The sequence below is a fragment of the Streptosporangium sp. NPDC001559 genome, from assembly GCF_042893955.1.
In the GTDB taxonomy this organism is placed as follows: Bacteria; Actinomycetota; Actinomycetes; order Streptosporangiales; family Streptosporangiaceae; genus Streptosporangium.
The window spans coordinates 115,344-229,247 of the sequence record NZ_JBIAVG010000001.1 but is presented as its reverse complement, the minus strand read 5'-3'; the positions used below and the strand labels follow the sequence as shown (position 1 = coordinate 229,247).

109 protein-coding genes, 1 tRNA gene, 1 pseudogene and 2 riboswitches (2 of these 113 running past the window's edge) are annotated in these 113,904 nt (G+C 70.2%); of the genes and pseudogenes, 73 read left to right on the top strand and 38 right to left on the bottom strand.

Annotation, left to right across the window (positions count from 1 at the left end; all coding sequences use genetic code 11):
• The 3 genes from rho to ACFYY8_RS01065 form a co-directional block, all read left to right on the top strand.
• Positions 1-1,318 carry the 3' portion of a transcription termination factor Rho gene (gene rho, locus ACFYY8_RS01075; RefSeq protein ID WP_390035863.1) on the top strand. The gene continues 731 nt to the left of window position 1, outside the view, so only the last 1,318 of its 2,049 coding nucleotides appear in the window; the start codon falls outside the window, past its left edge; its stop codon occupies positions 1,316-1,318.
• Between the two features lie 202 nt (positions 1,319-1,520).
• On the top strand, positions 1,521-2,822 hold the full coding sequence (locus ACFYY8_RS01070) for a sensor histidine kinase (RefSeq protein ID WP_390035861.1): 1,302 nt from the start codon (positions 1,521-1,523) through the stop codon (positions 2,820-2,822).
• 11 nt (positions 2,823-2,833) lie between these two features.
• On the top strand, positions 2,834-3,478 hold the full coding sequence (locus ACFYY8_RS01065) for a response regulator transcription factor (protein WP_390036913.1): 645 nt from the start codon (positions 2,834-2,836) through the stop codon (positions 3,476-3,478).
• Positions 3,479-3,619: 141 nt separating this feature from the next.
• Here the strand turns inward: ACFYY8_RS01065 and ACFYY8_RS01060 are convergent, their stop codons facing one another.
• Positions 3,620-4,759, bottom strand: coding sequence for a hypothetical protein (locus ACFYY8_RS01060; protein ID WP_390035859.1), 1,140 nt, complete (start codon positions 4,757-4,759; stop codon positions 3,620-3,622).
• A gap of 289 nt (positions 4,760-5,048) precedes the next feature.
• Between ACFYY8_RS01060 and rpmE the strand changes: the two genes are divergently transcribed.
• The 18 genes from rpmE to ACFYY8_RS00970 all read left to right on the top strand — a co-directional run bounded on the left by rpmE (position 5,049) and on the right by ACFYY8_RS00970 (position 22,665).
• Positions 5,049-5,267: a 50S ribosomal protein L31 gene (gene rpmE / locus ACFYY8_RS01055; RefSeq protein WP_012888391.1), complete on the top strand. Its 219-nt coding sequence runs from the start codon at positions 5,049-5,051 to the stop codon at positions 5,265-5,267.
• A 108-nt stretch (positions 5,268-5,375) separates the two neighbouring features.
• Entirely contained in the window at positions 5,376-6,428 is a 1,053-nt protein-coding gene (prfA, locus tag ACFYY8_RS01050; protein ID WP_390035856.1) for a peptide chain release factor 1, read from the top strand.
• Positions 6,429-6,437: 9 nt separating this feature from the next.
• A complete protein-coding gene (gene prmC / locus ACFYY8_RS01045) occupies positions 6,438-7,292 on the top strand; it encodes a peptide chain release factor N(5)-glutamine methyltransferase (RefSeq protein ID WP_352009663.1) in 855 nt (284 codons plus the stop codon).
• A 21-nt stretch (positions 7,293-7,313) separates the two neighbouring features.
• Positions 7,314-8,093: an L-threonylcarbamoyladenylate synthase gene (locus ACFYY8_RS01040; RefSeq protein WP_390035853.1), complete on the top strand. Its 780-nt coding sequence runs from the start codon at positions 7,314-7,316 to the stop codon at positions 8,091-8,093.
• Positions 8,094-8,200: 107 nt separating this feature from the next.
• The gene (locus ACFYY8_RS01035) at positions 8,201-10,264 is read left to right on the top strand and encodes a hypothetical protein (protein WP_390035851.1); all 2,064 of its coding nucleotides are present in this window, start codon (positions 8,201-8,203) and stop codon (positions 10,262-10,264) included.
• Between the two features lie 16 nt (positions 10,265-10,280).
• Entirely contained in the window at positions 10,281-10,661 is a 381-nt protein-coding gene (locus tag ACFYY8_RS01030; RefSeq protein ID WP_390035849.1) for a hypothetical protein, read from the top strand.
• A 104-nt stretch (positions 10,662-10,765) separates the two neighbouring features.
• Positions 10,766-12,031: a serine hydroxymethyltransferase gene (gene glyA / locus ACFYY8_RS01025; RefSeq protein WP_390035847.1), complete on the top strand. Its 1,266-nt coding sequence runs from the start codon at positions 10,766-10,768 to the stop codon at positions 12,029-12,031.
• 57 nt (positions 12,032-12,088) lie between these two features.
• On the top strand, positions 12,089-13,429 hold the full coding sequence (locus ACFYY8_RS01020; protein WP_390035845.1) for an MraY family glycosyltransferase: 1,341 nt from the start codon (positions 12,089-12,091) through the stop codon (positions 13,427-13,429).
• 1,093 nt (positions 13,430-14,522) lie between these two features.
• Positions 14,523-14,951: a hypothetical protein gene (locus ACFYY8_RS01015; RefSeq protein WP_352009657.1), complete on the top strand. Its 429-nt coding sequence runs from the start codon at positions 14,523-14,525 to the stop codon at positions 14,949-14,951.
• Positions 14,952-15,257: 306 nt separating this feature from the next.
• Entirely contained in the window at positions 15,258-16,049 is a 792-nt protein-coding gene (atpB, locus tag ACFYY8_RS01010) for a F0F1 ATP synthase subunit A (protein WP_390035843.1), read from the top strand.
• Between the two features lie 70 nt (positions 16,050-16,119).
• The gene (gene atpE / locus ACFYY8_RS01005; RefSeq protein ID WP_390035841.1) at positions 16,120-16,350 is read left to right on the top strand and encodes an ATP synthase F0 subunit C; all 231 of its coding nucleotides are present in this window, start codon (positions 16,120-16,122) and stop codon (positions 16,348-16,350) included.
• Between the two features lie 35 nt (positions 16,351-16,385).
• Complete coding sequence (locus tag ACFYY8_RS01000; protein WP_352009654.1) at positions 16,386-16,925, top strand: F0F1 ATP synthase subunit B; 540 nt, start codon at positions 16,386-16,388, stop codon at positions 16,923-16,925.
• Entirely contained in the window at positions 16,925-17,734 is an 810-nt protein-coding gene (locus ACFYY8_RS00995) for a F0F1 ATP synthase subunit delta (protein WP_390035839.1), read from the top strand. The genes ACFYY8_RS01000 and ACFYY8_RS00995 overlap by 1 nt, the downstream gene beginning before the upstream one ends.
• Before the next feature lie 23 nt (positions 17,735-17,757).
• A complete protein-coding gene (gene atpA / locus ACFYY8_RS00990) occupies positions 17,758-19,407 on the top strand; it encodes a F0F1 ATP synthase subunit alpha (protein WP_390035837.1) in 1,650 nt (549 codons plus the stop codon).
• A 3-nt stretch (positions 19,408-19,410) separates the two neighbouring features.
• Positions 19,411-20,310, top strand: a complete 900-nt coding sequence (locus tag ACFYY8_RS00985; RefSeq protein ID WP_390035835.1) for a F0F1 ATP synthase subunit gamma — start codon at positions 19,411-19,413, stop codon at positions 20,308-20,310.
• A gap of 1 nt (position 20,311) precedes the next feature.
• Positions 20,312-21,739, top strand: a complete 1,428-nt coding sequence (gene atpD, locus ACFYY8_RS00980) for a F0F1 ATP synthase subunit beta (protein ID WP_352009650.1) — start codon at positions 20,312-20,314, stop codon at positions 21,737-21,739.
• Positions 21,740-21,801: 62 nt separating this feature from the next.
• A complete protein-coding gene (locus tag ACFYY8_RS00975) occupies positions 21,802-22,209 on the top strand; it encodes a F0F1 ATP synthase subunit epsilon (RefSeq protein WP_352009649.1) in 408 nt (135 codons plus the stop codon).
• A 42-nt stretch (positions 22,210-22,251) separates the two neighbouring features.
• Entirely contained in the window at positions 22,252-22,665 is a 414-nt protein-coding gene (locus tag ACFYY8_RS00970) for a DUF2550 domain-containing protein (RefSeq protein WP_352009648.1), read from the top strand.
• 296 nt (positions 22,666-22,961) lie between these two features.
• On the opposite strand, the gene ACFYY8_RS00965 is transcribed toward ACFYY8_RS00970, so the two are convergent.
• Both ACFYY8_RS00965 and ACFYY8_RS00960 read right to left on the bottom strand, forming a co-directional pair.
• Positions 22,962-24,569, bottom strand: a complete 1,608-nt coding sequence (locus ACFYY8_RS00965; RefSeq protein ID WP_390035832.1) for a M4 family metallopeptidase — start codon at positions 24,567-24,569, stop codon at positions 22,962-22,964.
• A gap of 1,645 nt (positions 24,570-26,214) precedes the next feature.
• The gene (locus ACFYY8_RS00960; protein ID WP_390035830.1) at positions 26,215-26,805 is read right to left on the bottom strand and encodes a cob(I)yrinic acid a,c-diamide adenosyltransferase; all 591 of its coding nucleotides are present in this window, start codon (positions 26,803-26,805) and stop codon (positions 26,215-26,217) included.
• Between the two features lie 66 nt (positions 26,806-26,871).
• Here ACFYY8_RS00960 and ACFYY8_RS00955 point away from each other — a divergent pair, with 66 nt between their 5' ends.
• The 6 genes from ACFYY8_RS00955 to ACFYY8_RS00930 all read left to right on the top strand — a co-directional run bounded on the left by ACFYY8_RS00955 (position 26,872) and on the right by ACFYY8_RS00930 (position 34,404).
• Entirely contained in the window at positions 26,872-30,045 is a 3,174-nt protein-coding gene (locus tag ACFYY8_RS00955) for a S41 family peptidase (protein ID WP_390035828.1), read from the top strand.
• Between the two features lie 91 nt (positions 30,046-30,136).
• Complete coding sequence (locus tag ACFYY8_RS00950; RefSeq protein WP_390035826.1) at positions 30,137-31,195, top strand: ABC transporter ATP-binding protein; 1,059 nt, start codon at positions 30,137-30,139, stop codon at positions 31,193-31,195.
• Between the two features lie 83 nt (positions 31,196-31,278).
• The gene (locus ACFYY8_RS00945) at positions 31,279-32,076 is read left to right on the top strand and encodes an ABC transporter permease (RefSeq protein ID WP_390035824.1); all 798 of its coding nucleotides are present in this window, start codon (positions 31,279-31,281) and stop codon (positions 32,074-32,076) included.
• A 52-nt stretch (positions 32,077-32,128) separates the two neighbouring features.
• The gene (locus ACFYY8_RS00940) at positions 32,129-33,358 is read left to right on the top strand and encodes a sensor histidine kinase (RefSeq protein ID WP_390035822.1); all 1,230 of its coding nucleotides are present in this window, start codon (positions 32,129-32,131) and stop codon (positions 33,356-33,358) included.
• Positions 33,355-33,948, top strand: a complete 594-nt coding sequence (locus ACFYY8_RS00935; protein WP_352009641.1) for a response regulator transcription factor — start codon at positions 33,355-33,357, stop codon at positions 33,946-33,948. The genes ACFYY8_RS00940 and ACFYY8_RS00935 overlap by 4 nt, the downstream gene beginning before the upstream one ends.
• Before the next feature lie 138 nt (positions 33,949-34,086).
• Positions 34,087-34,404, top strand: a complete 318-nt coding sequence (locus ACFYY8_RS00930; RefSeq protein ID WP_390035819.1) for an STAS domain-containing protein — start codon at positions 34,087-34,089, stop codon at positions 34,402-34,404.
• Between the two features lie 56 nt (positions 34,405-34,460).
• On the opposite strand, the gene ACFYY8_RS00925 is transcribed toward ACFYY8_RS00930, so the two are convergent.
• The 7 genes from ACFYY8_RS00925 to nucS form a co-directional block, all read right to left on the bottom strand.
• Positions 34,461-35,066, bottom strand: coding sequence for a TetR/AcrR family transcriptional regulator (locus ACFYY8_RS00925; protein ID WP_390035817.1), 606 nt, complete (start codon positions 35,064-35,066; stop codon positions 34,461-34,463).
• A 199-nt stretch (positions 35,067-35,265) separates the two neighbouring features.
• Positions 35,266-35,889, bottom strand: a complete 624-nt coding sequence (locus ACFYY8_RS00920; protein ID WP_390035815.1) for a response regulator — start codon at positions 35,887-35,889, stop codon at positions 35,266-35,268.
• On the bottom strand, positions 35,864-37,063 hold the full coding sequence (locus tag ACFYY8_RS00915) for a sensor histidine kinase (protein WP_390035813.1): 1,200 nt from the start codon (positions 37,061-37,063) through the stop codon (positions 35,864-35,866). The genes ACFYY8_RS00920 and ACFYY8_RS00915 overlap by 26 nt, the downstream gene beginning before the upstream one ends.
• Positions 37,060-38,235, bottom strand: a complete 1,176-nt coding sequence (locus ACFYY8_RS00910; RefSeq protein ID WP_390035811.1) for a sensor histidine kinase — start codon at positions 38,233-38,235, stop codon at positions 37,060-37,062. The genes ACFYY8_RS00915 and ACFYY8_RS00910 overlap by 4 nt, the downstream gene beginning before the upstream one ends.
• Positions 38,232-39,059 carry an ABC transporter permease gene (locus tag ACFYY8_RS00905; RefSeq protein ID WP_390035809.1) on the bottom strand — a complete coding sequence of 276 codons (828 nt, stop codon included), beginning with the start codon at positions 39,057-39,059 and terminating at the stop codon, positions 38,232-38,234. Before ACFYY8_RS00905 ends, ACFYY8_RS00910 begins: the two co-directional genes overlap by 4 nt.
• The gene (locus ACFYY8_RS00900; protein WP_390035807.1) at positions 39,056-39,907 is read right to left on the bottom strand and encodes an ABC transporter ATP-binding protein; all 852 of its coding nucleotides are present in this window, start codon (positions 39,905-39,907) and stop codon (positions 39,056-39,058) included. The genes ACFYY8_RS00905 and ACFYY8_RS00900 overlap by 4 nt, the downstream gene beginning before the upstream one ends.
• Before the next feature lie 83 nt (positions 39,908-39,990).
• Positions 39,991-40,650, bottom strand: coding sequence for an endonuclease NucS (nucS, locus tag ACFYY8_RS00895; protein WP_352009633.1), 660 nt, complete (start codon positions 40,648-40,650; stop codon positions 39,991-39,993).
• Positions 40,651-41,002: 352 nt separating this feature from the next.
• On the opposite strand from nucS, the gene ACFYY8_RS00890 reads away from it, so the two are divergent.
• The 5 genes from ACFYY8_RS00890 (at position 41,003) to ACFYY8_RS00870 (ending at position 45,003) form a co-directional block, all read left to right on the top strand.
• Positions 41,003-41,467, top strand: a complete 465-nt coding sequence (locus ACFYY8_RS00890) for a hypothetical protein (RefSeq protein WP_390035805.1) — start codon at positions 41,003-41,005, stop codon at positions 41,465-41,467.
• Positions 41,468-41,529: 62 nt separating this feature from the next.
• Positions 41,530-43,047 (top strand): 3-hydroxyacyl-CoA dehydrogenase family protein, encoded by a 1,518-nt coding sequence (locus ACFYY8_RS00885; RefSeq protein ID WP_390035803.1) that lies wholly within the window; start codon positions 41,530-41,532, stop codon positions 43,045-43,047.
• Complete coding sequence (locus tag ACFYY8_RS00880) at positions 43,044-43,367, top strand: ATP/GTP-binding protein (RefSeq protein WP_390035801.1); 324 nt, start codon at positions 43,044-43,046, stop codon at positions 43,365-43,367. The genes ACFYY8_RS00885 and ACFYY8_RS00880 overlap by 4 nt, the downstream gene beginning before the upstream one ends.
• 77 nt (positions 43,368-43,444) lie before the next feature.
• Positions 43,445-44,173, top strand: a complete 729-nt coding sequence (locus tag ACFYY8_RS00875) for an alpha/beta hydrolase (RefSeq protein WP_390035798.1) — start codon at positions 43,445-43,447, stop codon at positions 44,171-44,173.
• 44 nt (positions 44,174-44,217) lie between these two features.
• Positions 44,218-45,003 (top strand): alpha/beta fold hydrolase, encoded by a 786-nt coding sequence (locus ACFYY8_RS00870; protein WP_390036911.1) that lies wholly within the window; start codon positions 44,218-44,220, stop codon positions 45,001-45,003.
• Here ACFYY8_RS00870 and ACFYY8_RS00865 read toward each other — a convergent pair.
• From ACFYY8_RS00865 to mce, 3 genes are all read right to left on the bottom strand, one after another.
• Positions 44,963-46,117 carry an AI-2E family transporter gene (locus tag ACFYY8_RS00865; protein WP_390035796.1) on the bottom strand — a complete coding sequence of 385 codons (1,155 nt, stop codon included), beginning with the start codon at positions 46,115-46,117 and terminating at the stop codon, positions 44,963-44,965. The genes ACFYY8_RS00870 and ACFYY8_RS00865 overlap by 41 nt on opposite strands.
• 121 nt (positions 46,118-46,238) lie before the next feature.
• A complete protein-coding gene (locus ACFYY8_RS00860) occupies positions 46,239-47,519 on the bottom strand; it encodes a DivIVA domain-containing protein (protein WP_390035794.1) in 1,281 nt (426 codons plus the stop codon).
• Positions 47,520-47,720: 201 nt separating this feature from the next.
• Complete coding sequence (mce, locus tag ACFYY8_RS00855) at positions 47,721-48,143, bottom strand: methylmalonyl-CoA epimerase (protein WP_390035792.1); 423 nt, start codon at positions 48,141-48,143, stop codon at positions 47,721-47,723.
• Between the two features lie 83 nt (positions 48,144-48,226).
• Between mce and ACFYY8_RS00850 the strand changes: the two genes are divergently transcribed.
• Both ACFYY8_RS00850 and meaB read left to right on the top strand, forming a co-directional pair.
• Positions 48,227-49,414, top strand: coding sequence for an acetyl-CoA C-acetyltransferase (locus tag ACFYY8_RS00850; protein ID WP_390035790.1), 1,188 nt, complete (start codon positions 48,227-48,229; stop codon positions 49,412-49,414).
• An 83-nt stretch (positions 49,415-49,497) separates the two neighbouring features.
• Positions 49,498-50,421 (top strand): methylmalonyl Co-A mutase-associated GTPase MeaB, encoded by a 924-nt coding sequence (gene meaB, locus ACFYY8_RS00845; protein WP_390036909.1) that lies wholly within the window; start codon positions 49,498-49,500, stop codon positions 50,419-50,421.
• A gap of 129 nt (positions 50,422-50,550) precedes the next feature.
• On the opposite strand, the gene ACFYY8_RS00840 is transcribed toward meaB, so the two are convergent.
• Together ACFYY8_RS00840 and ACFYY8_RS00835 are read right to left on the bottom strand one after the other, a co-directional pair.
• Entirely contained in the window at positions 50,551-51,228 is a 678-nt protein-coding gene (locus ACFYY8_RS00840; RefSeq protein WP_390035788.1) for a DUF4230 domain-containing protein, read from the bottom strand.
• 152 nt (positions 51,229-51,380) lie between these two features.
• Positions 51,381-52,895, bottom strand: coding sequence for a hypothetical protein (locus ACFYY8_RS00835; protein WP_390035786.1), 1,515 nt, complete (start codon positions 52,893-52,895; stop codon positions 51,381-51,383).
• Between the two features lie 343 nt (positions 52,896-53,238).
• On the opposite strand from ACFYY8_RS00835, the gene ACFYY8_RS00830 reads away from it, so the two are divergent.
• From ACFYY8_RS00830 to ACFYY8_RS00805, 6 genes are all read left to right on the top strand, one after another.
• On the top strand, positions 53,239-53,733 hold the full coding sequence (locus tag ACFYY8_RS00830) for a MarR family winged helix-turn-helix transcriptional regulator (protein WP_390036907.1): 495 nt from the start codon (positions 53,239-53,241) through the stop codon (positions 53,731-53,733).
• A gap of 122 nt (positions 53,734-53,855) precedes the next feature.
• On the top strand, positions 53,856-55,523 hold the full coding sequence (locus tag ACFYY8_RS00825; RefSeq protein ID WP_390035784.1) for a methylmalonyl-CoA mutase: 1,668 nt from the start codon (positions 53,856-53,858) through the stop codon (positions 55,521-55,523).
• A 161-nt stretch (positions 55,524-55,684) separates the two neighbouring features.
• The gene (locus ACFYY8_RS00820) at positions 55,685-56,617 is read left to right on the top strand and encodes a co-chaperone YbbN (protein WP_390035782.1); all 933 of its coding nucleotides are present in this window, start codon (positions 55,685-55,687) and stop codon (positions 56,615-56,617) included.
• Between the two features lie 138 nt (positions 56,618-56,755).
• On the top strand, positions 56,756-57,385 hold the full coding sequence (locus ACFYY8_RS00815) for an AAA family ATPase (protein ID WP_390035781.1): 630 nt from the start codon (positions 56,756-56,758) through the stop codon (positions 57,383-57,385).
• 80 nt (positions 57,386-57,465) lie between these two features.
• Entirely contained in the window at positions 57,466-58,878 is a 1,413-nt protein-coding gene (locus ACFYY8_RS00810; protein ID WP_352010159.1) for an NAD-dependent malic enzyme, read from the top strand.
• A 553-nt stretch (positions 58,879-59,431) separates the two neighbouring features.
• Positions 59,432-60,010, top strand: a complete 579-nt coding sequence (locus ACFYY8_RS00805) for a YqgE/AlgH family protein (RefSeq protein ID WP_390035779.1) — start codon at positions 59,432-59,434, stop codon at positions 60,008-60,010.
• Here the strand turns inward: ACFYY8_RS00805 and ACFYY8_RS00800 are convergent.
• Entirely contained in the window at positions 59,971-60,654 is a 684-nt protein-coding gene (locus ACFYY8_RS00800; protein ID WP_390035777.1) for a TetR family transcriptional regulator, read from the bottom strand. The genes ACFYY8_RS00805 and ACFYY8_RS00800 overlap by 40 nt on opposite strands.
• A 162-nt stretch (positions 60,655-60,816) precedes the next feature.
• On the opposite strand from ACFYY8_RS00800, the gene ACFYY8_RS00795 reads away from it, so the two are divergent.
• The 7 genes from ACFYY8_RS00795 to ACFYY8_RS00765 all read left to right on the top strand — a co-directional run bounded on the left by ACFYY8_RS00795 (position 60,817) and on the right by ACFYY8_RS00765 (position 69,013).
• Positions 60,817-62,409: an MFS transporter gene (locus ACFYY8_RS00795; protein WP_390035775.1), complete on the top strand. Its 1,593-nt coding sequence runs from the start codon at positions 60,817-60,819 to the stop codon at positions 62,407-62,409.
• A gap of 118 nt (positions 62,410-62,527) precedes the next feature.
• A complete protein-coding gene (locus tag ACFYY8_RS00790) occupies positions 62,528-62,782 on the top strand; it encodes a DUF3039 domain-containing protein (protein WP_390035773.1) in 255 nt (84 codons plus the stop codon).
• Between the two features lie 96 nt (positions 62,783-62,878).
• A complete protein-coding gene (locus ACFYY8_RS00785) occupies positions 62,879-63,793 on the top strand; it encodes a zinc metalloprotease (RefSeq protein WP_390035771.1) in 915 nt (304 codons plus the stop codon).
• Positions 63,790-65,202, top strand: a complete 1,413-nt coding sequence (locus tag ACFYY8_RS00780) for an MFS transporter (RefSeq protein ID WP_390035769.1) — start codon at positions 63,790-63,792, stop codon at positions 65,200-65,202. Before ACFYY8_RS00785 ends, ACFYY8_RS00780 begins: the two co-directional genes overlap by 4 nt.
• Positions 65,203-65,278: 76 nt before the next feature.
• The gene (locus tag ACFYY8_RS00775) at positions 65,279-66,601 is read left to right on the top strand and encodes a hypothetical protein (RefSeq protein WP_390035767.1); all 1,323 of its coding nucleotides are present in this window, start codon (positions 65,279-65,281) and stop codon (positions 66,599-66,601) included.
• Between the two features lie 253 nt (positions 66,602-66,854).
• Positions 66,855-68,606 (top strand): DEAD/DEAH box helicase, encoded by a 1,752-nt coding sequence (locus tag ACFYY8_RS00770; protein WP_390035765.1) that lies wholly within the window; start codon positions 66,855-66,857, stop codon positions 68,604-68,606.
• Positions 68,582-69,013, top strand: a complete 432-nt coding sequence (locus ACFYY8_RS00765) for a hypothetical protein (RefSeq protein ID WP_390035763.1) — start codon at positions 68,582-68,584, stop codon at positions 69,011-69,013. The genes ACFYY8_RS00770 and ACFYY8_RS00765 overlap by 25 nt, the downstream gene beginning before the upstream one ends.
• Positions 69,014-69,084: 71 nt before the next feature.
• On the opposite strand, the gene ACFYY8_RS00760 is transcribed toward ACFYY8_RS00765, so the two are convergent.
• Together ACFYY8_RS00760 and ACFYY8_RS00755 are read right to left on the bottom strand one after the other, a co-directional pair.
• The gene (locus ACFYY8_RS00760) at positions 69,085-69,657 is read right to left on the bottom strand and encodes a nicotinamidase (protein WP_390035761.1); all 573 of its coding nucleotides are present in this window, start codon (positions 69,655-69,657) and stop codon (positions 69,085-69,087) included.
• 63 nt (positions 69,658-69,720) lie between these two features.
• A complete protein-coding gene (locus ACFYY8_RS00755) occupies positions 69,721-71,001 on the bottom strand; it encodes a nicotinate phosphoribosyltransferase (protein ID WP_390036905.1) in 1,281 nt (426 codons plus the stop codon).
• A gap of 70 nt (positions 71,002-71,071) precedes the next feature.
• On the opposite strand from ACFYY8_RS00755, the gene clpS reads away from it, so the two are divergent.
• From clpS to ACFYY8_RS00725, 6 genes are all read left to right on the top strand, one after another.
• Positions 71,072-71,341 (top strand): ATP-dependent Clp protease adapter ClpS, encoded by a 270-nt coding sequence (gene clpS / locus ACFYY8_RS00750; RefSeq protein ID WP_390035759.1) that lies wholly within the window; start codon positions 71,072-71,074, stop codon positions 71,339-71,341.
• 74 nt (positions 71,342-71,415) lie between these two features.
• A complete protein-coding gene (locus tag ACFYY8_RS00745) occupies positions 71,416-71,940 on the top strand; it encodes a DUF2017 domain-containing protein (RefSeq protein ID WP_390035757.1) in 525 nt (174 codons plus the stop codon).
• A gap of 9 nt (positions 71,941-71,949) precedes the next feature.
• Positions 71,950-72,366, top strand: a complete 417-nt coding sequence (locus ACFYY8_RS00740; protein ID WP_352009606.1) for a M67 family metallopeptidase — start codon at positions 71,950-71,952, stop codon at positions 72,364-72,366.
• Positions 72,367-72,427: 61 nt separating this feature from the next.
• Positions 72,428-72,565: a hypothetical protein gene (locus tag ACFYY8_RS00735; RefSeq protein WP_352009605.1), complete on the top strand. Its 138-nt coding sequence runs from the start codon at positions 72,428-72,430 to the stop codon at positions 72,563-72,565.
• Positions 72,566-72,671: 106 nt separating this feature from the next.
• Positions 72,672-72,950: a MoaD/ThiS family protein gene (locus ACFYY8_RS00730; RefSeq protein ID WP_352009604.1), complete on the top strand. Its 279-nt coding sequence runs from the start codon at positions 72,672-72,674 to the stop codon at positions 72,948-72,950.
• 83 nt (positions 72,951-73,033) lie between these two features.
• Positions 73,034-73,981 carry a PLP-dependent cysteine synthase family protein gene (locus tag ACFYY8_RS00725; protein WP_390035754.1) on the top strand — a complete coding sequence of 316 codons (948 nt, stop codon included), beginning with the start codon at positions 73,034-73,036 and terminating at the stop codon, positions 73,979-73,981.
• Positions 73,982-74,033: 52 nt separating this feature from the next.
• Here the strand turns inward: ACFYY8_RS00725 and ACFYY8_RS00720 are convergent, their stop codons facing one another.
• Entirely contained in the window at positions 74,034-74,969 is a 936-nt protein-coding gene (locus tag ACFYY8_RS00720) for a hypothetical protein (RefSeq protein ID WP_390035752.1), read from the bottom strand.
• A gap of 140 nt (positions 74,970-75,109) precedes the next feature.
• Complete coding sequence (locus tag ACFYY8_RS00715) at positions 75,110-76,915, bottom strand: DUF3352 domain-containing protein (RefSeq protein ID WP_390035750.1); 1,806 nt, start codon at positions 76,913-76,915, stop codon at positions 75,110-75,112.
• Between the two features lie 240 nt (positions 76,916-77,155).
• On the opposite strand from ACFYY8_RS00715, the gene ACFYY8_RS00710 reads away from it, so the two are divergent.
• The 8 genes from ACFYY8_RS00710 (at position 77,156) to ACFYY8_RS00675 (ending at position 83,743) form a co-directional block, all read left to right on the top strand.
• Positions 77,156-77,947, top strand: a complete 792-nt coding sequence (locus ACFYY8_RS00710) for a thioesterase family protein (protein WP_390035748.1) — start codon at positions 77,156-77,158, stop codon at positions 77,945-77,947.
• A 77-nt stretch (positions 77,948-78,024) separates the two neighbouring features.
• Positions 78,025-78,882 (top strand): glutamate racemase, encoded by an 858-nt coding sequence (gene murI / locus ACFYY8_RS00705; RefSeq protein ID WP_390035746.1) that lies wholly within the window; start codon positions 78,025-78,027, stop codon positions 78,880-78,882.
• 58 nt (positions 78,883-78,940) lie between these two features.
• The gene (locus ACFYY8_RS00700) at positions 78,941-79,696 is read left to right on the top strand and encodes an MBL fold metallo-hydrolase (RefSeq protein ID WP_390035744.1); all 756 of its coding nucleotides are present in this window, start codon (positions 78,941-78,943) and stop codon (positions 79,694-79,696) included.
• A 20-nt stretch (positions 79,697-79,716) separates the two neighbouring features.
• A complete protein-coding gene (gene rph, locus ACFYY8_RS00695; RefSeq protein WP_390035742.1) occupies positions 79,717-80,433 on the top strand; it encodes a ribonuclease PH in 717 nt (238 codons plus the stop codon).
• Positions 80,391-81,041: an XTP/dITP diphosphatase gene (locus tag ACFYY8_RS00690; protein WP_390035740.1), complete on the top strand. Its 651-nt coding sequence runs from the start codon at positions 80,391-80,393 to the stop codon at positions 81,039-81,041. Before rph ends, ACFYY8_RS00690 begins: the two co-directional genes overlap by 43 nt.
• A 46-nt stretch (positions 81,042-81,087) precedes the next feature.
• Positions 81,088-82,635: a molybdopterin-dependent oxidoreductase gene (locus tag ACFYY8_RS00685; RefSeq protein ID WP_390035738.1), complete on the top strand. Its 1,548-nt coding sequence runs from the start codon at positions 81,088-81,090 to the stop codon at positions 82,633-82,635.
• Between the two features lie 146 nt (positions 82,636-82,781).
• The gene (locus ACFYY8_RS00680; RefSeq protein WP_390035736.1) at positions 82,782-83,489 is read left to right on the top strand and encodes a toxin glutamine deamidase domain-containing protein; all 708 of its coding nucleotides are present in this window, start codon (positions 82,782-82,784) and stop codon (positions 83,487-83,489) included.
• Positions 83,486-83,743, top strand: coding sequence for a hypothetical protein (locus tag ACFYY8_RS00675; protein WP_390035734.1), 258 nt, complete (start codon positions 83,486-83,488; stop codon positions 83,741-83,743). The genes ACFYY8_RS00680 and ACFYY8_RS00675 overlap by 4 nt, the downstream gene beginning before the upstream one ends.
• A gap of 45 nt (positions 83,744-83,788) precedes the next feature.
• Here ACFYY8_RS00675 and ACFYY8_RS00670 read toward each other — a convergent pair whose 3' ends face one another.
• The 8 genes and pseudogenes from ACFYY8_RS00670 to bcp form a co-directional block, all read right to left on the bottom strand.
• Positions 83,789-86,290, bottom strand: a complete 2,502-nt coding sequence (locus ACFYY8_RS00670; RefSeq protein WP_390035732.1) for an ABC transporter permease — start codon at positions 86,288-86,290, stop codon at positions 83,789-83,791.
• 2 nt (positions 86,291-86,292) lie between these two features.
• The gene (locus ACFYY8_RS00665; RefSeq protein ID WP_390035730.1) at positions 86,293-87,063 is read right to left on the bottom strand and encodes an ABC transporter ATP-binding protein; all 771 of its coding nucleotides are present in this window, start codon (positions 87,061-87,063) and stop codon (positions 86,293-86,295) included.
• A gap of 221 nt (positions 87,064-87,284) precedes the next feature.
• Positions 87,285-87,953, bottom strand: coding sequence for a response regulator (locus ACFYY8_RS00660; protein ID WP_390035728.1), 669 nt, complete (start codon positions 87,951-87,953; stop codon positions 87,285-87,287).
• 58 nt (positions 87,954-88,011) lie between these two features.
• Positions 88,012-89,268, bottom strand: coding sequence for a sensor histidine kinase (locus ACFYY8_RS00655; protein ID WP_390035726.1), 1,257 nt, complete (start codon positions 89,266-89,268; stop codon positions 88,012-88,014).
• A 309-nt stretch (positions 89,269-89,577) separates the two neighbouring features.
• Positions 89,578-89,841, bottom strand: coding sequence for a type II toxin-antitoxin system ParD family antitoxin (locus ACFYY8_RS00650; RefSeq protein ID WP_390036942.1), 264 nt, complete (start codon positions 89,839-89,841; stop codon positions 89,578-89,580).
• Between the two features lie 7 nt (positions 89,842-89,848).
• A tRNA-Leu gene (locus ACFYY8_RS00645) sits at positions 89,849-89,922 on the bottom strand.
• Positions 89,923-89,952: 30 nt separating this feature from the next.
• A pseudogene (locus tag ACFYY8_RS00640) lies at positions 89,953-90,123 on the bottom strand (HNH endonuclease); the annotation flags it as partial.
• Between the two features lie 341 nt (positions 90,124-90,464).
• On the bottom strand, positions 90,465-90,929 hold the full coding sequence (bcp, locus tag ACFYY8_RS00635; protein ID WP_390035724.1) for a thioredoxin-dependent thiol peroxidase: 465 nt from the start codon (positions 90,927-90,929) through the stop codon (positions 90,465-90,467).
• Positions 90,930-91,041: 112 nt separating this feature from the next.
• On the opposite strand from bcp, the gene ACFYY8_RS00630 reads away from it, so the two are divergent.
• Entirely contained in the window at positions 91,042-91,380 is a 339-nt protein-coding gene (locus ACFYY8_RS00630; protein ID WP_390035722.1) for a DUF3618 domain-containing protein, read from the top strand.
• A gap of 15 nt (positions 91,381-91,395) precedes the next feature.
• Here ACFYY8_RS00630 and ACFYY8_RS00625 read toward each other — a convergent pair whose 3' ends face one another.
• Entirely contained in the window at positions 91,396-92,589 is a 1,194-nt protein-coding gene (locus ACFYY8_RS00625) for an amino acid deaminase/aldolase (protein WP_390035720.1), read from the bottom strand.
• 151 nt (positions 92,590-92,740) lie between these two features.
• On the opposite strand from ACFYY8_RS00625, the gene ACFYY8_RS00620 reads away from it, so the two are divergent.
• A complete protein-coding gene (locus tag ACFYY8_RS00620; RefSeq protein WP_390035718.1) occupies positions 92,741-93,358 on the top strand; it encodes a DUF6286 domain-containing protein in 618 nt (205 codons plus the stop codon).
• 188 nt (positions 93,359-93,546) lie between these two features.
• On the opposite strand, the gene ACFYY8_RS00615 is transcribed toward ACFYY8_RS00620, so the two are convergent.
• From ACFYY8_RS00615 to gcvT, 4 genes are all read right to left on the bottom strand, one after another.
• Positions 93,547-95,364: a hypothetical protein gene (locus ACFYY8_RS00615; RefSeq protein WP_390035716.1), complete on the bottom strand. Its 1,818-nt coding sequence runs from the start codon at positions 95,362-95,364 to the stop codon at positions 93,547-93,549.
• Between the two features lie 112 nt (positions 95,365-95,476).
• Complete coding sequence (locus tag ACFYY8_RS00610; RefSeq protein ID WP_390035714.1) at positions 95,477-96,853, bottom strand: L-serine ammonia-lyase; 1,377 nt, start codon at positions 96,851-96,853, stop codon at positions 95,477-95,479.
• A gap of 85 nt (positions 96,854-96,938) precedes the next feature.
• A complete protein-coding gene (gene gcvH, locus ACFYY8_RS00605; RefSeq protein WP_390035712.1) occupies positions 96,939-97,328 on the bottom strand; it encodes a glycine cleavage system protein GcvH in 390 nt (129 codons plus the stop codon).
• Positions 97,325-98,413: a glycine cleavage system aminomethyltransferase GcvT gene (gene gcvT / locus ACFYY8_RS00600; protein WP_390035710.1), complete on the bottom strand. Its 1,089-nt coding sequence runs from the start codon at positions 98,411-98,413 to the stop codon at positions 97,325-97,327. The genes gcvH and gcvT overlap by 4 nt, the downstream gene beginning before the upstream one ends.
• A 41-nt stretch (positions 98,414-98,454) precedes the next feature.
• Positions 98,455-98,539, bottom strand: a riboswitch (glycine riboswitch).
• 2 nt (positions 98,540-98,541) lie between these two features.
• A riboswitch (glycine riboswitch) is annotated at positions 98,542-98,640 on the bottom strand.
• Positions 98,641-98,779: 139 nt separating this feature from the next.
• Here gcvT and ACFYY8_RS00595 point away from each other — a divergent pair.
• From ACFYY8_RS00595 to ACFYY8_RS00580, 4 genes are all read left to right on the top strand, one after another.
• Entirely contained in the window at positions 98,780-99,532 is a 753-nt protein-coding gene (locus ACFYY8_RS00595; RefSeq protein ID WP_390035708.1) for a hypothetical protein, read from the top strand.
• Positions 99,533-99,643: 111 nt separating this feature from the next.
• On the top strand, positions 99,644-100,249 hold the full coding sequence (locus ACFYY8_RS00590) for a TetR/AcrR family transcriptional regulator (protein WP_390035706.1): 606 nt from the start codon (positions 99,644-99,646) through the stop codon (positions 100,247-100,249).
• The gene (locus ACFYY8_RS00585) at positions 100,246-101,085 is read left to right on the top strand and encodes an alpha/beta fold hydrolase (protein WP_390035704.1); all 840 of its coding nucleotides are present in this window, start codon (positions 100,246-100,248) and stop codon (positions 101,083-101,085) included. The genes ACFYY8_RS00590 and ACFYY8_RS00585 overlap by 4 nt, the downstream gene beginning before the upstream one ends.
• A 76-nt stretch (positions 101,086-101,161) precedes the next feature.
• On the top strand, positions 101,162-101,899 hold the full coding sequence (locus ACFYY8_RS00580; RefSeq protein ID WP_390035702.1) for a maleylpyruvate isomerase family mycothiol-dependent enzyme: 738 nt from the start codon (positions 101,162-101,164) through the stop codon (positions 101,897-101,899).
• Between the two features lie 15 nt (positions 101,900-101,914).
• Here ACFYY8_RS00580 and ACFYY8_RS00575 read toward each other — a convergent pair whose 3' ends face one another.
• Positions 101,915-103,516, bottom strand: a complete 1,602-nt coding sequence (locus ACFYY8_RS00575; protein ID WP_390035700.1) for a nickel/cobalt transporter — start codon at positions 103,514-103,516, stop codon at positions 101,915-101,917.
• A 399-nt stretch (positions 103,517-103,915) separates the two neighbouring features.
• Between ACFYY8_RS00575 and ACFYY8_RS00570 the strand changes: the two genes are divergently transcribed.
• Both ACFYY8_RS00570 and ACFYY8_RS00565 read left to right on the top strand, forming a co-directional pair.
• On the top strand, positions 103,916-105,667 hold the full coding sequence (locus tag ACFYY8_RS00570; RefSeq protein WP_390035698.1) for an ABC transporter ATP-binding protein: 1,752 nt from the start codon (positions 103,916-103,918) through the stop codon (positions 105,665-105,667).
• Positions 105,668-106,084: 417 nt separating this feature from the next.
• A complete protein-coding gene (locus tag ACFYY8_RS00565; protein WP_390035696.1) occupies positions 106,085-106,954 on the top strand; it encodes a MurR/RpiR family transcriptional regulator in 870 nt (289 codons plus the stop codon).
• On the opposite strand, the gene ACFYY8_RS00560 is transcribed toward ACFYY8_RS00565, so the two are convergent.
• The 3 genes from ACFYY8_RS00560 to ACFYY8_RS00550 form a co-directional block, all read right to left on the bottom strand.
• Complete coding sequence (locus tag ACFYY8_RS00560) at positions 106,914-107,663, bottom strand: ABC transporter permease (protein ID WP_390035694.1); 750 nt, start codon at positions 107,661-107,663, stop codon at positions 106,914-106,916. The genes ACFYY8_RS00565 and ACFYY8_RS00560 overlap by 41 nt on opposite strands.
• A gap of 35 nt (positions 107,664-107,698) precedes the next feature.
• On the bottom strand, positions 107,699-108,655 hold the full coding sequence (locus ACFYY8_RS00555) for an ATP-binding cassette domain-containing protein (RefSeq protein WP_390035692.1): 957 nt from the start codon (positions 108,653-108,655) through the stop codon (positions 107,699-107,701).
• Between the two features lie 107 nt (positions 108,656-108,762).
• Positions 108,763-109,293 (bottom strand): PadR family transcriptional regulator, encoded by a 531-nt coding sequence (locus tag ACFYY8_RS00550; RefSeq protein WP_390035690.1) that lies wholly within the window; start codon positions 109,291-109,293, stop codon positions 108,763-108,765.
• Between the two features lie 57 nt (positions 109,294-109,350).
• On the opposite strand from ACFYY8_RS00550, the gene ACFYY8_RS00545 reads away from it, so the two are divergent.
• The 4 genes from ACFYY8_RS00545 to ACFYY8_RS00530 all read left to right on the top strand — a co-directional run bounded on the left by ACFYY8_RS00545 (position 109,351) and on the right by ACFYY8_RS00530 (position 113,037).
• Complete coding sequence (locus tag ACFYY8_RS00545) at positions 109,351-109,677, top strand: hypothetical protein (RefSeq protein ID WP_390035688.1); 327 nt, start codon at positions 109,351-109,353, stop codon at positions 109,675-109,677.
• Between the two features lie 10 nt (positions 109,678-109,687).
• On the top strand, positions 109,688-110,374 hold the full coding sequence (locus tag ACFYY8_RS00540; RefSeq protein WP_390035686.1) for an SDR family oxidoreductase: 687 nt from the start codon (positions 109,688-109,690) through the stop codon (positions 110,372-110,374).
• A gap of 155 nt (positions 110,375-110,529) precedes the next feature.
• On the top strand, positions 110,530-111,885 hold the full coding sequence (locus ACFYY8_RS00535; protein ID WP_390035684.1) for a formimidoylglutamate deiminase: 1,356 nt from the start codon (positions 110,530-110,532) through the stop codon (positions 111,883-111,885).
• Positions 111,886-112,098: 213 nt separating this feature from the next.
• Entirely contained in the window at positions 112,099-113,037 is a 939-nt protein-coding gene (locus tag ACFYY8_RS00530) for a sigma-70 family RNA polymerase sigma factor (protein ID WP_352009567.1), read from the top strand.
• Between the two features lie 52 nt (positions 113,038-113,089).
• Here the strand turns inward: ACFYY8_RS00530 and ACFYY8_RS00525 are convergent, their stop codons facing one another.
• On the bottom strand, positions 113,090-113,904 hold the 3' portion of the coding sequence (locus ACFYY8_RS00525) for a helix-turn-helix transcriptional regulator (RefSeq protein ID WP_390035682.1). It continues 103 nt past the right edge of the window; 815 of the gene's 918 nt are visible here — the last part of the coding sequence; its start codon lies off the right edge, out of view; it ends in the stop codon at positions 113,090-113,092.

The following is a 113,904-nucleotide window of genomic DNA, read 5'->3' as shown; positions in this document are numbered from 1 at the left end:
GTCGAACGACCGCGGTGACCGCAACGACAGGAACCAGCAGAACCGCGGCCCGCAGGACCGCAACGACCAGCACGGTGTGGGCGACGACGACGACCGTCGCGGGCGTCGTGGCCGGTTCAGGGAGCGCAACCGCCGTGGGCGTGACCGCTTCGACAGCAACGAGCCCGTGGTCGGTGACGACGACGTCCTGATCCCGATCGCCGGCATCCTGGACATCCTCGACAACTACGCCTTCGTGCGGACCAGCGGCTACCTGCCGGGCGCCAACGACGTCTACGTCTCACTCGCCCAGATCCGCCGCAACGGCCTGCGCAAGGGTGACGTCATCACCGGCGCGGTGCGTCAGCCCCGCGACGGCGAGCGCCGCGAGAAGTTCAACGCCCTCGTCCGCCTCGACACCGTCAACGGCATGGACCCGGAGCAGGCGCGGCAGCGGCCCGACTTCAACAAGCTCATCCCGCTCTATCCGCAGGAGCGGCTGCGCCTGGAGACCGAGCCGAACATCCTGACCACCAGGATCATCGACCTGGTCGCCCCGATCGGCAAGGGCCAGCGCGGTCTCATCGTCTCCCCGCCCAAGGCGGGCAAGACCATGGTCCTGCAGGCCATCGCCAACGCGATCACCAGGAACAACCCCGAGTGCCACCTGATGGTCGTCCTGGTCGACGAGCGTCCGGAAGAGGTCACCGACATGCAGCGGTCGGTGAAGGGCGAGGTCATCCACTCGACCTTCGACCGTCCCGCTGAGGACCACACCACGGTCGCCGAACTCGCCATCGAGCGGGCCAAGCGCCTGGTCGAGCTGGGTCACGACGTCGTCGTGCTCCTCGACTCCATCACCCGCCTCGGCCGCGCCTACAACCTGGCGGCCCCGGCCTCGGGACGCATCCTGTCCGGTGGTGTCGACTCGACCGCGCTCTACCCGCCGAAGCGCTTCTTCGGTGCCGCCCGCAACATCGAGAACGGCGGCTCGCTGACGATCCTCGCCACGGCGCTGGTCGAGACCGGCTCCAAGATGGACGAGGTCATCTTCGAGGAGTTCAAGGGCACAGGAAACCTGGAGCTCAAGCTCAACCGTCAGCTCGCGGACAAGCGCATCTTCCCCGCGGTCGACGTCGACGCGTCCGGCACCCGCAAGGAGGAGATCCTCCTGGGCAAGGACGAGCTCCAGATCATCTGGAAGCTGCGTCGTGTGCTGCACGCGCTGGACATGCAGCAGGCTCTGGAGCTTCTCCTGGAGAAGATGAAGGAGACCAAGTCCAACGCGGAGTTCCTCCTCCAGGTCAGGACGACGACCGTCAGCTCCGACCGCGACTGACCCACCCGTCCCGTACGGTGAACGCCCCGGCCCCCACGGCCGGGGCGTTCGCCGTTGTCCGGCCCTTGTGAGATCCGTCTCCCCGGGATATCCATACCTCGGGAAGGCACATCGAGGGCGCACCGAGGGCATTCGAAGGGCATTCGAAGGGCACTCGAAGGGCACTGAAAGACACAGTGGGACAGGGCGTGGGGAGGCGCGCATGACGGCCGGGACGGCGCCCACGGCGCGGACACCGCTGAGACTGCGCGTCCCGCTGGGTCCCAACGGCCCGCTGGGCATGTTCGTCGACCCGATGACCTGGCGGGCGCTGCCGTACCTCCTGGGGAGCGTGTTCCACGGCCTGGTCTGTTTCGCCGTGCTGGTCTCGGTGATCCCGTTCTCGCTGACCCTGGCGGTCGCCTGGGTCGGGGCGCCGCTGCTCGCGCTGACCATGGTGGCCTGGCGTGGCGCGGCGATGCTCGAACGCCGTCTCGTCGGGCTGGCCTTCGGCGTCAGGATCCCCGACCCCTACCGGCCCGGCGGGGGCGGCAACCCGCTGCTGCGCTGCGGAGGGGCGCTCGCCGACCCCGCGACCTGGAAGGACCTGCTGTACCTGCTGCTGTTACCGCTGGTCGGCCTGGTGGAGTTCGTCGTCTCGGCCGCCCTGTGGGCCGTGGCGCTCGCCCTGCTCGTCACGCCGTCGCTGGTGCTGTACGGGGTGACGGAGGTGAGGATCGTCGGTGAGCTGACGGTCGACGGCCCGGCCGGGGCGCTGGCGTGTGTCCCGGCGGGGCTCGGGGTGCTCGTCGCGGCGCTGTACGCGACGCGGGGGATGGCGCGGCTGCACGGGCTGCTGGCCGTGGCGCTGCTCGGCCCGGGAGAGAAGGTCGCCGGCCCGGTCCGGCTGCGCGCCAGCAGGGCACGCGGCGCGGACGCGGCCGAGGCCGAGCGGCGCAGGATCGAGCGTGACCTGCATGACGGCGCCCAGCAGCGGCTGCTGTCGGTGGCCATGGATCTGGGGCGCGCCCAGGTCAAACTGGACAGTGACCCGGAGACCGCCAGGCGGTTGCTCGCCCAGGCCCACGAGGGGGCCAAGGCCGCCATCGCCGAACTGCGCGACCTGGCGCGGGGCATCCATCCGGCGATCCTCACCGACCGGGGCCTCGACGCCGCCCTGTCCGCGCTGGCGGCCAGGGCGCCCGTGCGGGTCGCCGTTTCGGTGGAGATGGCCGAACGTCCTCCGGCGGCCGTGGAGAGCGTCGCCTACTTCGTGGTGGCCGAGGCGCTGACCAACATCGCCAAGCACTCGGGGGCGACCGAGGCCTCGGTCCGGGTCGGCCTGCGCGACCGGCGGATGTCCGTCGAGGTCCGCGACAACGGCTCCGGCGGCGCGCTCGCCCGTCCGGGAGGAGGGCTGGCGGGCCTGGCGGACCGGGCGGCGACCGTTGACGGCGTCCTCGGAGTGGACAGCCCACCGGGCGGCCCGACCGTGATCCGCGCCGAACTCCCCTGCGACTGGTGAACACTTGGACCATGCGCGTGGTGATCGCCGAGGACTCCGTGTTGCTCCGGGAGGGCCTGGCCAGGCTCCTCGATGACGGCGGGATCGAGACCGTCGCGGCGGTCGGCGACGGCCCGTCACTGGTGGCCGCGGTCGCCGAGCACGATCCCGACCTGGCGATCGTGGACGTTCGGATGCCGCCGACCCATCGGGACGAGGGGCTGCGCGCGGCCCTCGAAGCCCGCGCGCTGAGGCCCGCCCTGCCGGTCCTGGTGCTGTCGCAGTACGTCGAGGAGCGTTACGCGGCCGAACTGGCCGGTGGGGGCGCCGCACCGTTCGGCTACCTGCTCAAGGAGCGGGTCGCGGACGTGACCGACTTCCTCGACGCCGTACGCCGGGTCGCGGGAGGAGGGACGGTCCTCGACCCCGAGGTGATCGACCGGCTCCTCGACCGCCACCACACGGGCGGTCCGCTGGGCTCCCTGAGCGGACGGGAGCGCGAGGTCCTGGCCCTGATGGCGCAGGGCCGCTCGAACTCGGCGATAGCCGTCCGGCTGGCGGTCACGGCGGGGGCCGTCGAGAAGCACGTCTCCGGCATCTTCACCAAGCTCGGCCTCGACCCCGCCCCCGGCGACCACCGCAGGGTGCTGGCCGTACTGGCGTATCTGGGGTTGTGAGGTGTTCCCGGCCGGGAACGGCGAAGCGCCCGGCGGTCCGTGCCGCCGGGCGCTTCCGGTCCTCGTCGATCGGTCAGTCCTCTGTACGGCTTGCGCCCGGGGTTGGGGACGCGAGCGGTACAGGTGACGTGAGGCTCGTGGTCAGCGGACGTCCACGAACTCGTAACCGGAGGTGGACCCGGAGGTGGTGCTGTTGCCGGTGACCACGGCGCGCCAGTAGGCGTCGGCCTTGGGCTTGACGACCTTGCTGTACTTACCGCTGCGGTTGGCCTTGGCGATGGCGAAGAACACCCACTTGGTGGAGCCCTTCTTGCGGTAGTAGAGCTCGACGCCCTTGCCGGAGTAGGCCGAGCTGCCCCGGTAGGCGGCGCCGTAGAAGCGGACCGTCTTGCCCTTGCGGACCTTGTTCGCGTTGACGTCGAAGGAGATCTTGGTCTTGGCCTTCTTCTTCTTGGCCTTCTTGAGCTGGACGGTGAAGACGTCGGCCCGCTCGTACTTGATGCTCTCGCTGCCGCGCGTGACGGTTACGTCGAGGGTCCAGGAGCCGGTGTTGAAGTCACTGTCGAACCAGGTGTCCTGGTACCACGAGTTGGCGGAGTTGCCCTTGTCGAGGTTGAGGTCGACGGAGTCGTTGCCGTCGTTGCTGTAGAGGTGGGCGGAGACCGAGGTGGCGCCGCCGAGGACGGTGGCCTTGACGGCGACCTTGGTGTCGTCGTTCGTGGTGACGACGACCGGGTCGGTCACCGAGGCGCCCGCGAGTTTGAGCTGCGGGCCGACCGCGATCTCCTCGACACACGGCTGCGCGCTACCGCGGACGGGGTTGAGCTTGAGCAGCCACTTGCCGTCCTTGTCGTCCTTGGTGACGGTGAACTTACCGGTCACCTTGGCCTCGCCGAGGGCGGCCGACTGCTCGTTGTCCGCGGTGATGGTGGGGGTGACGGGAAGGTCGAGGTCAACCTTCGTACCGGTGGTCGCCCCGGTCTTGACGATCTCCCCACCGAGGGCGGTGATGTCCCGTACGGCCTTGTTGTCCTGGTCCTTCGTCCACTTCCCGTCGGCGCCCTTCTTGAAGGGGTTCTTGAGGGTGACCGTGACGGTGACGTCGTTGTTGTCCTTGAGGGGGACGAACGCCTCGGTCCACTCCACCTTGGAGAACTCGGCGGAGCCGGCGCAGCGGGTGTCCGCACGGGCGCTGGACTGGGCGGACTGGGAAGCGAGGGCTGTGACCGTACCGCTGGCGAAGACGGCTGCCCCCGTCGCGGTCGCCAGAAGCAACCGCATTCCGTTCCTCATCTTTGGGCCCCTAACTCGGGTGAAGATAGTGGTAAAAGTTACGGTTTGGGCACCGGAGCCTAGTGGTACGAATGGGACCCGTCCACACGAACCCGATCATGGCCCCCGGGAATGTCCCGTGGCCTGGGATGGTTGGAGCATCTGGCACACTGGTAGCCGAACCGCAGCGGTTCCGGTTCCCGCCCGCGCGCACCTCGGTGTGCCCAGCGCGTAAGCCTCGAACAGGCGAAAGACAGTGGCGACCCGGCGACCGCGCATTGGAGAGGAACCGAAGGACATGAAGCCCGACATTCACCCGGAGTACGTCACCACCGAGGTGACCTGCACCTGTGGTAACACCTTCACCACCCGCAGCACCGCGAAGTCCGGCGCGATCCACGCCGACGTGTGCTCCGCCTGCCACCCGTTCTACACGGGCAAGCAGAAGATCCTGGACACCGGCGGCCGGGTGGCGCGCTTCGAGAAGCGCTTCGGCAAGAAGACCACGGGCCAGTAGCTCTCATCCCGACGCCGGCCCGGAACGCTCCTCGCCCGCGAGGAGTACCCCGGGTCGGCGTTCGTGGTGATGAGGCAGGTTTCGTCAGGACTTCGAGGAGGACGCACGGTGAATCTCGACGAGCTGCTCAGTGAGTACGCCGAGCTGGAACTCAAGCTCGCCGATCCCACCGTGCACGCCAACCCCACGCAGGCGCGTACGTTCGGCAGGCGCTACGCCGAGCTGACTCCCATCGTCAACACCTACCGCGAGCTCCAGGGGGTCCACAACGACCTGGAGACCGCCAGGGAGCTGGCCTCGGAGGACGAGGCGTTCGCCGAGGAGGCCAAGGAGCTCGAGGCTCGTGTCCCCGAGCTTGAGGAGAAGCTCAGGCACCTGCTGATCCCGCGTGATCCCAACGATGACAAGGACATCATCATGGAGATCAAGGCGGGCGAGGGCGGTGAGGAGTCGGCGCTGTTCGCCGGAGACCTCCTGCGGATGTACCTCAGGTACGCGGAGCGGGTCGGCTGGAAGACCGAGCTGATCGACGCCACCCATTCCGACCTGGGCGGATACAAGGACGTCACCGTGGCGGTCAAGGCCAGGGGCGACGACGGCGTGTGGTCGAAGCTGAAGTTCGAGGGCGGTGTGCACCGGGTCCAGCGGGTGCCGGTGACCGAGTCGCAGGGGCGCATCCACACCAGCGCCGCGGGCGTCCTCGTCTACCCGGAGGCCGAGGAGGTCGACGTCCAGGTCGACCCGAACGACCTCAGGATCGACGTCTACCGTTCCAGCGGCCCTGGCGGCCAGAGCGTCAACACCACCGACTCCGCCGTACGGATCACGCACATCCCGACCGGTGTCGTCGCCTCCTGCCAGAACGAGAAGAGCCAGCTGCAGAACAAGGAGTCGGCCATGCGCATCCTGCGCGCCCGTCTCCAGGCCATCGCGGAGGAGGAGGCCAACGCCGCCGCCATGGCCGAGCGCAAGTCCCAGATCCGCACCGTCGACCGCTCCGAGCGCATCCGCACCTACAACTTCCCCGAGAACCGCATCTCCGATCACCGCGTCGGCTTCAAGGCTTACAACCTCGACCAGGTGCTGGACGGCGACCTCACGGCTGTGATTCAGTCCCTGCTCGACGCCGAGATGGCGGAGAAGCTCGCAGACCACTCATAGAACGCGCCCATGACCTTTCTGCTGGACGAGATCGCCCTCGCCACCGCCCGGCTCGCCGAGGCAGGTGTGCCGTCGCCACGCACGGACGCCGAGGAGATCGCCGCCTTTGTCCACGGAGTACGGCGCAGCGAGCTGCACAACGTGACGGACGCGGATTTCGACGCGCTGTTCTGGGAGGGCATCGCCCGGCGTGAGGCCCGCGAGCCGCTCCAGCACATCACCGGCCGCGCCTACTTCCGCTACCTGTCCCTCGAGGTGGGGCCCGGGGTGTTCGTCCCGCGCCCGGAGACCGAGGTCGTCGCGGGATGGGCGATCGAGCGCCTGCGGGAGATGGACGTCGCCTCGCCGGTGGTCGTCGACCTCGGCACGGGCTCCGGCGCCATCGCGCTGTCCATCGCGCAGGAGATCGCGCTGGCCATCGTGCACGCCGTCGAGGTCGATCCCGACGCCTACCGCTGGGCCAAGCGCAACATCCTCGAACACGGCCAGGGCCGGGTCCACCTGCACCCCGAAGACCTGGCCGACGCGCTGCCCGAACTCAACGGGCAGGTCGACCTGGTCATCTCCAACCCGCCGTACATTCCGCCGGGTGCGATCCCCAGGGATCCCGAAGTGCGTGACTACGACCCGCGCCGCGCGCTGTACGGCTCGGGCAGCGACGGCCTCGACGAGGTCAGGGCCGTCGAGCGGACCGCGAGGCGGCTGCTGCGCCCCGGCGGGTTCGTCGCCGTCGAGCACGCCGACGAGCAGGGAACCGCGGTATATCTGCTCTTCCCCGAGGACAACGGCTGGCGTGATGTGCGTAGCCGCCAAGACCTGACCCGCAGGGACCGCTTCGTTACCGCCCGTTTCGGCCAAGAGTAGGCAAGAATAGGATGGTTTGCCGTGAGTCGACGTTATGACTGCTCAGACCCTGATCAGCGGGCTATGGGGCTGGCCGACGCGGTAATAGCCATCCCGAAGTACGAGCTCATAGTCTTCCCGACCGACACCGTCTACGGGGTCGGGGTTGACGCCTTCATCCCGCCGGCCGTCACGAAGCTGCTGGAGGCGAAGGGGCGCGGGCGCGACATGCCCCCGCCGGTGCTGGTCGGAACCGTCCGCGCGGCCACGGCCCTGGTGGACAGCCTCGGCCCGTACGGCCAGGACCTCATCGACGCCTTCTGGCCCGGCCCGCTCACGCTGATCTGCCGTGCCAACCGGTCGCTTTCCTGGGACCTGGGCGACACCAAGGGCACCGTGGCCATCAGGATGCCGCAGCACCCCCTGGCCCTCGAACTCCTCAAGCAGACCGGTCCGCTCGCGGTCTCCAGCGCCAACCGCTCCGGAGCCCCCGCGGCGACCACGGCCGCCGACGCCGAGGCGCAGCTGGGCGACTCCGTCGGGGTCTACCTCGACGGCGGCCCGACCGAGGACAACATTCCCTCCACGATCCTCGACCTGACCACGGCGGTGCCCAGGCTGCTGCGCAGGGGCGCCATCCCGGTGGGACGGCTGCGCGGCGTGGTCGGCTACGTGGCCACGGACGGGGACCCAGAACCGGACCTCGAACCTGACACGGCACCGAAGCCGGAGGCCAAGCCCGACCCGGCGCCGGAGGCGAAGCCCGAAGCCGGGGCCGAGGCGAGGCAGGAGACCGGCGCGAAGCCGGATTCCCGCGACTGAACGGTGGATCCGCGCTCCATATCGTGATCCATACAGTCTGATTATGATCGTGACGCCGGGCTGCCCCGCCGGTACCTTGAGGTGGCCGACACTTCCGGGAGACGTCCATGGGCAAGTTAGACGGAATGGACCCCAAGCTGGTCCGTGATCTGCTGTCCGAGGTCCGACAGGCGGCGGAGCGCATGCGGACGACGGAGGGCCGGGTCGCTCGCATGATGAGCGCCGCGGGGCTGTCCGCGCAGTCCACACACCGCCCCGTCCAGGTCGCGGAGTCATGCGACATCATGGTCCGAGACGTCTCCTCCCGGGTCGAACTCCTGGAGAAGAGGGTCAAGCAGGAGGGCGGCTCCCCGGCGGGACAACCGGTGTCGAGCGGTGAGAAGACCGAAGACCACAAGGAGAAGACGTCCGGGGTCGCGGACGCCAGGGGCGAGGCCTCCAAGGAGACGGACGCCAAGGGCGCCGACGCGAAGGATCACGCGAAGCCGGCCGCCCCCAAGACGGAGGACCTCAAGCCCGCCGTACGGCCGGACGACGACCAGAAGCACAAGCCGGACGCGGGACCGAAGGACGGGCATTCGGGTTCCGACACCAAATCCGACCCCAAGCCCGATGCGGGCTCCAAGGGGGACGAGCGATCCCCCAGAGAGGGACATTCGTCCTCTTCCGGTGGTCGTACGGACTCCGACGCCAAGCCCGACGCCGGTTCCAAGGGTGACGAGCGTTCCCCGAGGGACGGGCATCCTGGCCCCGACACCAAGCACGACGCCAAACCTGACGCGAAGCACGACGCGGGTTCCAAGGGTGACGAGCGTTCGCCGAGGGACGGGCATCCGGGTCCCGACGCCAAACACGACGCGGGTTCCAAGGGCGATGAGCGTTCGCCTTCAGGAGACGGGCGTTCCGACACGAAGCCGGACAACCCTTCAAAGGGCGGTGAACGTCCGTCCGGAGACGGGCATTCGTCCTCTTCCGGTGGTCGTACGGACTCGGACGCCAAGCCCGATGCCGGTTCCAAGGGTGACGAGCGGTCTCCCAGGGGTGGGGATTCCCCCTACGGTTCCTATGAGGACGTCGGTTCGGAGAGCGACGAGCGGTCTTTGGGAGAGAGTGACTCCTCCTCGGACGCCAAGCCTGACGCCGGTTCCAAGGGTGACGAGCGTTCCCCGAGGGACGGGGACTCTCCCTATGGGTCCTACGAGGACGCCGGGGACGATTCCTCCTCGGACGCCAAGCCCGACGCCGGTTCGAAGGGCGACGAGCGTTCGCCCAGGAGCGACGGGAAGGTCGACATCCTCGACACCCCGCAGAAGGACCATCCCGACGACGTCGACCAGGCCGGCGGAAGCAAGGCGAAGGTCGTGGAGGTGGACGGGGCGAAGGTACTGCAGATCCCCCTCGAATCGCCCACCGCGGAGCAGGTCAACACGCTGCTCGACCACATAGAGGACGTCCCGCTTCTCGACGCGGCGGACGGAAACCCGGACCCTGGTGGTACGGCCCCGCAGACCTCCGGCCTCCAGACAGGAGACGCGGGCTCCGTTCCGCAGGGAGGCGACGGCAACCCCGGTCTCCACAGTGGCCCCGATGGCCCCGATGGCCCCGGTGGTGCGGACTCCCACCAGGCGGGCAAGGCGGATCCGTACGAAGCGTCGCCGTCGGCCAAACCGGCCCTGCCCATCCCCGACACCGTCGAACAGGCCCTCGACCCCGCCCCCCAGAACACGAGCACTCAGGCCGTCGGCGCCTTCTACGACGGCGGTACGACGGAGCAGACGGGCACCCACGCGGCCGGAACTCAAGCGACGAGCACCCATGCCACGGGTACTCACGCGGTGAACACCCACGCGGCGGGTACCCAGGCGACCGGGACGCACCCCACCGCGACCCACGTGGCCTCCGACGGCGCTCACAAGACGATCGTCAACACCGGGTCCGTTCATCCGGTGGCCCACTCCGCGGACCCGAAGGACGGGGTGCTCGCGCAGTGGGCCAAGGAAGCCGACGGGGCAGGCGGCAAGGGAGGGGCCGACGGGTTCTACGGTGACGACTGGGAGGAAGAAGGGACGTGGAAGTCCACGAGCGCCGGACAGGGTGACTCGCGGGGGGCCGTCCTGCGGGAGGACCCGTCACGGCCGTCCACGCCGTCCGGTCCCGGTGCGGTGAAGTGAACGTGAGGAGTCTGTGATGTTCGTCGACCCGCCCGCCCCACAGCCGTTGCAGCCGGGGGAGACCCCGCCCGTCTCCGGGAGCCCGGGACTGCCCACACCGGACATGGCCGTCTCCTGGGAGTTCAATCCCGACTACCAGCGGCTGGTCATGATGTGGCGGCAGGTGCTGCCAGAGCTTGACGCGTTGACCTCAAGCCTGGACAAGGCCTATCAGATGGCCAGGAGCAAGGACGTCTGGGACGCCCCCGTCTCCGGACGCTACGTGGAGGATATGGCCGAGTGGCGCACCCGGCTCGGCCTCTACCGGCAGGCGATCTTGACCTCCATCAGTGATCAGGCGGCCGACACGCCCAGGTGGATACCCGTCAACGCGGGGGCACCGCACGCCTTCTCGTGAGGCGCCCACGGGCCTGCGCCCACGGGGAAACGCTCCCCTGGCGTGGGGCGTAGACGGCGGACAGGCATACAGTGGGGTGAGTCGTCATCCCCGGGATGTGAACCATGGGTGCTGAGCCGTACTACGGGCCCGACTTCGGCCTCCTGCAGAGACAAGATCCCGAGATAGCGCAGGTCCTCGTCGACGAGCTCGAACGGGCCCGCGACGGTGTTCAGCTCATCGCCAGCGAGAACTTCGCCTCGCCCGCCGTGCTCGCCGCGCTCGGGTCGACGCTGACCAACAAGTACGCCGAGGGCTATCCCGGCAGGCGCTACTACGCGGGGTGCGAGGTCGTCGACCGCGCCGAGCGCCTCGCGGTCGAGAGGGCCAGACGACTGTTCGGCGCGGACCACGTCAACGTGCAGCCCCACTCCGGCACCTCGGCCAACCTGGCGGCCTACGCGGCACTGCTCCAGCCGGGCGACACCGTGCTGGCCATGGCGCTGCCGCACGGCGGCCACCTCACCCACGGCTCCCGGGTCAACTTCTCCGGCCGCTGGTTCGGCGTCGTGGCGTACGGCGTGCGCAGGGACACCGAGCTGATCGACTACGACGAGGTCAGGGAGCTGGCACTGCGGCACCAGCCCAAGATGATCATCTGTGGTGCCACGGCCTATCCGCGGCGGATCGACTTCGCGGCCTTCAGGGGCATCGCGGACGAGGTCGGGGCCTGGCTGCTCGCCGACATCGCGCACACCGTGGGGCTGATGGCCGGAGGGGCCATGCCGTCCGCCGTGCCGTACGCGGATGTGGCGACCTTCACCACGCACAAGGCGCTGCGCGGGCCGAGGGGTGGCGGGATCATGTGCACCGAGGAACTGGCGGGCAGGATCGACCGCGCGGTCTTCCCGTTCACCCAGGGCGGCCCGCTCATGCACGCGATCGCGGCCAAGGCCGTCGCCTTCGGGGAGGCGCTCAGTCCCGAGTTCGCCGAGTACACCCGTCAGGTGGTCGCCAACGCCCAGACGTTGACCGACGGATTGGCCGCCGAGGGCATGCGGCCTGTCTCCGGGGGCACCGACAGTCATCTCGCCCTGGTCGACCTGCGGGACACGGGGGTCTCCGGCGCCCTCGCCGAACAGCGGTGCGCCTCCGCGGGCATCACGCTCAACCGCAACGCGATCCCCTACGATCCGGAACCGCCCACGGTGACCTCGGGAATCCGGGTCGGCACCCCCTGCGTCACCACCCAGGGGATGGGAGCCGAGGAGATGAAGGAGATCGCCTCGATGGTGGCGCGGGTCGTCAAGGATCCGGCCGCCGTGGCGGAGACCAGAGAGCGGGCGAGGGAGCTGGCACACGCCCACCAGACATATGCCAGGGAACTATGAGGCGTTCTGTCACGGTTTCCGGTCACAGATGGCCCGACTATCAGAGAAACTAGGTCCGTGCGCGAATACCTACTCATGGCACTGGTCGCGGCGGCGGCCACGTACCTGCTGGTCCCACTGGTCCGCGTGTTCGCCATCCGCATCGGCGCGATGCCGGAGGTCCGTGACCGTGACGTGCACACCGTCCCGACCCCCAGACTCGGCGGCCTGGCCATGTACGGCGGACTCGTCGCCGGCCTGCTGATCGCGAGCAGCCTGCCGTACGCGGGAGGCAAGCTGGGGGAGGAGACCTTCGCGGGCGGCAACACCGCGATCGCACTGATCGCGGCGGGCGGCCTGATCACGCTCACCGGCTTCCTCGACGACTGGTGGGGGATGAGCGCGCTGGTCAAGCTGGCCGGGCAGATCGGCGCCGCGGGCGTCCTGGTGGCCTTCGACGTCACCCTGCCGTGGCTTCCGCTGCCCAACGCCATGGGCGGGCCGTTCGGTCTCGACTCGACGCTCCGCCCGTTGATCACGATCCTGGTCGTGGTCGTCGCGATCAACGCGGTGAACTTCGTCGACGGGCTCGACGGGCTCGCCGCCGGGATCGTCGGTATCGCCGCGATGGCCACATGGGTCTACTCCGTCGTCCTGTCCAGTTACTACGGCAACACCAGCATCAACGTCACGGCGGTCATCGCCTCGGTGCTGATCGGTGTCTGTCTGGGCTTCCTGCCGCACAATTTCCATCCGGCGAAGATCTTCATGGGTGACACCGGGGCGATGCTGCTCGGGCTGGTCCTGTCCTCCACGATGATCACCATCACGCCGCTCGACTCGACCACCATCAACCGCTTCCCGGTCATCCTGCCGCTGCTGGTGCCCGTCGCCATCCTGGTGCTTCCGCTGCTCGACCTGATCATGGCGGTGATCCGGCGCACCTCGAACGGTCTGTCGCCCTTCGCGCCCGACCGGGGCCACCTGCACCACCGGCTGCTGGACATCGGCCACTCGCACCGGCGCACGGTGCTGATCATGTACGCGTGGACGATCCTGTTCGCCTTCACCGTCGTGGCGATGGCCGTGGAGGGGCTCCCGCTTGTGCTGTTCCTGCTGACCTTCCTGCTGGCGGTCGTGGTGCTGGTGGTGATGGCGCTGCCGAGCTGGCGTGCGCGCAGGAACGCGGGGGGAGGCCGCCACGTGCGTTCGGACGCGGAGTCGTCCTCCGTCCACCCGGCACAGCCGTTCCCCGCTCAGCCTCCGTATCCCCCCGGCCCTCCCGGTGCCCCCATGGCCGCACTGGGAGCCCCGGTGGCCTACCCGCCCGCTCCCCAGGTGCCCGGCGTGGGTGAGGACACGGCCGTGCTGTCGGCGCTCCCCGGCCCCGGTTTCTCCAACCCCGAGACGCTGCCCTGAGGTCGTCCGGCGTCCCCGCCGTGTGTGATCCGTCACTGTACGGCTGGGGCCGGTGTCTCCCCGTGCCCCTTCCGGGGTGTGTGGGGCCCCTGTGAAGCCTCTGCGAAGCCCTGTGAAGCCCTCCCGGAGGGCACGGGGTGCGGGCCAGCGGCCGTCCCGGTGACGGGGACGGCGGTGACCCCCGCGCACGTCCGGTGGCGGGATATCGGACACGGATTCCCGGCAGGGGAAGAACAGAGCGAACACCGAGAAGTGATCTCTTTCTTCGTGAACAGCGGTCGGTCCATCGTGTTTCGGTGGGCGGGGTAGGGGATCCCTTCGATGGGATTGTCGCCATATGCGAGGTGAAGTCTGGATTGTTGCTGGAGTGATCTCCGCGTGGGGTCGATGGGAGGCATGAAAGCCGCAATTCGGATGCGTTCTTCGACGCCGTCGTCCGTCCCGGGCGGGATGCTCTCTCCCGAGGGATGCGAGTCGCTCCCCGCGGCAGAGGTGGAGGGCCGTGCAGAGATCGCTGATCAGGGGCGGGCGGTGCCGTACGCCACGGGAGCGGGGAGGGGCCCGCACCGGCGTCCACGGTGAAATCCGGGGTAAGGTCATGACTCCGTATAACGAATCCCTGCTCCGGGTGCCTCCTTTACTCCTGGCTCGGAAGGCCGTGTTCGATCCCGGTCAGACAGAGCTCGTATTCGTTTGATGTGGCGCATGAGAGGCATTAAGGGAAAACAGTTCTTTTTCCCTGGTTAATGGCGCGGTGAAATCGATTGCGAACCGCGGGAGTCGGAAAAGGTATGCTCGTTCACCGGGATCGGCGGCCTGTATCCACCGGTCCGCGGGGGTCGGGTGAACCGTCAGGGGCGCCGATGGCCCGGCGCGGCCGAATGCGGCTTTCCTGTGGAGGGCGCGCCCGGCCGCCTCGGAGGGCGCCGGGTCGTGCCGGGTCCGGCCGCCGGACACTTCTTGATCGTTTACTTGAAACGGCAGGTAAAGGCGGCCTTCGAGAGCTTGTGATAGCTTTCACTAGCAGGCAGGCGTCATGAACGCATCCTGCGCCGTAGCAATTGCTCGCTTGATAACCGTACCTGGAGCACCGATGCAGGCCAACGATCTCCAAGTTCTCAAAGCCGCCGCGATCCCCACGGCGCTACTGGGGCTGGTCGCCGTTGTCGTCTCCGCGGTCCTCTCGGGCGGCAAGGGGGCACTGGGAGCGGGCATAGGCGTCCTCGTGGTCGGCGCCTTCTTCACGATCGGCCTGCTGGCCGTCGTTTACGCGGCCCGGATCTCACCCACGATGATGATGGCCGCCGCGATGGGCGTCTTCTTCACCAAGATCCTCGCGCTGGTGGTGCTGCTGACCGCCTTCGAGGACACCACCGTGTGGAGCCCGATGGCCTTCGCCCTGACGGTCATCGCGTGCACGATCTGCTGGACGGCCGGTGAGGCGCGCGGCTTCCTGAAACTCCGGATCCTCTACGTCGACCCCGACGCGACGGTGCCCGGCCAGTTCGGGAGCAAGCGATGACAAGTCGCGATCTTCGCAGCCCGTCCCCTAAGCTCGTCATGGCAGACGAGGCGGGACCGGTCACGGTCGGCCCTCCCGGGAGAGAGAACCCTGGAGGCTGGCCCGGTATGACTAGTCAGAGCCCCGCCTGCTATTGTCGCGTGCGCGATAAACATGCGCGATAGACGAAGGTAGAGGAACGTCCTTCGGAGCCATCGAGCCCTGGTCTCCTCACCATCTTCACCCTCCTCGTCCGGCCGGCCTGCATACGGCGCGGCAGCCGGATGACACCCTCTTGACCAATCATCACGACGAAGGGAACGCCGAGTGAGCGCCGCGCTGACGCCTCTCGCCTCCGAGGAGTTCCATGCTCCGGGGCTCGGCATATTCGACTGGCCGCCGCTCGTCGAAGGTCAGGCCTGGTTCAACAAGCCCGCTCTCCTCGCCTTCATCGGCGGATTGCTGGTCATAGCCTTCGCCTTCGCCGCCTTCTCCCGGCCCAAGCTGGTGCCCAGGGGCGTGCAGAACGTCGGCGAACTCGCCTACGAGTTCGTCCGCGAGCAGATCGCCAGGCCGAACCTCGGCAGGGACAGCGACCGGTGGATGCCGCTGCTGTTCACCATGTTCCTCTTCGTGTGGATCATGAACCTGTTCGGCTCCATCATCTTCATCCAGTTCCCGGTGATGTCACGCATCGGTTACCCCGCGGTCCTCGCGATCGGGGTGTGGGTGCTGGTGATGTACCTGGGCATCAAGAACCAGGGCCCCATCAAGTTCTTCACGAACGTGATGTTCCCGCCCGGCCTGCCGACCTGGATCTACTTCCTGGTCGCGCCGATCGAGCTCATCTCCACGTTCTTCCTGCGCCACATCACGCACGCGATCCGGTTGTTCGCCACCATGATGGCCGGTCACCTGATCATCGGCCTGTTCTCCGAGGTCGGCTGGCACTTCCTGTTCGTCCAGCTGACCCCGCTCGGGGCTCCGGTCGGCGTGCTCGGCGTCGTCATGACGATCCTGCTGACGGCCTTCGAGCTGTTCATCCAGGCGCTGCAGGCCTACGTGTTCGCGTTGCTGACCGCCATGTTCATCAACGACGCCCTGCACGCCGCGCACTAAGACTTTTCCCTCTCACCGCCAGAGAACCCCGGTGGACACTCCACTGGTCGATAGAAAAGGAAACCAACCCATGAGTGGTCTGCTCGCCGACGTGACCGGCAACCTCGGTTCCATCGGTTACGGCCTCGCAGCGATCGGCCCCGGCGTCGGCATCGGCATCATCTTCGGTCAGGGTGTGCAGGCCATCGCCCGCCAGCCCGAGGCCTACGGCCTGATCCGCCAGAACATGATCCTGGGCTTCGTGTTCGCCGAGGCGCTCGCGCTGATCGGTATCGCGCTCGCGTTCGTCTTCCGGACCTGAGAAACACCACCCCGCTCTGACGGAAGGCAGCACCCATGTATCTCCTAGCGGCAGAGGAAGCAAGCAATCCGCTTGTGCCCAACGTGGCCGAGATGGTCGTCGGCGGGTTCGCGTTCCTGGTCGTCCTCTTCATCGTCGGGCGTCTCCTGGTTCCCCGTATCCAGAAGACCCTGGCCGAGCGCGTCGACGCGATCGAGGGCGGCCTGAAGCGAGCCGCCGACGCTCAGGAAGAGGCGCAGCGGGCCCTCAAGCAGTACCGCGACCAGCTGGCCGAGGCTCGTCACGAGGCGTCCCGCCTGCGTGAAGAGGCCCGGGAGCAGGGCGCGCAGATCAAGGCCGAGCTCCGCGAGGAGGCGCAGGCCGAGGCCCGTCGTCTCATCGAGGCCGCGCACGCCCAGATCGAGGCCGACCGCCAGCAGGCGTTCGCCCAGCTTCGCACGGAGATCGGCCGCCTGTCGGTCGACCTCGCCGGTCGTATCGTCGGTGAGTCCCTCCAGGACGAGGCGCGCCAGCGCCGTACCGTCGACCGGTTCCTCGAGGAGCTTGAGGCCGGCAGCAGCGCGGCGGTTCGCTGATGCGAGGTCTGAGCAGGGCTTCGCTGGCCGAGGTCGAAGAGCGCTTCAACGCCGTCGCGGGAAGCGCCGACCTCGGCCAGCTGGCCGACGAGCTTTTCGCGGTCGCCGACCTGTTCGACCGTGAGCACGGACTCCGGCGCTATATGTCCGACCCGGCCCGTCCGGCGTCCCAGAAGGCCCAGGCCGTACGGGTTCTGCTGGAGGGCAAGGTCAGCGGTGCCGCCCTGGAGACGGTCATCCAGGCCGTCTCCGTCAGGTGGTCCGGCTCCGGAGACCTGGCCGACGCCCTTGAGCGGCTCGGCGTCGTCGCCGCCTCGGCCGAGGCCGAGGCGCAGAGCAAGCTCGACGACGTCGAGGACGAACTGTTCAGGTTCGGGCGCATCGTCGCCTCGAACCTGGATCTGCAGCGCGTCCTGGCCGACCCCGCCGTCACCGGACAGGCCAAGCAGGAGCTGCTCGGCTCCCTGCTCGACGGCAAGGTCGCCCCCACCACGCTCCGTCTGGTCACGCAGCTTGTGCTGCATCCGCGAGGACGTAGCCTGGACAGAGGGCTGGACGAGTTCGGCAGCCTGGTCGCCGCCCAGAGGCAGCGCCTCGTCGCGGTGGTGCGCAGCGCGGTCGAGCTTTCCGAGGAGCAGAAGCGGCGTCTCGCCACGTGGCTCCGCACCTCGTACGGCCGCGACGTTCACCTGAACGTCGAGGTGGACCCGCGAGTGCTCGGAGGGTTCTCGGTGCGGATCGGGGACGACCTCATCGACACCACGATCGCGGGACGAATCGAAGAAGTCCGCCGCCGGTTGGCCGGCTAGGCGAATAGGGAGACTGAAGAGAGATGGCGGAGCTTACGATCCGGCCGGACGAGATCCGGGACGCGCTTGAGCGCTTCGTCCAGGCGTACGAGCCGGAAGGCGCCGCGCGCGAGGAGATCGGGACCGTCGTCGACTGCGGCGACGGTATCGCCCATGTCTCCGGCCTTCCCTCGGCGATGGCGAACGAGCTGCTTGAGTTCGAGGACGGCACGCGCGGCCTGGCACTGAACCTGGACGTCCGGGAGATCGGTGTCGTTGTTCTGGGCGACTTCAGCAAGATCGAGGAGGGCCAGTCGGTCCGCAGGACGGGCGAGGTCCTGTCCGTGCCGGTCGGCGACGCCTTCCTCGGCCGAGTGGTCGACCCGCTGGGTGTTCCGCTGGACGGCAAGGGCGCCATCGAGTCCGAGGGCCTGCGCGCCCTTGAGCTCCAGGCCCCGTCGGTCGTTCAGCGCCAGCCGGTCAAGGAGCCGCTGCAGACCGGCCTCAAGGCGGTTGACGCCATGACGCCGATCGGCCGCGGCCAGCGTCAGCTGATCATCGGTGACCGTGGCACCGGCAAGACCGCCATCGCCGTGGACACCATCCTCAACCAGCGGGAGAACTGGCTCTCCGGCGACCCCGAGAAGCAGGTTCGCTGCGTCTACGTCGCCGTCGGCCAGAAGGGCTCCACGATCGCGCAGGTCAAGGGCCGCCTTGAGGAGGCGGGCGCGATGGAGTACACCACCATCGTCGCCGCCCCGGCCTCCGACCCCGCCGGTTACAAGTACCTCGCCCCCTACACCGGCTCGGCCATCGGCCAGCACTGGATGTACCAGGGCAAGCACGTCCTCATCGTCTTCGACGACCTGACCAAGCAGGCCGACGCCTACCGCGCCGTCTCCCTGCTGCTGCGCCGACCGCCGGGCCGTGAGGCCTTCCCCGGCGACGTCTTCTACTTGCACTCCCGTCTGCTGGAGCGCTGCGCGAAGCTGTCGAAGGAGATGGGCGCGGGCTCGATGACCGGTCTGCCGATCATCGAGACCAAGGGCAACGACGTCTCGGCGTTCATCCCGACCAACGTCATCTCCATCACCGACGGTCAGTGCTTCCTCGAGACCGACCTGTTCAACTCGGGTGTGCGTCCGGCCATCAACGTCGGTGTCTCCGTCTCCCGAGTCGGTGGCTCCGCGCAGATCAAGGCGATGCGCAAGGTCGCGGGCACGCTGCGTCTGTCGCTGTCGCAGTTCCGTGACCTGGAGGCCTTCGCCTCCTTCGCCTCCGACCTGGACGCGGCCTCCCGCGCCCAGCTGGAGCGCGGCCAGCGCCTGGTCGAGCTGCTCAAGCAGCCGCAGTACGCCCCCTTCCCCATCGAGAAGCAGGTCGTCTCGGTCTGGGCCGGCACCACGGGCGAGCTGGACGACGTCCCCGTCGAGGACATCCGCCGCTTCGAGGCGGAGTTCCTGGACTACGTCTCCAGGGAGAAGAAGGGCGTCTTCGACAGCATCCGCGAGACGAAGGACCTCTCCGACGACACGGTGACCGCCCTCAAGGACGGCATCACCGAGTTCAAGAAGACCTTCGAGACCTCGTCGGGCGAGCTGCTGGTCAACGAGGAGCCGGTCGCCGCGCTGTCCGCGGACGAGGTCGGCCAGGAGAAGATCACCAAGCACGTCCGCTCTGCCGAGAAGAAGTAGCCGATGGGTGCCCAGCTAAGACTGCTGCGGCGGCGGATCAAGTCGGTCAGGTCCACGGCGAAGATCACCCGCGCCCAGGAGCTCATCGCCTCGTCGCGCATCGTCAAGGCGCAGCAGCGTATGCAGGCGGCCGTGCCGTACGAGCGTGAGATCACCCGCGCCGTCACGGGCGTCGTCAGCAACACCAGCAGCGTCGACCACCCGCTGACGGTGTCGAAGGAGCGGCCCGCCAAGGCGGCCGTGCTCATCGTCACCAGTGACCGCGGGTTCTGCGGTGGCTTCAACGCCAACATCCTGCGTGAGGCCGAGGCCCTCGGCACGCTGCTGAAGGGCAAGGGCATCACGCCGGTTCCCTTCGTGGTCGGTCGTAAGGGCATCGCCTGGCACACCTTCCGCGGTCGCGAGATGGGCGGGAAGTGGGACGGCTTCTCCGACAGCCCGTCCTACGGCCACGCCAAGCAGATCGCGGACACGCTGATCGAGGCGTTCTCGGCGCAGGACGGGGTGGACGAGATCCACATCGTCTCGACCGGGTTCGTCTCGATGCTCACGCAGGAGGTCGCGGTCAGGCGGATCCTCCCGCTTGAGATCGAGGAGACCACCGCGAAGCCGGAGACGCCGCTGCCGTACTTCGAGTTCGAGCCCACCGCGGGCGCCGTACTCGACACGCTGCTGCCGCGTTACGTGGAATCGCGTATCTTCAGCGCGCTGCTCCAGTCGGCCGCCTCCGAGCACGCCTCGCGTCGCCGGGCCATGAAGTCGGCGACCGACAACGCCAACGAGCTGATCCGTGTGTTCACCATGCAGATGAACCAGGCTCGCCAGGCCGAGATCACCCAGGAAATCAGCGAGATCGTCGGTGGCGCCAACGCGCTGGCTGACGCCGCAGCGGGGAAAGAGTGAAATGACTGCACAGACTGTTGAGACCGGCGTGGGCCGCGTCGCGCGGGTCACCGGTCCCGTCGTCGACGTGGAGTTCCCCGTCGAGGCGATGCCCGATATCTACAACGCGCTGAAGGTCGACGTCCTCCTCGCGGGGGAGACCAAGACCCTGACCCTGGAGGTCGCCCAGCACCTGGGTGACAACCTGGTCCGCGCCATCTCCATGCAGCCCACCGACGGTGTGACCCGTGGCGCTCCGGTGACCGACACCGGTGCCGCCATCTCCGTGCCGGTCGGCGACGTCGTCAAGGGCCACGTGTGGAGCACCCTGGGCGAGTCCCTGGACGTGCCGACCGCGTCGCTGAAGATCGAGGAGCGCTGGGGCATCCACCGTCCCTCGCCCTCCTTCGACTCCCTTGAGTCGCGCACCGAGATGCTGCCCACCGGCATCAAGGTCATCGACCTGCTCACCCCGTACGTCAAGGGTGGAAAGATCGGTCTGTTCGGTGGCGCCGGTGTCGGCAAGACCGTTCTGATCCAGGAGATGATCCGCCGAGTCGCGCTGAAGTTCTCGGGCACCTCGGTGTTCGCGGGCGTCGGCGAGCGCACCCGTGAGGGTAACGACCTCTGGCTGGAGATGGAGGAGGCGAACGTCCTCAAGGACACCGCCCTCGTCTTCGGCCAGATGGACGAGCCCCCGGGCACCCGTCTGCGCGTCGCGCTCTCCGCCCTCACCATGGCGGAGTACTTCCGTGACGTGCAGAAGCAGGACGTGCTTCTGTTCATCGACAACATCTTCCGGTTCACCCAGGCCGGTTCCGAGGTCTCCACCCTGCTCGGCCGTATGCCGTCCGCGGTGGGTTACCAGCCGACCCTGGCCGACGAGATGGGTGTTCTCCAGGAGCGCATCACCTCGACCCGCGGTCACTCGATCACCTCGATGCAGGCGATCTACGTCCCCGCGGACGACATCACCGACCCGGCCCCGCACAACGCGTTCGCGCACCTCGACGCGCAGACCGTTCTGTCCCGGCCGATCTCGGAGAAGGGCATCTACCCCGCGGTGGACCCGCTCGACTCCACCTCGCGGATCCTCGACCCGCTGATCCTCGGCGAGGAGCACTACCGCGTGGCCCAGGAGACCAAGCGGATCCTGCAGAAGTACAAGGAACTGCAGGACATCATCGCGATCCTGGGTATCGACGAGCTCTCCGAAGAGGACAAGGTCACCGTCAACCGGGCCCGCCGTATCGAGCGCTTCCTGTCGCACCCGATGTACGCCGCCGAGGCGTTCACCGGTCAGCCGGGTGAGTTCGTGCCGCTGGACGAGACGATCGCCTCGTTCAAGGGTCTGTGCGCCGGTGAGTACGACCACCTGCCCGAGCAGGCGTTCTTCATGGTCGGTGGCATCGAGCAGGCCATCGCCAAGGCCAAGGAACTCGCCCGCTAGTCGCCATCGGCACCGGTACGGCCCGGCCGTACCGGTGCCTGGTTCGAAAGGAACTCAGGAAAGTGGCGAAGCTGCGAGTAGGCGTTGTCTCGCCGGAGCGTGAGATCTGGTCGGGCGAGGCCGACATGGTGATTGCCAAGACCATTGACGGCGAGATCGGTATCATGCCTAAGCACGCGCCCGTGCTCGGCGTCCTCGTTGAGGGCGGCGTGCTGACGGTCAAGCGCGGCGGTGGCGAGCCCGACCTCGTCGCCGCGGTCCACGGAGGCTTCCTCTCGGTGGCGGACAACGAGGTGTCGATCCTGGCCGAGCTGGCCGAACTCGGCTCCGAGGTGGACGTCGCCGCCGCCAAGGACGCCCTCCAGCGGGCCCAGGCATCCATCGATGCCAACCAGGAGGACGCCGACGCCGCGATCGAGGTCAAGCGCGCCAGGGCAAGGTTGCGCGCGGCGGGCGAAGAAGTCGGATAAATTCTGCTTCTGAGCGCGGTACCGGTTGTTGGGGGCGGAGACATGGTGGTGCTGGACGTACTCATCGTCGTGGCGCTGCTGGCCGCCCTCCTCGCCTCCCGCGTACTGATCCTGACCCGATCCCGGGGTTCGGTGCTGTGTTGCCTGCGTCCGATGTCGGGAGAACGAGGCTGGCGGGTCGGTGTGGCCCGCTATGCCGACGGTCACCTCAACTGGATTCCGCTCATAGGTCTGCTTCCAAGGCCGCGCCACGTGATCGTGAGGCGCGGCCTTGTCATTTCTGGACGACGCAGGATCGGCTCGGACGAGTTCTACGGCTTCATCGAAGGTGTGACGGCGCTGGAGTGCCGCAACGAGCGTGTGGCGTTCGAGCTCGCGATGGGATACCGGGCGTTGACCGGCTTCGTCGCCTGGCTGGAGTCCGCTCCGCCCAGCGCCCATCTCGACGTGGCCTGACCCTCCTGAGCGAGGGCGGCCCACCCCGGCATGGAAGATGGCCCGGACCTGGTGTGGTCCGGGCCATCCGGCGTTCTCAGGGGAGAACGCGGCCCCGGGGACGTCCCATGAGTGACGGTGCGGGTATGTCACTCATACGGTGCCGTCCAACCGGGTCCAGACGCCGTCATCGAGCCGGCGGCGGCTTTCGCCCGGAGGCGATTCGCCGATGAGGGTGCCGGGGGTTCGCCCGATGACGGGAGCCGACGGGCCTCGCGCGTGCCGGCGGGATCACCGCCGCACACACCCGGCGCCTGTCACGGGCAGGTGGGCTCACCACTCTGCGCGCCGACACTGATCGCGCTCCAGGCGGCCTTGACCGCGTTGAACTCGGCGCACGTGTAGAGGGACTTGGCGGCCTTCAGGGTCGCCACGCGCGCCTTGCCGTGCGTCCAGGGGACGGTCTTGAGGTTGAGGCCGCCCTGGAAGATCCGTCCGGCCTTCTGGACGCCGATGCCGGTCAGGCTCGACGGGCCGGAGCAGACCGGGCTCGCGGGCTTGCCGCCACCGGGGTTGGTGCCCTCGGCGAGCAGGTAGAACCAGTGGTTCTGCGGACCTGCGGCCTTGTGCACCTCGGTGCTGGGGATGGAGGAGCTGTAGCAGTTCGGGTCACCGTTGGTGCTCGGCTTGTACATGTAGCGGATCGGGCCGCTGCCGACCAGGTCGACCTCCTCGCCGACGGTGTAGTCCGGCGGGTCGTAGGCGTTGTTGGCGTAGGCCTCGGTGAGGGCTCCGAAGATGTCACCGGTGGACTCGTTCAGGCCGCCAGCCTCGTTACCGCTGCCGGAGCCGCCGGAGCCGGAGAACTGGAAGATGGCGTGGCCGTACTCGTGGGCGACCACGTCGATCGGGGTGGCCTGCCGGCTGTTCGACTGGTTGTGGCCGAAGTTGGTGTAGGAGCCGTTCCAGAAGGCGTTGACCTGGTTCAGGCCGACACGAGCCGGGAAGGCGCCGCCGCTGCCGTTGAAGCCGTTGCGGCCGAGCCAGTTCTTCAGCAGGTCCCATTCCTTCTGGGCCGCGTAGAGGGCGTCGACGCAGGCGGTCTCCAGGTTGGTGCCGGAGCCGTTACCCCAGGAGTCGGAGCTCTTGGTGTAGGCGGCGCCGTTCTGGCCACCACACTTCAGGCCGGGCCTGGTGCCGTCGGTCAGAGAGTAGGAGCCACCCGAGCCCGAGGTCTGGATGGTGACCGGGTTGCCGTTGTAGTAGCTGTTGCCGGTTCCCTCCTTGACCTCGTCCACCTTGTCGATGACGGCGCCGGTGCGCGCGTCGACGTACACGTGAAGAACACTCTCGGCGTCGCCCGAGCGTCCGGTGATCCCGACCTCCCAGGCCAGCGCCGGGGTCTCGGTCGCCGCGTGGACGACGAGCACCGGCGCGGAGGCGGTCGCGACGGTGGTGAGCTGGCCGCGGGCGGTGGCCGAGGCCGCGTCCGCGCTGACGACGGGGGTGGTGTCCAGGTTGAGCGTGGCCTGCTGCCCGGAGACGACGTCCCGTGCCTGCTCGCCCGTCCGGTCGGTGGCGACGATCACGTCGCCGCCGTAGACGGGAAGGCCCCGGTAGCTGCGCTTGTAGTGCACGTACTGGAGACCGAAGGTGCCCACGACGGTCTTCTCGCGGACGAAGCTGTCTTCTGGAGCCTTGTGCAGTGCCTGGGACTGCGCCACCAGCGCTCTGTCCGCGGTGGCGATCGCACGCTCACTGCTCTGGGCGTCCGGCGGGGCGTAGGCGCCATCGGAGTTCGCGGTGGCCGAAGGGCCGGTGCCGTTCGGCTGGGCGTACGCGCCGGTCGCGCTCGTGAGCGCGGATGTGGCCAGGGCGGCTGCCGCCAGTACGGCGACGCCCCCCAACCTTGTCTTAGACCTCACTACGGATGACTCCTCTCACAAGTCCCACAAAGGGGGGAAGGGACTAGCAGGAGCCCGTGGCCGGCCAGGGCTGCACTAAAGGTGACATGCAACAGATAGATTGACAAGCCTCGTAAAGGCATAGCATTTTCGTATGTCAAGGTAAACGGTAAGTAACGACCACCGGAACCCTCCGTCGCCACCCGTCCACGCTGCGCATGTGTGGTGAGGCGCGTCCAAGGAATGGGAGGTCGCGACCCATGCCGCCTCCTCGGCTTGGCGCGCTGCGCCCGGTCCGTGCGCGGACGGCGGCACGGCGGCCATAACGCGCTGAGAATGGAACCCCGCTCCGGGCGGAGGTTTCGGCTCGGACGGGGAAGGGGCGGGGTCACGGTATGTGCAAGGGATTCGCGCTCCGGGGTTGGGGTCCCGGCTTGGGCGGTGACGGGTCGGGCTGGGGGCTGAGAAGATCTCGACCGGGGCGGGCCCGGCGTCCGAACCGGGTGGATCTCCGCTGCCGCACGTCCCACCGGCCTGTGGGTTCGAACCCGTCCAGCCGGGCCGTCGCCGGTTCCCGCCGGTGGCCGGGTGGTGGGAACGTTCCGGCCGATCCGTGCGTGACGGGGCGCCGGAGGGGCGTTCCGTGGGGACTCGCGTCGGCGGACCCCGTCCACTCGGCGATGAGTGTCACCCGCCTATAAGAGGACAAGTCCTGACATTTTGCCGTTGCGGGGATGATGGTCGGCGACGACGTCAAAGCCCGACTTGTCGGTCGCTCGCGCCGTTCATGGAAACCCCGGAGGTGTATCCATCGATCCCTCCGTGGCGGCCGTGCCCGTGGGGCGGCCTCTCGGGAAACCGCCAGGTGAAGGCCATTGCCGTAGGCGCCGGGCTCTTGTTTCTCAATTGTGAGAAAGCCGCCCTTCTTCTCCTTCTCTTTCGGCTCCAAACAGATTTCACCGTTCCGGATTCGGCCGTCGCGGGCCTTTCGGTGAACCTCCGAGAAGGCTCATTCCCGGGCATAATGACCCATCTCGATCACGATCCGTAAACCTTCCAGCGAAGCGTCCTCACCCCATGGCGACAGCCAACCAACACACGAAAAATGAGCTTTTGGCGCTCATCACGTCTTTGCAGAGAGCACCCGGCTCCGCCCGACCGGCGACACAGACAAGCACCCCCGCACGGGAACCGGGGGTACCGCCCCTCCCACTTCAGCCCCTCAGGCTCTCGACTCCAGGCATGAGGAGTTCCGTCCCGGACACCCCGGCGCCGATCTGAGGGTCTGCTCTCCGGCTTTCCCGACGCCAAGTGTGAGGGGCCTCCGGCCTGGGCGCGTCGGTGCTTGGACTGAGGAACGCAGGAGCGCAGCGATGGAGTGACGAGGGAGACACCGACCCTGGGCGTCCAAGACCGTACTGCCGAAGGCGGTGCAGAGGGGCAGAGCTGTGCTTTCCCGGTGCTGTGCGTGAGAGGTGTCCGGCTTGGGCGCGTCGGTGCTTGGACTGAGGAACGCAGGAGCGAAGCGACGGAGTGACGAGGGAAAGCACCGACTCGGAGGCGCCCAAGCCCCGCGACGCCGCCAGGCGGAGCAAAGAGACACAGTGACGAGGGAAAGCGCCGACTCGGAGCGCCCAAGCCCGCGACGCCGAAGGCGGCGCAAGTGTTATCGCGTACCCCCCGGCTTCCACAGGATCTCATCGCCCTCGGCGGCGACGCGGCACAGGATGAACAGCAGGTCGCTGAGGCGGTTGAGGTACTTCGCGGTCAGCGGGTTGACGTCGTCGTGCTCCTCAAGAGCGGCCCAGACGGTCCGTTCCGCGCGCCGGGCCACGGTCCGTGCGACGTGGAGCTGGGCCACGGCGAGGGTGCCGCCGGGCAGGATGAAGCTGCGCAGCGGCTTGAGCCGTTCGTTGAACTCGTCGCACCTGGCTTCGAGCCACTCGACGTAGGAGGGTTCGACGCGCAGCGGGGGGAACTCGGGGTTCTCCGTGATCGGCGTGGAGAGGTCGGCGCCGAGGTCGAACAGTTCGTTCTGCACCCGGGCCAGGACCGCGGTGACGTCCTCGTCGAGGGTGCCCACGGCCAGGGCGACGCCGATCGCGGCGTTGGCCTCCTCCACGTCGGCGTAGGCGGCGAGCCGGGAGTCGGTCTTGCGGGTGCGGCTCATGTCGCCGAGTGCCGTCGTGCCGTCGTCGCCGGTGCGCGTGTAGATCTTGGAGAGCACCACCGGGTTGTCTCTGTCAGCTCGAGTCATGAGACTCAGCGTATCTTGCGCAGAATTACTCCTGATTAGTTAGATAGCTGACAATATGATTTACCGATGGTTTCCGGTTTTTACCTGCGTTTCCCGCACATCTCCCGGGAGACTCTGACCTTCGTCGCCGACGACGACGTCTGGACCGCTCCCGCCGAAGGCGGCAGGGCCTGGCGCCTGACCTCGGACAGGGCGCCGGCCTCGCATCCCCGGCTCTCTCCCGATGCGACCAGGGTCGCGTGGACGAGTGTCCGCGACGGCCACCCCGAGGTGCACCTCGCCGACCTTGAGTCCGGGTCGGCGGAGAGGCTGACCTACTGGAACGACCCCAGAACCCGCACCCGCGGCTGGACTCCGGACGGCAGGATCCTCGCGATCAGCGCGACCGGCGAGCCGTTCGTCTGGCGGAACTGGGCCTACGCGCTCGGCGACGGTCACGTCGAGCGGCTGCCGTACGGGCCGGTCTTCGACCTGGCGGCCACGGGGGACGGCGGGGGATCGGGGGAGGCGGGGGCGACGGTCGCGTTGCTCACCGCCTCGCTCTCCCGCGATCCCGCCGTCTGGAAGCGTTACCGAGGCGGTACGGCGGGCCGCCTGTGGGTACGGCGCGGCCTGTCGGACGAGTTCGAACGGGTCCTGCCAGAGGTGAGAGGTACCTTCGCCAACCCGATGCTGGTCGGGGGGCGGCTGGTCTTCCTCTCCGACCACGAGGGCGTCGGCAACCTCTACTCCTGCGAGCTCGACGGCACCGGACTGCGCCGTCACACCGACCATGACGTCTTCTACGCCCGTCACGCGACCACTGACGGGACCAGGATCGTCTACCAGAACGCGGGGGACGTCTACCTGCTCGACGATCTCGACGGCTCGCCGCGCAAACTCGACGTGACGCTCGGTTCGCCGCCGAGGGGGCGGCAGCCGTACCAGGTCAACCCGGGGTGGCGGTTGCACGACCTGGCGGTGGACGCGACCGGGCAGGCGAGCGCGGTCGAGGTCCAGGGGACGGTGCACTGGCTCACCCACCGGGACGGGCCCGCGCGGCAGCTCAGCACGGGTCTGGCCGCCGGCACGCCTCGGCTCCTGGGCGCGGACCGGGTGGTGTGGGTCTTCGACGACGGGGAGCGTCAGGGGCTGGAGATCGGCCCGGCTGGCGGCGGGGAGACCCGCAGGATCGCCGCCGGGCGGCTGGGCGAGGTCGGTGACCTGGCCGTGGCGCCCGACGCGAACACGATCGCGGTCGCGGCCAGGGACGGCGGGCTGCTCCTGGTCGACGTGGCCTCGGGGGAGGTCGTCGAGCTGTCGAGGGCGAACGGCGAGATCAGCGGGCTGACCTGGTCTCCGGACTCCGCATGGCTGGCGTGGTCGCACCCGGACGCGACCCCGCTGCGGCGGATCAGGCTGGCGAGGATGGCCGACCGGGTCGTCACCGACGTCACCGACGGGCGGTTCGTCGACGTCTCGCCCGCCTTCGCCGGGAGGTATCTGGCGTTCCTGTCGCGCAGGGGCTTCGACCCCGTCTACGACGCGCACTCCTTCGACATGTCCTTCCCGTTCGGCTACCGGCCGTACCTGGTGCCGCTGGCCGCGGCGACGCCGTCGCCGTTCGCGCCGAGCGGGGAGGGGCGGCCCCTGACGGATCCGGAGGACGACAAGGACGGCGACCTCCCGTTCACCGTCGATCTCGACGGCATCGCCTCCAGGGTGGTGCAGGTACCGGTGCCCGAGGGGCGTTACTCGGCGCTCAGCGCGGTCAAGGACGGCATCGTCTGGCTGCGTGAGCCGCTGGCGGGCGAGCTGGGTGAGGACCGGGACAAGGTCGGCGGTGAGGCTCCCAGGGCCGCGCTCGACCGTTTCGACCTGGTCAAGCGCAAGTGCGAGGAGGTGGTCGACAAGCTCGACTGGTACGCGGTGAGCGGGGACGGCACCCAACTCGTCGTCTCGGACAAGGGGACCCTCACGGTCCGGCCGGTCACAGGCAAGAACGGTGAGGACACGACCGTCGACCTGTCGCGTATCCGCGTCACCGCCGACCCGGTCGCCCTGTGGCGGCACGCCTACACCGAGATGGGCCGCAGGGTCAGGGCCGACTTCTGGGTCGAGGACCTGGCGGAGGTGGAGTGGGAGGCCGTGCTCGACGAGTACCGGCCGCTGGTCGAGCGTCTGGCGACCCAGGACGACTTCGCGGACCTGCTGTGGGAGGTCATGGGGGAGCTGGGAACCTCGCACTGTTACGTCTACGCGGCTCCGTGGGGGCACCGGGTCTCCGAGCCGGTGGGTCTGCTCGGCGCCGACCTGTCCCGGGACGAGGAGGGCCGCTGGCGGATAGACCGGGTGCTGCCCGGCGAGTCCTCGGACGTGCACGCACGCTCGCCGCTGGCCGTACCGGGGGCGGGGATCACGCCGGGGGAGACGCTGCTGGCCGTGGACGGTCGTCCGGTGCCCCCACAGGGCCCGGCGCCGTTGCTGATCGGGGCGGCGGACAAACCGGTCGAGCTGACCCTGGGCGGCGGGCGGAGGGTCGTCGTCACCCCGTTGCGCGACGACCGGCGTCTGCGTTACCAGGACTGGGTCACCGAGCGCAGGACGCACGTCCGTGAGCTGGGGGCAGGCAGGGTCGGTTATCTGCACGTCCCGGACATGGTCGCGGAGGGCTGGGCGCAGTTCCACCGTGATCTGCGCAGGGAGATGACCAGGGAGGCACTGGTGGTCGACCTGCGCGGCAACCGGGGCGGCCACACCTCCGAGCTGATCATCGAGAAGCTGATCCGCCGGATCATCGCCTGGGACCTGCCCAGGGGCCTGAACCCGGTCACCTATCCGGAGGACGCCCCGCGTGGCCCGTTGGTCGCGGTCACCGACTACAACGCGGGGTCGGACGGCGACATCGTCACGGCGGCCTTCAAGATCCACAAGCTCGGTCCCGTGGTCGGCACCCGGACCTGGGGCGGAGTCATCGGCACGGAGGGAGACCACCGCCTGGTGGACGGCTCCTACATCACCGTGGCGAGGTACGCCTTCTGGTTCGACGAGCTCGGCTGGGGGGTCGAGAACTACGGCGTCGATCCCGACGTCGAGGTGGAGATCACCCCCGGTGACTGGGCGCGGGGCCGGGATCCGCAGATAGAGGAGGCGGTACGGCTGGCGCTGGCCGCGCTTGAGGAACGGCCGGCGGCGAAGGCTCCCGACCTCTCGCGGCGTCCGTCCCGGCGTCGTCCGGCGCTGCCGCCTCGGTCCGGATGACATTTGTCAGCTCCGCCGACTGACATCTCTCTGTCGGTGTGGTGATATCGGCGACTACCTGGTGAAAGGCGGAAATAGCAGGATTATCGCCATGAGAACACCACAGCTCGCGGACACGGCGGAGATCGGAACCGTCGGCCTCGAAAACGTGATCGAGGTCGGCGGGCTCCGGCAGAAGTACGGCGACTTCGAGGCGGTGCGCGGCGTCTCCTTCACCGTCGCCAGGGGTGAGATCTTCGCCCTGCTCGGCACGAACGGCGCGGGCAAGACGACCACCATGGAGGTCCTGGGGGGCTTCACGCCCGCCACCGAGGGGAGCGTCAGGGTCCTCGGCCTCGACCCGATCAGGCAGCGCCGCAGCCTGCGTCCCCGTATCGGGATCATGCTGCAGGAGGGTGGCTTCCTGGGGGACCTCACGGTCGCCGAGACCGTCGGGCTGTGGAAGGGGCTGAGCGAGGACGCGGGACGCCCCGTGACCCTGTCCGGCACCGAGATGCCGGGACGCCTGTCCATCACGGGCTGGACGAAGGGGGTCGACCGGCAGACCATGGGCGCGCTTGAGCTGGTCGGCCTGGAGAGCAAGGCCAGGACCAGGGTCAAGCAGCTCTCCGGCGGTCAGAAGCGCAGGCTCGACCTCGCGCTGGCCGTACTGTCCGCCCCGGAGCTGCTCTTCCTCGACGAGCCGACCACCGGTATGGACCCCGAGGCGCGCCGTACCACGTGGCGGGTGATCGAGGACCTGCGGGAACGCGGCACGAGCGTGCTGCTCACCACGCACTACCTGGAGGAGGCAGAGCGCCTCGCCGGCCGCCTGGCGATCATGCATGAGGGGCGGATCCACACCTACGGAACGGTCGAGGAAGTCGTCGCGGGCTCCGGCGACACCATCTCCTTCCGGCTCGGCGGGGCCTCCCGCTCCTACGACGAGCTGCCCTTCCTGGACGGCGCGGCGCCGGTGCTCACCTACACGGGCGACGGCACCGAGGTCGCCTACACGCTGACCGGCGATCAGGTCCAGGTCCGCGCGCACGCCGCCCTCTCACCGCTGCTGGCCTGGGCCGACAGCCGGGGCGAGGTCCTGGAGCGGCTGACCGTACGCCGGGGAACCCTGGAGGACGCCTTCATGCGGGTCCTCGGGGAGACGGCGTAAGACCGGAGACCATCCGGATGGACGGCGGAGTGATCCGCGGGGAAACGACAGGCCGCCCGACGGCCGAAAGGCAACGACAGACCATGAGAACCGACGCCCTGCACGCCGTACGGCTGGCCAAGATCGACCTGACCTTGATCTTCAGGAACACCACCATCCTGTTCACCGTGCTGCTGATGCCGCTGCTGATGGCCTGGTTGTTCACCCAGACCCAGGGGGGCGCGACCATCGAGGGGGTGCCCGCCAAGCTCTTCGTGCTGACCGGAATGCCGGGCCTGATGATGGGGTTCGCGGTCTTCGTCAACCTGGTCAACTCATTGACGGCCCGTCGTGAGGAACTGGTGCTCAAGCGGCTGCGCGGGGGCCAGCCTTCTGCGGCGGCGGTTCTGGCGGGAAGCGCCCTCGGTGCGCTCGCTCTCTTCTTCGGTCAGGTCGTCCTGCTGGGGATCTGGATCCAGCGCACCGAGGGGGCGACCCCGGTCAACGTGCCGCTGATGCTCCTGGCCGCGGTCCTGGGCGTGGCGGTGTTCGGGCTGCTCGCCGCCGCCTGCTCCGGTCTGACCCCCAACGCCGAGATGGCCCAGATCACGGTGCTCCCGATCCTCATGCTCCTGATGATCGGCTCGCCGGTCGCCTTCCCGACGAACGCGCTGCCCGGCCTGCTGGGGACGATCTCCAACCTGCTCCCGATCACCCCGATCGTGAAGATCATGCGCAGCGCCTTCCTCGGCTCCGACCACTACTCCGGCAGTGGCAAGGCGCTGAGTGTGCTGGAGCAGTGGACAGGGGCGCTGCCCTCCTTCGGAATCCTGATCGTCTGGATCGGGGTGACAGCCCTGTTGGCCGGATGGCTGTTCCGGTGGGAACCTCGGCACGGATAACGTCTACCGCGAGATGCAGACAAAAAGTGACACAGGGGAGGCGGGAGGCGACATGCCTCCCGCCTCGCCGGCGTTCTCCGGAGAGCCCGGACGTCCGTCCTGGAAGACCGTCCTCGGCAAGCTGCGGATGTCGCTGTGGTGCCATCCCGGGCGTACGAGCGTCGAGCGGCTGCGCAGGTCGACCGTCGGCACGCTGCTGATCGGCGTGGCCTTCGCCTGGCTCGGCACCTTCGTGAGGTTCACCACGCAGGGCGGACACCTCCTGGCCCCTCTGACGATCTTCGACCTGGCGGGGACGGCCGCCTTCAGCATCCTGTACGTGCAGATGGTCAGAGCCTCGATCGCCGGGGCCAGGGCGACCCGCGAGATCGTCGTCTCCGGCGCGCTCGTCCTGGTCATGTTGGTGTCCCTGCACGGTGAGCTGTGGTCCCTCGGGCTTCTGGCCGTCGCCTGGTCCTCGGGTGCGGCCCTGCTGCTGGACAGGAGAGGGGCGATCGCCGTGTCCGTCGGCGCGGCGGCCGTCGCGGTGCTCGTCGTGCCCAGCGGGCGTCTCGGGCTCGATGACACCTCCGTCCTCGCGATAGCGTCCTTCCTCGCGATGGCCATGTTCATGCCGTGGGCCAACCGCTTCCAGCTCTGGTTCTGGAAGGTGGTCAGAACGGCGGAGGAGGGCAAGGAGGCCATGGCCAGGCTGGCGGTGACCGAGGAGCGGCTGCGCTTCTCCCGTGACCTGCACGACCTGGTCGGGCACAGCCTGTCCGCGATCGCGCTCAAGAGCGAGGTCGCCGTCAAGTTGTCGGCCGTGGACGCCGAACGGGCCGCCGGGGAGATGGGTGAGGTGCGCGCGCTGGCACGCGAGGCGCTCAAGGAGATCCGTACGGCGGTGCGCGGCTATCGCACGGTCGACTTCGACGCCGAGCTGCGCAGCATGACGTCCGTGCTTGAGGCGGGCGGCATCGGCTGCTCCCTCGAACTCCCGGACGAGGAGGTCCCCGAGGAGCTGGCCACACTGCTGGCCTGGGTCATCAGGGAGGGCACGACCAACGTGCTCAGGCACAGCTCGGCGACCCGCTGCCGGATCGCGATCACCCTGCGGGAGGGTACGGCGGTGCTGGAGATGACCAACGACGGCGCCACCGGGCCGGGCGGGCGCGGCGGTACCGGGCTGACGGGCATGTCGGAGCGGGTGACGGCGATGGGCGGAGTCCTCACCGCGGGAGCGGGCGAGGGCGCGGGGGAGTTCAGGCTGCGGGCCACGGTCCCGCTGGAGGGGGCACGATGATCCGGGTTCTGCTGGCCGACGACGCGCACCTGATCCGCAGGGCGATCGCCACGCTGCTCGGCCTGGAGCCGGACATCGAGGTGGTCGCCGAGGTGTCCAGGGGCGACCTGGTGGCGCAGGCCGTACAGGATCACAGTCCGGACGTGGTGGTGCTGGACATCGAGATGCCGGGGATGGACGGGCTGAGCGTGGCCGAGACGCTGCCCGGTCACGCCGTGCTGATCCTGACCAGCTTCGGGCGGCCGGGCTACCTCAGGAGGGCGCTGGCCGCCGGGGTACGCGGATTCGTCCCCAAGGACGCCTCGGCCGAGGAACTGGCGGCGGCGATCCGCAAGATCCACGCGGGCGGGCGATATCTCGACCCCGAGATGGCCGCCTCGGCGATGATGGCGGGGGAGAACCCGCTCACCGAACGCGAGCGCGACGCCCTGTCCCTGGCCTCCCAGGGGGCGACGGTCGCCCAGATCGCGGCCTCGCTGCACCTCACCGAGGGGACGGTGCGCAACTACCTGTCCAGCTCCATCACCAAGCTCGGCGCGACCAACCGGATCACCGCGATCCGTGTCGCGCAGGAAAAAGGTTGGTTATGAACAGCATCTTTCTCCCAGAAGGGGGCAATGGCTCCTCATGACGGCAGAAAGCCCGGTCTTGGGACAGGGCTTTCACCTGGCCCGATGACACGTGGCCGGCCGACCGAGGTGGCGCCAAGGTCGGTCTGAGGAGGGGGTATGCGCGCCATTGGAAAGCCCGGGGCGCAGGTGGTCGTGGTGGGCAACCGCCTCGACGTGGGCACCGTCGCCGTGGTGCGCCCGCGATTGCACACCGCGGTCGACTCCGGTGACGGTGATCTGATCGTCGATCTCTCCGGACTTGAGATGATCGACGCCACCGGCCTGGGCGTGCTGGTCGGCACGCACCGCCGGGCGCTTGAGACCGGGCGCCGTCTGGTGCTGAGAGGGGTGCCCGTCCGAGTCATGCGGGTGCTGGCGGTGACCCGCCTCAACCGGGTGCTCATCGTCGAGGTGCCCATGGCCGCGGTCGCCTGACCCCCCACGTCCCGGGGACGGCCGGGACGAGGGGGACGGGTGGGGTCACCTGGCGGTCATGTCGCGAACGACCGGTGGAAGATGTGCACGGCCGTACCGACCAGGTCGGAGACCGGGGGCGGGTCCTCGGCCAGCACCCACTCGATGAGCAGTTCGTGGACGGCGCCGATCATGCCCAGCGTGAGCAGGTGCCGGTTGACCCCGACCGTGTCCGGCGGACCGAGGGCGCCGGCTGCGACGATCCTCGCGAAGGCCCGTACGGCCTGCTGCCGTGAGGTGGTGAGGCAGTCGCCCGCCCTGCGCACCTCCAGATGCATGATCCGGGCGCGTCTCCTGTCCTCGGTGACGAAGTTGATGTACTCCGTGATGCCCGCCTCGACCCTGCCGAGCAGGGTGTCGGGGGCCTCCTCGACGGCCTTCGCCACCGCCGAGACGGCCTCCTGGACGCACCTCTCGTGCAGTGCCTGCATGAGTTCGGTGCGCCCGGAGAAACATTCGTAGAACGCGCGGTTGGAGATGCGCGCCGTGGCGCACAGCCTCTCGATCGTCGTCTCTGGGAATCCGGGGTCGGAATAGAGGATGTACGCCGCGCAGATCAAACGTTCCCGTCGTTCGGCGAGACGTTCCTCCGCTGACATTCCCCGGTAGGGCCGGCCGTTCATGTCAAGCACCCCGCCTTGACGTGGGGTTGACAAATGCTCGTTTTATCACTTCCACCTCATGATCCTGGCCCCCGGAATCCCCCATTATGGGTGCAAGATCCTTTTTGCGGAAGAGTAAGTGTCCTGTTGCTTGCACACTTCATGCAAGAAGGTCACGAGCCTGACTGGGCAGTCAAGTCACCCATGTCCGTGAAGGGCCTCAGCGGACGAGGAGCCCACGGTCCAGAGCGGTGGTGACGGCGGCCGTGCGGTCGGAAACCCCCAGCTTGCCGAAGATCCGCAGCAGGTGGGTCTTCACCGTGGTCTCGCTGATGAACAGCGCCCGGCCGATCTCGGCGTTGGTGAACCCCTCGGCCACCAGCGCCAGCACCTCGGCCTCGCGCGGCGACAGGGTCTCGGCCACCGGAGCGCGCATCCTGGTCACCAGCCGGGTCGCCACGGACGGCGACAGCACGGTCTCCCCGCGCGCGGCGGAGACGATCGCGGCCAGCAGGTCGGCCCGCGAGGTGTCCTTCAGCAGGTAACCGGCCGCCCCGGCCTCGACCGCCCGCAGGATGTCCTGGTCCGTCTCGTAGGTGGTCAGCACGATCACCCGGCTCCGCGGCAGTGCGGCCAGGATGCGCGAGGTCGCGCTGACCCCGTCGCCGTTCGGCATCCGCAGGTCCATCAGGATCACCTCGGGCCGCAGTTGCACGGCCCGCGCCACCGCCTCGTCCCCGGAGGCGGCCTCCCCGACCACGGTGATCTCCGGTGCCGCCTCGAGCATGCCCCGCAGGCCCTCACGGACCACGGGGTGGTCATCGACGATCATCAGTCGCAGCACTCGTCAAACTCCTCGTCTGAGCGTCGCCGGGGGAAACGGGGACGGTGATCTCCAGGGTGGTGCCTCCACCTGCGGCGGCCGTCAGTGACAGAGACCCTCCCACCTGCTCGGCCCGCGCGCGCATGCCGCGCAGACCGTACCCGTCGGCGGCCGAGGGCCCGAACCCCACGCCGTCGTCGCGGACGGTCAGCCGGGCCGCGGAGGGAAGGTGGTCCAGCGTCACCGCGACGGCCGAGGCGCGGGCGTGCTTGCGGACGTTCGCCAGCGCCTCCTGCGCCGCGCGCAGCAGGACGACCTCGGCCCCGGTCCACATCGGCCGAGACTCGCCGCTCACCCCGAACGAGGCGGTGACGGCCAGCTCCTCACCGAACCGGGAGATCATCCGCCCCAGCGCCTCCTCCAGCGTCGAGCCGTCGAGCGGCGCCGGGCCGAGCGCGGCGATCAGCGCGCGGGCCTCGGCCAGGTTCTCCCTCGCCGTCCGTACGGCCAGCCCGATCCGCCGCTCGTCCGGCTGCTGCAGCAACATGATGATGCTGGTGAAGCCCTGGGCCAGGGTGTCGTGGATCTCCCCGGCCAGCCGTTCCCGCTCGGCCGCCGCCCCCTGCTCCGCCGAGAGCCTGGCCACCTCGGCGCGGCTGTTCTCCAGCTCCTCGATGAGGAGGGCGCGTCCCTTGCTCTGCTCGACGACGTCCTGGATCCAGGGTCCGAAGACCAGGTTCGAGGCCAGCGAGAGCAACCCGATGACGGGCAGCGTGAGCAAATCCTCCCCGCTGGAGGGCAGCAGGGGCAGGCACAGCACGGGAGCCACGTTCAGAGCCACGGTCGCGAGCATCGCCTGCCGCTTCGGCAGCAGGATGTAGTACTGCGGCCCGAAGGCGAACAGCAGGAAACGGGTCGGCGGGCAGAGCACCGAGACCGGGGTGAAGAGCACGACCGACAGCGCCACGTAGGCGCGCCCGTTCGTGCCGTACGGTCCCCCGGGGACGCGCCTGCCCAGGAACACGTAGGCCGCCGTGCAACCGCCCAGCAGGCACAGCACGACCGCCTTCCAGGCGACGGTGAGCACGTCGTCGAGGAGGACGAAGGCGACGGAGACGATGAGGTCGAGGAGATAGAGCCGCTCCCAGCCGTCCATGCGGTGGTAGGCGTGCCGTTCCCCGGGGGCGGGCGTCATCCCGGCACCTCGGCGGTGAGTGTGGTCCCGGTTCCGCGCGCGCCGTGCACCAGCAGGCGACCGCCGACCTGTTCGACCCGGGCGCGCATGCCGCGCAGGCCGTACCCCTCGATGACCGGAGGCTCGAAACCCGCGCCGTCGTCACGGACCTCCAGCGTGACCGTCTCCGGGCCGTAGACCATGCCGACGTCGGCCCGCCCGGCCCTGGAGTGCCTGCGCACGTTCGCCAGCGCCTCCTGGGCCACGCGCAGGAGCACCACCTCGACGGCGGGCGGCAGCGGACGCGACCGGCCGTGGACGGTGAACGCCGTGGCGAGGCCCGCCTCCTCGCCCAGGCGTTCGGCCAGCCGCCCCAGCGCCTCCTCCAGCGTCGAGCCGTCGAGCGGGGCCGGGCCGAGCGCGGCGATCAGCGCGCGGGCCTCGGCCAGGTTCTCCCTGGCCGTCCGTACGGCCAGCCGCAGGTGGCGAGCCGGGTCCGGCTGCGCCTGAGCGGCCTGCACCAGCATGATGATGCTGGTGAAGCCCTGGGCCAGGGTGTCGTGGATCTCCCCGGCCAGCCGTTCCCGCTCGGCCATCGCCCCCCGTTCCGCGGACAGTCTGGCCACCTCGGCGCGGCTGCCGACCAGCTCCCTGATGAGGGCGGCCCGCTCCGCGCTGCGCTCGGTCACCCGCTCCGACCACACGCCGAAGACCGCGGAGAACAGGATCACGATGACGGTGACCGTCAGAAGCTCGTATCCCACGGGGTCGTCGAGGAGCAGGTGACGCGGGATGTGGGCCACGCTCAGCACGGCCACCGGGATCATGGCCGTCCTGGCCGGATGGATGACGAAGCACTGCGGGCACAGCCCGAACAGGGCGAGTGTCGAGATCGGGGCCACGGAGACGGCGACGCAGTACAGGACGACCAGCACCGCGATGTAGACCGTCCCGCGCCGCAGGTCGTCGGCCGTCATCGCCGGACGGCCGAGCAGGAGATAGAGCGGCAGCACGGCGAGCAGGCAACCCGCCGCGACCGCCTTCCCGGGCACGGTCATGCCGCCGGTGACGACGAACACGACCGGCAGCAGAATCGCCGGGACCAGCAGGATCTCCCAGACGGCCGGCGACGACTCCCACGCGTTCGGCCCCGCCGGGTCGTCGCCCGGGCGGGGCCGTTCCTCAGGGGTCATCCGTCGCGGCGGCTCTTCCACCGGAACGTCAGCAGGCACAGCACCAGTCCTCCGACGACCCAGGCTCCCAGGACCATGGCGACCCGGTCCAGCTCGTACGATCCGGCGACCTCAAGTGTGGCCCCGGCGTCACCGATGAAGACCGAGCGGAAGCCCTGGCACATCCACTTCAACGGAAGCACCGAGGCGACGTTCACCAGCCAGGAGGGCAGCTGGCTGACCGGGATGAACACCCCGGAGATGAACTGCAGCACCACGAACGGCATGGCGATCACCGCCGTCGCGCTCCGGCCCGAGCGCGGCAGACTGCTGGCCGCCACGCCCAGCAGCGCCGAGGCCAGCACGCCGAGCACGAAGACCCAGCAGAAGGTCACCCAGGCCGAGACCCGGGTGGGCAGGTCGAGCCCGAACGCCAGCACCCCGATGGCCAGCAGCAGCACCACCTGGCACAGCGAGAGGAACAGCGTGTGCAACGCCCTGCCGACGAAGTAGGAGGAACGCGGCAGAGGCGTGCCCGCGAGTCGCTTGAGCGTGCCGTCGTCACGGTCGATCGCGATGCCGATGCCGAGGTTCTGGAAGCCCGTCATCGCCGCCGAACCGATCAGCCCCGCCACGTACAGCTGGGCGACGCTGATGCCGGTCCCCTCGACGAAACCGCTGAAGATCGCCCCGAAGATCGCCAGCAGGACGATCGGGAGGGAGAAGGTGAAGATGACCGCGTCCCGCTCGCGGAAGAACATCCTGGTCTCGAAGGCCGCCCGCGACAGCCCCAGTAGTGCCGCGGACGGTCTCCGAACGGGGACACGGGTGATCGTCCGGCTCATGAGGTCACCTCGGAGGGGGTGACGAGCCGGAGGTAGATCTCCTCCAGGGTCGGCCTGGTCACGGTGAGTTCGGGAACCTCCCCGTCGAAGCGCCGGGTCAGTTCGAGCACGGTCCTGGTCGGGGTGTCCGTCTCCAGCGTGCGCCGCTCGCCCCCGTCCGACCAGCCCACCCTGGCCTTGGCGTTCGCCCGCCCGCCCAGCGTCGCGGGTTCGCCCTCGGCGACGACCCGGCCGCCGGAGACCACGGCGACCCGGCCGGCCAGCGCCTCGGCCTCGTCCAGGTAGTGGGTGGTCAGCACGATCGTGGTCCCCTGGCCCGCCAGGTCCCGGATCAGCTCCCAGAACCGCCGCCTGGCCTCCGGGTCGAACCCGGTGGTCGGCTCGTCGAGGAAGAGCAGCTCCGGATCGCCGATCACCCCGAGCGCCACGTCCAGCCGCCGCCGCTGCCCTCCGGAGAGCTGCCGGACGCGCTTGCCCGCGCTGTCCGTCAGGCCCACCCGCTCGATGACCTGGTCCGGGTCGCGCGGAGCCGGGTAGTACCCGGCGAAGTGCCGTACGGTCTCCCCGACCGTCGCCTCGGTCATGTCGTTGGCCGTCTGCAACACGATCCCGATCCGGGAGCGCCAGTCCCGGGTCGGCCTGCCGGGGTCGGCGCCCAGAACGCTGACCTCGCCCGCGTCCCTGGTCCGGTGTCCTTCGAGGATCTCAACCGTGGTCGACTTGCCCGCGCCGTTCGGGCCGAGGATCGCGAACACCTCGCCCGCGTGGATGTCGAGGTCGATGCCCCCGACCGCCTGCACGTCGCCGTACCGTTTGGTCAGGCCACGTACCTTCACCGCCGTATTCATGCCTCAAGCGTCCGCCCCGTACGGCTTCGGCGGCACCCACGACCGGTGGAACGCCGCTGTCCTCCGAACGGAGGACAGCGGCCTCAGAACAGGGTGTCGGTGCGCTCGATGCCGCGCAGCTCGTCGTAGTCGAGGGTCACACAGCGGATGCCGCGGTCCTCGGCCAGGGTCCTGGCCTGCGGCACGATGGCCTGGGCGGCCAGGATCCCGCTGACGGGCGCGAGCAGCGGGTCGCGGTTCATCAGCTCCAGATAGCGGGTCAGCTGCTCCACGGCGTCGATGTTCGCCCGGCGCTTGAGCTCGACGGCGACCGAGGCGCCGGTGTGGTCACGGCAGAGGATGTCCACCGGGCCGATCGCCGTCATGTACTCGCGGCGGACCAGCGTCCAGCCCGCGCCCAGCGTGGTGATGTGCTCGGCCAGCAGCTCCTGCAGGTGGGCCTCGACCCCGTCCTTGACCAGCCCGGGGTCGACCCCCAGCTCATGGCTGGAGTCGTGCAGGATCTCCTCCATCGTCAGGACGAGCTTCTCCCCGGTCTTGCCGTGCGTGACCGTCCAGGTACCCTCCTCCTCGCGGAGCTTGCAGGGCGGGTTCATCCAGTTCAGCGGCTTGAACGCCCGGTCGTCCGCATGGATCGACACCGAGCTGTCGGCTTTGATCAGGATGAGCCTGGGCGCCATCGGAAGATGAGCGGTGAGCTTTCCCACGTAATCCACGCTGCACCGCGCGATGACCAGACGCATGACACCCAAGCCTAGACCCAGCCGCCCGCCCTCGAACCCGGATCGGCGCACACGCCGTGGTACGGCCCGCTTTTCCAGGCGATGTACGGCCGTTGCCGCCTTTCTGGAAATCCGGGAAATCACACTGCCGGAACGTTCGTCTAACGGTCCGTATGGAGAGCCCGGTGTTCAGATGGTTTGTCGATGGGCTGATATAACATGAAGTATGGAGATCGTGCGGAATTTGTTTCGGGGGGTATGGCGATCCTGGACGATCACACCGGAAATGACGCGCGCACTCTTTTCCTGGGGAACGGGAAAGAGCCGCCCGGGTGGGGCGTTGTCGTACGCGGCGACTGTGAGAATGTTCCTCATGGCCAGTGTGGTGACAGACCTGCTGGTAGAGGTCATCATCTCTCCGAGGATTCCCGAACGCCTCCGGCCGCTGCAAGTGTTCTGGGTGGTTTCGAACGCGTTCTATCTGCTCGGACTCGCGGCGCTCACCGCGACCAGGAGACACGAACTGAAGGAAGGCGTGCTCTTTCTGAGAAGCCCTCTCGGTGCCGAGGTCGAGGTGCCCGTTGAAATCGTGCGAAGTGTCGAGGTCTCACATCGGCTAAACAAGGGATACGGATACCGGAGAAGCCGTGAGACGCCGCAGGCACTTGTCTTCTCGCCGGGAAACGCGACAACGGCGGTGATAGATCTGAACGAGGCCGTCCGGGTGCGGCAGAAGGACGGTGACGAACTGGAGGTGACCCGGTTCCTGGTCGCCTTCGACGACCCCCAGGCCGCGCGGCGCGCCATCACACGCTCCAAGGAGGACGCCCGCTCCTAGCTCCCGGGCGACCGGTCGGGTTGGTTTTGGGGGGAGGTGATGGGCTCTGGGAGACTGGCGGCATGACGCGGAGCTTTGAGAAGGTCGGAGTCGTCGGGCTCGGCACGATGGGGGCGGGGATCGCGGAGGTCTTCGCCCGCGCGGGGCTCAGGGTGATCGGCGTCGAGGCCGATCCCGACGCGCTCGGGCGAGGCCGGGGCAACCTGGAGGACTCGACCGGACGGGCCCTGGCCAAGGGCAGGCTGAGCGAGGCGGAGCGGGCCGAGATCCTCGGCCGGATCACCCTGACGACCTCGCTGGACGACCTCGCGGACGCCGACCTCGTCATCGAGGCCATCCCCGAGGTCATGGACTTCAAGCGGGTCCTGTTCACCGACCTGGACCGGATCTGCAAGCCTTCCGCGGTGCTCGCGACCAACACCTCCTCCCTCTCCGTCACCGAGATCGCGGCCACGACCGGCAGGCCGGGACGCGTCGTCGGCATGCACTTCTTCAACCCCGCGCCGGTCATGAGGCTGGTCGAGGTGGTCCACACGGTGGTCACCGAGGACGGCCTGGCCGACGAGATCGCCTCCCTGGCACGACGGCTCGGCAAGACGCCGGTGAGCGTCGGCGACCGCGCCGGGTTCGTGGTCAACCGGCTGCTGCTGACCTACCTCAACCACGCCGCCGTCCTGCTGGAGAACGGCCTGGCCACCCGCGACGGCATCGACGCCGCGATGAAACTCGGCGTCGGCGTGCCGATGGGCCCCTTCGCGCTGCTCGACCTGATCGGCCTGGACACCTCCTACGAGGTGATGTGCGTGCTGTTCCAGGAGACACGTGACCGCCGCCACGCCCCCGCGCCGATCCTGCGGGAGCTGGTCACCGCGGGCCTGCTCGGCCGTAAGACGGGCGCGGGCTTCTACGACGGGCAGGCCGTTCCCACCCCTCCGGCGTCGGGCAAGCCCACGGTCAGCTCCGTCGCGGTGCTCGGTGAGGGCGCGCGGGAGTTCGCGGCCAGGCTCGGCGACGCCGGGTTCAAGACGACCGCCCTGGAGACGGTCACGGCGAACGACGCGGAGGACACCCTGGAGGGCGCGGTGGAGGCCGCCGACGTGATCATCGCGTTGTCACACACCCCCGTGATCGAACTGGCCGCGCGGCTGCCGCACCCCAGGCGCCTGGTCGGCCTGCACCTGGTCGGGGACAGGCTCGCCGAGGTCGCCTCGACCGTGCTCACCTCGCCGGAGGCGACATGCGCCGTCGAGGGCCTGACCAAGATCGTCGGCCGGGTCCCGGTGCACTGCAAGGACCGGGCCGAGTTCGTCGTGGACGCCCTGCTGTACCCGTACCTCAACGACGCCGTGCGGATGTACGACTCGGGCTACGCCGGAACCGAGGACATCGACGCGGCCATGCGACTCGGCTGCGGATACCCGGCGGGGCCGTTCGAGATGATCGACACGCTGGGCCTGGAAACCGTCCGCGACGGACTGCGCGCCCTCTACGCCGAGTACCGCGACCCGGCCTTCGCCCCCGCGCCGCTGCTCGACCAGCTCGTCACGGCCGGCGTGCGAAGCATTCGCGGCCTGTCATGAGCCCCCGCAGAGCCCGCAGGATCGACCCCTTCGACCGGGGCGGCGGCCGAGGAACCCCCGCACGCCCCGTCGGCTCCTCGGTGCCCGGCGTCGACCAGGTCGAGGAGTGGCCGGACGGCGACTGGTTCGTGCGCCGGGTCACCGGCGCGGGCGCGGACAAGGTCTACCGGTGCCCCGGCTGTGACCAGGAACTCAGGCCGGGCGTTCCGCACCTGGTGAGCTGGCCCGCCTGGCGGGGCGGAGAGCAGGAACGCAGGCACTGGCACACCGCGTGCTGGCGCAACCGGATACGGCGCGGTCCAGGCCGGAGCCGATACTGAGACCCGGCACCGAACACCGGGCCGGGTACGGAAAAACGGCGGCGCTCCAGCCGCCGGTGAGGAGACACGGAACAGACATGGAGATCAGGTCCTCGACGGTGCTGCCCGCGCGCAGGGAGCCGATCGAGCTGCACACCGGCGACGGGCTGAGGCTCGTCGGAGAGCTGGCCCTTCCCCCGGGAAGGCCGCCGGTCGCGACGCTGGTCTGCCTGCACCCGCTGCCCACGCACGGCGGCATGATGGACAGCCACCTGTACCGCAAGGCCGCCAACCGGCTGCCCGCGCTGGCGGACCTGGCCGTGCTGCGGTTCAACACGCGCGGCACCTCCTCCGAGCGCGGCGCCTCGGAAGGAGTCTTCGGCGACGGCGAGGAGGAGCGCTTCGACGTCGCCGCGGCGCTGGAGTACGCGGAGTTCCACGACCTGCCGAACGTCTGGCTGGTCGGCTGGTCCTTCGGCACCGAGCTGACGCTCAAATGGGGCCGCGACCCGCTGGTGACGGGGGCCGTCCTGCTCTCTCCGCCGCTGCGCCGGGCGACCGACGCCGACCTCGACGCCTGGGCGGCCTTCGGCCGTCCGCTGACGGCGCTGGTCCCCGAGTTCGACGACTACCTGAGGCCGCAGGAGGCCAAGGCCCGCTTCGCGCGGGTGCCACAGGCCGAGGTCGTCGGGGTCGAGGGCGCCAAACACCTGTGGGTCGGCGAGCCGTACGTGCGGATCGTCCTGAACGAGATCGTACGGCGCGTCAACCCGGCGGCCCATCCGCTGCCCCACGAGGTGCCCCACGAGATGCCCGGCGAGGGATAGGGTCCCGAATCGCGGACGGCGGGGCTACGGTGGACAACGTGCTCATGTACACGCGATCAGCCGGGCAGGGACTCCCGGTCGTCCTGCTGCACGCCTTCCCGCTCTCCTCGGCCATGTGGCTGACCCAGCGGGAGGGGCTGTCCTCCTCCTGCGAGGTCATCACCCCCGACCTGCGCGGCTTCGGCGGCTCCCCGCTCGGTGACCAGGAGCCCTCCGTCGACGTGATGGCCGACGACGTGGCGCGCCTGCTCGACCACCGGGGGATCGACAGGGCCGTCGTCGTCGGCCAGTCCATGGGCGGCTACGTGACGATGGCCATGTGCAGGCGCCACCCCGACCGGCTGCTCGGAGTGGTGCTCGCCGACACCAAGGCGAGCGCCGACACCGAGGAGGCCAGGGCGTACCGCGAACGCGTCGCCACGACCGTGCTCGCGGAGGGCTCGTCCTTCCTGGCCGGGGAGATCATGCCCGCGATGGTCGGCAGGACGACCGCGCGCAGCAGGGCGATGGTCTTCGGCCGGGTGCGCGCCCTGATCGAGTCGGCCCCGCCGGGGGCGGTCGCCTGGGCGCAGCGGGCCATGGCGGGCCGTCCCGACTCCTTCGACACCCTGCGCGGGCTCACGGTCCCCGCCCTGGTGCTCGTGGGGGAGGAGGACGAGACCACCCCGGTCGCCGACGCGCGGGCGATGGTCGAGGCCGTACCCGACGGGCGGCTGGCCGTGATCGAGCGGGCCGGGCACCTGAGCGCGCTCGAACAGCCGGAGGCGTTCAACGGCGCCGTGGCCGCCTTCACAGCCGGGCTTGCCGGGGAAGCACCACCTCACGGATGATCAACGCGATCGCCGCGGCCACCGGGATGGCCAGCAGCGCCCCGACGATGCCCATCAGCGCGCCGCCGAACAACGCGGCGATCACGGTGACCGCGGGGGCCACGTCGACCGAGCGCTTCATGACGCGCGGATAGATCAGATAGTTCTCGACCTGCTGGTAGATCAGGAAGAAGACCCCGCAGGCCACGCCGAGCGTCCAGGACTGCAGCAGCGCGACCAGCGTCACCAGCACGGCGCCGATCGTCGCCCCGACCAGCGGGATCAGGTCCGCGACCGCCACGACCAGGGCGAGGGCCAGCGCGTAGGGCATGTTCAGCACCGCGAGGAACACCCAGGTGGTCACCCCGGCGATCACCGAGATCAGCAGGTTCCCGGCCACGTAACCGCCGATGCCGTCGAGGATCTCGTCGCCCAGCGCCCTGGTCCGCTCCCTGCGGCTGGTCGGCACGAGCCGGAAGAGGTAGTCCTTGATCGAGGGCAGCGAGCCGAGGAAGTACAGCGTCAGCACCAGCAGCGTGAAGCCGGAGAAGAACGCGTCGAACACCACGGCGCCGGCACCGACCAGACCCCCGGCCACGGTCTGGGCCAGGCCGCCGCTGGTGACGTAGTCGCCGATCCTGGTGAGGATCTGGTAGTCGCTGTCCAGCGTCCTGAGCGTCGGGTTGGCCAGCAACTCCCTGACGTAGCCGGGCACCGCGCTGACGAAGGAGGCCGCCTCCCGGCTCACCGGCGGGACGATCGCCAGACCGAACAGCACGAAGAACAGGATCACCCCGCCGAAGACGATCGAGATCGCCCCCCGGCGGGGCATTCCGCGCCGCTGCAACGCCTCGACCGCCGGGTTGAGCCCGACGGCGAGGAACATCGCCACGACGACCAGTACGATCACGCTGCGCGCCGTGATCAGCGCCTGGGCCAGCGCCCAGGCCGTCAGCACTCCCAGGCCCCCGGTCAGCCCGATCAGGAACGGGTTCCTCGTCAGCGGTTCGCCCGGCTTGCCGTACGGCTCGGCGAACTCGGGCCTGGCCTTCGGCACGGCGGGCCGGGCGGCGTCGGCCGCCTGGGGCGGCTGAGGCGCCGGAGACGCCTGGGGCGGCTGGGACGCTTCGGACACTGATGCTCCTGGCGGTGGGGGACGGCGGGGAACGTGACAAGAGAGCCTAGCGACCGTCAAGGTCGCCAGGCTCTCCCGTAACCGTCATATGTAGCCGTCGTGACGCCTCGCCAGGCGGGGGCTACTCCTGCCACCACTCCGCGTCGTCGTCCTTGGCGGGCGACTTCGCGGCGGCCGCGAGCGGCTTCTCGCTGCCGTTGGAGGCCGGGATGGCCGGCTTGGGCGGCGCCGCGGCGATCGCGGGCTCGGGGTCGGCCGCGGGCAGCGGCGCGCCGCCGAGCAGCTGGCGCAGCTGCGCGAGGTGGCTGGTGATGCTGTCGCGCTGGCGGGTCAGCTCGTCGACCTGGCGCTGGGCGACCGTACGGCTGCGCTCGGCCTCGGACTTGGCCTCGGAGACGATCGACTCGGCGCTGGACTTGGCGTCCGCCACGAGCTGGTCGGCGTTCTTGCGGGCGTTGGCGAGCAGCTGCTTGGCGTGGGTGTCGGCCTCGCGGCGGGTCTGCTCGGCCTGCTGGGTCGCCTTGGTCGCGCGCTGCTCGGCGGTCGCCGCGCGCTGCTCGGCCTCGGAGACCAGCTTCTGGGTGTTGGCCTGGGCGGTGGCGTGGCGCTCGGCCTCCTGGCGCTCGGCCTCCTCACGGCGGGAGGCGAGCTGGATCTCGAACTCGGCCTCGTCCTGGGCGCGCTTGGCCTCGGACTCCTCAAGGACCCGCTGGGCCTGGGCGCGCATCTCGTCGGCCTGACGCTTGGCGGTGGTCAGGATCTCGTCGCGCTCACGCTTGGTCGAGGCGCGCAGCTGGGCGACCTCGCGCTCGGTGGTGGTGCGCAGCTTGGCGATCTCACGCTCGGCGTCCGCGCGCTTCTCCGCGACCTCGTGGTCGGCGGTCGCCCTGAGCTTGGCGACCTCGCGCTCGGTGGTGGCGGTCAGCTCGTCGGCCTCACGGCGAGCGGTCGAGCGGATCTCCTCGGCGTCCCGCTCGGCGGTGGTGCGCATGTCGTCGGCCTCGCGGGTGGCGAGGGCGCGCTTCTCCGCCGCCTCGTTCTCCGCGGCGGCACGCAGGTCCGCGGCCTCGACCTTGGACGCGGCCTTGATCTCGTTCGCCTCTGAACGAGCGGCCTGGACCAGCTCGGTCGCCTGCTCCTCGGCCAGACGCAGCAGCTGCTCGATACGGGCGCCCAGCCCCGAGTAGGTCGGACGCTCCTGCTCCTGAAGCTGACGCTGGGAGTCGGCGAGTTCTCGTTGCAGGCCCTGGAGCTGTTCCCTGGTCTGGCGCAGTTCGTTGTCGACTTGCTTCAGATGGTCGTGGACCTGGTGCCGGTCATAGCCTCGGAGCACCACGTCGAATTCCCGAGCGGGGGCGTCTTCGAAGAAATTGTTGAGCTGGGCGTCGATGTCGGACTGCATGGAGGCTCGATCCTGGGTTGTCGAGGCGGCTACACGGGCCGGACGGGGGATTGTTCGGACATCCGAGGCGGAGCCGTGGCGGGGATCCACACGTCCGGTGGTAGGCCAGCGTACTCTGGAGTCGCCGAGTTGTCGGTCTCCTCTGGCTTTCTGCGCGACTTGTTACGTACGAACGTTTCTTACATTTGACATGGCTCGCCTTTAGTGCTTTGGCGCCTGAACGAGTTCGGTGAGCATTCCGCCGACATCCTTGGGATGCAGGAAAGCGATGGAGGAACCCATCGTGCCGTGCCGGGGGGCCTCGTCGAGAAGCCTCACGCCCCGGTCGCCGATCTCCCGCATCGCCTCGGCGACGTCCGGGACCCCGAAGGCCACGTGATGGACTCCCTCACCCCGCTTGGCGAGGAACTTCCCGACGGGTGTGTCGGGGCCGAGCGGTTCGAGGAGCTGGATGTACGACCCGCCCCCGTTGCCGTCGGCGATGTGCAGCATCGCCTCCTTGACGCCCTGCTCCTCGTTGATCTCGCGGGCGACCACGGTCAACTCGAAGGTCCGCTCGAAGAATGTGATCTTCTCCTCAAGGTCGTGGCAGGCGATTCCCACATGATCGATACGCATGAACATATGTCCAACCTCCATGGCGGCTACTCGGGTACCCATGGGTATGGTGGCAAAGTCGTCCCAAGCCCCGCCAGGGAGGCCCTGCTATGTCTGGTTCCGTCATCGTCGCCGGAGCTCGTACCCCCATCGGGCGGCTGCTCGGCTCGCTGTCCGGTCTTTCGGCCGTCGAGCTCGGCGGCATCGCCATCAAGGCCGCGCTGGAGCGTTCAGGCGTCGCTCCCGAGGCCGTGCAGTACGTGATCATGGGCCAGGTCCTGCAGGCCGGAGCGGGACAGATCCCCGCCCGTCAGGCCGCCGTCAAGGCCGGAATCCCGATGACCGTGCCGTCGCTGACGATCAACAAGGTCTGCCTGTCCGGCCTCGACGCCATCGCCCTCGCCGACCAGCTCATCAGGGCGGGCGAGTTCGACGTCGTGGTCGCGGGCGGCATGGAGTCCATGTCGAACGCCCCCCACCTGCTGCCCGGCCTGCGCAGAGGGGTGAAGTACGGCGAGGCGGGCATCGTGGACTCGATGGCGCACGACGGCCTCACCGACGCCTACGACCAGGTGTCCATGGGCGAGTCGACCGAGCGGCACAACGAGCGCCTCGGCCTGACCCGTGAGGAGCAGGACGCCTTCTCCGCCCGTTCGCACGAGCTGGCCGCCGCGGCGATCAAGAACGGTGTGCTCGACGACGAGATCGTCCCGGTGACGATCCCGCAGCGTAAGGGCGAGCCGGTGGTCTTCGCCGCCGACGAGGGCGTGCGCGCCGACACCACCGTCGAGGTTCTGGCCCGGTTGCGCCCCGCCTTCGGCAAGAACGGCACGATCACCGCGGGCTCCGCCTCGCAGATCTCCGACGGCGCCTGCGCGGTCGTCGTGATGTCCAAGGCCAAGGCCGAGGAACTCGGGCTCGACTGGCTGGCCGAGATCGGCGCGCACGGCAACGTCGCGGGCCCGGACAACTCCCTGCAGTCCCAGCCGGCCAACGCCATCAGGCACGCCCTGGGCAAGCAGGGGCTCTCCGTCGACGACCTCGACCTGCTGGAGATCAACGAGGCCTTCGCCCAGGTCGTCCTGCAGTCGGCCAAGGAACTCGGCGTCCCGCTCGACAAGATCAACGTCAACGGCGGCGGCATCGCCGTCGGTCACCCGATCGGGGCCTCGGGAGCCCGCATCGTGCTGGCCCTCGCCCACGAGCTCAGGCGCCGTGGCGGCGGCCTCGGCGCGGCGGGTCTGTGCGGCGGCGGTGGCCAGGGTGACGCCCTGATCATCCGGGTCCCCTCGGCGTGACGGTGCGAGACCCGGGGCCGGTGACCCGCGAGCGGCCCGCGGCCACGGGGAACGGGCACCCCCCGCAGGCCGACGTCTCCGATCTGGTCGCGCGGGCACGGGCCGGGCAGCCTCGCGCGGTCGCAAGGCTGATCTCCCTGGTGGAGAACGGCTCGCCCCTGCTCAGAGAGATCATGGCCAGGCTCTGCGCGGATCGTCCGGTCAAGGCCAGGATCATCGGGCTGACCGGCTCTCCCGGCGTGGGCAAGTCGACCTCGACCGGGATGCTGGTGCGGGCCTTCCGCGAGCAGGGCAGAAGGGTCGGCGTGCTCGCCGTCGACCCGTCCTCGCCGTTCACCGGCGGCGCCCTGCTCGGCGACCGGGTGCGGATGCAGGACCACGCGACCGACCCCGAGGTGTTCATCCGCTCGATGGCGAGCCGGGGACACCTGGGCGGTCTGTCATGGGCGACCCCCCAGGCACTGCGTGTCCTGGAGGCCGCCGGGTGCGAGGTCATCCTGGTCGAGACCGTCGGGGTCGGCCAGGCGGAGGTGGACATCGCCTCGCTGGCCGACACCACCATCGTGCTGCTCGCCCCGGGCATGGGGGACGGCGTGCAGGCGGCCAAGGCGGGCATCCTGGAGATCGCCGACGTGTTCGTGGTCAACAAGGCCGACCGTGACGGCGCTCAGGCGGCCATCAGGGAACTGCGCAACATGATCGCCCTGATCGCACGGGACTGGAAGCCGCCGATCGTGCCGACCGTCGCCTACCGGGGCGAGGGGGCGCAGGACGTGGTCGGCGCCCTCGACGCGCACTGGGCCCACCTTGAGGAGTCGGGCGAGCTCGGGCGCAGACGTCAGGCCAGGGCCAGGGACGAGATCGAGGCGATCGCGCTGGCCACCCTCCGCTCACGCTTCGCGCACCTGCACGGCGACCGGCGTCTGGACGCGCTGGCCCGCCGGGTGCTCGACGAGGGGCTCGACCCCTACCGCGCGGCCGACGAACTGCTGGCCGCCATCGACTGACCGGCATCGACTGACCGCTGCCGGCCGACCGGCGCCGGCAGATCGAAGGCCCTGACCGGAACACCGATCAGGGCCGGGCCGTTCGGAGCCGGACGGTTCAGGGCCGGACGGGCTCAGGGTTGGGCGGGCTCAGGGCCGGGCGGCGAAGTCGACGGTGACCTTCTCGAAGCCGAGCCCGCCGAGCATGCCCTGAAGCATGACCTTGGTGTTCTGGTCGGCACGGGTGCGCAGGTCACTGGCCTGCGCCGCATCCGCGATCTTCTTCTCGGCCAGCACGTAGAGCTCCTGCTGGTCGCCGGGGGAGGAGGACAGGAAGTCCTGGACCCGGTCGAAGAGACCGCGCTCCTGCGCGTAGACGTAGGAGCGCCTGTTGTCGAGGTTGGGCTTCTCCAGCTGGGCGTGCGGCAGCCGTACCGTGACCTGCCTGCGGTCGGGGGAGACGGTCAGCGCGCCCGAGGCCAGGCCGCCGAAGTCGACGTAGGCGTCCACCCCGCCCGCGCCGACGAAGAGGGTACGGCTGCCCTTGATGGCGTCGGGCAGGAAGGGGGCGTCCTTCTCCAGGTCCACGACGACCTGGAAGTTGCCGGTGGCCGCCTCGAAGCGGCTGAGGTTGTGGATGGATTCGAGTAGCGCGGGCTGACTGCGGTCGACGGTGTTCTCACCGAACGGATTCAGCCACGACCAGGCCAGACGGGCACCCACGACGAGCAGGACGACGGTGACGAGCAGCCCGACGAGCAGGCGCGCGCCCCTGCGCGGGGGCGGCGCGGACGCCGGTTGCGGCGGCGCTTCCAAGGGGGCGTTCACGGCGGTCTCCTTCCCTCGGTGGCCGCGTTCTCACGCGGGCGGCCCGAGGAGGGGCCGCCTTCCCGCGCGGGACGACTCATCCGGATCGGCGCTCTCATATCGGGCGGTCCCGGACGGACCACGCTCCCGTGTCGAAGCCTATGCCGATCATGTCATTCGTGGCGGGACGGACGCGCCTGTCTCGTTCCCTCGTCCGCGTCCGGGGCGGCGGACTCCTCATGACGGCTCATGCCGTTCGCCTGCCCGACCTGCCGCCGGGGGGCCGTCATCCGTCCCGAGTGCCCGGCGCGCCGTACCCGGCTCGTCTGCTCCGGGGCGGCGAGCTGCTCCCGCGGGACGAGCGGTGAGGCCTCGCCGCCCTGGACCGGCTGGGCCGGCTGGAAGGGCTGGAACGGCTGGACGGGCCGGGCGGTCTGGAACGGCTGCGCCGCCTGCACGGCCTGCCCGCCGAAGAGGTCGCCGCGCAGTCTGCAGGCCGCGAAGTCGGCGTAGTTCAGCCGCAGCCACTCGCGCCGCTGGGCCTCGGTGAGCCCGGAGAACCAGGCGGCGGCGTACTGGTGCTCGGGCAGCGGCCCGCCGGGCAGCGGCTTTCCGCGCAGCCAGGCGATCACGATGTCGCGGTATCCGGCAGCCGGGCTGCCGTCGCACTGCCGGGCCAGGCCCTCGACGAACTCGTCGGCCGCCGCGTCGGCGAACCCGGTCGACAGGTCGTCCACGTGGATCGGGATGGCGCCTGAGGCGGGGGCGGCGTCGTCGCTGCGGGGCCGCTGCTCAAGCCGGGAGAACTCACCGGGCGTCCCCGCGAGACGGGAGGCGATCTTGACGAACGCGGAACCGAGCTCGGGCAGCCCCGTACGCATCCCCGGGTGCACGCAGACCGTGATCGGCCACTCCTGACAGCTGTAGACCACCCGCTGGGCCGAGACGGTCGCGGGCTCGCTGAGCAGCCTGGCCATCCCCGTGCCCGCGGCGAGCACCGCGAGCAGCGCCCCGGCCAGCGCCAGCGCCTGACGCGTCACCAGAGCCGCCCAGCCGAGCAGCAACGCCGTACTGACGCCGAGCAGCCACAGTGACTGGTCGGTGAAGGCCGTCGAGCTCAGCCCGCGGAACACGTCGTACGGCTCCCGCGTGGCGGGGGTGAGGCGGTCGGTCCAGGTCTGTCCCCTGGCCAGCCAGGTGAACAGGCCGTAGCAGCCGAGCCCGGCGAACACCGGGGTGATCGTCCAGGGCAACAGCCACCCGGTCACCCATCCGAGCGTGACGTACAGCGTCAGGCCCGCGACCCCCATCACCAGTCCGCTGGGCAGCAGCAGCCCCGCCTGCTCGGTGAGCACGGTCCTGACCGCCATGATCAACGCGGTCGCGGTGAAGGGCGCGGCCACGACCACCGCGATGGCCAGCGGCGCGCGCACGGCCTGCCACGCGTTCTGCGGGCGCCGTCTGGCCCCGCGCCGCCTGCGCACCGCGACCCAGGCGGCGAAGGCGGCGGCCACGGGCCCGGTGAGCCGCAGCGAGCCGATCACCGCGGCGATGACGTTCTCCCACGCGCTGACGCCGGGTATGAGGACGCTCCACGCCGCGACCACGCCGAGCACGAGCAGGACGGCGACAGCCACCATCGCGCTCTGCTGGAGTTCCTCGCGTGAAACGCCCCTGTGCTCACGCACCGCCGTGCGTGGAAGCGGTCCACGCCGTGCCGTCCGTGCTCGGACACGTGCCATAGGTCATACGGCGTACAAGCGCCGTCGAGTCGTCGTTCATCAAGCACCCCCCGTGCTGTGAATGTTCGATGACCGTTCCCCTCGGCCACCGGTCCGGTCGGCGTCCCCCGCAGATCCGGACTGAGCGTGCGCGACCATTTGGCCGCGCCCTCACCATTCGATGTGGGAACCATAACCGAGCGTGACGTTTGACGTCCGGGTTCTTGGCGAAGCCATCGGTTCAGCGCCCTGTGGGCACGGGCGGACGGGGACGAGGCCGCGCTAACGTAACCCTGTGGCTACAGGTCAGCTGAATCTGCCGTTCGACCCCATCGAGCGTGCCGCGGAGACGTGGCGCGTTCATTTTGGACAGTCCTCGGCCATGGCCGCCGTCACGTCGATCATGAGAGCGCACCAGATCCTGCTGGCGCAACTGGACACGCTGCTCAAACCGTATGACTTGACCTTCGCTCGATACGAGGCGTTGGTGCTGCTGACCTTCAGCAAGTCCGGCGCGCTGCCGCTGTCGCGCATCGGCGAGCGGCTGATGGTCCACCCGACGAGTGTCACGAACACCGTCGACCGCCTCGAACGCGCCGGGCTGGTCCGCCGCATGCGCAACCCCCGCGACGGCCGCGGGGTGCTGGCCGAGATCACCACCCGGGGCCGGGAGGTCGTGAGCGAGGCGACGGACGACCTGATGGCGGCCGGTTTCGGCATGACCATGTACGGCGAGGCGGAGCTCGGCCAGATGTTCGGCCTGCTCAGGACCATCAGGGTGGCCGCGGGGGACTTCGAGGACTGATCGCGGGGCTGGACACTTTCTCGTATGCTGGCCAAAAATTAGTAGGACGTCCTAGTATCTTTTCGAGGCCACAAGCCGTCACGAGAAGCCGAGCCGTACAAGGGCGTTAGAGGGAGTTGGCCATGGACGCCGAGGAGATCGAGGCTGGCAGGGCGCGCTGGCAGGCGCGTTTCGACAAGGCAGCCAAGCGTGATTCCGAGTTCCGGACGCTCTCCGGCCTCGACGTCGCGCCCGTATACGGGCCCAAGGAGGACGATCCGCGCTTCGAACGGATCGGCTGGCCGGGGGAGTACCCCTTCACCCGTGGCCTGCACCCCACCGGTTACCGGGGCAAGGCGTGGACCATCCGGCAGTTCGCCGGGTTCGGCAACGCCAAGCAGACCAACGAGCGCTACAAGATGATCCTCGGCGCGGGCGGCGGCGGGCTGAGCGTCGCCTTCGACATGCCGACGCTGATGGGCCGCGACTCCGACGACCCCCGCTCACTCGGGGAGGTCGGCCACTGCGGGGTCGCCATCGACTCCGCGCTGGACATGGACCTGCTCTTCGACGGCATCCCGCTCGGCGACATCACCACCTCGATGACGATCAGCGGCCCCGCCGTGCCGATCTTCTGCATGTACGTCGTCGCGGCGGAGCGCCAGGGGGTGCCGGTCGGCAGGCTCAACGGAACGCTGCAGACCGACATCTTCAAGGAGTACATCGCCCAGAAGGAGTGGCTGTTCGCCCCCGAGCCGCACCTGCGGCTGATCGGCGACCTGATGGAGTTCTGCGCCACGAACATCCCGGCCTACAAGCCGCTCAGCGTGTCCGGCTACCACATCCGCGAGGCCGGGGCGACGGCCGCGCAGGAGCTGGCCTTCACCCTGGCCGACGGGTTCGGCTACGTCGAGCTCGGCCTGTCCAGGGGGCTGGACGTGGACGTCTTCGCGCCGGGCCTGTCGTTCTTCTTCGACGCGCACATCGACTTCTTCGAGGAGATCGCCAAGTTCAGGGCCGCCAGGCGGATCTGGGCGCGGTGGCTGCGCGACGTCTACGGGGCCAAGACCGACAAGGCCCAGTGGCTGCGCTTCCACACCCAGACGGCCGGTGTCTCCCTGACGGCGCAGCAGCCGTACAACAACGTGGTGCGCACCGCGATCGAGGCACTCGCCGCGGTGCTCGGCGGCACCAACTCGCTGCACACCAACGCCCTCGACGAGGTCCTGGCGCTTCCCTCGCAGAAGGCCGCCGAGATCGCGCTGCGCACCCAGCAGGTGATCATGGAGGAGACCGAGGTCGTCAACGTGGCCGACCCGCTCGGCGGCTCCTGGTACGTGGAGGCGCTGACCGACAGGATCGAGGCCGAGGCCGAGGCGATCTTCGCCAAGGTCCGGGACATGGGCTCCGACGGGTCGATGACGTCCGGCATCCTGCGCGGCATCGAGGACGGCTGGTTCATGTCCGAGATCGCCGAGGCGGCCTTCGACTACCAGCGCAAGCTGGAGAAGGGCGAGAAGCGGATCGTCGGCGTCAACTGCCACACCGCCTCCATCGACGAGCCGCTGGAGATCCTCAGGATCAGCCACGAGGTCGAGCGCGAGCAGAACCGCGTCCTGGCCGAGCGCAGGACGGCCCGCGACGGGCAGGCCGTCGAGCGGGCGCTCGCCACGATGGTCGAGGTGGCCAGGGGAGAGGGCAACCTGATCCCGTCCATGCTCGACGCGGTCCGCGCCGAGGCCACCCTCGGCGAGATCTGCGACGCGCTGCGCGACGTGTGGGGCGTCTACACCGAGCCCGCGCGCTTCTAGAAGAAGCCCCGAAGACCCGAGGGCCGGGCGAGACGGCCCACCTGCCTCCCTACGGCGCGGGGGGTCCGGTGGGCGCGGCCGCCCGGCCCCGGCCTGTCCTCCGGAGCGTCCCGGCGTGGTGCCGAGTCGGCGCAACCGCCCGGATGCGGCAGGATTGGAGTATGAGCCCAGCGGACTTCAAACGAGCAGGATCGCTCTACGGTGCCGTCGATCTCGGCGCGCGCAAGCAGGCGCTAGACGCGCAGGCGCGCCGGGAGGCCACCGCCCAGGAGACCGGCGGAGTACCGGCTCCGGTCGTCGACGTGGACGACACCAACTTCACGCAGGAGGTCGTCGAACGCTCCATGAACAGCCTCGTGCTGCTGGAGCTCACGGTGACCAGGGCGGAGCAGGCCAGGGAGTACAGCCTGCTGCTGGAGAAACTGGCCGCGGAGAACGCGGGCCGGTGGACCCTGGCCAGGGTGGACGTCGAGGTCAGCCCGCAGATCGCCCAGGCGCTGCGGGTGCAGAACGTGCCGGCCCTCTACGCCCTCTTCCAGGGCCAGCCGGTCGCCGTCGTCCCGGGCATCGCGACGGAGGCACAGCTGCGCGACTGGCTCTCGCAGCTCCTTGAGGCCCTCGCGCAGTACCTCCCCCCGGCCCCCGAGGGCGGGCAGGCGCAGGAGCAGCCCGCCGAGCCTCCCACCGACCCGGACGTTCTCGCCGCCGAGCAGGCCATCGACGCCGGTGACCTCGACGCCGCGGTCGCCGCCTACGAGCGGCTGCTGGCGCGCTCCCCGAACGACGAGGACGCCAAGATCGGCCTGGCGGGTCTCGGCCTGATCCGGCGTACCCAGGACGTCGACCCCTCCGAGGTGCAGGGCCGCCTGTCCGACCCCGCAGACCTCGACGCCCAGCTCCTGGCCGCCGACTTCGAGATGCTCTCCGGCGACGTGGACCAGGCCTTCGAACGGCTCGTCGCGGTCGTGCGGCGCACCTCGGGCGACGACCGCGACCGGGTCAGGACCCGACTGCTCAGCCTGTTCGAGACCCTTCCCGCGGACGACCCCTCGGTGGGCAAGGCCCGCAGGAGCCTGGCCAGCGCCCTGTTCTGACCTGTCCGAGGCCTCCCGGGCGCCGCGTGTGTGTCCGCCACCCGCGCCGGGAGGGCCAGGACGCCCCGGATAAGGGTCCGCCGTAAAAGCGCCGGCCCACGGGTATGGACACCCCCGGTTTCCGGGCATGAACAGGTCATGCGGGTCGTCACCATCTCCGCGACGTACGGCACCGCCGGAAGCGTTATCGGACCGGCGGTCGCCGGACGCCTCGGAGTCCCCTTCCTCGACCGGGCGATCCCCGGCACGGTCGCCGTCGAGCTCGGCTGCAGCCTGGAGGACGTCCTGGCGCACGACGACCGGGCCGAGCACGGGCTGGCCTGGCTGCTGGCCGGGGCGATGCGGCTGCCCGCGGCGAGCTTCGGCGGCATGGACATGTACATTCCCGGAGTCATGCCGCTGCCCGCCGAGGACTTCGTCGCCCACACCGAACGGGTGATCAGGCAGATCGCCGGGGAACAGGGCGGGGTGTTCCTCGGCAGGGCGGGCGCGCTCGTGCTGGCCGACCATCCCGGCGCCCTGCACGTACGGCTGGACGCGCCGCTGGCCCGCAGGGTCGTCCAGACGGCGACCCTGAGCGGGGTGCCCGAGCGCCAGGCGCGCAGGATCATCGAGGACAACGACCGGGCGCGGGCCGCCTACGTCCGCCACTTCTACCGCGCGGACGCGGCCTGCCCGACCCTCTACCACCTCGTGCTGGACAGCACGAGCATCCCGGTCGACACGTGCGTGGAGCTGATTGTGACCGCATCGACAGCTCTCAGCTGAGCGACCCGGTACGGACACCGGTCCGTTGGTGGCACGATGGAGGGACTCCAACCAGTCCTGTCGCGAAGGAGCGGATGACTGTGGCGACCGTGCCGAGCGTGTCTTACTCCATCACCGTGCGCCTTGAGGTGCCCGCAGGGGGCAAGGCCGTCAGCCAGCTCACCCACGCCGTAGAGTCAGCCGGAGGGGTGGTCACCGCACTCGACGTCACCACCGCCGGGCATGAGACCCTGCGCATCGACGTCACCTGCGCCGCACGTGACACCGACCACGCCCAGGCCATCGTCGACAAGCTGGACGCGGTGGAGGGAGTCGTCCTCCACAAGGTCTCCGACCGGACCTTCCTCATGCACCTCGGCGGCAAGATCGAGATGCGTTCCAAGGTGCCGCTGCGCAACCGTGACGAGCTGTCCATGGCCTACACGCCCGGCGTCGCCCGGGTCTCCATGGCCATCGCGCGCAACCCCGAGGACGCCAGGCGGCTGACCATCAAGCGGAACACCGTCGCCGTGGTCACCGACGGCTCCGCGGTGCTCGGCCTGGGCAACATCGGCCCCGCCGCCGCGCTGCCCGTCATGGAGGGCAAGGCCGCCCTCTTCAAGCGCTTCGCCGACATCGACGCCTGGCCGATCTGCCTCGACACCCAGGACGTCGACGAGATCGTCCGCACCGTCCAGGTCATCGCCCCCGGCTTCGGCGGCATCAACCTGGAGGACATCTCCGCGCCGCGCTGCTTCGAGGTCGAGCGGCGGCTGCGGGAGCTGCTGGACATCCCGGTCTTCCACGACGACCAGCACGGCACCGCGATCTGCGTGCTGGCCGCGCTCACCAACGCGCTGCGCGTGGTCGGCAAGGAGCTCGGCGAGGTCCGCATCACGCTGGCCGGCGCCGGGGCGGCCGGTACGGCGGTGCTGCGCCTGCTGCTGGCGGCAGGTGCCCGCAACGTGGTCGTCTGCGACTACCTGGGCGCGGTGCACAGCGGCCGGGAGGACCTCGACGACTCGCTGCGCTGGATCGCCGAGCACACCAACGCCGAGGGCTACGCCGGTGACCTGCGGGGCGCGATCAAGGGCGCCGACGTGTTCGTCGGCGTCTCCGCCCCCGGCATCCTCACCGGCGACGACATCGCGACGATGGCCGACGGCGCGGTGGTCTTCGCGCTGGCCAACCCCGAGCCCGAGGTCTCGCCCGACGACGCCCGCGAGCACGCGGCCGTGGTCGCCACCGGCCGTTCGGACTACCCGAACCAGATCAACAACGTGCTGGCCTTCCCCGGTGTCTTCCGCGGCCTGCTCGACGCGCAGGCCAGCGTGGTGAGCCAGGAGATGCTGCTGGCGGCGGCCAGGGCGCTGGCGGCCGTGGTCACCGCCGAGGAGCTCGGCCCCAACTACATCATTCCCAGCGTGTTCCACGCCGATGTCGCGGGCGCCGTCGCCGCCGCCGTGCGCGAGTCGGCGGGTGGCAGGGCGCGCACCGGCATGACCGAGGCGTAGCGCTCAGAGCCTCGGCCCGGGACGACGGGCGGCCGTCCGGTGAGTGTCCGGGGCCGATCGGCCGCGGCGGGGTACGGCGTGGCCACAGCACGCCGTACCACCACAGCGCGCCGCCGGTGAGCGTCACGCCCGCGGCGGTCGCGGCCCAGGAGGGCAGACCGGAGGCGGGTTCGGCTCCGGCGAGCGGGCCCGCCCCCCAGGGACGCGGCGCACCGAGAACGGGCAGGGGCCGCGGGGCCTTCCGCCGCGGTCGTGCCCTCTGATGTCCGGCGCTCGGCGCCCTGACGTCGTGTTCCGTGAGGGGCGGCCCTGTCCGGTGCGGCTCGCCGGTGCCCTGTGCGGGGAGGGTGCCCGCGACGAAGAGGAAGGCGAGCGCGAAGAACACCACGGGGGTGATCGTTGCCTCACCATCCTGTCGCATTTCTCCCCCATTTAGTGGTGTATGTACTGAGGGTTCCCGTTTAGCTGCTTTGCGTAACGCAGGGTGATATCTGGAAGATCTGGAGTGGGGGTAGCGCAGCGCGATACGCCTTTGACCCTTCATGATGGAGACATGGCGGAGGCGATCTACGTCGGTGGCCTGCTGGTGGCGACGCCGCGGCTCGACGACCCCAACTTCCGGCGGAGCGTGGTCCTCGTCCTGGAGCATGACCTCGACGGCGGCACGCTCGGCGTGGTGCTCAACCGGCCGAGTGACATTTCGGTGACGCAGGTGCTGCCCACCTGGGACACCATGGTGACCGGCCCGTCGGTGCTCTTCCAGGGGGGGCCGGTGCAGACCGACAGCGCCCTGGCCCTGGCCGCGGTCCCGAGCGGGCAGGAGCCCCTGGGGTGGCGGCGGTTGCACTCGGGAACCGACGCGGTCTCCAGGATCGGGACCGTCGACCTGGACGCCCCTCCGGAGATCCTCGCCGGGGAGATCGCGCAGATGCGGATCTTCGCGGGTTACGCGGGGTGGTCGGCCGGGCAGCTCGAAGCCGAGATCGGCCAGGGGGCGTGGTACGTCGTGGACTCCGAACCCGGCGACACCTTCCACCACGACCCTGGATCGCTGTGGCGGGCGGTGCTCCGTCGTCAGCGTGACGAACTGGCCTACGTGGCGACCTGCCCCGACGACCCCTCGATGAACTGACCGGGCAGGACGGGGCGGATCGGGGGGCGGTCCCAGCCGGGACGCAGTGACCTCTCGGCCAGCGCGAGCACCGCGTCGAGGCGGGCGCTGATGGAGCCGGTGATGGAGGTGTCGTTCACCTGGCAGTGCTCGAAGCCCGTCCTGGCCACCGAGACGAACAGCGCGACGGCGAAGTGTGTCAGCAGGTCGTCGCCGCCCACGCCCTCGCGCCTGGCGACCTCCTCGATCAGCCGCCGCTCGTTGCCCATCAGGCGGTGCATGCTCCCGGCGAGGAGGGCGGGGGTGCTCTCGATCAGCTCGCGCGCCTTGAGGAACCTGGTCGTCTCGGCCGGATCGGCCTCCTCTAGCATGGCGACGACCGCGCGCATGGCGTGACCGAGAGCGGCGAACGGCGGCTCCTCGGACGGGCGGGCGGCCAGCTCGGCGAGCATGACCTCCTGGCCGTCGAGGGGCAGCGAGAGGGCGACGTCCTCCTTGGTCGCGAAGTAACGGAAGAACGTGCGGGGCGAGACGTCCGCCGCGGCCGCGATCTGGTCGACGGTCGTGGCCTCGTAACCCTGCTCGGCGAACAGGTCAAGGGCGGCGTCGATCAACGCGAGCCTGGTCCTGTGCTTCTTGCGCTCGCGCAGGCCGTGCTGACCCATGCGTGTCACCTCTCCGAAACGTATCGTTCACAGTCTGCCATAAGTCATGGGCTGCCTCTTCAAAGGATTTGTCACTTGTCAGCGACTGTCATAAATTACCGGGTGTTGACGCCTCAATCGACATAAGCGGGGCGAAGCGAACTCACGAGGGGACCCCTTCCCATGGCACAAGCCAAGACGGTGGCCGCACCACCACCGTCGGACCTGGGCACAACGCGACAGGGCCACCCATGGCTCACACTTCTGTCCGTGTCGCTCGGCGTGATCATGGTGATGCTGGACGGCACCGTCGTCTCCATCGCCAACCCGGTGATCGCCCAGGACCTCAAGGCATCTCTGTCCGACCTGCAGTGGGTGACCAGCGGTTACCTGCTCGCGCTCGCCGTGTTCCTGATCACCGCGGGGAAACTCGGTGACCTGTTCGGACACAAGCGAATCTTCCTGATCGGCGTCGCGGGCTTCGCGCTCAGCTCGCTCGCGATCGGCCTCAGTTCCTCGGTCGGCATGCTGATCGGGCTGCGCGTGCTCCAGGGCCTGTTCGGCGCGCTGCTGCAGCCCGCCGCCCTCGCGCTGCTGCGGGTCGCCTTCCCCGGCGAGCGGCTGAAGACGGCGATGGGTGCCTGGGGCGGCATCATCGGCCTGTCCAGCGCCGCGGGCCCGATCGTCGGCGGCCTGCTGGTCGAGAACGTCAGCTGGCAGTCGGTCTTCTTCATCAACGTCCCCGTGGGCATCGCCGCCCTGGCGATGGGCCTGTGGGTGCTGACCGAGAGCCGGGCGCGGACCCTGTCGAGGATCGACTGGCTGGGCGTCCTGCTGCTGTCGGTCGCGATGTTCTCCCTGGTCTGGGCGATCATCCAGGCCCCCACCTGGGGCTGGGGCGACGCGCGCACGATCGGCTTCCTGGCCGCGGCCGTGGTGGTCGGCGGAGTGTTCCTGTGGTGGCAGACCCGCTCGTCGGAGCCGCTCCTGCCGCTCAGCCTCTTCGCCAACGCCTCGGTCTCCATCGGCACCGGCCTGATGATGCTGGTCGCGTTCTCCATGTTCGGCGCGATGTTCTTCCTCACGTTCTTCTTCCAGGGCGTGCACGGCCTCTCGCCTCTGGAGTCGGGCATGCGGATGCTGCCGATGAGCGCGGGCATGATCGTCGCCTCACCGCTGGCCGCCGTGCTCATCGGCAGGTTCGGCACCAAGATCACGATCACGGGCGGCATGCTGATCACCGGGCTGGCGATGTTCCTGCTGTCCCGGCTCAGCCTCGACGCGGCGTTCATCGACAGCGGCATCCCGTTCGCCCTGCTCGCCTTCGGCCTCTCGCCGGTCTTCGTCGGCGCGACCGAGATCATCGTCGGCAACGCCCCGGAGGACCTCAGCGGCGTCGCGGGCGGAGTCCAGCAGTCGGCCATGCAGGTCGGCGGCGCGCTCGGCACGGCCATCCTCGGTGCGATCGTCTCGGCCAGGGTCGCCGACGTCTACCAGGACCACTGGACGCAGGCCAAGCTCCCCGCGCTGCCTCCGCAGCAGGTGGACGGGCTGCAGGAGCTCGCCACCTTCGGTGGGGCGCCGACCGCCCAGATGATGCCGAACGTGCCCGAGCCGCTCGTGCAGGCCATCGGCAAGGTCTCCCACCTGTCCTTCCTGGACGGCATGCACCTGGGCTTCACCGTCAGCACGGGCGTCGCGGTGCTGGCCGCCGTGCTCGCGCTGTTCGTCAAGGCGGGCCGCAAGAGCGAGGACGCCCCCATCCACATGGGGTGATCCTCCCGGCGGCTCCCGCCCTTTCCGGCGGGAGCCGTACGCGTCTCGGGCGGGGTCCGTGGAGAAACGGCGTGCGCCGGATCCGGGATCGCGGCCCCGCGGGCATAAAATCGTCAGGGTGAGCACGAAAATTCTCCCTGAGAGCGACATCCGTCCCGACCTCTCGTTCGGCGACGGCGACCACGAGCGGTTCGCCCACTACGTCGAGAAAGACAAGATCATGGAGAGCGCGTTCACCGGCACCCCGGTGCGCGCGATCTGCGGCAAGATCTGGGTGCCGAACCGGGACCCGCAGAAGTTCCCGGTCTGCCCCGAGTGCAAGGAGATCTACGAAGGACTCCCGAAGGGCGAGGACGACAGCGGCAACGAGTGAGTGTTGCTGACGGGTGATCGCCGCCGATGAGGCTACGGTCGGGATGTCACCGCCTGGCGGTTGACGGCCAGCGAACGTGACATCTCGGGGGAGTGCATGGCTCGGCGTGCGATCGCCGTCGTCTCGGCGTGCCTGTTCACCGTGGGCGCCCTGCCCGGACTCCCCGCCGCGGCGGCCGCCGTGAGCGGACGGGGTTGTACGGCGGGCGCGCGGGGAGCGCTCCCCGGCAGGGGCTCCGAGCCGTACGCCCCGGGGCCCGCGCAGGTCGCCGAGATGCTCGCCGACCTCGCGCTGCGCCGGTCGAGGGCGCGGCGCGCCCCGACGGCGACCATCACCGTCCCCACCTGGGCGCACGTCGTCACCGAGGGCGCCCTCGGGGCGCAGGACGACGCGGTGCGCGCGCAGATCGCCGCCCTCAACTCCGCCTACGGAGGCCGGTACGGCGGCGTGGACACCGGGGTCCGCTTCCGGCTCGACGGGATCACCAGGACCGAGAACCCGGCGTGGTTCCGCGGTCCGCTCACCTACGAACGGCCGCTCAAGCAGATGCGCCGGGGCGGCCCGGAGACCCTCAACCTCTACATCGCCCAGCTCGGTCAGCTCGTGCTCGGCTACTCGACCTACCCCCACTGGTACCGCAACGAGCCCCAGCTCGACGGTGTGGTCGTCGACTGGCGGACGCTGCCCGGCGGGTCGCTGCGGAACTTCGACCGTGGGTTCACCGCCGTCCACGAGATCGGCCACTGGCTGGGCCTGCTGCACACCTTCGAGAACGGCTGCGAGCCGCCCGGCGACGCGGTCGACGACACCCCGCCGGAGGGCCAGCCGACCGAGGGCTGCCCGGCGGCCAAGGACACCTGCAAGGGCGGCGGTTCCGACCCGATCCACAACTTCATGGACTACGCCCAGGATCGCTGTATGTCGGAGTTCACCACCGGACAAGCAGGCAGAATGCATGAAATATGGGCCCTTTACCGCATTCGGGAGGCGGCCACTACCCTTAACGGGTGACAGTACCGAAGACCCTCGACGCTCCATACCAGTCCCCCCGGATCTTCGGTCCGGAATACCGCACGGCCTCCCTCGGGATCCTGCTCGTCGTCACTCTGATCGCCTTCGAAGGCATGTCCGTCGGTGCCGTGATGCCCGCGGTGTCCGAGGACCTCGACGCGCTCGACCTGTACGGCATGAGCTTCTCGGCCTTCCTCATCGCGGGCCTGTTCGCCAACGTCGTCGCCGGGCTCTGGTCCGACCGCAGAGGGCACGCCTGGCCCTTCCTGCTCGGGGTCGGCCTGTTCGTGACCGGCATGGCGATGGCGGGCGCCGCCGGTTCGAAGGAACTGTTCATCGCGGCACGGGCCGTGCAGGGACTCGGCGGCGGGGCGGTCATCGTGGCGGTCTACGTGATGATCGCGCGGGTGTACGTGCCCGAGGCCAGGCCCAAGGTCTTCGCCGCGCTGTCGGCCGCCTGGGTGCTGCCCGCGCTGGTCGGCCCCGGCCTCGGCGGGCTCGTCGCCGCGACGCTCGGCTGGCGCTGGGTCTTCTACGGCATCGTGCCGCTGGTGATCCCCGCCCTGCTGATGCTCCTGCCCGCGCTGCGCCCGCGTGGGGCCGGCACCGGACCGGACACGGAGGCGGGGGTCGCTCCGGCGCCCTCCGGAGAGCGGTCGAGGCCGCTGGCGATGACCCTGGCGGCCTCGGCGACCGCCGTGGGCGCCGGAGCGCTCCTGTACGGCGTCGACCTCCTCCATCTGAACCCGGGGGTCGGCTGGTCCGCCACCCTGGCCGGTCTGGCGCTGCTGGTCGCGGGCCTGCCCAGGCTGCTGCCGCGCCGGGCGCTCATGTTCGGCCGGGGCCTGTCGACCACGGTGATGATGCGCGGTGTGCTCTCCGCGTCCTTCTTCGGGATCAACTCCTTCATCCCGCTGCTGCTCACCCAGGTGCGCGGCTTCTCGGTGATCGAGGGCGGGGTCGCGCTCACCATCGGCGCGCTCGGCTGGACGACCGGCTCCTACCTGCAGTCCAGGCGCGAGTTCGACCGCCCCCGCCTGGTACGGCTCGGTGCGGCCTCGGTCACTTCCGGCATCCTGCTCACCCTGCTCGCGCTGGTGCCCGGCGTGACCGGCTGGATCACCGTGCCCGCCTGGGTGCTCGCCGGATTCGGCATGGGCATCGCCATGACCAGCGTCAACGTCACCGCCATGCGCCAGTCTCCCGACGCCGAGCAGGGCGCGAACTCCGCCGCCCTTCAGGTCGTCGACACCCTTGGCAGCGCCCTGACGATCGGCTTCGGCGGAGTGCTGATCAACGTGATCGGCCACGACGACATCGCCACCGGTTACACCACGATCGCCGTCCTGATGGCGGCGGTCGGGCTGCTGGGGACGGCCGTCGCGGGCCGCATGCGGGAAGCCGCCTGAGCCGGTCGTTTTCCCGCTGACGACGATCATCTATAGCCGGACCGGGTAAGGACGGGCATGGTAGGACGGTAGAACCGTGACCACCGGGAAGGCAGGCGTCGTGGACGAACGACCTCGCCAGGCGTGGCCGCCGGAGCGCCCCGAGAGGGAGGACGCCTCCGGCGCGTCCCGCGTGCCACAGGACACGCCGCGTCGCACGCGCCGTGGGACCGCTCCCTACGCGACTCAGGAGACCCGGGCCCACGCCGCCCCCACCTGTGAGCCTCCCGCCGAGCCGCACGGGCCCGACGCCTCGCAGGAGGCACATGACGGCCGGGACGAGGGTCACCTGGTGTGGTCGCCCGTGGCGGAAACGGGCGGAACGCCTGGGGCATCGGGGGTGCCGGGGGCGTCGGGGGCGTGGTCGCCGGACAGGGGCCCGCGTCCCGCCCAGCACCGGGCCTCGCTCTGGGACCGGGACGAGGCGGAGCCCCCGGGGGCTCCGGGCCCGGCCGAGGCTTCGGAGACGGCGGACGGGGAACCGGTGCCCGTGCCGGTTGACGGCGGCCGTGGCGGCTGGGTGTCCGAGGAGACCGACGACGGAGACCTGCGGGGGTGGACCTCGGAGGAGTTCCGGGGGAGGACCGCCGGGCCCTGGGCGTTCTGGAGGCGCGGACGCGCCCGGCGCCAGGGCAGAACGCGGCGGGAGGCGGAGGGGATCTGGCCGGAGGAGTCGGTGTGGGAGACCCACCGGCCCTGGCCGCTCAACGACGACGACTCCCCCCAGGACGAGCTGCCGCCCTCGGCCCGCTGGTACGGCTCACCCGTGGCGCCTCCCCCCAGCAGGGCGGGACGGCTGCGGCGCCTGCTCCTCGGGACGGTGGCGGCGGCGGCCGGTCTCGCGGTCGGCTTCGCCGTCGCCGTGCTGCTCCCTCCGCTGCTGCTGTGGCAGGCCCCCTCGGACGCCCACGCCGCCACCAGGCCCGCCGTGGTGAGCGACCCCGCAACGGGTGTGACGTACCCGTTGCCCGCGGGCTGGCGGGCCGGCGCGGTGCCGCCGGTCACCGGGTTCACCTCCATCGCGGGCGGCGGCGCGGTGACGATCATGACCGGGCCCGCCGAGCCGGGAGACGACCTCGCCAAGACCGCGGCCCGTCTGGCGGACCTGTACGGCAGGCTGCTGCTCCACGGCGACGAGGTCAAGGTCGTCGACGACAGGGCGGTCACCGTGAACGGGCGGACCGGGCGAAGCCGTTCCCTGCGCGCGGAGTACCACGACGTCGTCAACCGGCCCGCCTACCTCAGGCTGGTCCTGCTCACCGGGAAGGGCGGCGAACCGGTCGTCGTGGTCGGTGTCGCCCAGCCCGACGATCCCGCCCTGCGCGGGGCGATCGACAAGGTGATCTCCGGGCTCCGTTAGCCCGTGCTCCGGCCCTGAGGGGCCCCACGGGCCTCGGGTGTCCTCCCGGGGTCCCAGGGGACGCGTCAGGGCGTGACGGCGGGTGGGGGAGCGGGTCGTCGGCGCCGGGGAGGGCCTGGTGGCGGGCGGTGGGCGGTGGCCGTGGGGCGGGCCGTACCCGGGTGGGAGGGGCCTTAGCACGCGGGGGCGTTCTCGGCGAGGATCTCGCCCGATCGGCACGCCTGACGGTTGCGGCGATTACTCTGATGACACTGTGAGCACCTTCGCCGCCTCCCACCTGTCCCCCTCGTTTCCGGACCGTGCCGCCTGGGGCACCGCGCCGAAGCTGCGCGCGTGGCAGCAGGAGGCGCTTGACCTGTATCTCAGGCGTGAGCCTCGCGACTTCCTCGCGGTCGCCACGCCCGGCGCGGGCAAGACGACTTTCGCGCTGCGCATCGCCAGCGAGCTGCTGTCGCGCGGGCTCATCCGGGCTGTGACGATCGTCACACCCACCGAGCATCTCAAGCAACAGTGGGCCGACGCCGCCTCCCGGGTCGGCATCGCCATCGACCCGGAGTTCAAGAACAGCCAGGGCGCGACCTCACGCGACTACGTCGGGGTCGCCGTCACCTACGCCCAGATCTCGATGCACCCGGCGCTGCACCGCGCCAGGACCGAGGCGCGCAAGACCCTGGTCATCTTCGACGAGATCCACCACGCGGGTGACGCGAAGTCCTGGGGCGACGGGGTGCGCGAGGCGTTCGAGCCCGCGACCCGGCGCCTGGCCCTGACGGGCACGCCGTTCAGGTCCGACGTCAACCCGATTCCGTTCGTCACCTACGCCGAGGACGGCGAGGGCGTACGGCGCAGCGTCTCCGACTACTCCTACGGCTACGGCCCGGCCCTGGCCGACGGCGTCGTCCGGCCGGTGATCTTCCTGGCCTACGCGGGGGAGATGCGCTGGCGGACCCGCGCGGGCGACGAGATCGCCGCGACGCTGGGCACGCCGCTCACCAAGGACCAGCTCGGCCAGGCCTGGAAGGCGGCCCTCGACCCCAAGGGTGACTGGATCCGCCAGGTGCTGCACGCCGCGGACCGGCGGCTGACCGAGGTGCGCAGGGGCGTCCCCGACGCCGGAGGCCTGGTCATCGCCACCGACCACGAGACGGCCCGCGCCTACGCCAGGCACATCCGCACGATCACCGGGGAGGGCGCCACGGTCGTGCTCTCCGACGACCCCGACGCGTCCAAGAAGATCAAGCAGTTCTCGGCCTCGCAGGACCGCTGGCTGGTCGCGGTCCGGATGGTCTCCGAGGGTGTCGACATCCCGCGCCTGGCGGTCGGGGTCTACGCCACGAGCACCTCGACCCCGCTGTTCTTCGCCCAGGCCGTCGGCCGTTTCGTGCGGGCGCGCAAGCGCGGGGAGACGGCCTCGGTCTTCCTGCCCTCGGTGCCGACCCTGATGGGTCTGGCCGGGGAGATGGAGGCCGAGCGCGACCACGTTCTCGACCGCAAGCCGCCAGAGGACGGCCTGGACGACTTCCTGCTCGACGACGCCCAGCGCAAGAAGGACAACCCCGACGTCGTCGGTGACGAGCTGCCCTTCGAGACGCTCGAGGCGGTCGCCACCTTCGACCGGGTCCTGTTCGACGGCGGCGAGTTCGGCACCGGCGCGGAGCCTGGCTCCCCCGAGGAGGAGGACTTCATCGGACTGCCCGGCCTGCTGGAGCCCGACCAGGTGCGCACACTGCTGAGCAAACGACAGTCCGACCAGCTGAAGGCCAAGCGCGCGGCCCCCGAGCCCAAGGAACCGCAGGTCGCCCCGCACGAGCTCATCGCCAACCTGCGCCGCGAGCTCAACACCCTGGTCGGGGCCTGGAACCACCGCACCGGCCAGCCCCACGGCGTCATCCACGCCGAGCTGCGCCGGGCCTGCGGCGGCCCGGCTATCGCCCAGGCGACCGCCGAACAGGTCCAAGAGCGGATCGACAAGATCCGCCAGTGGGCCGTCCAGCGTTCGCGCTGACCGGTGCCCGGCAGGGCCTGGACGCCTTCCGCGACGCTTCCCGTGACGCCTTCCGCGGTGTTCTCTGCGACTTTTTCCGTGACGTCTTCTGCGACTTCTCCCATGCGGGCCGTGCGGGCTCAGGGGACGCCTCCGTGGGCGTCGGGGACGCCGAGGGGCGGGGCGTGGCCGAGGAGACGACGGCGGGCTGTTCGAGCGGGATCGTCGGCCTGGTCAGCGTGGGACCGCTGATCCAGAACGTGGCCGCCTCAAGGCCGACCAGCGCGAACGCGCCTCCGACCCGGGCCGAGCCGCGGCCCCGCATCACCAGCCACAGGCCGAGCGGAGCCAGGACCAGCCACGAGATGCCGAGCAGGAGCATGTGGGATCACCACCGGAGGTCATGGAATACGACTCTCCGTAACTAGCTCCTGTCGTGCGGGGCGGTGGCGGCCTTTGACCTTTTATGACCCGCCTGTGGCCGCATACGGGAGGCCGGTCAGGAACGGAGCACCGGCTCGCCGGTGAGGACGGCCCCCGCGGCCCTGAGCTGGTCGAGGGCCGTCTCGGTCGTCTCCCTGGCGACCCCCGCCGTCAGGTCGAGCAGCACCCGTACGGCCAGTCCCTCGCGGACCGCGTCCAGGGCGGTGGCGCGCACACAGTGGTCGGTGGCGATGCCCACGACGTCGACCGTGTCCACCCGGCGGGCCGCCAGCCACTCGGCCAGGCCCGTGCCGTCCGGGGCGCCGCCCTCGAAACCGCTGTAGGCGGCGGCGTCGGCGCCCTTGCTGAAGACCTCCTCGACCCCGGTGGTGTCGAAGGCGGGGTGGAACAGCGCGCCGTGGCTCCCGGCCACGCAGTGGGCGGGCCAGGAGTCCACGTAGTCGGGGGAGGCGGAGAAGTGGTCGCCGGGATCGACGTGGAAGTCACGGGTGGCCACGACGTGGTCGTAGTCGTGCGAGGCGGCGTGCCTGGAGATGGCGGCGGCGACCTCGGCGCCACCGCCGACCGCGAGACTGCCCCCCTCGCAGAAGTCGTTCTGGACGTCGACGATGATCAGCGCTGTTGCCATGGGGTCAGTCAAACACGTCCGAGGCCGTGTCCGGCGGCCGGGTTCACCCGTCCGCGCCCGTCTTCACTCGTCGAAGACGGTGGGGACGGCCTCGTAGCCCCTGGCCAGCTGACGGGCCGTGGCGGGCAGCTCGGCGACGGCCAGCCGGTGCCGCTCACGGGCGGCCTCCAGCGGCTCGGCGCCCACGATCTCCCCGCCGCGCACCAGCTCCACCTGGAGCGGGCGGCTGTCGGCGGGCCGTTCGCCGGAGACGGTGACCAGCTCGGCGCCGGCCGTACCCGACTCGTCCAGCCTCCTGAAGGCGTGCTTGCGACCGCCCCGGCTCGGCTTGCCCACCGACCGCTTGGCCACCGGGCGCATCACACCCTCCCCGTCCTGCCTGGCGACGAGCTTGTAGACCAGCGCCGCGGTCGGCGCCCCGGAACCGGTGACCAGCGAGGTGCCGACGCCGTAGCCGTCGACGGGGGCCGCGGCGAGTGCGGCGATGGTGTACTCGTCCAGGTCACTGGTGACGATGATCCGGGTCTTGTGGGCGCCCAGCTCGTCGAGCTGGGCGCGGACCGCGTAGGCGACCTCGGCCAGGTCACCGGAGTCGAGCCTGACCGCCCCCAGGTCGGGACCCGCGAGCTCGACGCCGGTCCGTACGGCCTCCGCCACGTCGTAGGTGTCGACCAGCAGCGTGGTTCCGGCGCCGAGGGAGTCGATCTGGGCCCGGAAGGCCGCCTTCTCCGAGTCGTGGAGCAACGTGAAGGCGTGGGCGGCCGTCCCGGCGGTCGGCACGCCGTACAGGTGGCTCGCCATCAGGTTGGAGGAGGAGGCGAACCCGCACAGGTAGGCGGTCCGCGCGGCGGCCACGGCGGCCATCTCGTGGGTGCGCCGCGAACCCATCTCGATGATCGGCCTCGACCCGGCGGCGTGGACCATGCGGGAGGCCGCGGCCGCGATGGCGCAGTCGTGGTTGAGGATCGACAGGACCACGGTCTCCAGCAGCACGGCCTCGGCGAAGGTGCCCTCGACGGTCAGGATGGGGGAGCCGGGGAAGTAGCAGTCTCCCTCGCGGTAGCCGTACACGTCGCCGGAGAAGCGGTAGCCGGCCAGGAACTCCAGCGTGGGCTCGTCGACCACCCGGTTCTTCCGCAGGAAGGCCAGTTCACGCTCGCCGAACCGGAAGTCGCGCAGCGCGTCGAGCAGGCGCCCGGTGCCCGCCACCACCCCGTAGCGCCGTCCCTCGGGCAGATGCCTGGCGAACACCTCGAACGTCGCCCGCCGGAAGGCGACCCCGCCGCGCAACGCCGCCTGCAGCATCGTCAGCTCGTAGTGGTCGGTCAGCAGCGCGCTGCTCATGCTCGTACTCACGAGTCGAAGACTAAGCCCGAGGTAGGGCAGACTGGGGTACGTGGGTAGCACTGCTCCAATGGAGGTCGAGCGTCCGTCGAGCGACGTGCGGCCCGATCGGCCATGGTTGACGATCGTCTGGAACGACCCGGTCAACCTGATGTCCTATGTCACCTATGTCTTCCAATCCGTCTTCGGATACTCGAAGGAGAAGGCGGAGAAGCTGATGCTGGACGTGCATCACAAGGGAAGGGCCGTGGTGTCGAGCGGCACGCGCGAGGAGATGGAACGCGACGTGCAGATCATGCACTCCTACGGGCTGTGGGCCACGCTGCAGCAGGACTCGTGACCCGACACGAGAGTGACATCAGAGGGCGCCGGGGCGTGTGAGGCGTGTGGACGAGCGAAAGTGGTGAGCGAACGGTGAGTTCGGGATTCAGCCGTGGCCGCGAGGGCGGTGTCGTCACGAACTTCGACGACGCCGAGGTCTCCATCCTGAGATCGCTGGCCTCCCACACGCTGGACCTGGTCGAGCCGGGTGAGACGGGGGACGACCCGCTGGAGCGCGCGCTGGGCATCGGGCCCTCGGAGAAGCCCGACGACCCGGTGCTCGCCAGGCTCTTCCCCTCGGCCTACGAGGACGCCGAGCAGTCGGCCGACTTCCGCCGCTATACCGAGACCACCCTGCGCGAGGGCAAGCGGGCCGACGCGCGGACCATGCTCGACGGCCTGGAGACCGGTCACGCCGAGCTCACCCTGGAGCAGGCGCGGGCCTGGATGCGCGCCCTGAACGACGTCAGGCTGGTCCTCGGCACCCGGCTTGAGGTGACCGAGGAGGTCCACAACGAGCTGGCCGGGATGAGCGAGGACGATCCCCGCTATCCGGTCCTCGTCCTGTACGACTGGCTGACCTACCTCCAGGAGACCCTGGTCCACGCCCTTTGGTAACTTCCAGGCATGCTCACCATCTCCCGGGAACTGGTTGACAGGATCATCGCGCACGCACGGGCCGACCACCCGGACGAGGCCTGCGGCGTGATCGCCGGACCGATCGGCTCCGACTCCCCGCAGCGGTTCGTCGCGATGGTCAACGCCGAACGGTCGCCGACCTTCTACCGCTTCGACTCGCTGGAGCAGCTGCGCGTCTGGCGCGAGATGGACGACCTCGACGAGGAACCGGTGGTCATCTACCACTCCCACACCTCGACGGAGGCCTACCCCTCGCGCACCGACATCAGCTACGCCTCGGAGCCCAACGCCCACTACGTGCTGGTCTCCACCCGCGAGGAGCTGGGCGAGGAGGTCGAGTTCCGGTCCTACCGCATCCTCGACGGCGTGGTGACCGAGGAAGAGGTCAAGATCGTCCCAGCGTGACGGCCGTCTCGGGGGTGACACGGCAATGGGGGAGGAAAACCCGTTGGGTAGACTGGCGGTCATGATGACCGCCGACCCGAGCCAGGAGGACGTCGTGCTCTCACGTCCCGATGCGTGGGCCGGGAACGCGGGCCTCGCGCCCGTGCAGAACTTCCTGTTCGCGCACACCCCCTCCGTCGTCGTCTACGACTGTCGCTGATGACAGCTCCGGACCTCCCTCCGGAATCCCCCCGTGCCCACCGGTGTTCCGAACCGGTGGACGCCTCCCCGACGACAGCACGACGACACAAGGAGACTGACCCGCGATGGCCATCGAGGTTCGCATTCCCACCATCCTGCGCACCTTCACCGAGGGTGCCAAGGCTGTCGACGCCAAGGGCGCGACGCTGGAGGAGCTGATCGGCGACCTGGACTCCCGGCACCCCGGGCTGAAGGACCGTCTGGTCGACAAGGGCGCGCTGCGCCGTTTCGTGAACGTCTACCTCAACGACGAGGACGTCCGCTTCCTGGGCGGCCTGGAGACCCCCGTCGCCGACGGCGACACGGTCACCGTCCTTCCGGCCGTGGCCGGCGGCTCCCGCTAGCGAGACATATGGGCCACCACCGGTTCGGTGGTGGCCCACGCCGATGTTTCTGGTTTGTTAACACGAGGCGGAAGCCCTACACCATGCGCTTTGACTCACTGATCGACTCGGTAGGTCGTACCCCCCTGGTCGGCCTGCCCCGACTCTCCCCCTCACAGGACGTGCGGATCTGGGCCAAGCTCGAAGACCGCAACCCGACGGGCTCGATCAAGGACCGCCCGGCGCTGTGGATGATCGAGCAGGCCGAGAAGGACGGGCTGCTGCGGCCCGGCTGCACGATCCTCGAACCCACCAGCGGCAACACGGGCATCTCACTGGCGATGTCCGCCCGGCTCAAGGGCTACCGGCTGATCTGCGTGATGCCGGAGAACACCTCGGAGGAGCGCCGCCAGCTGCTGCGGATGTGGGGAGCGGAGATCGTCTCCTCCCCGGCGGCCGGTGGCTCGAACGAGGCCGTACGGGTCGCCAAGGGCATGGCGGCGGAGAACCCCGACTGGGTGATGCTCTACCAGTACGGAAACCCGGCCAACTGGCGCTCGCACTACGAGACGACGGGGCCGGAGATTCTGGAGGACCTGCCGTCCGTCACCCACTTCGTCGCCGGCCTGGGCACGACCGGCACCCTGATGGGCGTCGGCCGCTTCCTGCGCGAGCGCGTCCCCGGCGTGCGGATCGTGGCCGCCGAGCCGCGCTACGGCGAGCTGGTGTACGGCCTGCGCAACGTGGACGAGGGCTTCATCCCCGAGCTCTACGACCCCGACGTCCTGACCACCCGTTTCTCCGTCTCCTCGGGAGACGCGCTACGGCGGACCAGGGAACTGCTGTCCACCGAGGGCATCTTCGCGGGCGTCTCGACCGGTGCCGCCCTGCACGGGGCGCTCGGCATGGCGACCAAGGCCGTCAAGGAGGGCGAGCGCGCCGACATCGTGTTCGTGGTGGCCGACGGCGGCTGGAAGTACCTGTCGACCGGCGCCTACGAGGGCACGCTGGACGAGGCCGAGGAACGCCTCGAAGGCCAGCTCTGGGCCTGATTTCCCCCTGTGGTCCCCGGGAGGCCGTGAGCTGGCCTTCCGGGAGGGTCTCCTAGCGGGTGTAGGGCGACGCCGCCTCTGTGAGTGCGCGGACGGTGTCGTCGGCGTTCGCCTGGAGCAGGCCGTTGTTCACCATGGGGGCGCAGCCCGGCATGACGTCGACGGTCGCGGCCGGGCCGTCCGGATAGCGGAAGCGCAGCTGGAAAGGCCGCCCGCGCAGGTCCGGGATCCGGCGGCAGGTGTTGTCGCCGGGCCGGGTGTCAAGGGCGTTCAGGGCCCTGGTCAGGGCCTCGGCGGCCTTGGCGTCGTGCTCCCGTCGTACGGCGGGAGCGTCCGGCCGGTAGGGCTGCCCGCAGGCCAGGACCGAGACGGCTCCCTCGGGCACCATCTGTTCGTTCTGCCCCCTGCGGCCGGTCGGCCGGCCCTGGCAGGGGTCGGCGGGCCGTACGGGGCGCCAGGCGCCGGTCTCGTAGGCGGCGGTGATCTCCGGCCCGACGTAGGAGGGGCTGCTGACGGCGCCGTTGGTGGTCGTCACACAGGAGTTGACCTCCTCGGCGCTGCCCAGCCACAGGACCTTTCCGTCGTCGTAGACGAAACGGATGAGGTAGTTGGTCATCGGGCCGCCCATCAGTGTGCAGGGCCCCGAAGGGGCCTTCTCGGCGGCGGGAAGGTAGTCCAGGTCGCGGGCCATCGCCACGGCTCCTTCCGCCAGGGGCCTGGACCCGGCCAGCCGCGCGCCGCCGGGATGGGCGTTGTCCCCGGGGTAGGCGCAGATCAGCGCCGAGACCGGAGCACCGGGCACGAGGGATCCGCCGGCCCCGGCGACATCGGAGGAGCCGGGCACCCAGCCGCCGGGGGCGTCGCCGCCCCACCGCTGCGGGCACGGCGGCGGGGCCGCAGGAGGCCCGGCGGCCGGCTGTGAGGCCAGTACGGCGGTGGCGCACCCGACGACGGCCAGGACGATCACGATCACGGGCAGGGACTTCACGACGATGACACGTCGGAGACGGGGAATCGGTTCACCGGCTTCACCGTAGGGGCGCGGGTTGTGGTTCGCGGCGGGGAGAAACGCCGAGGGCGGGCGCCCCGGGTGGGACGCCCGCCCTCGGGCGGTGGGTTCGGGAAGGGTCAGTTGAACACCAGTCGCATGGAGAAGGTCGAGTCGCTGCCCGACTGGGTTCCGCTGATGCCCACGGCCTTCAGGACCTGGAGGCTGGCCCGCTCCTCGCCCTGGAGGTTCTGCAGGTAGAGGTGCTCCAGCTTGTCAAGGTCGACGTAGGCGGCGAAGGTCGCCTTCTCGGCGTCGGGGACCGCCAGCCTGAAGCCCTCGTTGTCGCCGAGGGCGCCGTCCTTGGCCAGTTCGGCGGCGTACTCGGGGGAGCTGGCCAGCACGAAGCTGCCGTCGCCGGGGGCCTTGGCCAGTTGCGGGGTCGTGGTGCCGGAGTCGGCGAGAGCCTTCTCGATCTTGGCGACGATCTCCTGCGCCTTGGCGGGGTCGGTGATGACGCGGGCGCCGAACCTCGGCTGGTTGGCGTCCAGGCCCCTGGAGTCCAGGGCCAGGGTCAGGTTCTTGCCGAGCAGCGTGGACAGGTCGGCGGGCAGGGCGAGGCCGTACTGCTGCTGGGCCTGGTCGGCGAACCGCTGAAGACCGGCACCGGTCTGGTCGGCGGACTTCAGGATCTGGGCCCACTGCTTGCCGACGACGTCACCGAGGCCGGAGATGGACAGGGCGGCGGCGGTCGATGCGGGAAGCGTGCTGATCCTGGAGGTCTCGGGCTGGCCCATGTCCAGGTTCTGCGCGCCACGGGTGACGCCGGCCAGTTCGACGTAGTCGCCGTCGAAGCGCAGCGCGCCGGCGACCCTGAGGTTCTTGATCTGCGCGAGCGCCTCGGGGTTGGTGGTGGCCACCTCGGGCGCGAAGTCGGCGATCTTCCCGGCGTGGAGCCAGAAGGACAGGACACCGGTCTCGCCCAGGGCGTTCAGGTCGTCGGAGAAGGCGGTGTTGTCGGACAGCGGCGCGACCTTGACGGCCTGGTCGGCCTGGTCCTGGGTCTGGGCGAGCAGCGCGTAGTCCTCGCGGAAGGCGACGCCGTACTTCGCGCCGCCCATCAGCTTGGAGAGCCCGGCCTTCGCCTTGTCCTGGTCGGAGACCTGCACGGCCACGACCACGCCCGGCTCCGCGCCCGCCTTGGTCGGGGAGAGCACGGCGACGCCGATGCGGCTGCCGAGCCAGGGCTCGACGTCGGTGGCGTAGTTGATCTTGTCCAGGCCGCCGTCCTCCTTGATCAGGTCGCACAGCGCCTTGCGCGGGTCGTCCCCGGTGAAGGAGGAGCGGGTGACGTCGAACTTCCTGGCGATGCTGAACAGCGCCAGTTTCTGGTTGGCGGCCGGGTCGAGGTCCAGGCGCACGTAGCCGATCGCGTCACCGGGCAGCACGTCGTGGGGCTGGGTGCCGCCGCCGCTCAGCAGGCTGACCGCGAAGGCGCCACCGCCGCCGACGAGGGCGACGACCAGCGCGGCGATCAACCCGATCAGCCAGCCCCTGCCCTTCTTGGCGGGCCGGGGGGTCGGCTGCCCGGGGCCGAGGAAGTCCGGGTTCTGCTGCCAGGTGGGCTGCTGGCCGTAGCCGGGCTGCTGGCCGTGGTTCTGCGGGTAACCCGGCTGGGCCTGCTGGCCGTACCCCGCCTGCTGACCGTACGCCTGCTGGCCGTAGCCGGGCTGCTGACCGTAACCGGGCTGCTGACCGTAACCGGGCTGCTGACCGTACGCCTGTTGCTGGCCGTAGGCCTGCTGGTCCTGGTTCTGCTGGCCGTAGCCGGGCTGCTGGTAACCGCCGTCCTGGGGGTAGCCCTGAGGTTGTGGCCGGTAGGCGATCGTCCTGTCAGGTTCCTGGCCCGGGTAGGGCGGCTGGCCGGGGGGGTTGTTGGCAGACATGCTCACTCACAATGTGGACTTCTCTCGGATACCGAGAAGTTAGTGCACATCGGTAGCAACCCGCTTGCATTGAACTAACCACGCGATTGCTCCATCCAACGCGTCCGCACGCCGGAGATCGCTGATCTCCCTGGGAAACACCCCGTCTTCTTCCAAAAGGTGACATATGCCAAGGGGAGCCAGGAATCCCGGTCAAACCCGATAGAGTGACCCTTCCAGAATATAGTTCGGGGAGCGTGGATGACGAAGTTCGATGAGGCGACGCGGGCGGTCCGGGTGGACGAGACCACCTACGACGTGTACCTGGACCCCGGATACGCCGTCGGGGGGCCGCTCAACGGGGGCTACCTGCTGGCCGTACTGCTGCGCGCCGTCGTGGACGCCTCCCCGCACGAGCACCCCGTGACCACCAGTGCGCAGTTCCTGCGCGTCGCCCCGCCCGGCCCCGCCAGGGTGCGGCTCGAACCGCTCAAGTCGGGCAGGACCGTCACGATGACCAGGGCGACCCTCCTGCAGGACGACGTCCCGCTGATCGAGACCCTCGTCACGACCGCCACCCTGAACGACGTCGCCCCCGACTGGAGCGACGGTCCCTCGGCGACCATGCCCCCCATCGAGGAGTGCTTCAGGCCGCCCGTCCCCGATTCCGGTTCGGGCATGACGCTCAACGAGCGGATGGAACTGGCCTTCGACCCGCCGACCGTCGGCTGGCTCGACGGCAGGCCCACCGGGCGTCCCGAGGCCCGCGCCTACTTCCGGCTGGCCGAGGGGAAGGAGCCCGACCCCTACGTGCTGGCGATGGCCGTCGACTGCCTGCCGCCGGTGGTCTTCTCCGCGGGCGCTCGCGGCTGGGCGCCGACCGTGGACCTCACCTGGCACCTGCGCGCCCTGCCCGCCCCCGGCTGGCTCACCCTGCTCGGCGGCGGACGGCTGATCGGCGACGGCTGGTTCGACGAGGAGGTCGAGGTCTGGGACTCGGCCGGACGCCTCGTCGCCCAGTCGCGGCAACTCGCCAGGGTGGGGCGCGGCTGATCTTTTCGCGATGATTGATCGTGTTGTGAGGATTCTTACCGTGAGCGGTCGTCCCAGGTCGCCTAACCTTGGGAACCGTGTCGCAAGCAAGCATTGGAATCTTCGACAGCGGGGTCGGCGGCCTGACGGTGGCCAGGGCGATCATCGACCAGCTGCCGAGCGAGTCACTCCTCTACGTGGCGGACACCGCACGCCAGCCGTACGGGCCGAAAAGCATCGCGCAGGTGCGGGCCTACGCCCTTGAGGTGATGGACCACCTCGTCGAGCACGACGTCAAGATGCTGGTGATCGCGTGCAACAGCGCGAGCGCGGCGGTGCTGCGGGACGCCCGCGAGCGTTACGACGTGCCGGTCGTCGAGGTCATCCAGCCCGCGACGCGCCGGGCCGTACAGGCGACCAGGAACGGCAGGGTCGGGGTGATCGGGACCAGGGCCACGATCGAGTCGATGGCCTACCAGGACGCCTTCGCCGCCGCCCCGGACGTCAGGCTGACCGGGGTGGCCGCGCCCCGCCTGGTGGAGTTCGTCGAACGGGGGGAGACGACGAGCGAGGAGGTCATCGAGGCCATCCGGGAGTATCTCGAACCCGTGCTGCGCGACGGCTGTGACACCTTGATCCTGGGCTGCACCCACTATCCGCTGCTCACCGGCCCCATCTCCTACGTCGCGGGCAACGGCGTCACGCTGGTCTCCAGTGCGGACGAGACGGCCAAGGACGTCTACCGCGTCCTGCACGACCGTGGCATGGCCGCGACCGGCGGCCCCGCCGCGCACAGGTTCACCACCACCGGGGACACCGACCTGTTCGCCAGGCTCGGCCAGCGTTTCCTCGGCCCGGAGATCCAGGCGGTCGAACTCGCGACGGTCGGTGACGGCGCCGGGGACGGCGGGCCCGTCAGGGGAAACGGGCAGCGGGTCCACCGGATGACCCGCTGAGGTGGGAGCCCCCGGTGGCACGCGACGTAACGTGACAGACAGCGAGTAGGAGGCCGCCGTGAAACTGACGATCATCGGATGCTCCGGGAGCTTCCCGGGCCCTGACAGCCCCGCCTCCTGCTACCTGCTGGAGGCCGAGGGGTTCCGCATGCTGCTGGACTTCGGCAACGGCTCGCTCGGCGCGCTCCAGCGGCACATCGGCCTCTACGACGTGGACGCGATCTGCCTGTCCCACCTGCACGCCGACCACTGTCTCGACATCTGCTCCTACCACGTGGTGCGCACCTACTCCCCGCACGGCCCGCTGCCCCGCGTGCCGGTCCACGCCCCCGCGGACGCGCCTGGGCGCCTGGCCGCCGCCTACGGCATGCCCGGCGAGCCGGGCCTGGAGACGGCCTTCGACTTCGTACGGCTGTCGCCCGGCGTCTTCCAGGTCGGCCCCTTCGAGGTGACGGCCGCCAGGGTGAACCACCCGGTCGAGACCTACGGCTTCCGCGTCTCCCACGGCGGCCGTTCCGTGGCCTACTCGGCGGACACCGGGGAGTCCGCCGAACTGGTCAAACTCGCCTCGGGGGTGGACGTGTTCCTGTGCGAGGCCTCCTTCGTCGAGGGCCCCGACCTGCCCGCCGACCTGCACCTGACCGGCCGCCAGGCCGCCGAACACGCGGCGGCGGCGGGCGCGGGCACCCTGGTGCTGACCCACCTGGTCCCCTGGAACGCCACCGAACGGGTTCTCGACGAGGCGTCGCGGGGCGGGTTCGCGGGCCGGATCGAACTGGCCCGCAGCGGCGCCCACTACGACCTGGAGGCGTGAAAGGCCCTAGGGTGAGGTCCATGGCTCGCGCAGATGGACGTTCTCCCGATCAGCTCCGCCCCGTCACCATCACCCGTGGCTGGCTCGCCCACGCAGAGGGGTCGGTGCTCGTCGAGTTCGGCGGCACCAGGGTGCTGTGTGCCGCCTCCGTGCAGGACAACGTGCCCCGCTGGCGCAGGGGCAGCGGCCAGGGGTGGGTGACCGCCGAGTACGCCATGCTGCCCAGGGCGACCAACACCCGCAACGACCGTGAGTCGGTGCGCGGCAGGATCGGCGGAAGGACGCACGAGATCTCCCGCCTCATCGGCCGTTCCCTGCGGGCCTGCGTCGACTACAAGGCGCTCGGCGAGAACTCCGTGGTGATCGACTGCGACGTGCTCCAGGCAGACGGCGGCACCCGCACGGCCGCGATCACCGGCGCCTACGTCGCCCTCGCCGACGCGGTGCGGTGGATGCGTGAGCGGAAGATGTGCGCGGGTGACCCGCTCATCGACTCCGTCGCCGCCGTCTCGGTCGGCGTCGTCGGCTCCACGCCGCTGCTCGACCTCTGCTACACCGAGGACGTCGCCGCCGAGACCGACATGAACGTGGTGATGACCGGAAGCGGCCAGTTCGTCGAGGTCCAGGGCACCGCCGAGGGCAAGCCGTTCGACAGGGCCGCCCTCGACGAACTGCTCGACCTCGGCGCCGCCGGATGCGTGGAGCTGACCCGCCTGCAGCGCGAGGTGCTGGCGTGAGCTCCTCGATCAAACTGGTCCTGGCGACCAGGAACGCCGGGAAGATCGCCGAGCTGCGCCGGATCCTGGCCGACGCCTCGATCACGGCCGAGATCCTCGGGCTTGAGGAGTTCCCCGAGATCGGCGACGTCGCGGAGACCGGCCTGACCTTCGCCGAGAACGCCCTGCTGAAGGCGGGCGCCGTCGCCGAACAGTCGGGACTGCCCGCCATCGCCGACGACTCCGGCCTGTGCGTCGACGCGCTGAACGGCATGCCGGGCATCTTCTCCGCCCGCTGGGCGGGCAGGCACGGCGACGACCAGGCGAACCTGGAACTGCTGCTCGCCCAGGTGTCCGACGTGCCGGAGGAGCACCGGGGCGCCCACTTCGCGTGCGCGGCGGCGCTGGCGCTGCCCTCCGGTGAGCAACGCATCATCGAGGGCACCCTGAACGGGGTGATCATCGACGCCCCGCGCGGCGCCAACGGCTTCGGCTACGACCCGATCTTCGTGCCCGAGGGCGAGAGCCGTACGACCGCCGAGCTCTCGGCCCAGGAGAAGAACGCCATCAGCCACCGGGGCCGTGCCTTCCGCGCCCTGGCCCCCGTCATCGCGGAACTCCTCGGCTGAGGACGCGCGCCGCGACCGGCGCGTGGACAGGCGTAACGTCGCAGGCATGGAGAGCAACAGACGTGCGCCCGGGTGGGCGGGCCCGCTGATCGGCCTGGTTTCCTGCGCGGCGGCGCTGGGGGTCTCCCTGCTGGCCGCGGGGCTGGTCAGGGCGTCCGCCTTCCCCGTCGTCGCGGTCGGTGACGCCGTCGTCGACCTCGCCCCCGCGGGGGCGAAGGAGTTCGCGATCCGCGTCTTCGGGGAGAACGACAAGAACGTCCTGGTCGCGGGCATACTCGTGGTCCTCGCCGTGATCGCCGCGGCCATCGGGACGCTGGCCCTGCGCGACCTCAGGTACGGCACCGCGGGGCTGGCGGCCTTCGGCGTGGTCGGCGTCTCGGCCGCCCTGACCCGGCCGGACGCGGGTGTCCTGGACGCCGTTCCCACGCTCGCGGGGGTGGTCGCCGGCATCGCCACCCTGCGCCTGCTGACCGGGCGCGCCCTGCGGGGCCCGGCCTCCACGACCTCCGGGGAGGGCGCCGCGATCGACCGGCGCGGACTGCTCATCGGGGCGGCGGGTGGTCTCGCGCTGGCCGGGGTGAGCGGCGTGATCGGCCAGGCGCTGACGTCGGGACGCTCCGCGGTGAGCGCGGCCAGGGCCTCCCTGAGGCTGCCCGGGCCCGCGACCCCGCTTCCCCCGATCCCCGCCGGGGCCGACCTGAGGATCAAGGGACTGTCGCCGTTCGTCACCCCGAACGCGGACTTCTACCGGGTGGACACCGCCCTCGTGCTGCCGCAGGTCGACCCCCGCTCCTGGACCCTCAGGATCCACGGCATGGTGGACAGACCCGTCGAACTGACCTTCGCCGACCTGCTGAAACGGCCCGTGGTCGAGGCGGACGTCACGCTGTGCTGCGTCTCCAACGACGTCGGCGGCCCCTACGTCGGCAACGCCAGGTGGCTGGGGGCCGACCTGGCGGGGGTGCTGCGCGACGCGGGCGTGCACCGGGACGCGGACATGCTGCTGAGCACCTCGGCCGACGGCTGGACCTGCGGCACCCCGGTCGACGTCGTCCTCGACGGCCGTGACGCCCTGCTGGCCTTCGCGATGAACGGTGAGGCGCTGCCCTTCGCGCACGGCTTCCCGGTCCGCCAGGTCGTGCCCGGCCTGTACGGATACGTCTCGGCGACCAAGTGGGTGACCGACATCAAGGTCACCCGTTTCGATCGGGACGAGGCCTACTGGACTCCCAGGGGGTGGGCGGCGAAGGGACCCGTGAAGACCGAGTCGCGCATCGACCTGCCCAGGGACGGGGCCGACCTGCCCGCGGGCCGTACGGTGATCGCGGGGGTCGCCTGGGCACAGCACAAGGGGATCGACGCGGTCGAGGTCAGGATCGACCGGGGGCCGTGGCGCCAGGCGAGACTCGCCCAGGCGCCGACCGCCGACACCTGGCGCCAGTGGGTGATCGACGACTGGGACGCCACCCCGGGCGAGCACACCATCGAGGTGCGGGCGACCGACGCCACCGGCTACACCCAGACCGCCGAACGCGCCCCCGTGGGCCCCGACGGCGCCACCGGCTGGCACACCGTGGACGTCCGGGTCACCTGAGCCGGGGACGCTCCTTCCAGATCTGGTCAACTCACCGGTGCCGTACGGCGGAGCGCCCTAACATCGGCCCGAAACGAGGCCGAGGGGGACCGGTGGAACAGGCGTTTTCAACCGCGGTATTACAAACGGGGACGTACAACCCCGTGGTGACCGCGGACGGGCAGCGGTGGCGGGACTTCGAACTCGACCCGCGTTCCTCGGTCGTCGTGGCGCCGCCCAGGGAGCCGGAGCGGGTTCCGTGGCGGCCGGTCAGGCTGGACCGGTGCAGGCCGTACGGCGCGGTGGGCGGGCTGGTGATGCCGGACCCGCAGATCCAGGAGGACCTGCTGTGCTCGGTGCCGGTGACCGAGGAGGGAACGCCCACGCGCTTCCCCGACCCCCGGGGAGAGTGGATCAAGGCGATCAACGGGGCCGGAGCGGCGGACGACCCGTTCCGGGCGACCAACTCCCTGGACTGCGCCCTGTCGGTGCTGTCCACCTGGTACGGGACGCCGGTCGTCGCCGCGCCGAGACGGCCGGAGTACGACCGGGCCGGCAGACCCCTGCTGACCGGGGAGGAAGGCGGGGCGGCCCGCGCGGAACGGTGGCTCGGGCAGCGCTTCCAGTACCTCGGGCAGGGAAGACAGGCCTACGACCCGATCGGGCGGGCGCTGCTGGCCGGTGGCCACGGATCCGCCGCGATCATCGTCAACCGCTGGCCCGGGGGCGGCAGCCACGCCTGGAACGCGGTGAACGCGTCCGGAGAGGCGCTCTGGCTCGACGCGCAGCTCGGAAACCTCGCGGATGAGCCGCTCTACAAGTCCGTGACCGGGGTGTTCTGCGTGATCCTCGACGCGGAGGGACGCAGGCTGTGAACCTCGAACAGGCCAGGGCGGTCGCGGAGGAGTACTTCAACGGCGTCAGAGGCCTCGACGCCGCCGTGGAGATCCGGATCTACGACTTCGCCGAGGGATACGTCGCCTGGGCCAAGGAGCCCGAGCCCGACGACCCCGGAGTGCCGCCCGACACGGTCGGCGGCGGATGCCTGGTGATCGACAAGGCCACCGGGGAGATCACGATCAGACCCCTCCTCAACCCGGAGACCATCGCCGACCAGCACCCCGGATGAACCGGGCGGAGGGCCGGGGCACCCCGTGAGGCGCCCCGGCACCGGTCAGCCCGCGGCCAGGGCGTCCACGACCGAGGCCCGAGCGGCCTTGCGGGCGGGCAGCACGGCGGCGAGCACGCCCGCCAGACCGGACAGCACCACGAACGCCAGGACCTGCGGCACGGGAACGGTGAACACGACGCCGGTCGTCGCGGTCCGTGCGGCGGCCCAGCCGAACACGACACCGAGCACCACCCCGACCAGCGCCCCGATGAGCCCCAGGATCAGGGCCTCGACCGAGAGCATCGCCCGCAGCTGGGACCGGGTCAGGCCCAGCGCCCGCAGCAGCGCAGACTCCCTGGTCCGCTCGTGGACCGACAGGGACAACGTGTTGGCGATCCCCAGCAGCGAGATCAGCACCGCCAGCCCGAGCAACCCTGTGATGATCATCACGCTCATGTCGAGCGCCTCGTCGAACCCGCTCCTGACCTCCGTGGAACTGGCCACCTTCGCCGTCGGGTACGGCTGCGCCGCCGCCTCGACCACCTTGCGCGTCACGTCGGAGGCGACCCCCTCCTTGGCGTTGACCAGGATCCGGCTGTCATCGACCACGCCGAAGTAACGGTCGAAGTCGGCCGAGGGAACCGTCAGCTCCGCCAGGCCCGTCTGATCGGCGTCGAAGACCCCGACGACCGTGAGTTCGACCCGGCCCGCCTTCTTCGTGCGCAGCGGAAGCCGGTCGCCGACCGCGACCTTGAGATTCTTGGCCACGTAGCCCGCGACCGCCACGGTCCCCGGCTTGAGCGCGCCGACCGACCCCGAGGTGAAGGCCGGGGCGAAGTCCCGGGTGGCGGCGAACGTTCCCGCCTGGTAGAGGGCGTCTTCGTCACCGGCCTTGACGTCGGTCTGGCGGATCGCGACGACCGAGGTCAGCTCCGGCCTGGTCCGCAGGTTCTCCGCCAGGTCACGCGGCAGACGCGACTCGCGGTCCTGGGCCTGGACCATGTAGTCGACGGGGAACTGCTCGTCGAGCTTTTGGGAGTAGGTCAGCCGCAGCGTGCCGGTGAGCACCGAGATGAGCGTCATCAGCGTCACGCCGACGGTCAGCGCCACCGTCGTGGTCGCGGAACGCCGCGGGTTGCGCCCCGAGTTGTCCAGCGCGAGCCTGCCCGGCACCCCGAAGAGCCTGCCCGGCAGCCAGCCCACGAAGGCGCCCAGCGGCCTGACGATCACCGGCCCGAGGATCAGCACCGCGAAGAACACCAGCGCGCCGCCGGCCATCACGGTGAACAGCGCCGCCTGGCCGGGATCCGTCGTCACCCCGACCACGGTGACCGCGACCCCGGCGACCAGGAACAACGCCGCCATGACCACCCGCACGACCCCCGCCCTGAAGGTGTGCTCCTCCACCTGGGCGCGCAGCGCGGCGATCGGCGCCACCCGCGTCGCCGAACGCGCGGGCAGCAGGGCCGCCCCGACCGTGACGACCATGCCGACCGCCACGGCCAGCGCCACGGTGAACGGCGTCAGGGTCGCGGTCGCCTCGGGCAGCGGAGCGCCGGAGGTACGCAGCACCACCATCGCCCCCGCGCCCATGCCGTACCCGAGCAACAGGCCGAGCAGCGACGACATCAGGCCCACCACCGCCGACTCCAGCAGGACGGAGCCGAACACCTGCCCGCGCGTCGCGCCGATGCAGCGCAGCAACGCCATCTCCCGGGTCCGCTGGGCGACGAGGATGTTGAAGGTGTTGTAGATGACCAGCGCCGCGACGAACATCGCCACCAGGCCGAACAGCAACAGACCCATCGTGAGGAACTGGCTGTCGGCGCCGTTGGCCTTCACCATGTCGTCGGCGTACCGCTTGCCGGTCTTCACCTCGTAACCGGCCCCGAGGGTCTTGACGACCGCGGCGCGCGCGTCCTCCTGGGAGACCCCCTCGGCCGCCGCGACGTCGATCTCCCGGTAGCCCTTCTCACCGGTCATCGCCCTGGCCGTCTCGGTGACGAAGCCGACCGCGCCGGTGTAGGCCAGCTCCTGGTCGAGGCCGACGTCGAACAGCCCGACCAGCGTGAACTCGTGACTGACGTTCTTGGAGTCGAGCACCGCGACGGTTTCTCCGACCTTGAACCCCCGCGTCTTGGCGGTGTTCTTGTCGAGCACGACCTGCGTCGCGGTGCTCGGCGCCGAACCGCTGACGATGGAGGTACGGCTCAGCGGCCCCTGGACGATGGAGACCCCCGAGGTCGGGTAGTCACCGGCGGCCTTGCCGTCCTTGCCGATCAGCGCGGAGGTGCCCCGTACGAGGCCCTGGGCCTCGGCGACGCCGCCGACGGCGCGGACCTTCTCCAGCACGGCCTGGGGAACGTCCCCCTTGCCGGGGGAGGGGAGCACGGCGACGTCGATCTTGTCGGCCGCCGCGCCGAACTTCTGGGTGAAACCGGCCTGCATGGTGTCGGTGAGCACGAACGTGCCCGCGATGAAGCCGACCCCGAGCGCGATGGCCAGCGAGGTGAGCAGCAGCCGCAGCTTGCGTGCCCTGAGCCCGGCGAAGGTCGTCTTGAGCACCTTCAGGCCTCCAGCTTCATCAGCGTGTCCAGCACGCTCTGCGGGGTCGGCTGGAACAGCTCACTGACCAGCAGGCCGTCCCGCAGGAAGATCACCCGGTCGGCGTACGACGCCGCGACCGGGTCGTGGGTGACCATCACGATCGTCTGGTTCAGCTCACGCACCGACGTGCGCAGGAACGACAGCACCTCGGCGCCGCTGCGCGAGTCCAGGTTGCCGGTCGGCTCGTCGGCGAAGATGACCTGCGGCTTGCTGATCAGGGCGCGGGCGACCGCCACCCGCTGCTGCTGGCCGCCGGACAGCTCGCTGGGCCTGTGCCCGAGCCGCTCCCGCAGGCCGACGGTCTCCACGACCCGGTCGAACAGGACCTGGTCCGCCTGCCGCCCGGCGATCTCCAGCGGAAGCCTGATGTTCTGCTCGGCGGTCAGCGTCGGCAGCAGGTTGAACGCCTGGAAGATGAACCCGATCCGCTCGCGGCGCAGCAGCGTCAGCCGTTTGTCGTCGAGACCCGTCAGCTCGACCTCGCCGATGTGCACCTGCCCGTGGGTGACGGTGTCCAGACCGGCCAGGCAGTGCATCAGCGTCGACTTGCCGGACCCGGAGGGCCCCATGATCGCGGTGAAGGCACCCGCCGCGAAGGAGACGTCCACTCCCCGGAGGGCCTCCACGGCCGCGTCTCCCTGGCCGTAGACCTTGGTCAGGCCCCTGGCCACCACGGCCGCCGCCGTGTCCCTGCGCGCGTGCCCCGCGCCGACCTCTCCGGTGATGGTCACGTCTCTGTCTCCTTGCCAAAAGCGTTTCTTGCGAACTGGAAGAACGCTATTGGCGCAGGGCAGGGCCGTTCATCGGCCTGCGGGACAGAGTCGGTCTCCGCCGAAGGAGGCTTGTTCCCGGGCGACTACGACCCGTGACGTAGCCCCCGTATCGGCCATTCGGCCGAGCCGGGGACCTGTATCGCGGGGACGGCTCACGAAACGCCCCGAGTGGGAAGGGCTCACGAATCCGTCGAGTGCGGCGTCACAAGCCCGGACTCGTAGGCGTAGACCACCACCTGGGCCCGGTCCCGCAACCCCAGCTTCGCCAGCACCCTGCCCAGATGCGTCTTGACCGTCGCCTCCGCCAGGTCGAGCCGCTCGGCGATCTCCCCGTTGGACAGACCGCGGGCGACCAGCACCAGCACCTCCCGCTCCCGCGCCGTCAGGCCACCGAGCACCGTCGGCTCCGACGTACCCGGCGAGGGAAGATGCACGGCGAAGCGCTCCAGCAGCCGCCTGGTCGTGCTCGGCGCGACGACCGCGTCCCCGCTGTGCACCGAATGGATGGCGCTGACCAGGTCGGAAGGCGGCACGTCCTTCAGCAGGAACCCGGAGGCCCCCGCCTTCAACGCCGTGAACGCGTAGTCGTCCAGATCGAACGTCGTCAGGATCAGCACCCGCGGCCCGTCCTCGGCGGCGCGGATCAGACGGGTCGCCTCGACGCCGTCCATCACCGGCATCCGCACGTCCATCAGCACCACGTCGACACCGCCGCCCCTGGCCACCTCGACCGCCGCCGCCCCGTCACCCACCTCGGCGACGACCTCGATGTCCGGCTGGGCGTTCAGCACCATGCGGAACCCGGCCCTCAGAAGCGCCTGGTCGTCCACCAGCATCACGCGAATCACCGGCCACCCACCTTCCCACCGGGAAACCGCTCCCCGGCACCCTTCCGCCCGGCCTCCCTCACGCGGCCCTGCTCCTGCCCATCTCGCCGATCGGCAACCGCGCCGTCACCCGGAACCCGCCACCGGGGCGCGGACCCGCCTCGACGCTTCCGCCGAACATCGCCGCCCGCTCCCGCATACCGACCAGGCCGTGCCCGTCCACACTCCGCGGCGCCGCCGCGCCCCGCCCGTCGTCGGTCACCCGGACCAGCAGCTCACGCGGACCGTACTCCATCTCGACCACCGCGCTGCTGCCGGGGCCGCCGTGTTTGAGCGTGTTGGTCAGCGCCTCCTGGACGATCCGGTAGACCGTCAGCTGCTCCCCCTCGGGCAGACTCTGGGCCGGGCCGGTGACCCGCAACTCGACAGGCACCCCCGAGGCGCACACCTGGGCCACCAGGTCGTCCAGCTGCGACAGGCTCGGCTGCGGAGCGTACTCCTCGCTCCTGCCCTCCCCGGAACCCTTCTCGAGGGAGCCCGCCCCGGACACGCCGTCGGTGCGCAGCACACCGACCATCCTGCGCATCTCGGCCAGCGCCTGCCTGCCCGTGTACGAGATGGCCCGCATGGCCTCCCTGGCCTGCTCGGGATCGTTGTCGATCGCGTACCCCGCGCCGTCCGCCTGAACGATGATCACACTCACGTTGTGCGCGACCACGTCGTGCAGCTCACGGGCGATCCTGGTCCGCTCGGCCGCGGCGGCCAGCCGTACCTGCTGGTCACGCTCGTGCTCGGCCCGTACGGCCCGCTCCTCGAGGCTCAGCAGATAACGGCGGCGGGTGTTGGCGTAGATGCCCGCGATCCAGATCGCCACCACGAACACGGAGAGGCTGGCCCAGCTCACGAAATCCGGATATGTCACGAGTCGCCCGAAGGAAAGGGCCAGCCCCAGCTCCGCCACCAGGCCCGCGGCGACCGCCCAGCGCAACAGGCGCCGCGCGGCCACGGCGTACATGGCGATCAGCACGGACACGTTGAACGCCAGAGGATCGACCCCGGCGAGCCACTGCAGGAAACTCCCCAGCGAGACGGCCGCGAAGACCCCCAGAGGATGCCGCCGCAGCCACAACAGCGGAACCACGACCATCAGCCCGAACACCAGGATCGCCCACGGCCCCGTCACGACCCCCGGCCACGGCACACTCCTCGCCCCCGAACCCGTCAGGTTCGCGACGAACCACCCGTTCGCCACCGAGATCGCGGCGAAAGGCACCAGCCAGAGAGCATCCACGGCACCGGGATGCCGACGGCTCCAGTCGAGTAATCTGCCGAACACGTCACCACGATACGTATACGCAGATCAATGCCCTTCCCCCTCAGGGCGGAACCGCGCCTACGACCCAGGTCGCATCTCCAGGGCCCTTACACCCCTCTTACGCCCCTGCGGGCACCATGGTTTTCGGGAGCACCCTCCGGGGTGAGTAAAGGGAGAGATTGTTTGTGATGGCGGATCACAACAATGCCGGGCCGCGCGATGAAGAGGACGCATCGCGCGGCCCGTCGTCATTCCCGGCCCCCCGCTGACGGGCCCCTCTCAACCTTTTCCGACCCCCGGCCTGTCCGGGGAACGGCCGCGCGCGTGCGGCTACCGTGTCCTGGGGCCGGAGGGAAGGTCCCCCACCGGGGAGGACTCGACATCGGCGATCTCCACACGGCCGTTCCGGGAGGGAACGACTGGTGGGGGGAGGCCGTCGGCGGAGGCGCGGAGCAGGCGGAGGGCCTCGCGGAGGGCGGCGGATCGGGAGGGGGCCCTGCCCTGGGTGACGTACGCCTCGACGAAGGCGGCGTCCTGAGGGGCCAGGGTGACGCTGACGGTCACCGGGGCGAACGCCTGCGTTTCGTTTTCCATTTTATTGTGGGGCCGATGGGATTCGAACCCATACTGCGCGCCACCTAAAGACGCTGCCTCCTGCCGTTGGGCTACGGCCCCTTTGTTTTTTCCCGCGAAGTTCTCTGTCTGAGAGTGGCAGTTCGGGCAGAGGAATCGCAAGTTGTTTATTCTGTTGTCGAGCCAGTCGCCGTTGAGATGGTCGACGTGCAGCGTGAGGGGCGCGCCCTCCCAGGTGCCCTCGATCTTACAGGCACCGCACCGGTAGGGCACCCCGGCTTCCTGGAGCGCACGGCGGAGCATCGGGGGCTTGGTCCTGAGGGATCCGGACGGACGGATCAGGAGGATCTCCTCGGGGGGCAGGCGTCGGGGGGAACGACGTCCACGGTGATGGGCCTGGCCGCGGAAGTGTGAGGTGTCGATGCCGAGGCGTTTCAGTTGGCGGCTGATGTGCGCGTGGTTTCCGCCCGCGATCGTGATGCCGAGGCGGCGCAGGACGCCGGTGACGCTGAGGGAGGCGGCCGCGGCCTCGGCCAGCATTTCTGGGGTGTATTTGTACTTCGCCGGCATGCCCCGAGGTTACGGAAAGAGACCGACAATTCCTGGGGCATGCACCAATCACATTAAATGGCGAAAAAAGGGGATCAGTCCACACCGAGTTCGCGGCGGAGGCGGGCCACGTGACCGGTCGCCTTCACGTTGTAGAGAGCCTTCTCGATCTTCCCGTCCGCGTCGATGACGAAGGTCGAGCGCAGCACGCCCACGGTGGTCCTGCCGTACATCGTCTTCTCACCGTAGGCGCCGTAGGCCTGGTGGACCTCCAGGCCGGGGTCGGACAACAGGGGGAAGGTCAGGGCGTCGTGCTCGACGAACTTGGCGAGCTTGGCCGGGGTGTCCTTGGACACACCGAGTACGGCGAAGCCCGCGGCGGCCAGGGATTCGAGGCTGTCGCGGAAGTCGCAGGCCTGCTTGGTGCACCCGGGGGTCATCGCGGCGGGGTAGAAGTAGAGGATCACACGTTTGCCGCGGTAGGCGTCGAGGGAGACGGTGCTGCCGTCGGCGGCGGGGAGCGCGAAGTCCGGGGCGGCGTCGCCGGGCTCTAGTTTCATGGGTTTCCTCCGTGGACTCGTTCCCGGGTCAACTTACCGGCCTGCCCGAAGTGCCGCGGGCGGACCGGACCTGACAGACTGATCAATGTCAAGGGTGACGAGAGGAGATCCGATGGCGGACACCGATCCCGCGGAGCTTGAGCGGAGGATCGAGCGGACCCGCGCGGAGTTGGCCAAGACGGTTGACGCCATCGCCGACCGGGTGAGCCCGAAGAACGTCGCGCGCAGGACCGTCGCCAAGGCCGAGACGAGCGCGAGGCGGTTCCTGGTCTCGGTCGGAGACAAGGTGGGGGACGTGGTCGGGGTCACGCCGCGTCCGGTCAAGCCGGGGGACGAGCCGCAGGGCCTGTGGGCCGAGGAGGAGCCGAGCCTGGCGCCGGTGCTGATCGGCGTGGGCGCCGTGCTGGCGGTCACCGCGGTGGTCATGCTGTGGCGGCGCCGCCGCCGTTGAGGCGGGCGGGCCGGGTCACAGGAAGGTGCGGCCCTCACCGCGGTAGGTGGGGACGGTCTCGACGACCTCCTCGCCTTCGATCAGGTGCAGGGCGGTGAAGCGCTCGCACAGTTCACCGGCCTTGGCGTGCCGGAACCAGACCCGGTCGCCGGTCCTCAGGTCGTGCGCGGCGGGGCCGAGGAGCGGGGTCTGGACCTCGCCGGCGCCCTCACCGGGGGCGTAGCGCAGGCCGTGGGGCAGGTAGGGGTGGGGGAGGCGGTCCCGCCCCGGAGGACCTGAGGCGTGGTAGCCGCCGCCCAGGACGGTGACGACGCCGGGGGCGGGGCGGCGGACGACGGGCAGGGCGAACATGGCGGCGGGGCGTCCGGTGAAGCCGCGGTAGAAGTCGAACAGGCGAGGGTGGAAGAAGCCGGATCCCGCGGCGACCTCGGTGACGGCTCTCTCCCTGGCGGTCAGGTCGATGCTGCCCGTGCCTCCGCCGTTGACGAACTCCAGGTCGGCCAGCTGGGCGACGGCCTGGACGACGCGGCCCCTGCGGACGAGGAGTTCGCGGCGGGAGCGGGCCTGCATGAGGCGGACGGCCCGGGTGAGGGCGGGGTTGCCCGGCTGGTCGTCGCCGACTCCGGCGATCTGGGCCTCGTAGGCCATCACGCCGACCAGGCGGAAGCCGGGGCGTTTGGCGATGGTGGCCGCCAGTTCGGCCGCCTGGTCGGGCCTGCGTACCGGGGAGCGGTGCGCTCCGGCCCTGAATCTGCCGCGGAAGGCCACGAACCCCGCATCGATGTCGAGACATATGCGGATCTCGTGGCGGTGGGGGAGGTCGCTGATCGCGGCGTCCACGAGGTTCAGGTGGTCGGCGCTGTCGACCGTCAGTGTGATCTCCCGTGCCGCCACGGGGTCGGCGGCCAGTTCGGTCAGCGCGGCCCTGTCGGTGGTGGGGTAGGCGACGAGCACGTCCCGCAGTCCGTTCGAGACCAGCCAGAGGGCCTCGGGCAGGGTGAAGGCCATGATTCCGGCGAAGCCGTCCATGGCGAGGATCCGTTCGAGCAGGGGCCTGGAGCGGATGGACTTGCTGGCGACCCTGATCGGTTTGCCGCCCGCCCGCCGGGCCATGGCGGAGGCGTTCGAGCGCAGGGCTTCCAGGTCCAGCACGGCGAACGGAGGATCCAGGTGCGCTGTCGCCCGGTCGTAGCGCTGACGGTCGTCCATGCCCGCAGAATAGCCGTAAAACGACTAATATGAGCAGTGTTCATGTTGAGATGCCGGCGGTAAATTCTCCGGCCAGGGCGACTCCTGGATCGTGAAAGTCGCCGCTTCACCCCCGCGCGACGACTCTGGGACGCGTAGACCTGTCCAGGTGATGAGCACTCTCCAGGACATCATGGCGGGGACGGGCGGAACCACGGCGGGGGAGCACCTGCACGCCGTCCGGCGCAGATCGGTACGGCTGCTGCGGCCCGAGCGCAATCCGGCGGGCCTGGTGGCCGCCGTACTGGTCACGGCGACGTTCTCGGCCGCGGCCTGTGTGACGGCGGGGCTGACGATGGGCTCCCCGATGGGGCGGGTGCCGTACCGCAGGATCGCCGAGGGGATCGGGGCGGCCAGGTGGTCCGACCCCGCGGTCTTCGCCGTGGCGCTGGCGGTGACGGCGGCCGGGATCGTGCTGTTCACCCTGGCCGTACTGCCGGGCAAGACCCGGCTGGTGCCGCTGGAGTCCGCGGACTCCCGGATGGTGATCGGCCTGACCAGGGCGGGGCTTCGCCGTACGCTGCGGGCGGCGGCGGAGTCGGTCGACGGGGTCGGGCGGGCCCGGGTACGGCTCGGCTCGCGTGACATCGAGGTCACCGTGTTCACCGACGCCGACAGGACGGGCCACCTGCTGCGTCAGGTGGGCATCGTCGTGGGCGACCGGCTGACGGCCCTGGGTGCGATGTGCGCGCGCGAGATCGTCGTACGGCTGTGCAGGAGGGGAGGCTGATGCGGGCCTACCTGGACAACAGGATCGGCCTGGCCCTCACGGGGGTGACGCTGGCCGGGGCGGGGATGTACGCCTGCCTGCGGGGGCAGGGAAAGCTCTCCTCCCAGCCACGGGACGACCGGATCGTGAGCAGGGGGCTGCCCTCCTACCTGGAGCAGCACGCGTGGCTGGGGTGGCTGGCGGCGTTGCTACTGGTGGTGCTGGCGCTGCTGTCGATCAGGTGGCTGCTGCGCGCCCTGGGCTGGGGACGGGTGGGGCGCCGCAGCGCCACCGGTACGGCCATGCTGGGGGTCGCGGTTAAAGAAATCGAAGGGCTCGTCCGAGTTGGCGTCAGGCACGCGAAGGATGATCGTCTGCGCGTCGCGATCACCTGCGGGCCGGCCACCGACGTCGGCAGGCTCGTCGCGCGGCTGAACAAGGACGCGGTCGCCAAGGTCCGCAGGACGATAGGGGACGAGAACCTCGGCGCCTGGGTCAGGCTGCACGTCCGGGGCCGCTGACCCCGCCGGTCTCGGTGCCGCCGGTTCCTGGACGGCCGGGGCGGCGGGGGCACGACCCCGTACGGCGAAGGCGAGCCCCGCGGCCAGGCAGGCGAACGGGACGGCCGGGACCACGTAGCGGTGGTCGAAGGCCGCGATGAAGGGCGGCAGGGCCAGCAGTACGGCCCCCGCCGCCCACGGCAGCAGCACGACCCCGCCGAGCCGCCGCCCGTTGCGCAGCACCCCGGCCAGCCCGGCCAGCACGATCACGGCGAGGACCGGGCCGCGCAGGAAGCCGTGCTCCTGGTAGGCGCGCAGCCAGCCCGCGTACGGTTCGACGAGACGGGTCTCGCCGGAGGCGCCCTGGTAGGCGACGGTCAGTTCCTCGGCGGTCCTGCCCTGGGAGGCCGCGCCGGTGGGGAAGGGCCTGGCGGCGGCGGGGAAGACGTAGGCGCTCTGCGGGCCGGGGGTCGGGTAGACCCTGCGCTCCCAGTCGAAGACGTGGGCCACGTCGGTGAGGCCCGCGGTGAGGAAGTCGAGCGGCTGCGCCCTGATGGCCTGGGCCGCGAAGGCGCCCGCGAGCCTGTCACGCTCGGCCCAGGTGCCCTTGACCTTGTTCAGCGGTGAGGAGGCGTCCCAGATGTAGACGGGCGGGGCCTTGCGCTCTGCGACGGGGACGGTCGGGCACAGCGCGGCCTCGGGACCGGCGGGTTTGATCCTGGCACAGTCGGCGAAGGTCATGGTGCGCGCCCAGAGGAAGGCGTTTCCCCTGGTCAGGCCGTAGTTTCCGTACTCGGAGGCGAACCAGGCGGCGTAGCCGCCCAGACCGATCGCGCAGGCGAGCGCGGTGGCCGTGACCGCCCGCCATCCGGATCGTCCGATCACCATGCACACCAGCACCACGAGGGCCAGCGGCAGCCCGATCGTCCTGGTCACGGTCGCCGCCGCGAGCAGGAGCCCGGCAAGCAGCGCCGCCCACGCCGGCGGGCGCCGTCGCCACATCACCAGCGTGACCGCCGCGACCACGAGGAACTCCATCGGCAGGTCCGCCATGACGAGGTGTTCGAGCTGGACCTGGTGGACGTCGAGCAGCACGGGGAGCGTGATCAGCGTCGCCCCCCACCCCGGCAGCCCTCCCCGGCGGCGTAGCAGGAGGTAGACGCACAACGCCGTGGCGAGCCCGAGCAGGTGCTGGATCACCACGACCGCCTGGACGCTGGACAGCGGGCGCAGCGCCCACAGCAGCAGGGAGTAGCCGGAGGGGCGAGACTCCATCGGGCGGGGGTCGAGCCCGGCGCCGAGGTAGACGAAGGAGTCGGCCCAGAACCACAGTGTGGGCCGGTAACCGAGCACGGCCAGCGCGCGCACCCCGATCCCGGCGAGCAGGGCCAGCGCGAAGAACCAGTGAGAGCCACGGGAGCCGCGGGAACCATCGTGGTCACGGTGGTCGCCGGGGAGGGCGGACGCGCGGTGGCGGGCCCGGCCTCCCGGACGTGTCTTCTCCGGCTGTGAGACCTCCGTCGGCACGACGTCCTCCCGACTCTCGGTGACAGCGGCACCCAGCATAGGGGCGCTACGGCGAGTGGCCGGGCGAGATGTCAAAGTTAGTGGAGTTTGACGTGTTTGCCGGGAAGGCGGGTCAGCATTCGATGACGTTCACCGCCAGGCCGCCCCTGCTCGTCTCCTTGTACTTGTCGAGCATGTCGCGCCCGGTGTCACGCATCGTCTTGATCGCCTTGTCCAGTGAGACGAAGTGGCGGCCGTCGCCGCGCAGCGCGATCCTGGCCGCGGTGATGGCCTTGATCGAGGCCACCGCGTTGCGTTCGATGCACGGGATCTGCACCAGGCCGCCGATCGGGTCGCAGGTCAGCCCCAGGTTGTGCTCGATGCCGATCTCGGCGGCGTTCTCCACCTGCTCGGGGGTGCCGCCGAGTGCCTCGGTCAGCCCGGCCGCCGCCATCGAGCAGGCGGAGCCGACCTCGCCCTGGCAGCCGACCTCGGCGCCGGAGATGGAGGCGTTCTCCTTGAACAGCACGCCGATCGCCCCCGCGGTGAGCAGGAAGCGCACCACCCCGTCGTCATCGGAGTTCGGGACGAACCGGTCGTAGTAGGTGAGCACGGCCGGGACGATGCCCGCCGCGCCGTTCGTCGGGGCCGTGACGACCCGTCCGCCCGCGGCGTTCTCCTCGTTCACCGCGAGGGCGAACAGCGAGACCCAGTCCATCGCGTGCAGCGGGTCCTTCTCCGCGGCCTCGCTCTGCAGCCTCCGATGGAGCTGGTGGGCCCTGCGCCTGACCTTCAGGCCGCCGGGCAGCACGCCCTCCTTGGCGATGCCGCGCCCGACGCACTCACTCATGACGCGCCACAGGTTCAGCAGCCGGTCGCGGATCTCCCGTTCGGACAGGCCGAAGGCCTTCTCGTTCTCCAGCATCAGCCCCGAGACGGAAAGACCCGTCTCCGTGCAGTGGCCGAGCAGTTCGGCCGCCGTGGTGAAGGGGTACGGCAGGACGGTGTCGTCCGGTTTGATGCGGTCGGCGCCGGTGGCGTTCTCGTCGACCACGAAGCCGCCGCCGACCGAGTAGTAGACCTTCTCCCGCAGGACGTCGCCGGTCTCCCCGAAGGCGGTGAACCGCATGCCGTTCGGGTGGTGCGGCAGGGAGATCTTGCGTTCGAAGACGAGATGCTCACCCACCACGAACGGGATCTCGCGGGAGCCGTACAGCTGGATCGTTCCCGAGGCGCGCATGGCGGCCAGTCGTTCGTCGACGGTGTCGACGTCGACGAGTTCGGGTTTGTCGCCGGTAAGGCCGAGAAGGACGGCCTTGTCGCTGCCGTGACCCTTGCCGGTCAGGCCGAGCGAGCCGTAGAGGATGACCTCGACCCGGGCGGTCTTGTCGAGCAGGCCGTCGTGGTCGAGCCCTCTGGCGAACCTGTGGGCGGCGGCCATCGGGCCGCCGGTGTGCGAGCTGGACGGGCCGATACCGATCTTGAAGAGGTCGAAGACGCTGATCGCCATTGATCTGTCCTGCCTTTGCGCTGTCCCGCGGTCGTGATCACGCGCGCCGGTGGACGCGCGTGATCACGACGCAAGATTAGATATTTCAGGATTCGCCCGAAGTGAGTGCCGTGTACTCCTCGGGGGACAGCAGGTCCTCCGGGTCGCCCTCAAGCCGGACGCGGAACAGCCAGCCGTCGCCATAGGGGTCACTGTTGACCAGCGAGGGGTCGTCAACGACGGCCTCGTTGACCTCGACGACCTCACCGCCGACCGGCGCGAAGATGTCGCTCACCGACTTGGTCGACTCGACCTCGCCGACCGCCTCACCCACGGAGATCGAAGAACCGGCTTCGGGCAACTGGACGAAGACCACGTCACCGAGGGCGTTGGCGGCGTAGGCGGTGATGCCGACGGTCAGGGTCAGGCCGTCATCGATGCCCGAGATCCACTCGTGCTCCTTGGTGTAGTGCAGCTCCTCGGGAATGTCACTCACTTTTTCCTCCTGTAGAAAGGCAGCTCAACGACCTCGACCGGTTCGTGGCTGCCCCGGATGTCCACGGCCAGTCCAGCGGACGTTTCGTTGTCCACGTAGGCCATGGCGATCGGCCTGCCCAGAGTCTGGGAAGGCGCTCCGCTGGTCACCTCTCCGACGACGGTGCCGTCGCCGGAGACCACCGGATACCCGTGGCGGGGCACCCTGCGGCCGGTCGCGATCAGTCCCACCAGGCGGCGGGCCGGGGGGACGTCCTTGAGCGGCTCAAGGGCGGCCCTGCCGACGAAGTCGCCTGATTTGTCAAACCTCACCACACGGCCGAGCCCCGCGTCGAACGGGGTGAGATCAGCGGAGAGCTCGTTGCCGTACAGCGGCATCCCCGCCTCAAGACGGAGGGTGTCACGCGCCGACAGCCCGGCGGGCAGCAGGCCGTACGGCTCGCCCGCCTTGGTGAGCGCGGCCCACAGCGGCTCGGCGTCGTCGGCGGCGACGAACAGCTCGAAGCCGTCCTCGCCGGTGTAGCCGGTGCGGGCGACGAGGGCGGAGAGCCCGGCGACGGTCGCGGGAAGGCCCGCGTAGTACTTCAGGCCGTCGAGGTCGGCGTCGGTGAGCCCGCCCAGGATCTCGCGGGAGCGCGGCCCCTGCACCGCGACCAGCGCGTACTGCTCGGAGCGGTCCTCGACCGCGGCCTCGAAGGCCCCGGCGCGCTCGGTCAGCTCGGCGGCGACCCGGGGATAGTTGGAGGCGTTGGCGACGACCATGTACTCCTGGTCGGCCAGACGGTAGACGATCAGGTCGTCGAGCACGCCGCCCTGGGGATCGACGATCATCGTGTAGCGGGCGCGTCCCGGCTCAAGGGCGGAGATGTGGCCGACGAGCGCGTAGTCGAGGGCCTCGCCCGCCTGCGGGCCCGTCACGAAGATCTCCCCCATGTGGGAGAGGTCGAACAGGCCGGCCGCCTGACGGACCGCGTTGTGCTCGGCGGACTCGCTTCCGTAGCGCAGCGGCATCAGCCAGCCCGCGAAGTCGGTCAGCGTCGCGCCGAGGGCCTCGTGAACACCGCGCAGCGGCGTGGGTCGGGACATGTTCGCACCTCAGACAGGGGTCGGATGAGAAGCATCCTCCCCCTCTGTCATGGATGCCTGAGAGCTTCGCCCGATTTTTGCCGGACTTTCACCTTCGGCGAGGCCGTACGGCCTGCTTTCCAGAGGCACCTACCCACGCGGTCCTTTGCCTTGAGAGGTTTGCGGGGAGGGCTTGCTCCTTCAGGGGTCCTGGCCTGGATGTCAGGACGCTCTCCCGCGCGGGCTCGTCGGTGTCCCGGCCAGCCTAACCGTAGGCGAGGGCCGAGCGAAATCCCCGGGTCAGGACAGAGTGTCCGGTTAGGCGTGATCATGACGGCTCTCGCATAACCTGAAGGTGCAGTGGGGGATTTGTTCCAACATCGAATCGTGGAAACAGGACGGCTACCGCTCTTCTGTTTCTTCGTCGCGCTGATCGTCGCCTTCGTCTTCACCCGCATCAACGTCCGGCTCATCCGCGCGAAGATCGGGTGGTTCGGCAACGTCAGCGTCGGCGACATGCACATCCACCATGTGGTGTTCGGCGTGGTGCTGACCATGCTCGGCGGGGTCTCCGGCCTGCTCGTCTCCGGCGTCTCCCAGGGGTGGTACGCCCTGACCGCGGCCGTCTTCGGGGTGGGCGCCGCCCTCATCCTGGACGAGTTCGCGCTGATCCTGCACCTGCACGACGTCTACTGGGAGGAGGAGGGCCGCACGTCGGTCGACGCGGTGTTCATCGCGATCGCCGTCACCGGCCTGCTCCTGCTCGGCCTGCGCCCGCTGGGCTGGGAACGGCCGGACGGCACGCCGCAGGGGACGTGGCTCGCGGTCGGCTTCCTCGTGCTCAACCTGATGCTCGCCGTGGTCACCCTGCTGAAGGGGAAGATCTGGACGGGCATGGTCGGCCTGTTCGTCCCGCTGCTGCTGATCGTCGGGGCGCTGCGGCTGGCCCGGCCCGGCTCTCCCTGGGCCCACTGGTTCTTCGCTCCGGGCTCCCGAAGGCCGAGGCCCTGGAAGCTGGCCAGGGCACAGCGCCGTGAGGAGCGCTGGCGCAGCCCGGTCATCAAGGTCAAGATCGCCTTCCAGGAGTTCGTCTCCGGCCGTCACGACCTGCCCTCCTCCCGTCTGCGCACCCGCCGCTGACCTTGGAGAACCGCCGTGCCGTACTGCCGTGCGCCCGGTGAAACTAATACCATTAGACAGAAGCTAATAAGATTAGTTACAGTCTAGGGGTTCTAGGAGAGAGGGGCGCGTATGGCACGGGCCGGGTTGACGACGGATCGGGTGACGCTCGCCGGTGCCGAACTGGCCGACGAGGTCGGGTTCGACCGGCTGACCATGTCGGCGGTGGCACGACGGCTCGGGGTGAAGGACGCCAGCCTCTACGCGCACGTTCGCGGCCTTGAGGACCTGCGCGGCCGGATCGCCCTGCTGGCGGCCGACGAGAAGACCGTCCGCATCGCGGAGGCCACCGCGGGGCTGGCGGGCAGGGACGCGCTGGTCGCGTACGCGACCGCCTACCGGGATTACGCCCGCGAACACCCGGGCCGCTACATGGCGACGCAGATCCCCACGGAGATCGACCCCGAGCTCCTGGCCGCGGCGCGCGGGCCGCGGCGCGCGATCGAGCTGACCTACGGCATGTTGCGCGCCTACGCCCTCGGGGAACCCGACCTGACCGACGCGGTACGGCTGCTGCGCAGCATGCTGCACGGCTTCATCAGCCTTGAGGCGGCGGGCGGGTTCGCGCACTCGCGGCCGGCCGAGGAGTCGTGGTCACGCTGCCTCGACGCCCTGCACACCCTCCTGGAGCGCTGGCCCGCCGATCACGAACCACACGGTGAGGGAACGAGGACATGACCGAGACGACCATCGGACGCCTGCGCGTGGACGGCGCCGAGCTGTACCACGAGGTGCGGGGACGGGGGCCGCTCCTGCTGCTGATCCCCGGCGGCACCGGCGGCGCCGCCTCCTTCGAGGAGATCGTCGACGACCTGGCCGCCGACCGCACGGTCGTCACCTACGACCCGCGCGGCCTGTCCAACAGCCCGCTGGACGACCCGGCGGCACGTCAGCGGGTGGAACAGCACGCCGAGGACGCCCTCAGGCTGATCGACCTGCTGTCCCCAGGGGAGCCCGTCAGCGTGGTGGGCTGCAGCTCGGGGGCGATCGTGGCGATGCACCTGCTCACCGCCCATCCCGGGCGGGTCGCACGTGTCGTGGCGCACGAGCCGCCGCTGGCCGAGGTGTTGCCGGACGCCGCCGAGCACCGCGCGATGCTCGCCCGTGTCCGGGAGGCCTTCGACCGGGAGGGGCTGATGGCCGCGGCGACCGTGCTCGCGGCCGGTCTCAGACGGCCGGGGGAGACCGCCGACGCGCGGCCCGCCGCCGAGCCGTCCCCCAGGGCGGCCGCGCGCGTCGAACGGTCGATGGCCGACGCGCCCTACTTCATCGGGCGTATCATCCCGAGCTTCATGGCCCACGTCCCGGACGTGGACCGGCTGCGGGCCCTGTCGGACCGGCTCGTGCTCGCGGCCGGGGCGGACTCCCGCGGCGAACTGCCCTACCGTCCCGCGGCCTTCCTGGCCGAGCGGTTCGGCACGGAGCTGGTCCACTTCCCCGGCGGGCACACGGGACTGAGCACCCACCCCGCCGAGTTCGGGAAGCTGCTTCGCGAGGTGCTCGACGCCCGGTGACACCGGGGTGCGGCACCCATCGGCTGAGCGGAAAACAGGGGGAAGGCCGTCGGGGCCGTACGGCATGATGCCGCCCATGGATCACACTCGCTATCTCGACCTGATCCGCGCCGACGGCGATCGCCTGCTCGCGGCCGCGGAGAGGGGGCTGGACGCCCGGGTGCCGTCGTGCCCCGGCTGGACCGGCCGTGACCTGCTCCACCACGTCGGAGGGGTCTACGACCACAAGGTCCTGTGCATGCGGCTCGGACGCGACCCGCAGGAGGCCGAGCGGGCGCCGCTGCCCGGTGACGCCGCGCTCAGGGACTGGTTCCTCTCCCAGCGTGAGACGCTGCTCGACCAGCTCGTCATGCGCGGTCCTGGGGCGCCCTCCCACACCTGGTTCCCGCCGGACCAGACGGTCGGCTTCTGGTACCGCAGGATGGCCCACGAGACGGTCGTCCACCGGATCGACGCCGAGCTGATCGACGGGGGGCAGACCCCGGTCGACCCCGAGCTGGCGGCCGACGGCGTCGACGAGCTGCTCGGCTTCGTCACCCACGACTTCGACGGCAGGTCCGAACAGGAGCAGGGCGTCGGCCGTACGGTCGCTCTGGGCTGCGGGGGCCGGGAGTGGGCGCTGACGTTGCGCGCGGACCGCGCGGTGTGGGCGGAGGAGGGGGCGACGCCGGACGCGCGGATCGACGGAGAGCCGGAGGACCTCCTGCTCCACCTGTGGAACCGGCGCAAGGCGGGCGGCAACTCCCTCAGGAGCTCCGGCGACGTGGACGCGCTCGCCGGGCTGTGGGCGCGCCTGCAGGAGGAGACCCAGTAGGCGGTCCGGGGCCGCTCACGCGGCGCCGATGAGGCTCCGCACGGTCAGGCCGAGGCCCAGCAGCATGACGGCCACGGCGGTGCCGGTCGGCAGGAGCGAGGACAGGCGGCCCGCCACGCCGTTCCCCCCGGCCGCCAGGCGGCCGAGACGCCCGGCGAGTTTGACCAGCAGCAGCCCGGTGAGGGTGAGCGTGCCCGCCATGCCGAGGCCGTACGCCAGGATCAGCGCGATCCCGAACCACGTGCGACCGAGGCCGATCGCGCCCAGCAGGACGACGAGCGCCGAGGGGCTGGGCACCAGCCCTCCGGCCACGCCCAGGCCGACCAGCCCGCGCCGTGAGCGGGGCGTCCGCTCGCGGGGGAGGTCCTTCTCCGCCTGCCGTTCGAGGACGGCGACCGGCGCGTACCCGTGAGCCTCACCGCCGGGGACCTCCCGGACAGGGGGACGCCGGGGAACGAGGTGCCCGTGCCCGTGACCGTGGGCGGGGGCCTCGCCGGTGCGGTGGGCGCGCCAGGCGGAGCGCAGCAGCCCGGCCCCGACCAGGGTGATCAGCAGACCGCTGACCAGGCCGAGCCAGGCGAGCACCGCCTCGCCGGTGAGCGCGGACAGCACGGTCAGCAGCAGGCCGGCCACCAGGACGCCGACGGTGTGGGTCACGGTGACGGTCGCGCCGACGATCAACGCGTCACGCGGGCGTCCCCGCCTGCCCGCCAGGTAGGCGGCCATGATGGTCTTGCCGTGTCCCGGGATGAGGGCGTGCCCGGCGCCCAGCGCGACGGCCATGAGCACCGAGAGCAGCACGAGCGGCGCGGTCGGCGAGTCGGTGCCGACCAGGCCGGTGAAGGTGTGGTCGAGCCAGGCCGTCACACCGCCGAGCGGGCCGCCGGACAACCCGGACAGATCAGATAGCTCGGGCGTCGGGGACGGCACGGCCGCCGAGGGGCCTGTCTCCGGGGTGACGCTCAGCCGCGCGGTCCGCTGGTCGAGCGGGGCGGCCAGCAGGTCGTCCGGGTAGGACCGCAGCCGTCCGCTGACACTCGTCCCGGGAACGGAGGACCGGCTCAGGCGCAGACCGCCGGAGGCGACCGCGGTGATCTCCCGCCAGCCGGTCCGGTCGGGCAGGTAGTCGTCGCTGAAGTCGACCGTCCCCCGGGCGCGGACGTCGGCGGTCAGGTCGCACGTCAGGCGGCTGGTCCGCAGGCCGCCCTGTCCCCGGGCGTACCTCAGGCCGGTCCCGGCGACACGCCAGGCGACGGGGGAGCCGTTGACGGTCAGCCGCTGTGCCCCGGCGAGCGCGGCGCAGCGGGCGGCGCCGTAGGCGGCCAGTTCGGCGGCGGAGACCCTGCCCGAGCTGTCGGTGTCCATCTCGGTCCTGGCCTGGAGGGTGGGCAGTTCGGCGCTGTCGACGACCGCCGTGTTCTCGATCCGGTCGGGGGTGATCCGCAGGCCGTCGTAGTGGTTGACGGTGAGGTCCCCCAGCGGATGCGCGGCGGCGGGCGGGGCGAAGGCGGGGAACATCGCGACCGCCAGGCAGGAGAGGGCGAACAGGAGCCCTCCACGACGCCGTTCCCGCGCGCCGTACCGGCCCGCGGGTGGCGGGACCTGTGCTGATGTCATGACAACCTCCCGAGGCTCACGGACGCGGACGGGGACTCCGTCGTGCCGGCGAACGTTCGATCTCGGCGTCGGCGGCCCGGAGGTGCCCCGGGAGCGCCCCGGGGGAGTGCCCCGGTCGCCGGCGGCCGCCTGGTCGCCGCTGGAATGCTTCCGGTTCCGGGTGGCTTTTTCGTGCGGTGACGCAGCGGAAAGAGCAGAAAATTCATGGATTTTTCCCTTGGGGAGACCGAAGAAGGCATCCCTCCCCGGGTGTCCCACTTCCCTTTCGTCAACCAGGGTTGACGTCCAGGCCGTGTCAACCTATGTTGACGGAATCGACTTTCGTCTACGAAACCGGCCGTGACGCTCGAAGGGGGCGTGCGCGCAGTAGATATGAAGCACGTCGATCGGGGGCCGGTCATGTCATCTCAAAGGAGACGGGAATTGTCAGAGACCGTGTCGTGGCGTCCGCTGTTCGCCTACATCAGGCCGCACCGGTCCGCCCTGCTGCTCGGCGGCGCACTCAGCCTGGTCGGCTCGCTCGCCGGCCTGGCCATGCCCCTGCTCGCCAAGACGGTCATCGACGCCTTCGGCGCGAACCGGTCCCTGGTCGGGCCGGTGCTCGGCCTGACGGTCGCGGTCGTCGTGGGCGCGGTCGTCGGCGCGCTGGGCAGATACGTGCTCGAACGCATGGGGGAGGGAGTGGTCTTCGCCGCCAGACGGGGTCTGGTCGGCCGCATCCTCAGGTTGCGGGTCTCCGAGGTCGACCGTCTCAAACCGGGCGACCTGCTGTCCCGGGTGACCTCGGACACCACGCTGCTGCGCGCGGTGTTCACCGAGGGCGTCGTCGAGATGGTCAGCGCGCTGTTCATGCTGGCCGGCGCCATCGTGATGATGGCGGTCATGGACGGGCTGCTGCTGCTGGTCACCCTGGTGGTCCTGGCCGTGGTCGGCTCGCTGGTCGGCCTGGTCATGCCGCGCATCCGGCGCGCCTCCACGCAGGCGCAGGTCGCGGTCGGTGAGATGGGAGCGGTGCTGGACCGGGTGCTGCAGGCCTTCCGCACGGTCAAGGCCAGCGGCGCGGAGGAGCGCGAGATCGCCACCGTGGACGCCGCGGCCCGCGAGGCGCGTGACAGGGGGATCGCCGTCGCCTGGTGGACCTCGATCGCGGGCATCTCCACCTGGGTGGCCGCCCAGCTCGCCTTCGTCGCGGTGCTCGGCGTCGGCGGCGCGCGGGTCGCCTCGGGCGCGCTCGCGGTCTCCTCGCTGGTCGCCTTTCTGCTCTATCTCTTCTACCTGGTCTCCCCGATCGGCCAGCTCGTGCATGGTTTCACCCAGATGCAGAACGGCCTGGCCGCGGTCAGGCGGATCAGGGAGATCGAGGAACTCCCCGCGGAGGAGATCGGGACCCCGGCGGGGGCCTCCGGCACGACTCCCGCCGGGGTGGGCTTCCGGGAGGTGGTCTTCCGCTACGGCGAGGACCGGCCGGTCGTGCACGACGGCGTCTCCTTCGAGATCCCGGCGCGCGGCCTGACCGCCCTGGTCGGTCCGTCGGGGGCGGGCAAGTCCACGGTCTTCGCCCTGCTGGAGCGCTTCTACGAGCAGCAGTCGGGGACGATCACCGTCGACGGCCGTGACGTGCGGGACTGGCCGCTGCCCGAGCTGCGGGCCGTCCTCGGTTACGTCGAGCAGGACGCGCCCGTGCTGGACGGCACGCTGCGGGAGAACCTCGTCTTCGCCGCCCCCGGGGTCGACGAGACCGACGTCCGGCGGGTGCTCTCGCTGACCAGGCTTGACGACCTGGTCGCCCGGCTCCCCGAGGGCCTGGAGACCCAGGTCGGCCATCGCGGGATCATGCTCTCCGGCGGAGAGCGTCAGCGGGTCGCCATCGCCAGGGCCCTGCTGCGCAGGCCCAGGGTGCTCCTGCTCGACGAGGCGACCTCCCAGCTCGACGCGGTCAACGAGATGCGGCTGCGCGAGGTGATCGCCGAGGTGGCGAAGGAGACGACCGTGCTGGTGATCGCCCACCGTCTGTCCACGGTGACCAGCGCCGACCGGATCGTGGTCATGGAGGGCGGGGCCGTACGGGCGGTCGGCACCCACGGGGAGCTGCTCGACGACGACGACCTCTACCGCGAGCTGGCCGCGACCCAGTTCCTGTTGCCGACCTGAGCGGGACGGCCACCGGAGTCGAACTGATCTCCCGGGTTTCGTACGGCTCCCGCAAATTTACGTGGTGGGGAGGGCGATGGTTCGGGCGCCGGTCTCCTCTGTCGGTTGGCGCCGGAGGAAACCGGGCATCCGCCCTGTGCGAAGCCTCTTCTTCGCTCAGGAGCGGCCCCTCGGGACGCTCACCGGGTTCGGCCTCCAGTCCGGTTCGTGCGGGACAGGGCGGGGCACAGGCCGATGTGGCGGTAGTGGAAAGGATGGGGCGTCCCGGCGTGCGGCCTGGGACGCCCCCTTTTTTTATAGGTTCACTCCTTCCACGGCGCCTCCGCCGTCATGTCCACCTTTCCGCGAGGTGTATGAACGACACCGGGACGGGAGGGAGATGGAATGCCGGTGGAGGGGCGAGCGGTTGGAGGGGACGTGGGGGAAGGACTCGATCGACTTCTTGAGGGCCGGAGGCTCTCGCCCGTGCAGCGGCGGATCGCGCGCTATCTCAACGACCACCTGGCCGAGGCCGTCTTCCTGTCCAGCGTGGAGCTTGCCGAACGGGCCGGGGTGAGCCAGCCCTCGGTGACCAGGTTCGCCACGTCGCTCGGCTTCGCCGGCTACCCCGAGCTGAGGCAGGCGCTGCGGCCGTTCGTGGTGAGCGAGCGGCCCCTGTCGCGGGCCAACGACCTGCAGACCGCGATCGACGCGGAGATCGAGAACCTGCGGAGTGTGCGCGACCGGCTGGCCGACCCCTCGGTCATCGCCGAACTGGGCGCCGCGCTGGCCGGGTGCCAGCCGCTGCCCGTGCTCGGGCTGCGGGTTTCGAGCGGGCTGGCCACCACGTTCGCCTACTTCGCCCGCAGGATCCACCCCGACGTCCGCCTGCTGACCCACGGCGGCTCCGAGCTGGCCGACGGCCTGGACGCCGCGCGCAGGGCGGGGGCCGCCTGGCTGGTCGCCGTGGTGCTTCCCCGCTATCCGGCCGAGGCCGTACGGGCCCTGCGCGGGGCCAGGGAGCTGGGCCTGCGGACCGCGGTGATCACCGACAGGCGCGACGTGCCGTTCGAGGCGGACGTGATCCTGGACGCCCCGGTCGGTGAACGCCTGGTGTTCGACGCGCACACGGCACCGCTCGCCCTGGCCATGGTGCTGGTCGAGGCCATGGCGGACGCGGCGCCGCTGCGGACGCGGGCCCGGCTTGAGGAGTACGAGCGGATGATCGACAGGGCCGGGGTCTTCACCGGGAACCGGCCGGGTACGGCTAGCCCGCCAGCTTCCGCAGGGAACGCACGGACCAGGTGAGGGTCAGGGCGCCGAGCACGAGGAAGACGGCGAAGGCCACCGGGATCGTGCCGTCGGTCAGGCGCTCGGCGAACAGCGAGCGCCCGGCCTCGACCGCGTAGTAGAGCGGGTTGAACCTCGCGACGGTCTGCATCCACTGCGGGCCGAGGGAGGCCGGCAGCAGCATTCCGGCCAGCAGGGTCAGCGGCAGGGCGAAGAACTGGACGATCTGCGACAGGCCGTTCTCGTCGCGGATGGCCAGCGCCAGGCCGTAGGAGAGGCTGGCGGCGAACAGGCCGGTGGTGGCCATGAGCAGCAGCATCAGCAGGGCCGCCGCCGGGCTCAGCCGCAGGCCCATGAGCACGGCGACGCCCATCACCAGCAGCGCCTGGCAGGCGAGCACGAGCATGTCCTTGACGACCCGGCCGAGGATGATCGCGGGCCGCCAGGCCTGGCTGACCGCCAGCCGTTCGAGCACGCCGTTGCGGGTCTCGTTGATCATGGCGAAGCCGGTGAAGAGTGAGCCGAACAGCGCGATCATCATCATCGCGCCGGGGGTGAACATCCGCAGCGCCTCATCCATCGTCCCGCCCTGGGTGATCTTGGTCAGCAGCGGGGCGAACAACAGCAGATAGAGCACGGGCTGCATGATGCCGATCAGCACCCAGGCCGGATTGCGCAGGATGTTGCGCAGCTCGTGGCCGAAGAACAGTGCGGTGTGCCGGAACATGGGGGGTCCTAACGTCTCGACGGTGGGGGTGGTCGTCAGGCGGCGTCACGCAGGGAACGCCCCGTGTGCCGCAGGAAGACGTCGTCCAGCGTGGCCCGGTCGAGGGAGATGGACCGGATGGCCAGCCCGCCGGCCTCAAGGGCGCGCAGCAGCGACGTCAGGTTGCGTTCGCCGTCGTCGAGGTAGGCCAGCAGCGCGTCGTCCCGCTCCTGGGTCTCCTTGATGTACGGCTGCGCGGCCAGCAGCGGCAGCGCCGCGGCCCGGTCGTCGACCCTGAGGGTGACGACGTCCCCGGAGATCTCCCTCTTGAGTCCCTGCGGGGTGCCCTCGGCCACGACCTGGCCGTTGTCGATGATGACGAGCCGGTCGCACAGGGCGTCGGCCTCGTCCAGGTAGTGGGTGGTCAGCAGCACGCTGGTGCCCTGGTCGCGAAGGGCGCGCACCTCCTGCCACAGGTTGGCGCGGTTCTGCGGGTCGAGGCCGGTCGTCGGCTCGTCGAGGAAGACCAGCGGCGGCCGGTTCACCAGGCCGACGGCCAGCGCGAAGCGCCGTTTCTGGCCGCCGGACAGCGTCTTGAGGGGGCGCCGGGCGATCTCGGTCAGGCTGAAGGCCGCGAGCAGCTCGTCGGCCCGGACGGCCGCCTGCCTGCGGGAGTGGCCCGCCAGGCGCGCGGCCAGCAGGAGGCTGTCGAGGCCGGGGACGTTGTCGTCCATCCCGCCCGTCTGGCCCACGTATCCGATCCGCTCCCTGACCTTGGCCGCCTGCCGTACCACGTCGTATCCGGCCACGGTGGCCGTTCCCGCGGTCGGGGCGGTGAAGGTGGCGAGCATCCTGACCGTGGTGGTCTTGCCCGCGCCGTTGGGGCCGAGGGCGGCGAAGATCTCGCCCTCGGAGACCGACAGGTCGATGCCTCTGACGGCCTCGACCTGCTCGGTTCCGCCTCGCCCGCGCCTGGTGAAGGTCTTGCGCAGTCCGCGCGCTTCGATGATCATTACACTCCGTTCCGCCGGATGTCCGGGGGTGACTGGGGGTGGGGAGGCGCTCGCGCGACCTCCCGGGAAAGGCTGGACCCTCTCACGGCGTGAGGCTCAACCTCTTTTCACGGCAGCTTCCCGTCGCGCACCTTCTCCATGGCCTCTTCGAGCCAGGTGAGCTGGGCCTGGAGCTGGAGGATGTTGAGCCGCAGGCACTCGTCGATGTGCCGGGGGGCGCCGAAGGCCTGCTTGCCGCCGATCGCGCGCTCGGTCATGGAGATCGAGAAGCGCAGCTGCGCGGCCCTGGCCTCCATCGCCGAGGTCAGGTCGGCGGACGAGAGCCGGTCCATGAAGGTGAGAGCGACCTGGAACGGGTCCACGATCGGCTTGATCTCCCACCAGTGGCTCATCAGGTGCCGGGCGAACTCCGCACGGCCGATCTCGGTGATCCCATAGACGGTCTTGCCTCCCTTGCCCTCCTCGACCCGCTCAAGGAGGCCTTCGTCGGCCATCTTGGCGAGTCCGTGGTAGATCGAGCCGTAGGCCACGTTGGCCCAGTGCTGGGTGCCCATGAGTTCGAGGCGGCGCCGTACCTCGTAACCGTGGAGAGGGCCGTCGAGCAGTACGCCGAGCAGTAGAACACGAGTGGAGGACATGTGCAATTTTTTATTCAAGTTTGAATACGCTGTCAATCCTGGGCTACGGTGCCGGACGTGAGAGAGATCAGACGTGACGACGATGGCGCCCTTCTGGGCTACCTGCGGCCGGTGGGGGACGCCTGGCAGCCGCTGACCGTGTTCGGCTATCCGCTGGGAGAGCCCCGCCCGGACGAGAAGGCGGCCGAGGAGGTCCACCGCTCGGGCCTTTCCGTGCTGGGCGAGCCGTGGCTTTTCCTGCAGGAGGGCAGATGGCACCGGTGCGTCATCCTGGAGGCCGACGAGCGGGAGGTCAGGGTCCGGCCGACGGGCCACGACTACCCGCACGACGTGTACGCGCTCACCCTGGAGCGTCCCGGGCCGGACACGTTCCGCCCCGAGTAGGGTGATCCACATGTCCGAACGTCCCCTGGCACTGGTGACCGGAGCCTCGCGGGGGGTCGGCGCCGCGGTCGCGCGCGCCCTGGCCCCCACCCACGACCTGCTGCTCGGCGGCCGGGACACCGCGGCGCTGGCCGCGCTGTCCGCGGAACTGCCGGGCTCACGCCCCTGGCCGGTCGAGCTGACCGCCGTCACCGAGGCCGACGTCGCCGGGATCGACCGGCTCGACGTGCTGGTGCACAGCGCCGGGGTGGCGATCCTGGGACGGATCGCCACGACGCCCGCCGAGGTCTGGCGGCGCACCCTGGACCTCAACGTGGTCGCGGTCGCCGAACTGACCCGGCTGCTGCTGCCCGCCCTGCGCGCGGCCGAGGGGCGGGTCGTGCTGATCAACTCCGGGGCGGGCCTGCGGGCCAATCCGGACTGGGGCCCCTACGCCGCCAGCAAGTTCGCGCTGCGGGCCTTCGCCGACGCGCTCCGCCTTGAGGAGCCCGTCCTGCGGGTCACCTCCGTCTATCCCGGGCGGATCGACACCGACATGCAGCGCGGGGTCCGTGAGCAGGAGGGCGCGGTCTACGAGCCGGACAGATACCTGACGCCCGAGTCGGTCGCGCGGGTCGTGCTCACCGCGGTGAGCGCCACCCCGGACGCCCACGTCACCGAGATCACCGTCCGTCCCAGCGCGGGCCCGGTCAACTGAGCGGTGTCTTGGGCGACCCTTTTGCCCCTCATGTGAGCCGCGCGGGGCGCCCGTGAACGACCCTGTTCACATAATGGAGGGTGTTCGCCGCAGCGAGGGGAGACTCCTTCCCGTCCTCGCCAGGAGCGCCCCGGGCGCCCGAGCGGGGAGCGTCCGTGCCGGAGACGGTCTACTGGTGTGAGCTGGCCTGGCTGCCGCCGGGCGAGGTCGCCTCGGGGGTGCTCGTCACGGTCACGGGCTCACGGATCTCCGAGGTGGCCTCCGGTGTCGCCGTCCCTCCCGCCGGGGCCGTACGGCTGGCCGGGCTGACCCTGCCCGGACTGGCCAACGCGCACTCTCACGCCTTCCACCGGGCGCTGCGCGGGCTGACACAGCGGGAGAAGGGCAACTTCTGGACCTGGCGTGAGCGGATGTACGGCGTCGCCGCGACCCTGGACCCCGACTCCCACCACAGGCTCGCCACGGCCGTCTTCGCGGAGATGGCGCTGGCCGGGATCACCTGCGTGGGGGAGTTCCACTACCTCCACCACTCACCGGGCGGCGGGCCGTACGGCGATCCGAACGCGATGGGGCACGCGCTCGTCGAGGCGGCGAGACGGGCCGGACTGCGCATCGCGCTGCTGGACACCTGCTACCTGGCCGGTGGTGTCGGCGTTCCGCTGACGGGCGCCCAGCTCCGCTTCGGGGACGGCGACTCGGAGCGGTGGGCGGTCCGGGCGGATGAACTGCTGGGCGCCTACCGGGGTGAGCACGACGTCGAGATCGGGGCCGCGCTCCACTCGGTGCGGGCGGTGCCCGCCGAGCAGATGCCCGTGGTCGGCGCCTTCTCCCACCACCACGCGGTCCCGCTGCACGTCCACGTTTCCGAGCGGCGTGAGGAGAACGCCGCGTGCGTCGAGGCCTACACCGCCAGCCCCGTCCAGCTCCTCGCCGAGCACGACGTCCTGGGACCCCGGACCACGGCCGTGCACGCCGTACACCTGTCCGAGGTGGACGTCGCGCTGCTCGGGCAGTCACGCGCCCACGTCTGCGCGTGCCCGACGACCGAACGGGACCTGGCCGACGGTCTCGGTCCCGTCAGGGCGCTGTTCGACGCGGGGTCGCCCGTCACGCTCGGCTCGGACAGCCAGGCGGTGATCGACCTGTTCGAGGAGGCGCGCGGCGTCGAGCTGAGCGAGCGGCTCGTCACCGAACGGCGTGGCCACTGGACGGCCGCCGAGCTGCTCCAGACCGCGACCGGCGCGGGGCACGCCTCGCTGGGATTCCCCGACGCGGGCATGCTCGTGCCGGGGGCCTGGGCGGACCTGGTCTCGGTGAGCCTGGACTCGGTCCGCACCGCGGGGGCCTGTCAGGAGGACGCCGTGGAGATCACGATCTTCGCCGCGACGGCCGCGGACGTCCACTCCGTGGTCTCAGGAGGCCGCCGGGTGGTCGAGGAGGGCAGGCACGTCCTGGGAGACGTGGGCGCCGCGCTCGCCGCGGTGATCGCCGAGGTGCGCGGCGTGGTTTGAGCCCTCCCGGGCGGGGCATCGAGGGACCTCATGGCGCCGTGTCCCGAGACATCCTCCTTGAGGAGGAAATCCAAAACCGTTCTCTCGGCGTACTTTTTTGGGGAATCTTTGCCCTGGTCCGGGCGTTGTTGAGGCAAGCGGCATGTTCGCGCGCCCGGGGTCTCGATTGAGCGCGCGGGCCTGCCATAAGCAGGCGGAACGAGGTGCCATCTGATGGCAAGGCCGACGGGGAATCGGACGCAGGATCAGCACGTCTCTGATCGAGACCTGCTGGGGACATACCTGGCTGAGATCGGAAGGGTCCCCCTGCTCACGGCGGAGGAGGAGGTCGAACTCGCCAAGCGGATCGAGGCCGGTCTCTTCGCCGAGCAACTGCTCGACGGCGGGTTGCGGGAACCGCGTATCGCGGACGCCGCCGACGAGGAGCTCGAAAGACTGGCTGTTTCCGGGCAGCGGGCCAAGGATGAGTTCATTCAGGCCAACCTACGTCTTGTGGTGGCGGTGGCGCGCAAGTACTCGGGGCGTGGAATGCCGTTGATCGATCTGGTCCAGGAGGGGAACCTGGGTCTGGTCAGGGCGGTTGAGAAGTTCGACTACCGGCGCGGTTACAAGTTCTCGACGTACGCGACGTGGTGGATCCGCCAGTCCGTTGGCAGGGCGATCCACGAGCAGGCCAGGCCGGTGCGGCTGCCGACCCACGCGGGCGAGCAGATGACCAGGCTGATGCGTGTCAGGCGCGACATGCTGGCCGAGTTCGACCAGGAGCCGACGGACGCCGACCTGGCCGAGGTGCTCGAACTGCCGATCGAGCGGGTGCGCGAGCTGCGCCGCTGGGCCTCCGACCCGGTCTCCCTGCAGCTCGGCGTGGGTGACGAGGACGAGACCGAACTCGGCGACATGATCGCCGACGAGACGTGGGCCGACCCCGAGCAGCAGGCCATGGACATCCTGGAGCGCGAGCGCCTCGAGGAGTGGCTGACCGGCCTTGAGGGACAGACCCGTGAGATGCTCCGCTGGCGCTACGGCCTGATCGACGGCCGTGAGCACACGCTGACCGAGGTCGGCGAGCGCTACGGCATCGGCCGTGACCGCGCCCGCCGCATCGAGCGCGACGCCCTGGCCAGGCTGCGGAAGATGGCGATGGCGGCCTGAACCCCCACGATCCGGTACGGCCTCGGGGAGCCGTACCGGATCGGGTCCGGGGTCAGCGTCCGGGGAGCTCCTCGATGAAGCGGTGGAGGATGTCCCGCGTCATGAGCGCCGGCTCCGCCTGGACGACCAGCTGGTTCATGACGTGCCAGAAGCGTTGCACGTCACTCGGCCTGTCGGGGCAGGAGGCCCCGATGAGCTGCCTGAGATAGACGACGTCGGGAAGCTGCTGCTCGGGCATGCGCAGGATGGTGACGGGCCCGCCGCACGCGGCGTGGCCGCCCGCGCTGAACGGCAGGACCTGGACGGTGACGTGGTTGAGCCCGGTGACGGCGACCAGATGTTCCAGCTGGGCGCGCATCACCGCCGTGCCGCCGACCGGACGGCGTAGCGCCGCCTCGTCGATGACGGTCCACAGCCTCGGGGCGTTGGGCCGGTGCAGGATCCGCTGCCGCCTCATGCGCAGCTCGACCCGGCGTTCGCACTCGGCGCTCGTGGCGTCCTGGTGGGCGAGCCGGATGGCGGCGCGGGCGTAGTCCTCGGTCTGCAGCAGCTCGGGGACGAGCTGGACCTCGTAACCGCGGATGACGTCGGCGGCCTGTTCCAGACCGAGATAGGCGTCGAACCAGCTCGGCACCAGATCGCTGTAGGGGTGCCACCAACCGCGCCGGCTGGCCTGTTTGGCCATCGCCAGCAGTGTGGCTCGCTCCGCCTCGTCGGTGAGGCCGTAGAGAGTGAGAAGGTCGGCCACGTCACGCTGCTTGAAGCCGGTGCGTCCCAGCTCCAGGCGGCTGATCTTGGAGCGCGAGGCCCGGATCGTCTCGCTCGCCTCCTCAAGGCTGATGTTCCTGACCTCCCGCAGCCTGCGGA

Coding starts and splice junctions, on each gene's coding strand:
- ACFYY8_RS00995 (WP_390035839.1), top strand. CDS start 16,925: ATGCGAGGTCTGAGCAGGGCTTCGCTGGCCGAGGTCGAAGAGCGCTTC.
- atpE (WP_390035841.1), top strand. CDS start 16,120: ATGAGTGGTCTGCTCGCCGACGTGACCGGCAACCTCGGTTCCATCGGT.
- ACFYY8_RS00930 (WP_390035819.1), top strand. CDS start 34,087: ATGCGCGCCATTGGAAAGCCCGGGGCGCAGGTGGTCGTGGTGGGCAAC.
- prmC (WP_352009663.1), top strand. CDS start 6,438: ATGACCTTTCTGCTGGACGAGATCGCCCTCGCCACCGCCCGGCTCGCC.
- atpD (WP_352009650.1), top strand. CDS start 20,312: ATGACTGCACAGACTGTTGAGACCGGCGTGGGCCGCGTCGCGCGGGTC.
- bcp (WP_390035724.1), bottom strand. CDS start 90,929: ATGAAACTAGAGCCCGGCGACGCCGCCCCGGACTTCGCGCTCCCCGCC.
- ACFYY8_RS00870 (WP_390036911.1), top strand. CDS start 44,218: ATGTACACGCGATCAGCCGGGCAGGGACTCCCGGTCGTCCTGCTGCAC.
- ACFYY8_RS00875 (WP_390035798.1), top strand. CDS start 43,445: ATGGAGATCAGGTCCTCGACGGTGCTGCCCGCGCGCAGGGAGCCGATC.
- ACFYY8_RS00730 (WP_352009604.1), top strand. CDS start 72,672: ATGGCCATCGAGGTTCGCATTCCCACCATCCTGCGCACCTTCACCGAG.
- glyA (WP_390035847.1), top strand. CDS start 10,766: ATGGGTGCTGAGCCGTACTACGGGCCCGACTTCGGCCTCCTGCAGAGA.
- ACFYY8_RS00715 (WP_390035750.1), bottom strand. CDS start 76,915: ATGTCTGCCAACAACCCCCCCGGCCAGCCGCCCTACCCGGGCCAGGAA.
- ACFYY8_RS00880 (WP_390035801.1), top strand. CDS start 43,044: ATGAGCCCCCGCAGAGCCCGCAGGATCGACCCCTTCGACCGGGGCGGC.
- ACFYY8_RS00760 (WP_390035761.1), bottom strand. CDS start 69,657: ATGGCAACAGCGCTGATCATCGTCGACGTCCAGAACGACTTCTGCGAG.
- ACFYY8_RS00630 (WP_390035722.1), top strand. CDS start 91,042: ATGGCGGACACCGATCCCGCGGAGCTTGAGCGGAGGATCGAGCGGACC.
- ACFYY8_RS00710 (WP_390035748.1), top strand. CDS start 77,156: ATGACGAAGTTCGATGAGGCGACGCGGGCGGTCCGGGTGGACGAGACC.
- ACFYY8_RS00575 (WP_390035700.1), bottom strand. CDS start 103,516: ATGACATCAGCACAGGTCCCGCCACCCGCGGGCCGGTACGGCGCGCGG.
- ACFYY8_RS01065 (WP_390036913.1), top strand. CDS start 2,834: ATGCGCGTGGTGATCGCCGAGGACTCCGTGTTGCTCCGGGAGGGCCTG.
- ACFYY8_RS01015 (WP_352009657.1), top strand. CDS start 14,523: ATGCAGGCCAACGATCTCCAAGTTCTCAAAGCCGCCGCGATCCCCACG.
- ACFYY8_RS00625 (WP_390035720.1), bottom strand. CDS start 92,589: ATGGACGACCGTCAGCGCTACGACCGGGCGACAGCGCACCTGGATCCT.
- clpS (WP_390035759.1), top strand. CDS start 71,072: ATGGAGGTCGAGCGTCCGTCGAGCGACGTGCGGCCCGATCGGCCATGG.
- ACFYY8_RS00540 (WP_390035686.1), top strand. CDS start 109,688: ATGTCCGAACGTCCCCTGGCACTGGTGACCGGAGCCTCGCGGGGGGTC.
- ACFYY8_RS00950 (WP_390035826.1), top strand. CDS start 30,137: ATGAGAACACCACAGCTCGCGGACACGGCGGAGATCGGAACCGTCGGC.
- ACFYY8_RS00890 (WP_390035805.1), top strand. CDS start 41,003: ATGGCCAGTGTGGTGACAGACCTGCTGGTAGAGGTCATCATCTCTCCG.
- ACFYY8_RS00910 (WP_390035811.1), bottom strand. CDS start 38,235: ATGACCCCTGAGGAACGGCCCCGCCCGGGCGACGACCCGGCGGGGCCG.
- ACFYY8_RS00925 (WP_390035817.1), bottom strand. CDS start 35,066: ATGAACGGCCGGCCCTACCGGGGAATGTCAGCGGAGGAACGTCTCGCC.
- ACFYY8_RS00850 (WP_390035790.1), top strand. CDS start 48,227: ATGTCTGGTTCCGTCATCGTCGCCGGAGCTCGTACCCCCATCGGGCGG.
- ACFYY8_RS01070 (WP_390035861.1), top strand. CDS start 1,521: ATGACGGCCGGGACGGCGCCCACGGCGCGGACACCGCTGAGACTGCGC.
- ACFYY8_RS00580 (WP_390035702.1), top strand. CDS start 101,162: ATGGATCACACTCGCTATCTCGACCTGATCCGCGCCGACGGCGATCGC.
- ACFYY8_RS00815 (WP_390035781.1), top strand. CDS start 56,756: ATGCGGGTCGTCACCATCTCCGCGACGTACGGCACCGCCGGAAGCGTT.
- ACFYY8_RS01000 (WP_352009654.1), top strand. CDS start 16,386: ATGTATCTCCTAGCGGCAGAGGAAGCAAGCAATCCGCTTGTGCCCAAC.
- atpA (WP_390035837.1), top strand. CDS start 17,758: ATGGCGGAGCTTACGATCCGGCCGGACGAGATCCGGGACGCGCTTGAG.
- ACFYY8_RS00970 (WP_352009648.1), top strand. CDS start 22,252: ATGGTGGTGCTGGACGTACTCATCGTCGTGGCGCTGCTGGCCGCCCTC.
- ACFYY8_RS00955 (WP_390035828.1), top strand. CDS start 26,872: ATGGTTTCCGGTTTTTACCTGCGTTTCCCGCACATCTCCCGGGAGACT.
- ACFYY8_RS00935 (WP_352009641.1), top strand. CDS start 33,355: ATGATCCGGGTTCTGCTGGCCGACGACGCGCACCTGATCCGCAGGGCG.
- ACFYY8_RS00915 (WP_390035813.1), bottom strand. CDS start 37,063: ATGACGCCCGCCCCCGGGGAACGGCACGCCTACCACCGCATGGACGGC.
- rph (WP_390035742.1), top strand. CDS start 79,717: ATGGCTCGCGCAGATGGACGTTCTCCCGATCAGCTCCGCCCCGTCACC.
- ACFYY8_RS00905 (WP_390035809.1), bottom strand. CDS start 39,059: ATGAGCCGGACGATCACCCGTGTCCCCGTTCGGAGACCGTCCGCGGCA.
- ACFYY8_RS00885 (WP_390035803.1), top strand. CDS start 41,530: ATGACGCGGAGCTTTGAGAAGGTCGGAGTCGTCGGGCTCGGCACGATG.
- mce (WP_390035792.1), bottom strand. CDS start 48,143: ATGTTCATGCGTATCGATCATGTGGGAATCGCCTGCCACGACCTTGAG.
- ACFYY8_RS01030 (WP_390035849.1), top strand. CDS start 10,281: ATGTTCGTCGACCCGCCCGCCCCACAGCCGTTGCAGCCGGGGGAGACC.
- ACFYY8_RS00650 (WP_390036942.1), bottom strand. CDS start 89,841: ATGGAAAACGAAACGCAGGCGTTCGCCCCGGTGACCGTCAGCGTCACC.
- ACFYY8_RS00690 (WP_390035740.1), top strand. CDS start 80,391: ATGCGTGGAGCTGACCCGCCTGCAGCGCGAGGTGCTGGCGTGAGCTCC.
- ACFYY8_RS00960 (WP_390035830.1), bottom strand. CDS start 26,805: ATGACTCGAGCTGACAGAGACAACCCGGTGGTGCTCTCCAAGATCTAC.
- ACFYY8_RS00940 (WP_390035822.1), top strand. CDS start 32,129: ATGCCTCCCGCCTCGCCGGCGTTCTCCGGAGAGCCCGGACGTCCGTCC.
- nucS (WP_352009633.1), bottom strand. CDS start 40,650: ATGCGTCTGGTCATCGCGCGGTGCAGCGTGGATTACGTGGGAAAGCTC.
- ACFYY8_RS00685 (WP_390035738.1), top strand. CDS start 81,088: ATGGAGAGCAACAGACGTGCGCCCGGGTGGGCGGGCCCGCTGATCGGC.
- ACFYY8_RS00985 (WP_390035835.1), top strand. CDS start 19,411: ATGGGTGCCCAGCTAAGACTGCTGCGGCGGCGGATCAAGTCGGTCAGG.
- ACFYY8_RS00585 (WP_390035704.1), top strand. CDS start 100,246: ATGACCGAGACGACCATCGGACGCCTGCGCGTGGACGGCGCCGAGCTG.
- rpmE (WP_012888391.1), top strand. CDS start 5,049: ATGAAGCCCGACATTCACCCGGAGTACGTCACCACCGAGGTGACCTGC.
- ACFYY8_RS00590 (WP_390035706.1), top strand. CDS start 99,644: ATGGCACGGGCCGGGTTGACGACGGATCGGGTGACGCTCGCCGGTGCC.
- ACFYY8_RS00805 (WP_390035779.1), top strand. CDS start 59,432: ATGGCGGAGGCGATCTACGTCGGTGGCCTGCTGGTGGCGACGCCGCGG.
- ACFYY8_RS00735 (WP_352009605.1), top strand. CDS start 72,428: ATGATGACCGCCGACCCGAGCCAGGAGGACGTCGTGCTCTCACGTCCC.
- ACFYY8_RS00795 (WP_390035775.1), top strand. CDS start 60,817: ATGGCACAAGCCAAGACGGTGGCCGCACCACCACCGTCGGACCTGGGC.
- ACFYY8_RS00550 (WP_390035690.1), bottom strand. CDS start 109,293: ATGTCCTCCACTCGTGTTCTACTGCTCGGCGTACTGCTCGACGGCCCT.
- ACFYY8_RS00820 (WP_390035782.1), top strand. CDS start 55,685: ATGAGCCCAGCGGACTTCAAACGAGCAGGATCGCTCTACGGTGCCGTC.
- gcvT (WP_390035710.1), bottom strand. CDS start 98,413: ATGTCCCGACCCACGCCGCTGCGCGGTGTTCACGAGGCCCTCGGCGCG.
- ACFYY8_RS01060 (WP_390035859.1), bottom strand. CDS start 4,759: ATGCGGTTGCTTCTGGCGACCGCGACGGGGGCAGCCGTCTTCGCCAGC.
- ACFYY8_RS00725 (WP_390035754.1), top strand. CDS start 73,034: ATGCGCTTTGACTCACTGATCGACTCGGTAGGTCGTACCCCCCTGGTC.
- ACFYY8_RS00825 (WP_390035784.1), top strand. CDS start 53,856: ATGGACGCCGAGGAGATCGAGGCTGGCAGGGCGCGCTGGCAGGCGCGT.
- ACFYY8_RS00800 (WP_390035777.1), bottom strand. CDS start 60,654: ATGGGTCAGCACGGCCTGCGCGAGCGCAAGAAGCACAGGACCAGGCTC.
- ACFYY8_RS00860 (WP_390035794.1), bottom strand. CDS start 47,519: ATGCAGTCCGACATCGACGCCCAGCTCAACAATTTCTTCGAAGACGCC.
- ACFYY8_RS00620 (WP_390035718.1), top strand. CDS start 92,741: ATGAGCACTCTCCAGGACATCATGGCGGGGACGGGCGGAACCACGGCG.
- ACFYY8_RS00945 (WP_390035824.1), top strand. CDS start 31,279: ATGAGAACCGACGCCCTGCACGCCGTACGGCTGGCCAAGATCGACCTG.
- ACFYY8_RS00900 (WP_390035807.1), bottom strand. CDS start 39,907: ATGAATACGGCGGTGAAGGTACGTGGCCTGACCAAACGGTACGGCGAC.
- ACFYY8_RS00560 (WP_390035694.1), bottom strand. CDS start 107,663: ATGTTCCGGCACACCGCACTGTTCTTCGGCCACGAGCTGCGCAACATC.
- ACFYY8_RS00570 (WP_390035698.1), top strand. CDS start 103,916: ATGTCATCTCAAAGGAGACGGGAATTGTCAGAGACCGTGTCGTGGCGT.
- ACFYY8_RS00785 (WP_390035771.1), top strand. CDS start 62,879: ATGGCTCGGCGTGCGATCGCCGTCGTCTCGGCGTGCCTGTTCACCGTG.
- ACFYY8_RS00555 (WP_390035692.1), bottom strand. CDS start 108,655: ATGATCATCGAAGCGCGCGGACTGCGCAAGACCTTCACCAGGCGCGGG.
- ACFYY8_RS00610 (WP_390035714.1), bottom strand. CDS start 96,853: ATGGCGATCAGCGTCTTCGACCTCTTCAAGATCGGTATCGGCCCGTCC.
- ACFYY8_RS00740 (WP_352009606.1), top strand. CDS start 71,950: ATGCTCACCATCTCCCGGGAACTGGTTGACAGGATCATCGCGCACGCA.
- ACFYY8_RS01035 (WP_390035851.1), top strand. CDS start 8,201: ATGGGCAAGTTAGACGGAATGGACCCCAAGCTGGTCCGTGATCTGCTG.
- ACFYY8_RS00530 (WP_352009567.1), top strand. CDS start 112,099: ATGGCAAGGCCGACGGGGAATCGGACGCAGGATCAGCACGTCTCTGAT.
- ACFYY8_RS00755 (WP_390036905.1), bottom strand. CDS start 71,001: ATGAGCAGCGCGCTGCTGACCGACCACTACGAGCTGACGATGCTGCAG.